The sequence below is a fragment of the Pirellulales bacterium genome (assembly GCA_019694455.1).
In the GTDB taxonomy this organism is placed as follows: domain Bacteria; phylum Planctomycetota; class Planctomycetia; order Pirellulales; family JAEUIK01; genus JAIBBY01.
The window spans coordinates 1-106,493 of the sequence record JAIBBY010000009.1; the positions used below are offsets into that span (position 1 = coordinate 1).

Below are 106,493 nucleotides of genomic sequence, written 5' to 3' on the forward strand. Positions count from 1 at the left end.
TCGATCGCACCGGCTCGGTGCAAGCGCTGCGCGACAGCGAAGCGCGGATGCGGGCGGTCGTTGAGAACATGCCGTTCATGATGTGCGCGCTGGCGCAGGTGCCCGATTTTTCGCAAGCGCGGCCGCAGTTGGATTTTGTAGTCTGGAATCCCGAATGCGAACGTGTCAGCGGTTACAGCGCCACGGAGATCGTGGGCAATCCGCGCGCTCAAGAACTGATCTCACCCAGCGCCGAACATCATCAGTCGGCGGTGCGCGAGTGGGAGACTTTGGGCAACTACTTTCGCGATCAGGCGTGGCCGCTGCGCACCAAGGACGGCACGGTGCGGACGGTGGCATGGTCGAATCTTTCGGGGCGTTTTCCCATCCCCGGCTGGGGCAGTTGGGGCGTGGGCGTCGATGTCACCGAGCAAGTGGAGGCCCATGCCGCGCTTGAACGCGCTCACACCGAGTTGGAGCAGCGCGTCGCCACGCGAACGGCCGAACTGGTATCCGCCAACAAACGGCTGCGGCAGGAGATTGGCGCGCGGCAATTAGTGGAAGATCAATTGCTGCAACAAACGCGCATCTTGCGCGCGATCTTGGATAGCATCGGCGATGGGGTGGCAGTGGCGGACGCTGCGGGTCAGTTTCTACTTTTCAACAAGGCCGCAGAGCGCATTTTGGGAAATGGCGCCGTCGACGCGCCTCCGCAGGATTGGCCGAGTATTTACGGGCTGTACATGCCCGACAAGACTACTCCCTATCCACACACGCAATTGCCGCTGGTGCGCGCGATCCGCGGTGAATCGACCGTGGATGTGCCGTTGTATTTAGACCGGGTCGGCGGACCCAGCGGCGTTTGGTTGAGCATCAGCGGCTGCCCACTCAAGGACGAGACGGGAAAGCTGCGTGGCGGCGTGGCAGTTTTTCGCGACATCACCGAGCGGCGACTGGCGCACGAGCAGCTTCAGGCGGAGCAGCGGCTCTTACAACAGATGCTCTTGGCCCATGAGCGCGACCGCCAACTTTTGGCCTACGAAATCCACGATGGCTTCGTGCAAGACGTGACCGGCGCGCGTCTGCACCTGGAAGCATATTATCAGCAGCGCGAGCGCAACCCGGCGCGCGCCGATGAGGAATTTCAGCGCGTGCTGCGGTTGCTCCGCACCACCATCGACGACGCGCGCCGCGCCATTAGCGGCTTGCGGCCCCCGATTCTCGACGAGCAAGGGATCGTGGCGGCGATCGAATACCTGATCAACGAGCAGGTCGGCGCCGGGCCGCTACAGGTCGACTTTCGCCATCGCATCGACGCCAAGCACATGAATTCGCTGCTCGAAGGGACGATTTATCGCATGGTCCAGGAAGCCTTGAACAACATTCGCCGGCACTCCGGCGCCGAGCGAGCCGAAGTGACTCTGACTCAGGAGGGACATCGCCTTTCTTTGGAAGTGCGCGATTATGGCGCCGGTTTCGACGCTAGCCAGGTCGTCGAGAACCGCTTTGGACTGGAAGGCATCCGCGAGCGCGCACGGCTGTTGCGCGGCAAAGCGCGGGTGGAAAGCGTGCCCGGCAAGGGAACGCGCGTGTTCGTTGAGCTTCCGGTCACCTATCCGCTTCGCCAGGGGATCAGAAAGACAGACGCATGACGACGCGCGTGATGATCGTTGACGACCACGAAGTGGTGCGATCGGGTCTGAAAGCCTTGCTGATCGACAAGGACATCGTTGTCGTGGGCGAAGCCGCCAGTGGCAACGAGGCCGTGCGCCTCGCGCGCGAGCTACAGCCCCAGGTGGTGTTAATGGACGTGCGCATGGAAGACGGCGATGGGCTGACGGCGCTCGCTGAGCTACATAAGCATCAGCCAGAAACCGCCGTGCTGATCTTGTCGACCTATGACAACCCCACCTACATCGCGCGCGCCGTGTCGCTGGGCGCGCACGGCTATTTGCTCAAGGGCTCAAGCGGCGACGACATTGTGGCGGCCATTCGCCGCGCCGCTGCGGGAGACTCGCTGTGGTCGCGTGAAGATTTGCGCCGCGTGTCGGGCTCTTTGCCCAACCACGAGCCGGATGTCGAGGTAGCGCTCACCAAGCGCGAGTCCGAAGTGCTGCGCCAGATCGCGCTGGGGCTGACAAACAAGGAAATCGCCCAAGCGCTGCGCATCAGTTACGAAACGGTCAAGGAGCATGTACAACATGTGCTCCGCAAGATCGGAGTTTCGGATCGCACGCAAGCGGCCGTATGGGCTGTTCGCCGCGGTCTCGTCTAGCGCGACTGCGAGGTATTGCCTTTGCCGCTGCCGACCGACATTCGCCTGTGTAGCGCGGCGGCGACGACCGAGCGCATCGCCTATCGCGCTCCGATCAAATTTGGCGGACGCGTGGTGACCGACGCGCTGCTGCTGAACGTCGAGGTCGAAGTGGAGACGCGCGCCGGCCAACGCGGCCTAGGGCGTGGCTCGATGCCGCTGGGCAACGTGTGGGCTTGGCCGTCCAAGTTAGTCGCCACCGACCAGACACTGGCGGCGATGGAGGCCTTTGGGCGGCGCTGCGTCGCCGCGGCCAACGACCATCGACAGACGGGCCATCCGCTGGAACTGTGCCAAGCGCTGGCGCTGCAACATGGCGCGCAGGCGCGGGGGGTGGCGGCCGAAATGGCGCTCGCCGAGCCAATGCCACGACTCGCGCAGCTTGTGGCCGCCAGTCCGTTGGAGGCGGCCATTCACGACGCTTTTGGCCGCGCGTTGCGACAAAACGCCTTCGACCTGCTCGGTCGCGAATATGTCGGACCCGATCTGACTGCGTTTCTCGATGACGACTTTCACGACGAGTGGCTGGACCAGTACACACTGCGGCAACCGAAGCCACGGATGCCGCTCTATCACCTGGTGGGCGCGCTCGATCCATTGACCACCGCCGACATCGAGCGCCCGATTGGCGACGGCCTGCCCGAGACGCTGGGCGACTGGATCGCGGCCGATGGTCTGACACACCTTAAGATCAAGCTCGCCGGCGACGACTTGGAGTGGGATGTCGATCGCGTGTGCCGGGTCGAGGCGGCGGCAATGGTCGTGCAAGCGAAGCGGGGATGCGACCAGTGGAATTACTCGGTCGACTTCAATGAAAAGTGCGACAGCGTCGAGTACGTGCTCGAATTTCTAGCGCAAGTGGATGCTCGATCGCCAGACGCCTACCGGCGCATTCAATACATCGAACAGCCCACGCATCGCGACTTGCGCGCGAACCCCGCCAATCGAATGCACGCGGCCGCCCGGCTCAAGCCGGTCGTCATCGACGAATCGTTGGTCGATCTCGACAGTCTGCACGCCGCTCGCGAGATGGGCTACTCGGGCGTGGCGCTCAAGGCGTGCAAGGGACATTCCGAAGCGCTCCTGATGGGAGCGGCCGCTCAGAAATACGGTCTGTTCTTGTGCGTGCAAGATCTGACCTGTCCCGGCGCCTCGTTCTTACATTCGGCGGCGCTGGCGGCGCGAATCCCCACCGTCAGCGCCATCGAAGGCAATGGCCGGCAATACTGCCCGGCCGGAAATCGCGGCTGGGAAGATCGCTATCCCGCCATGTTCCAGATCACAGACGGCACGGTGGGCACGGCGGCGCTGACTGGGCCCGGTCTGGGCTTCTAGCGCAAAAAAAATCAAAGCGGGCCCCGAGCGTTTCGACTCGGAGCCCGCACAAAGGGTCAGGTTGTCGGAACAAATCGTGTTAGGATTCGTCGCCGGGTTTGAGCACCACGAAGAACTGGTTGCCCTGCGGATCGCGCACCAACAGCAGTACGCCTTCGTCGACCGACGCGGCCTCGATCGCCTTCTCGAAATCAGCGCGGTTGCTGACCGCCGTCTTGCCCACGCGGCGAATCAACATTCCTTCGCGAACTCCTTTGTCGGCGGCCACGCTGCCTTCATCGACGCTGGTGACTAGCGCGCCGGTCATGTCCTTATAGCCAAGTTTCTCGGCTTCCTCGGCGCCCAGATCGCTCACGCCAACGCCTAATTTTGAATTAGCGTAAGTCTTCTTCGGCTCCGCGGACGGACTACCATGCTCCTCCTGCGCGACCATGTCCTTGGGCATCCGCTTGACGGTGACGTTGAGCTTCACCGGTTCGCCATTGCGGAGCACGGTCACTTCTTGCTGGCTGTCGAACGGCGCGCGTTCGACCAAAGCTTGCAAGTCGTGCGGATCGCTCACCTTTTTGCCCGCGAAGGCGGTGATGATGTCTCCGGTCTCAAAGCCCGCATCCGCGGCGGGAGTGCCGGGAATCACGTCGGCGACCAGGACGCCGATGCCGCGTTCGACGCCAAATTGCGCGGCCAACTCACGATTGACCTCGCCAATCTTGACGCCGAGGTAGGCGCGATCGACGGAGCCTTTCTCGATGAGCTGCTTGGTCACCCATTTGGCGGTGTTGACCGGTATGGCGAATCCGATGCCTTGGTAGCCGCCGCTGTTCGAGGCAATGGCGGTGTTGATGCCGACCACTTCGCCATCAAGGTTCAACAGCGGTCCGCCGGAGTTGCCCGGGTTGATCGCCGCGTCGGTTTGCAAGAACTGAGCGCGCCGCACCGAGGCCAGCTCGCGCCCGGTGCCGCTGATGATGCCGGCGCTCACGGTGGTGTCGAGCTCAAAGGGGCTGCCGACCGCGATGACCCAGTCGCCGATCTCCAGCGCGTCGGAATCGCCCAACTTGGCGGCGGGCAGCGTGCCCGCGCCGCTAATCCGCACAACCGCGAGATCGGTGTCGGGGTCGGTCTTGACATCGGTGGCCTTGAACTCGCGACCGTCGTTCAGTTCGACGGTGACTTCGTCGGCGTCTTCGACCACGTGATTATTGGTCAGAATGATGCCCGATTTGTCGATGATGACGCCCGAGCCAACGCCGCTGCGGCGCGGCTGTTGGAACTGGCGCCGCATGTCTTCGTTGTTGAAGAAGTCTTCAAAGGGGGTGCCTTTGAAGGGGTTCTCGCCGCTTTGCGAGGTCATTTGCTGCGGCTTGCTGGTCACGCGAATGGTGACCACGGTGGGGATGGCGACGTGCGCGGCATCGCGAAAGGCGCGCGACAAGGCGTTGGCCTGCGACACGTCTTGCGGTTTGGCGCCGGCGGTTTCATCGGCAGTCGTCCAACGCCATGCTCCCCCGGCGACCAGGGTGGCTGCCAGCAAGATGGCCGGCAGTCCAAAGCGATTGTTGCGAACGAAACTCATGTGCGAATGCTCCTTCCGAGAAGTAAACGTGATGAGCCGCGTCCGACTGCGCCGTTGGCGCCTTTCCGTGGCCGCGACCTAAGATTACAAGTCCCTCGAATACTGCTACGACGCGTTGGGGGACTGTGTTCACTAGACAGACAGTGCGGGTGGGGCACATTTTCTTGCATGGCAAAATTAACACAATCGCAACTGGCGCCGGCAAATACTTGCACCGCTCGCGTTGATTGACAAAAGTGGTATGCTGCAATAGCTTTACAGCCGCAAAAAACGTGCCGCTCATCCCTACCCAAGGCCCTGCCCATGACCCGGGCGCTCGACCCCACGGAACCGGCTCCCGGGCTGACGACTGAATTTGACCGCTGCGAAAAACGCATTGCCTATGAGTTTCGCAGTCGGTCGCTGTTGCGATCGGCGCTGACGCATGCCTCTGGCGCGCAGCATCGCCTGGCCAGCAACGAACGGCTGGAGTTTTTGGGCGACGCCATTTTGGGCGCGGTGGTGTGCGAAATGCTCTTTCGCCGCTATCCCGAGCACCTGGAAGGGGAACTGACCAAGATCAAGTCGGTGGTGGTCAGCCGGCAGACGTGCGCCAAGATCAGCCAGGCGCTGGGTCTGGAAGAGTTCTTGATCATTGGCAAAGGGATGACGTCGCACGCCACGCTGCCGTCGTCGCTACTGGCCGACGTGTTCGAGTCGCTGGTGGCGGCGATCTACCTGGACGGCGGAGACGCCGCGGCGCGCGAGTTTATCGAACGGCATGTGACGCCAGAAATCGAAGCGGCGGCTGGCGGCGATCACGGCGGCAACTACAAGTCGATGTTGCAGCAAATCGCCCAGCGAGACTACGGCATGACGCCCACCTACCAGTTGCTGGACGAAAAGGGGCCGGATCATAGCAAGTGCTTCAAGATCTCGGCCCAGATCGGTCGCAATCGCTACCATCCCGCCTGGGGACGTAACAAGAAGGAGGCCGAGCAACGGGCCGCGCTTAACGCCTTGTCGGAACTGGCGGGCGACCCGGTGCCGTTTCCCTCTGATTGACGTCGCACGGCGTCACTTCTTCAAATGCTGGTCGAAGAAGTCCAGCGCTTCTTCTTGGGTGCGAACAATTTGCTCGCCGCCCCATCCGTGACCAACGCCAAACAGCAACTCCGCGCGTCCCGGCACACCCGCCTTGGTGAGCGCGGTCACCATGTCGAACGCCTGCTCAAAAGGCACAAGAATGTCTTTGGTGCCCTGGAAAATCAAAGTCGGCGCGTCGCCTTCGTTGACATAAGTGACTGGCGAAGCGCGTTTGTAGGCTTCCGCCTTTTCCTCGCGCGAGCCCCCCAAGAACTGCTCGACGATTGGCGTCGACTGCGCGGGATAGGGCACGTTGAAGTTGGTGGGACCGAAATAGGCCACTACCGCCTGCACCTTGCTCGATTGGTCTGGCGAGCCGCCGCTCCCCTCCAGTCCGTCGGCCGAATCCATCGTGCCGAGCATCATCGACAAGTGCGCTCCCGCCGAGTAACCGATGGCGCCGATGCGCTCGGGATTGAGCGACAACTCCTTGGCATTGGCGCGCAGGTAGCGAATCGCGCATTTCACATCTTCCACCTGCGCTGGAAAGATGTGCGCCGGGGCAAAGCGATAGCCGACACTGGCCGAGATATATCCACGTTGGGCCGCTGCTTGGATCTCGTCGAGATGCCCGTCTTTGTTGCCGGCGCGCCAACCGCCGCCGTGAATGTAGACGATGACTGGCAGCGTAGAGTCAATCTTCTTCGGCCGGGCAAGATGCAGGGTGAGCTCCTCGTCTCCCGCCTTGCCGTAGACGACGTTCTTGCGAAGTTCGACGTCGGCCGGCGGCTCATCGGCCAGCGCGGCGACAAGGGGTTGAAACGCGACCGAGGCTAAAACACACAACGCGCCAAAAATCGATGGAATACGCATGGAGTGCAACTCTGTCAAAGTTTGAATGTCACACGGACCGTCGGTAACTGACCGAGAGTGTATATCCGCCGCCTGGCCAATGCACGCGGCAGCAAGGGAAATTGAATTGCCGACTGACCGCTGACGGGCGCTAGTCCGCCACGCGCGGCATGCCATGTTGGGCGCTGCCTAGCACCGTGCAGGAGCGATGCCGGCGGGCCAACCGGGCCACGTCTTGCGCTTCGTCCACCCGCGCCAACCCCAGGCGCTCCACTAGCGCCTCATCGAGATGGCTGAGCAAGTACACCTGAGCACGCGCCGCCGCCTTGGCCAACTGAATCGCGGGCACTAGATCGTCGGGGCGCTGCTTCTTGATCTCCGCCAGGGCCGCGCGCCGATCTTCTATTTCAGCCAACATCTGGATCGCCAGCCCAGGATCGCCAGCCAAGTCCGACACAATGGCGATGGCGCCTTCGTCGACCACCGCCCGATTTGCGGCGGCCAGCGCGCGCCCGATGTTTTCCCAAGTCTGTTCGGGGGCGCCGCCATCCACGGCCGCCACCACCAGACTGGCCCGCCGTTCGATTGGCCAATCCCAGATTTCCAGCGACAACTCGCGCGCTCGACGGCAAACGCTCTCATAGCTTCCGGCCAAGACCGCGGCGATGCCCGCATCGGCGCCCGGCGCCACCTGGATCGCGAACAGGAGGCCAAGCAACCAGGCGACCTCGTTGGCTTCGCTGCGGGCTCGCGCGGCCACCTCGGAGTCGGCATCTCGGAGCAATGGGTTGCGATATCGTTTTTGGGTTTCTTGGTTCGAGAAGGTGGGATACAGGCCGCCGCCATAGGCGCCATCGGCGGGGCCGCTTTGCGCGGCCGCGATCGGAATGACCAGATCGGCGTCGCACAACGCGCGGTTGAGGTAGATCGGCCGCGCGTCGGCCGTGGCCGCCAGATAGGCCAGCGAACTCCGATCATTCGGGTCGTGAATCAACGACTGAACCGCGCCGCGGACCTCTGGGGGCAGTTCCGCACACGGATCCTCCGCCCCCCGCTGCACATTGGCCGGACTGCGCAGCACGACAATCGAGTCGGCGGAGACGCCGCACCGTAGCAACAAGTCGACAATGGGACGCACGAGCGCGGCGGCGCGCGGCACACCGCCGCCAATCGCGATGGTCACCATATCGCCAGGCGTGACCGCTTGGTCCAGCGAAGGAAATTCGAGCGGGCTGGCCAGTGCTAGCAACGTCTCGGCGCCAGGATCGGGCAGATTTGCGACGCGGGGCTGGGAATAGTCAGCCACGAGCGCGGTGTCGTCGATTTCCAGGCCCAGCGAGGCGCCATTTCCGTATCGCAAGTCCAACTGCATGCCAAGTGCCAACTGGTTCGTCCAAAAGCAAAGGCGGGCAACACCATAGGCTGGGTCGCCCGCCACAGGCGGCCATCATATCGGGGTGCGAATCGGGGGGTCAAGAATCGAGCTTTACGTCGAACAAAGGGGCGAGAATAATGCCGCCGCCTTTTCAGGCGCGCCAGCGCCCATGTCAGTTTATCGCAAGGAAGTGAGTATGAATCGCGGCTCGGTCGTCATTCTTTGGCATTGGTTGTTAGGAACCGTCGCGGCCGCGGCGATTTTGCCTTGGGTGGCGGGCTGCTCCGACAGCGCGACTCCCGCGCCCCACGCTAGCGCCAAGCTATCGGCCGATCAGGTGCTGGCCGACATGACGATGGCGTATCAGAGCGCCAAGACATATGCCGACTCTGGCGAGCTGCATCTCAAATTCACCATGGGCGAAGAGCAACAAGTCGACGAGCGCGTCGACTTTTCCGTGGCGCTGGCGCGGCCCAATAAGCTGCGTCTGCATTGTTACAACGTGATTGCGGTTTGCGACGGCGACAAACTGCGCGCCACGGTGGCCGATCTCGATAAGCAAGTGCTGGAGGCGGCGGCGCCGGAGACCATGACGCTCGAAGCGCTGTATGCCGACGAGGCGTTGCGGCAAGGACTGACACAGCAGATTGCCGGCAGTTCTCCGCAGTTGGCGCTGTTGCTGACCAGCGACTTTTTGAAGTCAGTGACCGAGGGGGCCAAGCCCGCGCGACGACTCGACAGCGCCACGATCGAAGACGAGTTGTGCGACCGGATACAGATCGATCGGCCTGATGGCGAGCTGCTGTTTTGGATCGGTCAGAACACGCGCGTGCTGCGGCGGATCGAGTTTCCGACGCTGGAGCTAAAGAAACACTTGGAATCTCAGATGGGTGGCCCCATTAGCGGGCTGCAACTTTGGGCCGACCTCAAAGGCGCCAAGCTCGACACCAAGATCGAGGACGTGGCGTTTCGATTCGAGACACCGGCCGACGCCAAGCTGGTGGCGCAGTTCGATCTGCGACCGCTAATGCCGGCGCCGCCACAGCCCTCGAAGTTGCTGGGCGAAAAAGTTGGCGACTTCGAGTTCAAGCGGCTCGACGGCACGCCCGTCACGCGCGAGTCGCTGGCCGGCAAGGTGGCGATTGTCGACTTCTGGGCCACCTGGTGCGGGCCGTGTTTGGAGAATCTGCCACACCTGCAGGAGGTGTACGAGAAGTACAAGGACGACGATCGCGTGGAGTTTGTCGCGGTGAGTCTCGATCAGACCGAGGTCACGCCGCAAACCATCGAAGAGACCTTTGCCAAGGCGGGGCTCGAGATTCCGATTGCGCGCGACCTGGACCAGACGGCGGCCAAGACCTTTCAGGTCGAGGGAATCCCGAATCTGTTCATCCTGGGACCCGACGGAACAATTCAGGACAACGAGTTGGGCATGAATCCTGAGTTGGCCAAGGAGTTGCCCGCTCGTGTCGACAAGCTGCTGGCCGGGACCGACATTCATCCCGACGCGCTGGCCCGCTATGAAAGGCGCAAATCGCAATACGAAGCAGAGCTAAGCGCCCCCGCGCCAACTGGTGAATCGACGCCACAAATCAAGGCGCAGATCGCCTCTCGCTCTGAGCCAAGCACTTTGACGCTGACGCAACTTTGGAACAACACCGAGCTCAAGCAGCCCGGCAATGTGTGGCCCGCCACCACGCCCGAGGGCGCCACGGAGTTGTTGGTGAACGAGGGCTGGCGCGGCGTCGCCCGGCTCGATGCGCAAGGCGGGCTGGTCGAGCGCAAGGAACTGCCGACGCCGGAAATGACCGTGGTCAGTTATCTGCGCGTAGCGCAACTGCCCGATGGCGCGCGCCGCTATGTCGGCTCGGCCAGCGCGCAAAAGCAAATGCACCTGTTCGATGAGACATTTAGCAAGCTGCTCACACATCCGGCCGGCACAGACGCCGAAGTGGCCGACGTGGCATTCACCGATCTCGACGCCGATCAAACGCCGGAGCTGGCCATCGGCTATTGGGGAACGCGGGGTGTGGAACTGCTCGAATTATCGGGAACCAGTCGCTGGACCGCTGGCGAGATGGAAAATGTCTATCGCGTCACACCGGCCGTGCTGGCCGCCGGGTCGGCGGCCAAGCTGCTAGCGGCCCATGGTCGCGGCACACTGGCGGTGATTGACCTCAACGGCAAGCTGGAAAAAGAGATCGCCGTCGACAAACGCTTTTTACGCGCGGTGTACGCGGCCGATTTGGATGGCGATGGCGCCAGCGAACTATGCGCCTTGTCGCCAGTCGACGAAGGCCGCGACGTGCTCGTGGGTTTTGACTCCGAAGGCAAGGAGCTTTGGAGTTACGATCTGCCGGCGGGCTTGCACGAGCAACCGATCGAGAACGTGACTTGGGGACCACTGGTCGAGAATCGCGCACAATGGGTGGTGGCCGCCGCCGACAGTTCGATTCATATTCTGGATCGCGACGGCAGGCTGGTCGATCGCTTTCATCATGGCGCGCAACTCACCGGGCTGGCGGTGGCGCGCATCGACGATGCGCCAGCCCTGATCGTGTCGAGCATCGACGGCGTATCGGCGTGGCGCGTCGGCGGCAAGACCACCGAGGCGGCGGGTCCGACTTTGGAGTAGTTGAGAGCGACGCCCTTCAACTCGTCGTCGAGCGCACAGCCAAACTTGCTGTAGAGTTATTGCGGCAAACAGTTTCCGCAACGCGCACATTGCGCGATGTCGCAGCGGTCCATGGTCTTAAGCATCCCTGCTAACTGGGGATGCGCATGGCAACTTGCCTCCGCGGGCCAACGCATCTAGACTATGGGAAAGAATCATTAGATATCTAAGCATCGGCGCGAGGGGGCCGAATTCGATGCTGCAGTACGACTTTGAAGAGAGTGTCGGCTACTGGGTGGCGATGACCGCCCATGCCATGCACCGCGCGCTGAATGAAGAGTTGGCGCCACACGGCATTACGCACCGCCAATGGCAAGTACTGGCGTGGCTCTCGTTGGAAGGCCCGCTGCCGCAATCGGAACTTGCCGATCGCATGGACATTGAACCCGCCACGCTGGTCAGTGTCTTAGCGCGCATGGAGCGCGACGGAATCATCGGCCGGCGCACCTGCCCCGAAGATCGCCGCAAGCGGGTGGTCTATCCCAAGCCCAAGGCAAAGTCCGTTTGGGAACAAGGTGTGAACTGCGCGCGCCGCGTGCGCGAACGGGCCACACGCGGCTTTGCGCCCGCGGATCGCGAGCGCCTGAAGCGGCTGTTGTCCGACGTGCTCGACAACATGCGCGCGCCGCAACGAATCGAAACAGAGGTCGCTTAGATGGCGGCCAAAGGAAGTAGGGATATGCGAGTTATTCACAGAACACGGCAATTCACGGTTGGCGCCGTGGCGCTGCTGGTGTTGGGGTTCGCCACGCCGGCCTGGTCCCAGCCGCCGGGCCCGGTGAACGTGGCCGTTTCGCAAGCAGTCGAGCAGCAAGTGGCCAGCGGCAAGAGCTTTGTCGCCACCGTGGCGCCTTTGCGCAAGAGCACCGTGGGCAGCGCCGTCGATGGCCGAGTACTCGATTTCATGGTCAATGAGGGGGACCGCGTCGCCAAGAATCAACCCCTGTGCCAGGTGCGCACCAAGACGTACGAGATTCAACTGCAAGCAGCCAAGGCGACGTTGGCTTTTCGCCAGCAAGAGCTGGCCGAACTGAAGAACGGCTCCCGACCCGAGGAAGTGGCACAGGCCAAGGCGCGAATGCTCGGCGCCGAATCGCAGGTGGGCTACACTCGATCGCGAGCCGATCGCACCAAGCAGCTTTTTGATCGCCACGCCACCAGCCAGGAAGAGCTCGACATCGCCACTTCGGCGGCGATCAAGGCGCAACAAGACTTTCTCGAGGCCCAGGCCGCCTACGAGATGGCGGTCACTGGACCGCGCCCCGAGGAAATCGCGCAGGCCGAAGCGCAGGTCTTGGTCGCCGAGGAAGAAACCCATCGCCTGGAGGACATTCTTGAGCGGCACACGATCGTGGCGCCGTTCGACGGGTACATCATCAAAGAGAACACCGAAGTCGGCCAATGGCTGAAGTCGGGCGATCCCGTGGTCGACATCGTCGAACTGGACAAGGTCGATGTCGAAGCGCTGGTGCTGGAGGACTATATCCAGCAGATACAGATCGGCGCGCCGGCGCGGGTGGAGATCGGCGCCATTCCGAATGAAACCTTCACTGGCGAGGTGGCGGTGATCGTGGCGCAGGCCGATGTGCGCTCGCGGACCTTTCCGGTGCGCGTGCGACTGGAGAACCGCATTGTCGCGGGGGCCCCGGTGCTCAAGAGCGGCATGTTCGCGCGTGTGACGCTGCCGGTCGGGCAGCCCACCGTGGCCACGCTGGTGCCCAAAGACGCCGTGGTGCTGGGTGGACCGCAAGCATTGGTCTATGTGATCGACGCCGCGGCCGGCGCCAAGCAAGGCAAAGTGCGCACCGTGCCGGTCGAGATCGGCGTGGCCAGCGGCGGCCTGATTCAGGTGACTGGCGACGTGCGGCCCGGACAAACGGTGGTGGTCGAAGGCAACGAGCGCTTGCGCCCGCAGCAAGAGGTGGCGATCGTGCGCACAATTTCCGCCGCCGAGCTACAGAAGCGAATTACTGTATCCGACGAGTCTCGCGTCACCGACCCCCGCAAGGTCGGCGGCGTGATCGATCAAACCCAGCCACTGCGATCGCCCAACGGCGGTGGCGCTTCGGGACGATAGGGACAGCCATGCAATTGATCGAGTCCTTCGTCGAGAATCCGGTCAAGGTGTCGGTCGCCGTGATTCTGCTCTGCCTGTTCGGCGTGATCGCCTTGGCGCGAATGCCGATGCAGTTGGTGCCGGAAGTGCAGATTCCCACGCTGAGCGTGGAGACGCGTTGGCCCGGCGCCAGCCCGCAGGAGGTGGAGCGCGAGATCATTCAGGAGCAGGAAGAGCAGCTTCAGAGCGTCGAAGGGGTCAGCAAGATGACCTCGCAGAGCATGGACTCGTTTGGGCAGATCACGATGGAGTTCGAGATCGGCACTGATATGCGCGAGGCGCTGCTGCTGGTCAACACGCGACTCAATCAGGTCGAAGAGTATCCGGAGAACGCCGATCGCGCCGTCATCAGCACATCGGACTCTTCGGACCGGCCGATCGCCTGGTTTGTGCTCAGCACGCGGCCGCCCGAACGCGAGACGCTCGATCGCTTCATGGCCGCACATCCGAATTTGGCCGCGGAGGTGAAGCGGATTCGCGACACCGACAATCCGGGCAAGGCGATGTTCCGCCTCAAACGGCTGGTCAAGCAACATCCCGAGGCCAAGGAGTTATTGCCTGCCCTAGTCGACGTGACCAAGGAGCGGCGGTTTGCCAAAGACTTCATCGAGGCTCGACTGGAGCGCGTGGGCGGCGTCTCCAATGCCGAAGTGATGGCCGGGCGCGAAGAAGAGTTGCAGGTTGTGGTCGATCCCGAACGGCTGGCGGCCCGCCAACTGACCATCATGGATGTGCGATTGGCGCTGCGCGGCCAAAATAAAGACACCTCGGGCGGCGACTTCTGGGAAGGCAAACGCCGCTATGTGGTGCGCACGCTAGGGCAGTTTCGCGCGCCGGAGCAGGTGGCCAATGTGATCATCGCCCGCCGCGACGGCGCGCCGGTCTACGTGCGCGATGTGGCGGAGATCCGCCTGGGACACAAGAAGCCCGATGGAATGTCGCGGCGGTTTGGCGACTCGGTGATCAACCTCAACGCGCGGCGGCGCAACAACGCCAACGTGCTGGACGTGATGGCGGGCATTCGCGAGGCGACCGTCGAGCTGAACGACGGCATTTTGAAGCAGCGCGGCATGCAGCTCACGCAGGTCTATGACGAGACCGAATACATTTACTCGTCGATGGATATGGTCAAAGAGAACATCGTCGAGGGATCGGTGCTCACGATGATCGTGCTGCTGCTCTTTTTGCGCAGCTTTCGGTCGGCTTTGGTCATCTTTCTGGCGATCGGGGTCAGCACGATCGGCATGTTTTTGGCGCTCAGCCTCATGGGCAGATCGCTGAACGTGCTGAGCATGGCGGGCATCGCGTTCGCGGTGGGCATGCTGGTCGACAACTTCATTGTGGTGTTGGAGAACGTGTATCGGCACTACCAGCAGGGAGATACCGCCGCCGCGGCGACAGTGCGCGGAACCAAGGAAGTATGGGGCGCCGTCGTGGCCTCGTCGTTGGCCAACCTGGCGGTGTTCTTGCCAGTGCTGTTTGTGCGTGACGAGGCGGGGCAACTGTTTCGCGATATCGCGCTAGCTGTGAGCGCGGCGCTTTGCTTCTCGCTGCTCGTGGCGCTGGTGATGGTGCCGACCGCGGCGGCAATCATCCTGCGCCATTCGCACGCGCCGGAAGAAGCGCCGCTGCGATCGACTGGCCGGCGCTCATTCTGGCGCCGTCGCCAGGACGAATTGGCCAGCTTGGGGCATCTGATCACGCGCCCCCTCGATCGATTTGGCGTCTGGTTCGTCAATACGGTGGTCGGCGCCAATGTGTGGCTGCAGCGATCCACGTTGCGGCAACTGGTGGTGGCCGGCGGCATGGTCGGCGTCTCGGTGTTCTTGAGTTGGCTACTCATGCCGAAAATCGATTACCTGCCGTCGGGCAACCGCAATTTGGTGATCGCCATCATCCTGCCGCCGCCGGGGTACAACCTCGATCAACTGGCGCGGATCGGCGAGATCGTCGAAAATCGGCTGCAACCTTATTGGGACGTTGACCCGGGCACGCCCGAGGCCGCCAAACTCAAATATCCCGTCATCTCCGACATGTTTTACGTCGCGCGGGGCCGGTCGCTGTTCATGGGCGTGCGCTCCGACGACGCGCTGCGTGCGGGCGAATTGGTGAATCTGCTCAAGGAGATGGGGCGCGACATACCAGGCACGATCTTGATCGCCAAGCAAACCAGCCTGTTCGAGCGTGGCTTGAGCGGCGGCCGTACCGTGGATGTGGAAATCACCGGCCCGGAGATCGAAAAGCTCGTGGGTCTCGGCGGCCGCGTGATGCGCGACGTGATGCAACTGATTCCGGAAGCGCAGGCCCTGCCGGAGCCAAGCCTCGATCTCTCCAGTCCCGAAATGCACATCACTCCCAAATGGCAACAGGCGGCCGATATGGGCGTGAACGCCACCGACCTGGGCTACACGGTCGACGCGCTGGTCGATGGCGCCTATGCCAGCGACTATTTTGTGGGAGGGGACAAGATCGACTTATCGATCATCGGACAAGAACAGTTCGTCACGCGCACGCAGGACTTGTGGGGACTGTCGATCGCCACGCCCAATGGCGAATTGGTGCCGTTGGCCGCCGTGGCCGACGTGGAGCTGTCGAGCGGCCCCGAGCAGATCAACCATCGCGAGCGGATGCGCGCCATCACCATTCAGGTTTCGCCCCCCGCCAGCATGCCGCTGGAAGAAGCGATGAACGTGATCAGCACCAAGATTGTCGATCCGATTGTCCGCTCAGGCGAACTGGGCGGGGCCTACCAGATCAACTTTTCCGGCACCGCAGACAAGCTGAACACCACCTGGCAATCGATGCGCTGGAATCTGCTCTTGGCGTTCATCATCACCTATCTGGTGATGTCGGCCTTGTTTGAGTCTTGGTTGTATCCGTTCATCATCATCTTGAGCGTGCCGCTCGGCGCCGTTGGTGGTTTCTTCGGTCTGTGGCTGTTGAATCAATCGGTGCTGCAACCGCTCGACGTGCTCACCATGCTCGGTTTCATCATCTTGATTGGCACGGTGGTCAACAATCCGATCTTGATTGTCGAGCAAGCGCTCAACCACATGCGCGACGACGGGATGGACCCGCACGCCGCGGTGATCGAAAGCGTGCGCACGCGCATTCGACCGATCTTCATGACCGCGTCCATCGGCCTCTTCGGACTGCTGCCATTGTGCGGATTCGATCCCTTTGGCCTCATCACGCATGGCACCATGTTCGTGTTTGGCGCCGGCAGCGAGCTGTATCGCGGGCTCGGCGCGGTGCTGCTCGGGGGCCTGGTGTTCTCGACCGTATTCACCTTGATTTTTGTGCCCACGATCTTCAGCCTCGTGTTTTCGATCCGCGATTTGCTCGCGGGCGGCCGGCGGCGACCCGCAGAGGCGCCGCGCGTCACGGTCGTGCCCGAACCGCATCGCGTCGGCGCCCTGGCCGAGGTCCACTAACAGCCCGCTTAATCACGCCGCGCGGCGGCTTGCCCAGCTATCCCAGTCCGCCTTGCCGGCCGTTGGACTCCACGGCTACAATCGACCCCGTTTTTCGTATCTCTATTGAGAGACGCCACGGATGGCCGCTTCGCAACCCATGCTCGATCGCGCGCTGACGCTGCATCGCGCGGGGCGCATGGCCGAGGCCGAGCGACTCTACCAGCAACTCCTCGCTCGCCAGCCAGATTGCGTCCAGACGCTGCATCGATATGGTCTCTTGTTGCACGCCGCAGGGCAACTTCGCGCTGCAATTGATTTATTGCGGCGCGCCGTCGCCAGACAACCCAAGAGCGCCGAACTACGCAACGACCTGGCGGGCGCGCTGGCTGCGGCGGGCGAACGCGGCGCGGCCATCGCCGAGTATCAGGCCGGGTTGGCAATCGCTCCCGATTTAGCGCTGCTGCACGCCAATCTCGCACAACTCCATCTGGCCAGCGGCGCGCAGGCGGCGGCGCATCAACATCTCTTGCAAGCCTCGCGCCTGGCGCCGCGCGACGCGCGGGCTCGCCTCTTATTGGGCGACTCGTTCCGCCAGCGCGACGAAGGCGATCAGGCATTGGCGTGCTACCAATTGGCCTGCCAGCTCGATCCGTCGCTCGCAGCGGCCTGGCAGAATCTGGGTTGTCTGCACGCTGATCAAGAAGATTTTGACCGCGCGGCGGCGGCGCTGACGACCGCCGCGAGTTTATCGCCCGGTTCGGCTGATCTGTTGGCCAACCTCGCCGTTGCGCAGCTTGGCGCCGGCCGAGTTGGCGACGCGCTGGCAAGCAGCCGCCGCGCGCTCGCCATCGCGCCCACTCACGCCAATGCGCTATTGACCCTGGGCAACGCGCTGGTCGAGGCAGGTCGCCGGCAAGAAGCGATTCGCGCCTTCGACGACTGCTCGGCGCATCATCCGCATCAGATACAGTCGGCGTACAATTCCGCGCTCGCGCAATTGTCGCTCGGCGAGTGGAGTGGCGGCTGGGAGGGGTATGAGCTACGCGACGGAAGAGCACGACCATTTGATCCGCCAGCCGATCTGCATGGTCGCCGCGTGTTGGTGGTGGCCGAACAAGGGGTCGGCTCGCAGATTATGTTTCTGTCGTGCTTGAGCGACTTGCTCCGCGTCGCTCGCGCGGTGACGGTCACGTGCGACCCGCGTTTAGCGCCGCTGGTCCAGCGCACGTACGCCGGCGCCCAGGTCGCTGCGCATCAGGCCGGCACGCGAATCGAGCAGCTTGCGCCTTCGTTCGACTACGTGATTCGGCTCGGCAGCTTGCCGCGACGCTTCCGCAATTCCGAAAGCGATTTTCCGCGCGCCAGCGCCCATCTACAGCCCTGCCCGAAACGGTTGCGGCACTGGCGGGGGTGGCTGGCGGGGCTGGGCGCGCGTGTGACGGTGGGCGTTTCGTGGATCGGCGGCCGCACTCCAGAACAACGCCGCAAACGCACTTCGCCGCTGGCGCAATGGCGGCCACTAGCGCAAGTTCCTGGTGTCGGCATGGTGTGCCTGCAATATGGCGAGGTGGGCGCGGAACTGGCGACCATCGGCGCCGATGGAAAGATCACGATCCACCGCCCGCCGGGACTCAACCCGCTCGTCGACCTCGACGATCTGGCGGCGCTGATCGCGGCGCTCGATTTGGTGATTACGGTCGACAACACCACCGCGCACCTGGCCGGCGCAGTGGGAGTCGAAACTTGGACCCTGCTACCGTTCAGCGCCGACTGGCGCTGGCTGGTCGATCGAGATGATTCCCCCTGGTATCCACGCATGCGGCTGTTTCGACAAACGGCCACGGGAGACTGGTCGAGCGTCGTAGCGCGCGTTCAACATGCGCTATCGCTTGCCGCAACTGGCACACCAAGCCGACTGGCAGCCTAGTTCGCTCCCAGGCGGCTGTGCTGCTACGGCTTTTGGCTCACGACCGGATTGGTGAGCACGCCCAGCCCCTCGATTTCCACCTCACACACGTCGCCGGGCTGTAAGAAAATTGGGGGCTTGCGCGCAAAACCCACGCCGGGCGGCGTGCCCGTGAAGATCAAGTCGCCCGGCTGCAGCGTGCAAACGCGCGAGATATAGGCGATTAGCTTATCGAGCTTGAAGATGAACTCTCGGGTATTGGAGTTTTGCAAGGTTTCGCCATTGCGGCGAAACTGCACCTGCAAAGCGCCGGGATCGACCTCGTCGGCAGTTACCATAGCCGGCCCGACCGGCGCGAAGGTGTCGAATGTCTTGCCCAACAGCCACTGGCGTCCTGGCTTGCGAAGCTGCCAGTCACGGGCCGAGACGTCGTTGCCAATGGTGTAGCCGGCGACATGGTGCATGGCGTCGACTTGACGAATGCAGTGTCCCGCGCGGCCGATCACTACCACCAGTTCGGCTTCGTAATCAACTTCCTGACTGATCGGCGGTAGGACAATCGGCGCGCCGTCGGCCACCAGCGCCGAGGGAAATTTGTTGAACAGCACCGGCTCCGTGGGAGGCTCGGCGCCGCTTTCGCGCGCGTGATCGGCGTAGTTCAGGCCAACGCAGATCACCTTCTGCGGATCAGGCACGGGGGGCAGCAGCCGCACAGTTAGCGGGTCGAACGCTTTGCCGATTTCGGCGGCATGTCCCACGGTCCGCAAGATACCGCTGCCACGGTGCAACAGCTCCTTCAAGCTGCACGGCAACGACGCGTCGGCGTCGTTCAGATCGACAAACCCGTCGGCGACGACGGCGGCGAGCCGCGGCCCCCGTTCGCTTTGATAAGTGACCAGTCGCAACTTTGGGCCTCCCTGATTCGGCGAGCGGCGCCGCTACGATCGGAGCGAACAGGCGACGCGCAACGATTATTCCGGCGTAGAATAGCCCCCTCTCAAAGCCGCCACAAGCGGCCGCGCTTCGCTTGGCGCGCGGCGCGACATACGATTAGAGGGGCACCTACCTGTATGAGTCCGCCGCGTGAACGCTCCTCTCTTCCATCAGGCATTGGTCGATAATCTCGCCGACGGCGTGCTGCTGGTCGGCGCCGACGGGACCATGTCGGCATGGAACTGCGCCGCGGAGCGCATGACCGGCATCGACGCCGCCGAAGTGCTGGGACGCGTTTGGAGCTGTCGGCATCTGGCGCTTCGCGACGAGGAACATCGAGCCATCACCGACAGCGACTGTCCCATTGGCGCTGCGCTGGCGACGGGCGAACAAGTCATTCGCCGGCTCGAACTACGCGGCCGGGGCGGCCGGTTCGTGCCCGTCGAGATGCATGTGATTCCGGTTTTCGAACACGACGGCGAGTTGCAAGGGGCCGCCGTGGTCTGGCGCGACGTCTCTTCCACCTTATCACTGGAGGCGCGCTGCCAACAACTGCACGAGCTGGCCACGCGCGATCCGCTGACGCAGGTGGCCAATCGGGCCGAGTTCGATCGAGTCCACTCCTCCTTCGTGGCCGTGCATCTCGAACGACATTCGCCCTATAGCTTGGTGATGGTCGATCTCGACCACTTCAAGTCGATCAACGACCATTATGGCCATCCGGTCGGCGATATCGTGCTGGCGACCCTGGCGCGACTGCTCAAGAGCTTCTGCCGTTTGGGCGACCTCGTGGCGCGCTATGGTGGCGAGGAATTCGCCATCTTGCTAGCCGATTGTCCTGGCGCGGCGGCCACCCATCGCGCCGATGAGATTCGCCGCGCCGTGAGCGAATTGCCGATCTCGGCCCTGGGAGGCAAGCATATCAGCGCCAGCTTCGGCGTCACCGAAGTCCGGCCGGGCGACACGCCACAAGGGATGCTCGAGCGGGCTGATCGCGCGTTGTTCTGCGCCAAGGAACGTGGCCGTAACACGGTGGTCTATCTGGGACCACAACAAACCGGCCAATCACTCGCCGAAATCGTGACCAATCTGCGGCATGCCGTCACGGGCTCTGCGCGGTAGCGACGGGCACAGCCCACAATACCGGCACAGACACGTGCTTCGCGGCGGCGCCGCCAATGCCGCTCGTGACGTAGAATTGTGCGGGCAACGCCCCCATCCGCCAATCGCAACCCACCCCGCGCCCACTGGCAGGCAGTGACATGACGCGCATCGGTCCCACGATCAGCGCCGGCGAACGACTGTTGATCAAACAGCTTGCGGCCGCCAACAACGAGATCACCTTGGCCAGCGCGCGCATCGCCTCGGGGCGCAAAATCAACTCTCCGCACGACAATCCGGCGGCCTTCTTGGAGTTGAGTCGGCTGCAGAACGAGCAGTCGCTGGTGCAGGGCGCGACGGCGAATGTCGCCAGCGCCTCGACGATGGTCAGCCGCGCCCAGTTGGCAATCGACCAGATCCGCACGCAACTCGACGCCATTCGCGAACAAGCAGTCGCCGACGTCGATCAGGCGCTAACGCCCGACCAGCGCGCGGCGCATCAAGCCGCGATCGATCAGGCGATCTCCGCAATCACGCAAATCGTGGGGCAAGACATCGACGGTCGCCAATTACTGGGCGGAGGAGCCGACTTTGTTTACGCTGGCGTCGATCCCAATCAGATCATTGATATTCAAGCGTACTCGCTCGGCAACGCGGCTGCACAGTCGATCGCCGGCGGCGTGATTTCGACCGCCAGCACGGCTCAGGCCAGCTACACCGGCATGGGGGGTGTCGCCACCGCGACGGCGAACATCACCGTCACCGGCGACCGCGGCGGCGCCAACATCAGCGTGACCATCGGACAAAGCCTCACCAGTCTGCGCGACGCCATCAATAACGAGAGTCACGCCACGGGCGTGGTTGCCAGCGTCGCGGGCGACACGCTTTCGTTTCAGAGCATCGCCTATGGCAGCCAAGCAACAGTCGGGGTAGCGGCGACATCTGGCGTGTTTGCGGTCACTGGCCTCGGGGCCGATAGCGCCGCACATGGCGTCGATGCCGTGGCCACCATCAACGGACAAGTCGTGATTGGCGACGGCAATCGGTTCGAAATACAAAGCGGCACGCTCTCGGCCAGTGTCGAGTTCGCGGCGGGATTCACCGGCATGTTCAGCTCGGTCGAGATATCTGGCGAAGCGCTCTCATTCAACCTGTCGACCAGCATCAGCGACCGCGCGGTGCTGGCCATTCCCGGTTTACAGCCCGCCCGGCTCGGTGGACTGTCCGGCAATCTGTCGCAGCTCGCCACCGGAGGCGCCAAGGCAGGACTTGGCGCCGGCGCCAGCGCGGCCGTCCGCATCGTCGACGAGGCGCTCGGCAAGCTAACGCGCGTGGAAGGGCTGGTGGATGGCTTCGCCAATGCAACCATCGCGGCCAGCGCGGCGTTGTTCGATGGCTTCGACGAGAAGCTGCAGAACGCCATTGATCAAATCGACGAGGTCGATGTCGCCACGGAAAACGCGATCATCTCACGCAATCAATTACTGGCTGACAGCGCCGTGGCGGGCATCGCCATCTTGAACGAGCAGCGGCGCGGGATTCTGGCGCTGATTCAGCAGGCCGCGGGGCTATCGACGAGCTAGCGCGGCTCGCCGACGGCAGTCCCAGGCGGCGCGACGGCGCCAATCATTGCCAGTTTGCTCAACATTCGGTATGCTCTGGGCAGTTCGCACCGTGTTCCCAACGCAGACGTCGACCGCGCGGTCGAAATGTCGCGCATTGTCAACCATCAACCTCTACCTAGGGGGTGTGCCATGGCCTATCAGCTTCCACCGTTGCCTTACGCCTTTGACGCGCTGGAGCCTTACATCGACGCCAAGACGATGGAGATCCACCACGACAAGCATCATGCCGCTTACGTGAACAACCTGAACAAAGCGCTCGAAGGAACGGACCTCGGCTCGCAAAGCGTCGAGAAATTGATCGCCAACCTCGATCAGGTACCGGAAAAAGTACGCACCGCGGTTCGCAACAATGGCGGTGGACACGCCAACCACAGCATGTTTTGGCAAATCCTCGGCGAGCGCTGTGAGCCGACGGGCGATTTGGCCAAGGCGATCGACAGCGATTTGAAGGGCTTTGACAACTTCAAGAAGGACTTTACTGCCGCCGCGCTGGGTCGATTTGGCAGCGGCTGGGCCTGGGTATCGCTCGACAAGAACGGCAAGCTAGTGGTGGAAAGCACCCCCAATCAAGACAGCCCGATCATGGCCGGCAGCACGCCGCTGTTGGGGTGCGACGTTTGGGAGCATGCCTACTATCTCAAGTATCAAAATCGACGCCCCGAGTACGTCGAGGCGTTCTTCAACGTGATTAATTGGAAGCACGTGGGCGAGCGCTATAAAGAAGCGCGCAGCAAATAGCCCACGCGTAGTTGGCGGCAACATCTGGTGGCCGAGCGAGCGCTTGCTCCTTGGCCACTTTTTTTTCAGCGGGATGAATGAGCGATGCCGACAGCTAGCGGCGCCAGCGCCGGGGGTCGAATCGCCGCCATTCGCCAATTTGCGTATTTGATGATCGGGGGCACGACGCGCGCATGTCGCAGTTTGTCTCACTTCGCAAATTTGACACAGCGGCCCAAAGACTGCCGTTGACCGCGCGGCGCGCGACTCTATAATCCGCCCTCGCCATGGATGTCAGGATGACGGCATGGCGCCAGTTCTTCGCCCTCTTTGGGCAGTTTTGTTGACGGTTGCTTTCGGCAAATTCCGAATAACCAGTACATAGGCTGGCGCTGGCGAACAACACGCGTCGCGCGCCGGCTCCGCATCACATCGAAAACAGACTGTCCTCAGGGAAGAGGACGCCGGCAAGGCACGGATGCCGCTCGCCGGACGCTCCCTGCGCTTCCCTGGAAACGTCGGGAGCGTTTTTTTATGCGTATGTCGAGGCTCTGGTTGGCAGTATTCTGCCTGGTCGCGCCGATCTTCACCGGCTGCACAAGCACCGGTAATTCGTTCGCGATGAAGAGTCCTAGCTGGTGGCCATGGGGCAAGAAGGATCTGGCCGAAACGAGCGTCGCCGGCGCCAATCCGCAACTCCCATCGCAAAGCGTCAGTCCCGATTCGGCGCTGGCCGCTACTGGCTACGGCGTGCCGCACACGCCCAGCAGCGGATATCCTGGCTACACCCCGCCGCAAACCACCGGCGCTTATACTGGCGCTCCGCAAGGCTATCCCACCACGCCTCCGGGCGGAAGTTACGCCAATAATAGCCTCTACGAGGCCAGCCCCGCCGGATACGCCAATCAGTACCCGACTGCCGGCACGCCCGCGATGCCCGCCAGCTATCCGCAAACGGATCCCACCGCCGGCAATGTGGCGCTGCAAAGCCAATATCAAAACGCTGACTATGCTCGCGCCGCCGATCCGAGCATGGGGGGCTATGGCGCCGCGGCGAATCCCATGAGCGCCGGCTACAACGAATACACCACACCGGCGGCGCAGCCGCAGATGGCCGCCGCGCCGCAAACGGCGCCGGCAGGCATGTCGCCCAATCCGTATGCGATTGCCGAGCAGCCGAATCCCTACGGCGCTCCGTCGTATCAAACCGCCGATGCTCGCGGCAGCGCCGCGTATGGCGCCGCCACCGCGCCGGCCTATCCGCAACAACCGACGATGCCGGCCACGCAGGCGCCGGCGTATCCCGCGGCGACCGATCCCATGGCGGGCGCGGCCCAGCCGTGGAATCCCAGCGCCGCGGCGCCTCCGGCCGCTCAGTCTGGCTACACCGCCGACCCCATGGGCTACCAACCCTCGCAAACCGGCTTTGCCCCTGGCGCCACGGGCTATCAGCCCGCTGGCGTGCCCACCTATCAACCCCCGGCGGGCACTTACCAACCGCCAGCCGGCGAATATCGGCCGGGAGGCACCGGCACCTATCCTCGCGCCGGCGCATCGACCACGTCCCCGGCCAACAATCTTACCGATGCCGGCTTGAATGTCGTGGCGCCGGCCAGCTTCGATTCGGCCATGCCCGAGTCGGCGCCGGTGCAGCAAATTCCGACCACTGTCGCGCCGTAACCGCGCGGCAGGTCGCCAAAACACCAAGAGCCGCAAGCATTGGCTCGCGGCTCTTGGCGGGCAAAGGAGTTTTGTTGATCAACACGCAGCGAGTTCTCTCGCCAGCCTGTTAGTAGGCTCCGCGTTGGCTCAGCACCGACAGCGGCGTCTTGATCAGTAGCTTCAAATCGGTGAGCAGACTCTGGTTCTTGCGATACCAGATGTCCATCCGCACCCAATCCTCAAAGCCCACCTCGCAGCGACCGCTCACTTGCCAGAGGCAGGTGAGGCCGGGCTTGATGGTCAGTCGGGCGCGTTGCCACGGCTCATACTTGGCCACTTCGCTCGGCACCGGCGGCCGGGGGCCGACCAGCGACATGTGACCCAAGAGAATATTGAACAACTGCGGCATCTCGTCGATGCTGGTCGCGCGCAGCCAACGGCCAATCTTGGTGATGCGCGGATCGCGCTTGTTCTTGAAGATGGGTCCGTCCTTCTCATTCTTCACCAGGTGCTGCATCTGCGCGGCGTTCACGTGCATCGTGCGAAACTTGAACATCGGGAAACGGCGGCCGCAGAGCCCTACTCGCTCCTGGCGGAAAATCGGTTTCCCTTGGGTGGTGATCGCCAGCGCAATCAGCGTGACGAGCATGATGGGCGAGAACAGGACGAGCAGCACGATCGCGCCCGCCACATCGGCGGCTCGCTTGACGCATTGATACAGTCGCGAAGCATTGCCGGCCTCGATCAGCAGGTGATCGCCGGCATATTCGCTGGCGGCGATGGGAACCAGTCGCAATTTGCCGTGATGCGACGGAGCTTCCTTGCCGCGTTTGGCGGCCGGCGCGCTACTTTGCAACTGGGCCGGCGTGACTCGGCTCACCGGGGCGTCGGTATCGGAAATGCGCACCAGTTCGTCAACGCGGTCGAGCTTTTCGAGCACCGTGTCGAGGGAGCAAATGGTTTCCATCTGTTGATTTCCGTGTTGCCGATGTCGCCGTGACGATTACTTGCCGCCTGGCGAGATTTCACTAATCGCAAAGCCCGCGCCGTGGCGCGCCGTCTGGCCGGCGCGGCGCCGCCAGTTGCCGTAACACATTTCCGCGCCTTGATCTGCGCAAGGCTTCCGGTCGGAGTTGCTTCGTTGATTGTTATGATTCGAACCTGCCGCACGATGACTTTTTGCAACGCGCGTCCAACGTTTGCCGCAACATGCAGCCTTCAAGTTCAGCACGTCATGCCGCGGCGCGTCATAGCCACAAACATTCGGCGCAGACGGTAAGGCCGTCATGATGCTCGACAAGGTTTCAATGATTCTGGTTGCCGACCGTGATCAGGTCGGACTTGCCCGCCAAGACGAGAGCGGGGCCGCCACGCGCGCCGGATGCCATTGCACGCATTGTGCCTGACAAAGGCCGGTGGAGACGCCCGCCACAAAAAACAATAGCATATGGACCATGTTCATGTACGAAATCTCGTGAAACAGCGCCTGCGGCAGATACACGCCCAATAGCGCCAGGCAGAACGCCCCTTGCAAGCGCACCCACTGGTCGGCGTCGGAGTTCCACAATCGCCAGGCGTCGCGGCTCCAGGCCGCAACCAGCGCCAAGAAGAGCCCCAGGCCAATCACCCCGGTTTCGGTCAGCAGGCCAAGGGGCATGTTGTGATGAATCAGCGGGCGGATCGCCTCCAGTTCCATCTCCGTCGACCTGTCCGACAAGTAGGGCATCTTTTCGACATAGAACTGACCAAAGCCGCAGCCCAGCAGCGGGTGGTCCAAAAACATCTTCCACGACACATACACAAAACTCGAACGCAAGCTCGCCGACTCGCGCGTGCCCGCGGCGGAGTACTCGCGTTCAAAGCCCATGAACTTGTCCCAACCCAGGCCCAGCGCGGCCACGCCGGTCACGATGCCCGCGCCCAGCACCAACGGCCGCCAGGAGCGCGGCAACGTCAGCGCGAGCACCACTCCCAATCCGAGCACGGCGCCGATCCACACGCTGCGGGTGTAGCTGAGGTAAATGGCCAACAAGAACAACGGGGAGAGCGCGGCCAAGAGCAACCCACCCGCGCGCCCGTATCTGGGACACCAAAGCCACGCGGCCACCAGACACGCCCCCAAATAGAAGCCAAAGGCGACCGAGTGCAGCATGGGCCCACGAGCGCGGCCAAAGTGAAAGCCGAGCGTGGGCTCGGCGATGATCTTGGGGAACACCAGCGACCATTGTCCGGCGATCTCGAAGATGGCCGTGATCGACAGATACACGCCAAACAACGTTAGCGCGGCTAGCAACTGCTTGGATTGGCGGGCGCCAAAACTCATTTGCCGCCCCACTACGTAGATGATCGCCGGACTGAGATAGCCGGTGATGAGTCGCCAGATCGGCGCCACGGTCTCTTCTGGCGCCGAATTCCAATCGTGCGAGAAGGTGCTGAACATCAAGGCCGCCAGAAAGGCAATCAACCAAGTGTCGGCGGGAGCCCATGGTTTGGCGACACGGTCGACCATCTTCCAATGCAGCGCGAACACGCCCAGCAATACCGCGAGCGCGATGCGATCGAGCGTCAACGGCAGGGGGCCGGCCTGCGCGTGCCAGAAGTAAACGCCAAACGAGCTATTGAGCAACAGAAACGCGAGCACGGCCCAAATGAGCGATCCGCGCCGGACATAGGCTGCCAGCCAAACAAGCGAGACGAGTGCGGCAATAAAGATGATGAACGCCATAGCGGCCGGTTTCGCTGCTGAGTGTCAATCGGTGGTCTCGATGCATCCGACGCGCGGCCGGCGTTACGCGTTGCCGATGCGTTCCAGCGCCTGCTTCAAGTTCAAGTTTTCCCCACTCGCAGTCGTCGACCGCGGCGGGCGCGGCGCCGATTTGACTTGTGGCGCTTCGCCGCGGCGATCGGGAGCGCTTGGGGAGGGGGCTGCCGCTTGGTTTGGTGTGACCTGCGGGCGTGCGGATGTCGAAGTCGCGGGCAGAGGCGCTGGGGCAGCAGCCTGCGGTTCCGCAACGGGGCCCGCGTGAACCCCATCCATGGCGCGGCGACCGAACAACCGCCCGCCAATGCTCGTCGGATTATTGGGCCTCGGCAGCGGAATCGTAATCACCAACAGCGCCACGCCAAACAAAAAGCCCGCGACCGCGCCCATGCCCGCGGTGGCCACGCGCCCCGGTCCCACGGGCTTGGTGCCGGCGTCGGGCACATCAATGCGGTTGATCAAGCTGGCGTGCTCGGCGCCCGACTCCTTGGCGCGGGCGTCGGCCAAATTGGCCTCGGCGATGGCCAACAGCTTGTTGGCCTGCTCCACTTCGGCCACGCAATTCGAGTAGTCGGTTCGCAGCCTGGCAATGCGCGCCAGCCGCACGTTGGTTTCGTCGAGTTGTTTTTGCAAGTTTTGCACCTGCCCGGCCAGGAGCCGCGCGTCGGCCTCGACGCCGCGAATGGCAATCCCTAGTTCGGCGTGGATTTCGCTGCGAATTTGCTGCTCGGAGATTTGCGCGGCGATCAATTGCGGATGCGACTCGGTCATCATGCCAGCGAGTTGCGCGGTCTTGATTTGTGCATCGACGAGCCCCTCCTTAAGCCGTTTGAGCGCGGGCTGCGATTCGAGCAGGCTGTTCGGCGCCGCGACCAAATGACTGGGGTCCTGCTGCGCCGCGCGCAACAGCGAATCGAGCTCTTGATTGCTGCGCTGCGTGGTTTCCAAGCGACGAATCTCTCCTTCGATGAACACGACCTTTTGTCGCAAGTCGCTGGTGCCCGAGGGAGAGGCGTGCAAGATGCGCAACTCGGCCAGATCGGCGCCGACCTGCGATTCCATCGCGGCCAATTCGCTGGACGACTCGACCACCGAGGCTTTAGCCAATGTGACGCCGTTTTCCAACTCGCGCACCATGCTGGTGGCCTTTTTGTTCAGCACTTCCTGGTAGCGAGTTTGCAGCGACATGCTGATTGCCGCGGCCAAATCGATGGACCGTTGACGATCGGAATCGGTCGCCTTGAGATAGAACAACTCCGTCTTGCCGAACTCGGCTCCCTTGGGAGGCGCCAGTTTCACATGCTTGCGCAATCGCTCAATCGCGATGTCGGTCGGCCAATGGGCCGCTGGCGAGCCGCTGGGCGGCCCCACCTTGGTCAGCGCTTCGCTAAGCACCTGGCGCCCCTTGGCCAGTTCGAGCAATGTCTCCTGAGTCACCTTCATGTCGTCGACATGGCGGAACTTGCCCACACCGTCGATGTTGTTGGAAGCTTCGTTGCGGATGAGCAGCGCTTGCGCCGCCTCCCATTTGTCGGGCCGCACGGCGGCATAGATCGACCCCAAGATCAGCCCCACCAATGTTGGGGTGATCCAGCGCCAGCGGTACTTGCTGGCCAAGGCAAGACAATCGATCGGGCGCAACGAAAATGACGAAGCGGGCGCAGTCATCAATCGACCTCTAAAAGCGGACACGGAGCGAAGGCTCTCGTCGCTCAACCATTGCTTTTTCTGCGGCGCCCGCTCATTGCCGTCGGATAATCTCCGCGCCGCGCTGGGCTGTTTGCCGGTCGATCCGAGCCGATCGGCGCGATGGCGCCGATTGTAGCGGCGGCGAACAAACCGCTGCTTGAGTCGCCCCACCGGGTTGCAAAGCGCGGCGCATGACGCACCTTTCACTAGCGCAGATGCCCAGCGCGGCCCGTCGCCGCGCGCCGCGGCCATTGCGCGCCAAGCGTGCTCGCGTGAATCGAACATGCGCATCCGCGTTGTGCAAACCACCACCGAAATGGCCCTGCTGGCGCCAGACTGGAACCGTCTGGCGCGCGGCGTGCCGTTTCGTTCCTTCGAATGGCTCGATTGTTGGTGGCGGCACTACGGGCAATGCGATGATGAATCGCTGCGGCCCGACGCCGCGCTGTTGGCGCTGGTGGCAAGCGACGACCAGGACGCCGTCGTCGGTATCGCCCCCTGGTACTGCGAGCGCTCGCTGACAGGGGGCCAGGTCATTCGCTTCCTCGGTTCCGGCGAAATCTATTCCGACTACCTCAGCGTGCTGTCGGCGCCAGGACGGGAAGCCGAGGTGGCCGGCGCCGTCGCCGATTGGTTGTCGCAGTCTTGCTATCGCGATTGGGACGCATTGGAGTTGACCGGCGTCGACGCCGAAGACATCACCACGCGCCAATTGGTGAGCGGGTTGCAACACCGTGGCCTCGCCTTGCACGTTCGGCCCGATCTGTGCTGCTGGCGGATCGACCTGCCCGCCACCTGGGACGCGTATCTCGACACGCTGTCGAAATCGCATCGCAAGCAAATGCGCCGCGCCGAGCGCCGTCTGGATGATGATCGACTGGCCTGCCACACCGCGCGAAGCGTCGAGGACGCGGCGCAGGCGCTTGAAATTCTCATTGAACTGCACCAGCGCCGCCAGCGCAGTTTGGGGCGGCCGGGGTGCTTCGATTCCGAGCAGTTTGTGGCGTTTCATCGCGATGCGGTCCGTCGGTTGGCGGCCGCCGACCAGGCGCGCATCGACTGGATCGAACGCGATGGTCAGCCGATCGCCGCGGAATATCAACTGCTGGGCAGCGACGTGGTTTACGCCTATCAGGGCGGCATTGCCCCCGAGTGGCTGTCGCTGGAGCCGGGCCGAATGGTGATGGTGGCCGCCATCCGCGCCGCGATCGCGGGTCGCTATCGCGTCTACGATTTTCTCCGCGGCGACGAGCCGTACAAGGCGCATTGGCGCGCCGTGCCCCGCCGCACATTGCGGGCCCGCGTGGTGGCGCCCCATCGCGGCGCACGCATGCGCAACTCGCTATGGCTGGCGCGCGACGCCGCCCGACTGTGGCTCAAACAATCGCTTGTCGCTCCGCCAGTTCGTTAGCCATTTATCCGCGTTGATCTCCAGGAGACGCTCCTTTGAACTTGACCGTATTGGAATGCAATGAGCCCGTGGTCGAGACGCCGCAAGAGTGCGACGCCTTTGTCGGACTGCGCGTGGAGCGAATCAGCGATACCGGCCGCTTGGCGGCGCTGCGACAACCCTGGAACGCCTTAGTCGAAGATGTGCCCTTTCGGCGCTGGGAATGGCTCGAAGCCTGGTGGCGCTTCTTTGCCACCAGCCGCGATCAACTGACGGTGCTCGCCGTCTATGACGTCGCCGATCGCCTGGTGGGGCTCGCTCCCTGGTATTGCCACCGTTCACCGATCTACGGCCGTGAACTGCGCTTTCTTGGTTCGGGCATGGTGTGCAGCGACTATCTCACTATTTTCACGGCCCCCGGAGCGCGCGAGGCGGTCACGTTGTCGATCGCCAATTGGCTCAACACCACCTTTCGCGGCCAGTGGGACGCGTTGGAATTGGAAGCCGTGGTCGCCGACGATCCTACCGCAACCGAGTTGGCCATGCGGTTTGCCCTGGCAGGCCACGTGGTGTATCGCCGTCCGGCGCTCCACTGCTGGCGGCTCGAACTGCCGACCGAGTGGGAGGAGTACATCAAGTCGCTCTCGGGCACGCGGCGCAACATGGTGCGCAAGTTGATTCGCAACCGCTTCGACAGCGGCGAGGCCAAGGTGTGCTGGGTCGAGACGGCGGAAGAATTGAATCGTGGACTCGATATTCTGCGCGATCTGCACCAGCGCCGCCGCAACACCCTGGGCCAGCCGGGATGCTTCGCCACGCCGGGGTTCGACGGCTTTTTGAAGTTGGTCGCCGAGCGCTTTCTGGAGCTGGATCAACTGCGTTTGCAGTGGATCGAATTGAACGGCCAGCCGGTGGCCATCGAATTCGATCTGGCCGGCGGCGACGTGGTGTACCTCTACCAAAGTGGCATTGAGCCCCAGGCCGCGAGCGATCGCCCCGGCTGGCTGGGCGCCATCGCCGCGCTACGGCGCTGCGGAGAGGACGGCTACCGCGCCTTCGACTTTATGCGCGGCGACGAGCCATACAAGGCGCATTGGCGGGCCCAACCGATCGCGCTGGTCGATTTGCGCATCACCGCAGGGCAGCCTGCGGCGCGCGTTCGGCAAATCATCTGGCGCGGCGCACAGCGCGGCAAATTGCTGGCCAAGCGCGTCCGCGCGGCCTGGCGCGAGCGCGGCAAGTCGGATCAACACAAGGCAACGCCCGCGGAGTAGTCGCTTGCCCCCTTGGAAACGAGCCATCCTCGGCGCCTGGTATTACGGCAGCTATGCGTATCGCTGGCGGCAAGAGCGCCGCGCGCGCGCGGCCGGCGCCGCCCCGATCATTGTGCTTACTTACCATCGCGTGGCGGACGACGCGGCCAATAGCTGGACGATCGCGCCCCGAGATTTTGAACAACAGATCGACTGGCTATCTCGCAACTACGAGTTGATTTCGTTGGCCGAGGCGCAGCGCCGCATCCGCGGCCGGCGGAACGACGAGACGGCGGTGGCAATCACCTTCGACGACGGCTATGCGGTCAACAGCGAATGGGCGCTGCCGCTAGTGATCCAGCGCAAGATTCCGGTCACCTACTTCGTCTGCACCGATCCGGTGATTCGCGGAACTTTTTTTCCACACGACCTCAAGATGGGCAACCGCTTCGCCCCCAATAGCATTGCCCAGTTGCGATCCGTTGCCCGCGCGGGCATCGAGATCGGCGCGCACACCCGTGGCCATACCGACCTGGGGCCGATCACTAATCCGCTCAAGCTATATGACGAGATCGTGGCAGCCGGGGAAGAACTGCAAGCGGCGGTCGGCAGCCCGGTGCGTTACTTCGCGTTTCCCTACGGCGGCCACGCCAATATGAACGACCGCGCGTTTCACCTGGCCTACGACGCCGGATTCGAAGGGGTTTGCTCCGCCTACGGAGGCTACAACTGGCCCGGCGACGACGCCTTTCATATCCAGCGCATCTGCGTTGATGGTCCGCTGCTGCGCACCAAAAACTGGGTCACGGTCGATCCCTACAAACTGTGGAGCGTGAAACGCTTTTCCTACAGCGCACAAGCCGAGATCGCGCACCCCGAGGAGGCGCATCAACCGTGACCCGCGCATCTTGTGCTAGCGACTCCAAACCCAAGCTGCGCGCCGATTCGTTGGCCGACAGCGTGGCCATGCTCATGGCGTTGACCGCCGTGCAACCGCTGGTCAGCTTCGCGCGGGGGTTGTTGTTTTGCCGCTGGCTACGGCCCGAGCAACTGGGCCAGTGGGACATGGCGCTCGGCTTTCTGACGCTGCTGGCGCCCTTGGTGGTGCTGGGCATTCCCGGCTCGCTGGGGCGCTATGTGGAGTATTACCGCCAGCGCGGCAAGCTCGGCCGCTACCTGGCACTATCGACCGCGACCACCATCGTTTTGACGCTAGCCGCCATCGCCGTCTTGATCGTGTCGGCCAGTAGCTTTGCGCGATTGATCTTTGGCACAGGCGGCGCCGCCAGCATGATTGGCTGGATGGCGATCTGTCTGGGGCCGCTCGTGGCGTTTGGTTTCATCACCGAACTCTTGAACGCCGCGCGGCTCTATCGCGTGGTGTCGCTATTGCAACTACTGCGCAGCGCCGGCTTTTTGCTGCTTGGCGCGACGGCCCTCTTTGCCTGGAGCATGAGCGCCACCAGCGTGTTGGCCGCCTATGGTCTGGCCTCGGCCCTGTCGGTGGCGGTGGGACTGTATTGGATTCGTCACGCCGATTGGTCGAGCGCCCAAGGCGTGCCAGCGACAAGCGACTCGATCTGGCTCAAGGTAATGCCGTTCGCCCTCTGGGTTTGGATGAGCAACAACCTGAGCAACCTGTTCGAGATTGTCGATCGCTACATGATCGTTCACTACAGCGGCCTGTCGAGCGACGATGCGCTGGCCCTGGTCGGCAACTATCACAGTTCGCGCGTGGTGCCGCTGCTGATCGTTATCTTCGCCACCATGCTGGGGTCGATCCTGCTGCCCCACCTGAGCCACGCCTGGGAGACGGGTCGCCGCCAGGCGGTCGACGTGCAACTGCGGCTGGCGCTCAAGCTGTTGGCCTTTGCCCTGTCGACCGGCGCCGCGGTGTTTCTGCTCATCGCGCCGCTGCTCTTTTCCACGTTGCTCGAAAACAAATACCAGGCCGGGCTCGCCGTATTGCCGTGGACCCTGGTGTATTGCATCTGGTTCGGACTGGCGATGGTGGCCGAGATGTACCTGTGGATTCGCGAGGAGGCCCGGCTCGCCAGCGTGGCCCTCTTTCTGTCGATGCTGCTCAACGTCGGCCTGGCCGTGGTGCTGTTGCCGCGCTATGGGCTATTGGGCGCGGTGCTGGCCTGCAGCGCGTCGAAATTGACGCTGCTGCTGTTGGTCTACGGCTTTAATCGCACGCTGGGACTCACCGGCGACGCCGCCATTTGGCTGAGCGTGGCGTTGCCCGCCGCACTGCTGCTGGGCGCGCGTCCGGCGCTGGCGGTGTATGCCGTGGTGCTATTGTGGGCGGTCGCCAGCCCGCGCTGGCTCTGCGCCGGCGAAAAGCAACAACTGGCCCATGTGCTCGGCGGCTATTGGGACAAGCTTTTGTCACTCGTCGGCCGCCGACAGCCCGCCGCGGCTTAGTTTGCAATCGCGCGTCAGTTCACTTTGGCCAGGTCAGTTCCACCAGCCGGGAGCGCTAAAAACCAACTCCCTTGGTGTTGAGCTTGATCCGGCAGAGGTACATATCGACGGCCAGATAAAGGGTGCTGCCGTCGTCTCCCCAGCCGCAATTGGCGGTCGCTTCCCCTGGATCGATCCGCCCCAACAGCGTGCCATCGGGCGCGAAGACCAATACCCCGCCCGGCCCCGTGGCGAAGACATTTCCCTTGGCGTCCACCTTCATGCCGTCGGGCAGTCCCTTGCGCTGACCGGACCATCGCATGGCGTCGTAGAAGACCCGGCCGTGAGAGATGCCGCCATCGGCGCCGAGGTCGAACACCATCCAGATCGCCTTCTTGGGATCGGAGTTGGCGACGTAGATCTGCTTTTCGTCGGGCGTGAGCGCAATGCCGTTGGGAAAAGTCAGCTCCTTGGTCAGCAGCTTCAATTCGCCGTCCTGCGACAGCCGGTAAACCCCGTTGAACTTGAGTTCCTTGGCCGGATCGTCGTTCAGGCCCAACAGGCCATAGGGCGGATCGGTGAAGTACAGGTCGCCGGCGCGCGACAGCGTGGCGTCGTTGGGGCTGTTGAAGCGTTTGCCTTCGTAGCGGTCGGCCAACGTGTGAAAGGTCTTGTCAGCGTTCAAACGCGCCACTTGCCGATCGCCGTGCTGGCACAAGATCAGCCGCCCCTGGGCGTCGATCACCAGGCCATTCGAGCCGGGCTCGCCGCCGCGCGGCTTGTTGCCGGTGTAGCCGCTGGGGCTGAGAAACTCGCTTACCCCCTTCCCTTCCGCAAATTTCAGCACGTGGTTGCGCGGCACATCGGAAAAGAGCAGATAGCCGTGCGCTTTGTCCCACACCGGCCCCTCGGCCCAGTCGTACCCCTCGCCGAGCTTTTCGATCTTGGCGTCCTTGGGCACGATCTCGTCAAACCGTGGATCGAGTCGCTCGATCTGGCCCATGGTTTCAGCAGCCAGGGCGGGACCAGCGGCGACAAGGAAGGCGAGCGCGGCGAGGCAAAGTCGGTGGTGCATGATGGATTTCCTGAAAGTGCGCGGCGATTTCTTGCCATCACTATGCAGTACGATGGGCGACAAGAAAAGCGCTGGTGAACCTAATGTATCCGCTGCCCCTCCTACCTGCCGGAGTGGATATGACCGCAGACCTTGAATCGCAACTCGACGGTCTCAAAGCTCAAGTAAGAGCGGCCTACGACTCCGATCATTATGCGGCAGTGGTTGAATTGCTGCCCATCTACCTCGGACACCGCCCAACGGATTCGTTCGCGTGGTTTATGTATGGAGATTCGCTCCGCTTGCTCAAACGCTACTCCGACGCGCTCGCGGCGCTCGCCAGCGCACAACGCGAAGCGCCCCCTCAGGAACAATGGCGCATCTCTTCCGTGCTTGCAGAATTGTACAAGAGTACGGGCAAATTGGACCGAGCAGAGGAGCTCTACCAACAACTGGTCACCGATCGGGACTGCGAAAACAAGACCTGGTGTTGGATATTGCGTGGCGCCAATCTGCTGAAGCTGGAGCGCGTTGCCGAAGCGGAGAGCTGTTTTCGCCGAGCAGCCACGGCGGAGGGCGACGTGGACGAAGCATACTACAACCTGGCGGTAGCTCTCCTCTTTCAGCAGAGGTACGACGAAGCGCTGACGGCCGTAGGCAAGGCAATCGAACTCGATCCTGGATTCAAAAAGGGACCGGAATTGCGCGCACACATCGAGGCGGCTCGTGAGGCCAGCTTAGAATGGCTATCATGGGACGCCGGCAAGTAGCCGGGCTGGTCGATCTCGCTTCGCTGGAAACTGTGCCGTGCGGCAATCCGAACTCTTTTCCGAGGAGCCGCCGCGCGAGCAGTTGCTCACCGTCTCGGAGTTGACCAACCAGATCAAGACACAGCTCGAAGATTCGTTCGGCTCAGTGTCGGTAACCGGCGAAATCTGCAACTTCTCCCGCCCGCAGTCGGGGCATTGCTATCTGACTCTCAAGGACGAGAGGGCGCAGATTCGCGCGGTCATCTGGCGCAGCACGGCGGCGCGCACCAAGTTCGACCTGCACGACGGATTGGAGGTGGTCTGCCGCGGCGCGATTGACGTGTACGCCGCGCGCGGCAGCTATCAACTTGTTATCAATAGCATCCAGCCCAAGGGCATGGGCGCCCAAGAACTGGCGCTGCGGCAACTGCAAGCCAAACTGGCGGCCGAGGGGCTGTTTGACATTGAGCGCAAGCGGCCGCTGCCGCGCTTTCCGCGGCAGATCGCCGTGGTCACCAGTCCAACCGGCGCGGCGATCCGCGATTTTCTAGAAGTGCTGCGCCGCCGTTGGCGCGGCGCGCATGTCTGGATTGTGCCGGTGCGCGTGCAAGGCGCCGGCGCCGCGGCCGAGGTGGTTCGCGCGCTGGCGCTGGTCAACCGACTGTCCGAACGCATCGACTGCGCAGTGGTCGCGCGGGGCGGGGGCGGCGTCGAGGATTTGTGGACCTTCAACGACGAGGCGGTGGTCCGCGCCATCGCCGGTTGCCGCGTGCCAGTCGTCTCCGCCATTGGGCACGAAATCGACGTCACCCTCTCCGACCTGGTGGCCGACGTGCGGGCGCTCACCCCCAGCGAGGCGGCCGAACTGGTGGCGCCAGCGGCCGACGCGCTGCGGCAGTTGCTGCTGGCGCGTCAGCGGCATTTGGTGTCGGCGCTGCGCCGCCGGGCGGAAGCGGCCCGCCTGCGGCTCGACGCCCTTGCGGCCAGCCGCGTGCTGCGCCGTCCGTACGACCGAATACACGACCTGTCGCGCCGATTGGACGAGCTTTCGCTCCGCGCCGATCGCGCCGGTCGCCAGCGGATCAAATCGGCGGGCGAGACGTTGCAGCGCTGCGCCGCGCAGCTCGATTCACTTAGCCCGCTCGCTGTGCTGGCGCGCGGCTACAGCCTGACGGAGCGCGCCGCGGACGGCGCGCTGGTCCGCGACGCGCGAACGTTGGCGGTTGGCGAAGCGATCGTGACGCGCTTCGCCACCGGGCAGGCCAAGAGCCGCGTTGAGGCGATTGAGGAATAGGCGCCAATCGCCTACGGCGTGAACACCATATCGTAGCCAACGATCATGATGCCGGCGTCGACCAGCAGGTGGCTCAGCCAGGGTCCGTAGAGCCGGCCGCTTTGTTGGTACAACCAGGCCCAGAGCAGGCCGCCGATGGCGACCGACGCCGACAAGAGCAGGGTCAACAGGCTCGCCGGGCCAAAATACGTGCCGATGACGATGGTGTGATGCGCCATGAAGCCCAGCGCCGACACCAACGCCGCCAGCGATATTGGCAAAAACTTGCGCAGTCCGCCGTACACAAACCAGCGCCAGTAATACTCCTCCAAAAAGGAGTGACACAGCGAGTAAAAGACCGCCAGGGCCAGGTAGCTCAATGGCCGATCGGCATCGGCGTCGTCGAGCTTGGAGCGCACCTCGCCCGGCACACGCGCGAACGCGGCGCTGTCGTCAAAGGCCCAAAAGTACGCGGCCAGCATCAGGGCCATGATCGCCGCTCCCAGCGCCAGGCCGATCGCGATGCTCTGCCGCGTGTTGAACCTGGGAGGCGCCGAATCTGCTGTCCAGCGCCCAAAGCCCCCCGCCACCAGCCAGACAAACAGCACCGGCAGCGCGAACTGCAATACCTTGCCGACGCCGTACACCACCTGCACGCTTGGGCTGCCGGCGAACCGGATGAAATAGAGCCAGGTGGCGAAGGACGGAAAGACAATCGCCACGATCAGTGCGGCAGACAACCAAAGCGCGGATGCGAAGTTCTTCATGACGACCCTGACGCGCTTGCGGCAAAGGCCTGCTCCAAGTCATCGCGCAAGTCGTCGAACGCTTCCAGACCGACGCTCAGCCGAATCAGTCCATCGGCAATGCCGTGCTTGCGGCGATCGTCCGGGGCATAGCTGGCGTGCGACATGGCGGCCGGCTGTTCGATGAGCGACTCCACCGATCCCAAACTCACCGCCAGCCGAAATAGTCGTGTGGATTCAACAAACCGGCGAGCCTCGTCAAAGCCGCCGCGCAGCTCAAAACTGAGCATCGCGCCGAAGGCCCCCTGCATCTGCCGCTTGGCGATCTCATGCCCTGGATGACTCGCCAACCCCGGATACAGCACCCGCGCCACCCGCGCGTGACTTTCCAGAAAATCCGCGATGCGCGCGGCTGTGCGAGATTGCTCCAGCACTCGCAATTCCATGGTCTTTAGCCCACGCGAACACAAAAACGCCTCGAATGGCCCCATCACGGCGCCGGTGGCGTTTTGAATGTATTTCAGGCGGTCGTACAGTTCCCGCGACTTGGCCACCAGCGCCCCGCCGAGCAGATCGCTATGCCCGCCAATGTACTTAGTGGCAGAGTGCATCACGATGTCGGCGCCCAGTTCCAGCGGGCGAGTCAGTACCGGCGTGGCAAAGGTGTTGTCAACCGCCAGCAACACTCCGCGGCGCTGACAGATCGCGGCGGCGGCGGCCAGATCGGTGATCGACATGAGCGGATTGCCCGGGCTCTCAAGCCAAACCAATTTGGTTTGGTCGGTGATGGCGCGCTCGATGTTCGCCGTCTCGCGCGCGTCGACCAGGGTGGTCACAACGCCCGAGCGGTTGGTGATGTTGTGCAGCAGTCGGTAGGTGCCGCCATAGATATCGGCGCCAGCCACAATATGATCGCCCGCGCTGAGGAGCATGGTGGCGCAGTGCGTGGCGGCCATGCCGGTGGCGAAGGCCAACCCCGCCGCGCCCCCTTCGAGCGAGGCCAGCGCCTGCTCCAAACCAAGCCGGGTGGGGTTGCCGCTGCGCGAGTAATCGAACTCGACGGCCGCGCCGGCGCTGGGCTGCACAAAGGTGCTCGCCACGCAGATGGGGGGCACCACCGCGCCGGTGGTGGGATCGGTCTCTTGCCCCACATGAATCGCGCGGGTGCGAAACTTCATAGTCAACTTCCTAGCGCGGTTCCAAGGCTTGCGCGAGATCGGCGATCAGGTCTTCCGAATTCTCAATGCCGCACGCCATGCGAATCATGTTGTCCGGGATGCCGTACTTGCGGCGCTCTTCCGGGGTACACTCGAAGTAGCTCATCACCAGCGGCTGTTCGATCAGCGATTCCACGCCTCCCAAGCTAGGCGCGATCCGCGGAATGCAGCACGCGTCGACCACCTGGGCGGTGGCGCGCCAATCGGCGTCGCGCACCAAGAAGGTGACCAGCCCGCCAAAGCCGCGCATCGTGCGCCGCGCCACCTCGTGGTAGGGATGGCTCTCCAGACCGGGGTAATACACTTTTTCGATGCGCGGATGACTCTCCAGAAAGCGGGCCACCGCCAACCCATTGGCGTTTTGGCGCTGCATCCGCAGTTCAAAGGTTTTCAGCCCGCGTTGCAAGAGATAGATGTTGTGGGGCGAATTGATGGCGCCCATGATGCCGCGCAGCTTGCGAATCGGCTCCAACTTGTCGGCGCGCCCCAGGAGCACGCCCGCCAACAGATCGTTGTGTCCGGCCAGATACTTGGTGGCGGAATGCTGCACATAGTCGACGCCGGCCTCGATGGGGCGCAGGTTGTACGGCGTGGCCAGCGTGGCGTCGATCAAGGTCTCCACGCCGTGGCGACGCCCAATCGCGACAAAGTGCTCCAAGTCAATCACGCTCAAATGCGGATTGGTGGGCGACTCGCTAATCAACAGCCGTGTTTGTGGCGTGATGGCCGCTTCCATCGCCGCGTAGTCCCCCGTGCGCACCTGATGCGTGGTCACGCCGAAACGCGCCAAGTGCTTCAAACAGAATTCGCGGCTGCGGTGATAGCATTCGTCGAAGAAGATCACCTCGTCGCCCGCGTTGAGCTTGGCCATCAGTAGTCCGACAAAGGCGCTCATGCCGGTGGTGTAGAGCAGCGCCGCTTCGGCACCTTCCAATTCGGCCAGCTTTTGCTCGACAACCTTCTCGCTGGGGTTGCCGTAGCGGCCATACTCTTCGCGCGGCTGCTTCTGCTCGATGTAGTCGATCACCGCTTGCGTGTCGGCAAACGTGTAGGTGGCGGCGCAGAAGATCGGATCGGTGATCGAGTCGCCGGGCTTGCGCCGGCGCTCGCCACCGTGGATCGCCGTGGTCGAGGGGCCGCGCTCTCGCGCGGCAAGATCGGTCGTCGAGTCGTGGCTCATCGCGTCACCCTGTCGTTGACGTTTCGCGCGGGTGGGAGATGGCCGGCCACAAAAAAACCGCGATCACGCTGACAAAGCGCTCGCGGCTGGTCTGATTCAAGTTGGACCGCGCGGCGGGGCCGAGCGATGGCACTTTAGCAGAGCAGGCTGCAAGCGGCCGCAAATCCCAATCCCCCGGATTGTAGTCGCTCGCAGAGTCGTCAGCAAGGATAAGCAAATTGGCATTTTTTGACCGCCACATGTCGTAACGCTGGATACGGCCGCCGCGGCGGCATTAGACTGACGGATGTTGGAGCGGCGATTTTCCTATCACGAATCGACCCGCGATAAAGGGCTCCACATGCGACGCCGCGATTTTCTAATTGCCAGTCTGGCCGCGTCTGGAATCTCGCAGGCGCGCCAACCCTTCGCCGCGGAACTATTGGACGGCGATGCCACGGGGCCCGGTTTCTGCACTCCGCAAGAAGCGATGCGGGCCGAGCGCGAAAAGCTGTTGTACGTCGTGGCGCTGGCGACCGACCCTGCCAAGCCCGACTACCTGGCCACCGTCGATGTCGATCCGCTGTCGGCCACCTATTCGCAAGTGGTGCATCGCCTGCCGATGCCGCATGTTGGCGACGAGTTGCACCATTTTGGCTGGAACGCATGCAGTTCTTGCCACGGCGACAGCGCGGCCGAGCGCCGCTTTTTGATTGTGCCGGGCAATCGCTCGTGCCGCATCCACATTGTCGACACCAACGACCTGCGCCAGCCGACGATCCACAAGGTGCTGGATGGCGACGTGATTAAGCGGCAAACCAATCTTAGCGCGCCGCATACCGTGCATTGCCTGGCCGACGGCCACATCATGATTTCGATGCTTGGCGACGCCGCCGGCAACGCCCCGGGCGGGTTTCTCTTGCTCGATCAAAAGTTCGAGATCGCCGGCCATTGGCAGCGCGACGCCACCGGCATGCGGTTCAACTACGACTTCTGGTATCAGCCGCGTCACAACGTGATGGTTTCCAGCGAATGGGGCGCGCCGAACACCTACTCCAAGGGCTTCAACCCACAAGATGTCGCCGACGGCAAATACGGCCGCCAGCTTCATTTCTGGGACTGGAAAGAGCGGAAGATCGTCAAGAGCGTCGATCTGGGCGATCAGGGTTTGATTCCGCTTGAGGTGCGCTTTCATCACGATCCCGCCAGCACCCACGGCTTTGTCGGCGCGGCGCTCTCCAGCACCGTGTGGCACTGGCAGAAGGCGGGGGACGATTGGCAGGTCGAACAAGTCATCAGCGTCGAACCAGTGCAGGTCGCGGGTTCCGATAGCCCGTTGCCCGGCCTGATTACCGACGTCATTTTGTCGATGGATGATCGTTATTTGTACTTTTCCAATTGGCTACACGGCGATTTGCGTCAGTACGATGTGAGCGACCCAGCGCGGCCCAAGTTGACAGGACAGCTTTGGCTGGGCGGTTTGATTGGCAAGACGCCAGAACACCAGGGGCGCAAGCTCATTGGCGGTCCGCAGATGCTGCAACTCAGCCTCGACGGCCGACGGCTTTATGTGACCAATTCGCTCTACAGCGCCTGGGACAACCAGTTCTATCCCGACATGGCCAAGGCTGGGTCGCACATGTTGCAGATCGATTGCGACACTGAGAAAGGGGGCCTGGCGCTGAACGAGCAGTTTCTGGTCGACTTTGGCCGCGAGCCAGACGGCCCGGCGCGCGCCCACGAGATGCGCTATCCCGGCGGAGATTGCACCTCGGACATATTTGCGTGAGGCGCGACGCGCTCACTCGATGGGATCGTGTAGCTTGCCGTAGAGTTTGATGTCGTCCCAATCGCCGGTGTCGTCGAACGAGCCGATGCCGATCCGTCCTTTGACGAATGTCTTGTCGAGCGCCCGCATGGCCGGTTTGGCCATGTCGTCGAAGTAGACCTCGATGCGGCCATCTTCAATGCGCCGCTCGATCTTCACCCGATGCCAGTCGTTGGTCCAATTCGTGCCGGGGGTGGTCTCGGTCGAGATTTTCACGCGATCCGCGCCGTTGACGATGAAGATTTGATTCGCGTGATCGTCCCCCTGCTTGCCGAAATGCACATAGTAGAAGTGCGCCGGGTCTTGATAGCCAAACACCAGGCACAGGTCGCGATGGCCATAGTCGCGCGTGGTGCTGCGCAGCCGCGCCTCTAGCACAAAATCTCCCACATACACATCGTTGAGCAGCGCGATGTTCAGCGGGCTACGATGCGGCGGCTTGAAGTCGCTCTTGCCAAACAGGCTATAGGCGTGGCCGCCGTCGCTGTCGATCAGCTTCCACGCCTTGGGATCGGTGGCGGTCCAATGATCGACGCCGTTCTCAAAGTCGTCGCGAAAGACCAGCGGCAGATCCGCGGCCGTCGTGACCGAGGCCGGCATCAATAGCAGCGCGGCGAGCGTCCAGGCTTTGCTCATAGATCGTTTCCCTTGTTCACTCGATGATCTTGCTGAGCTGATATTCGACAATGCCGCGCGCGCCGGCGGCCTTGAGCTTGGGAATGATGTTGCGCACCACGCTTTCGCTCAGCACCGTGTTCACGCCAACCCAGGCTTCGTCCGACAGGCTGGAAACGGTAGGCCGTTGCAGCGCCGGCAAGAGCGACAGCACCTGCGTCAATCGCTCGCGCGGCACGTTCATCATCAGCCCCACTCTGCCTTCGGCGGCCATCGCGCCTTGCAGCATCAGCACAATGTCGTCGATCTTTTGCCGCTTCCACGGTTCGGCATACGACGCGCGATTGGCGATGAATCGCGTGGTGCTTTGCAGAATCTCGTCGACAATCCGCAGGTTGTTGGCACGTAGCGAGTTGCCCGTCTCCGTCACTTCCACAATGGCGTCGGCCAGTCGTGGCGGCTTGACCTCGGTCGCGCCCCAACTGAACTCCACCCGCGCCTCGACTCCGTGGCGCGCCAAGTATTGCCTGGTGAGGCCAACCGCCTCGGTGGCGATTCGTTTGCCGGCCAAGTCCTGCACCGAGCGCACCGGCGAATCCTCGGGCACGCACAACACCCAGCGCACCGGCCGGCGGCTGACCTTGGAGAAAACCAACTCCGCCACTTCATGCACGTCGGCGCCGGTTTCCATGATCCAGTCGTAGCCGGTGAGTCCGGCGTCGAGGATGCCATCGGCCACGTAGCGGGCCATCTCCTGCGCGCGAATCAACAGGCACTCGATCTCATCGTCGTCGATGACCGGATAGTAACTGCGCGACGGAAAGGTGATTTTGTAGCCCGCGCGGCGAAACAGTTCGGCGGTGGCTTCTTGGAGGCTGCCGGCCGGAATGCCCAGCCGCAGCACGTTGCTCGGTTGCTCGCTCATCGAATCGGTGGTGGCGCCTATTTTTTGTAAACGGTCTTGGGATCGAACACGCGCTCGCCGATCACTTCGAGTCCATCGTCGGCAACGCGGCGAAAAAAGCAGCTTTTGTATCCTTCGTGGCAAGCGGCGCCGCCGATTTGCCGCACTTTGAGCAGGATGGTGTCGGCGTCGCAGTCGACAAATACGCCTTCGACCTGCTGCACGTTGCCGCTTTCCTCCCCTTTGCGCCACAGCTTGCCTCGGCTGCGGCTGAAATAGACCGCGCGGCCGCTCGCCAAGGTCTCGGCGTAGCTTTCGGCGTTCATATAAGCCAGCATCAAGACATCGCCACTATCGGCGTCTTGCGCGATGGCGGGGAGCAAGCCGTCTCCCTTGGCGAAATCGGGAACTGCGGCCGGGGGGGTGTGGGCCAAGTGCGCATCTCCACAAAGCGAAGGCAGGACGGAGTTTGGCCCTACCTTGAGCCGCTGGGCGCTGCCGTGCAAGTCATCCAGAATAGCCGCGCGAGCGCCCCCTGGCCAGTGCCGCGCGCTAGCGCAATTGCTCTACCCAAGGGGGCTGGACAAGCGCCTATAATTGCCACGGACGGATCGTTTTTCTGCCGCCGAGGATCGCGTGTCACGACTGCGCAAACTCATCACGCTCACTGTTTTCTGGGCCTGCGTCGGTATCTCACTCGCCGCGGGCTATCAATTGTGGCGGCAGGGCATTCCCACCGGACAGGCCGACAACCATTGGGCAGTCGACCGCATTGCCGCCGCGGACTTCCCCAGTTTGTCGATGGACGAAAAACTGCGTCTGGCGCGCCGGTTGGAGCGCGATTTCAGTCGCGGCGTCGATTTGCGCGAGCAAGTCGCGCGGCTCAGCGACGCGCAAAATGAGCAGTTCGAGGATCACTTTCTTGAGCTGACCGAGATCTGGTTTCTCAACAAAGTCGACACCTATGACGCCTTTTCCGACGATTGGCGCCGCCGCCGCTTTCTGGAAGAGCAGATGACACGCATCAAAAGCTGGCCCACCTTCGATCGCCATCACGCCGGCGACGAATCGGAGCGCGGCGAAGACGCGCTACAGCGACTTGTGGCGCATGTCTTTTCGCGTATGCGGTCCATGCCCGTGGGGCAGCGCCAGCGGATTCAGCGATTCGTCACCGCGGTGGTGATGCATGGCTATCGGCTGGAAGCGTTCATGCCGGGCGTGCGTCCCGGTTAATGCGCCGCGCGAGGCGGACAGATGGCGCGATGGTTTCCGGTTCGCTGGCGCCTGCGCACGCTGTTGGTTGGCGTGTTGCTGCTCTCCCTGGCGTTCGGATTACACCGCCGGCAATACGATCGCGCTCAGTTCGAGTTGCGGCGCGCGCAGGAGGCAGAGCAAATGGGACTGGGCGTGACATGGCAGACGCTGCGACCCGAATGGCTTTGGCGCCGATTGCCGTCGCCCGACCAAGGGCCCTGCCGATATGTCGCTGCGCTGTCGGCCGACGCGCGAACCGTGTGGGCCAGTTCCGACGAACCGCAGACCATCCGCGACGAAGCGATACAGGTCGCTAGCGCATTCACGGGACTACAGAGCTTGGAGTTGCCATACGTCGCCAACAATCGGGGACCGTATGTGACAGTGCTACTCAGCGACCAAGGCCTCGCGCCGCTTTCGCGGCTCAACGCGCTCGAAACGCTCAACCTGGCGCAGCAGCCGATTACCGACGCCGGACTGCAATACCTGAAATCCTTGAAGCGTCTGCGTCGGCTCGACATCTCGGGCACGCGAATTTCGCCCCAAGCCATCGAGCGGTGGCGAGCAGCGGATCCGCAGCTTGAGATCGTGGGGCCCTAATCTAACGCCGGCGCACGGGGCGCGATGGCGCGGCTGGGCGTGTCTTATTGGCCGAGCGCGGCGCCGGCGTGGCGGGTCGTGCGGTGGCCGGTTTGCCGGGCATCGCAGCCGGACCTGCCACTTTGGCGCCAGAAATCGTTTCTTCAGTAAATCGCATCACGTAATGCAGGCTGCTCGCTTCGCCGCTGAACCCCACCACGCTCTTATCGAGGTCCATTTGCTGCGAGACGATGCGCCCGGTCTTGAGATCGAACTTCACCTTGCCCGCCATCTCGCGCTGGATCAACTGCGCTTCGACCTCGGGATCGTTGACCGGGGTGAGCACCTGCGTCTCGACGGAGATGGTCGCCAGGTCGTCGCTTACTTCTTCCAGGGTGAACTTTTGCCGGGTCTTGATCTGCTTGACGACGCCACTGCGCAGCGGCACCTGCATATCGTGCGGATACGACCAACTGTGGCCGATCGGCGCCGGTTCCGATGGCAAAGGGATCACCACCTGTCCTTGGCTGTCGCTGGCGCTGGCGCGTTTCTGCTCGCGGTGCACCACGTTGCCGTGCGGGTCAATCGTGATAATCGCCAGCGGCACGCCCACCGACTTGGCGGCGTCCTCAAAGCCCAGCGGCGGCTCGCTATCGGTTTCGCTGTTGTAAACGATCTCCTCGCGGCCGGTGAGCTTTTGCTTCATTTCCACTTTTTCGACGGAATGCTCGAAGCGAAAGTTTCCCTTGGCGTCAGCCGGCAGCATCTTCCACACCTTGACCGATTCGCTAATCGTCTCGGCGGTTTGCGTGGTGCCGCTCACTGTGGTGTTCACCCGCGCGCGGTGCATCACCTTCCAGCGCACCGTTTCGCCCGGCTGAAACTTGTACTTGAGCAAGTACGTCGCGGGGGGCGCGTCTGCGGCGCGCGTGGAGCCGATCAACAGGCACAGCGCTGCGCCCAATAAGAAAGAAGCGACCATCCGGGTCATGGCAGGGCCTCGCATCCGTTCGAGACTGTTCGCGCTGGCTGGCCCGCGCGAAGCGGTTGATTATTGGTTCAATCGCAATTGGCCGCCCCAGCCCAACTTTTCTCGCAGGGTGCGATAGTAGCTGTGCCCGGGCGCCTTGATCATCTTGAATCGCGGTTCGGCTTGAATCACCCGCACGCGATCGTGCGGCTGAAGCCCGCACGTCCATTGACCGTCGACCACGACGGCGGTGCCGCGATTGGGCGCCGTCACCTCCAACTCGTACACCCGATCGGCCGAATCGACGACCGGCCGATTGGTGAGCGTGTGGGGGTTAATCGGCGAGATCACGAACGCGTGCAGGTCCTTCCGCAAGATCGGTCCGCCCGCCGAAAGGTTGTAGGCCGTCGAACCGACCGGCGTGCTGACGATCAAACCGTCGCAACTGTAAGTCGTCACCAATTCCGCGTCAACGTAAAGATGGACGTCGACCAGATGAAACGGCTCGCCCGAGTGCAGCACCACATCGTTCAGTCCCAACTGCGCGTGCAGCGGTTCCCCGCCGCGCGACACCAGGGCCTCGAACATGAGATGCTCGACCACGGCAAACTGGCCCGACCCCAGTGTTGGCAGCACCGCTAGCAGTTCATCGGTCGACAGGTCCGCCAGGAAACCGAGCTTGCCCAGATTGACGCCTAGCACCGGCAATTGGCGATAACCCATCTGTCGCGCCGCGCGCAAGATGGCGCCATCCCCCCCGAGCACGATAGTGGCGTCGGCCTCACAGCGCGCCAGATCGGTCGCCGATTCCAAGTCCCAGCAGACGATTTCGCAAGACTGCTCGATCAGGGGGCGCAATCGCGCCGCCTCGCTCTGCACGTTGGGCTTGCGGCCCGAGCCGAGCACAACAACTCGCGGCCGCGCGACGCCCGGTGGCAGTAGAAATGGAGTGCGATGGTGCGGCATGGCGGCCCTCACAGACTGGAACGCTCGTTAGCTGGACCGCACGCCGGCCCGCGCCGCTTCGCGCTCGCCTGGCGCCCAGCCGACGCGCGCCGCCATCTCGCGGCAGGCGCGGGCGATGCCCGCCGCATCCAACCCCAGATCGGCCAACAGTTCGCCGCGCTCGCCATGCTCGACAAAATGATCGGGCACGCCGAGCCGGCGCACATGTTGCGTCGACAAGCCAGCATCGGCGGCGGCCTCCAACACGGCGCTGCCAAAGCCACCCATCAAGCAGCCTTCCTCCACGGTGACCACAAACGAGCTGGCGCTCACCGCGCGCAAGATGGTTTGGGTGTCGAGCGGTTTGACGAATCGCGCGTTGATCACGCCGACATCCAAACCATCTTGACGTAATTGCTCGGCCGCCTGCACGCAGGCCGCCAGTTGCGTCCCCAGCGCGATGATCATGCCATCGGCGCCCCACTCCAGCGGTTCCGCCTTGCCTGGCTCAATCTTCGTCTCGGGCCGATCGACCGTTTCGGCCTTGGTCTTGGGATAGCGGAGCGAGCAGGGGCTGGTGTGAGTCAGCGCGAAGTCGAGCAGCTGCCGCAGCTCGCGCTCGTCGCCCGGCGCCATCACCACCATGTTCGGAAATACACGCATGTAGCCGATGTCGAACACGCCGTGATGCGTGGGGCCGTCCGGCCCCGTGAGCCCCGCGCGGTCCAAGAGGAACGTGACGGGCAAATTCTGCAGCGCCACCTCCTGAAAGATTTGATCGTAGCTGCGCTGCAAGAAGGTGCTGTAGATGTCGACAATGGGCCGCGCGCCCGCCTTGGCCTGCCCCGCCGCGAAGGCCACCGCGTGCGATTCGCAGATACCGGTGTCGAAGAACTGGTTCGGAAAATCCTCGCGCACCTTCTCCAGGTTGTTGCCTTGGCACATCGCGGCGGTCAGCACCACCACCTTGGGGTTCTTGGCAAGCTGCGCGTGAATCGCCTCGCTCGCCACATTGGTGTAAGAGCGAGACGGCTTCTGTTTGATCGACACCACGCACGCTTCGTCGCAATCGAACGGCGCCGGGGTGTGAAAGTACACTGGGTCGTCGCTGGCCGGCTTGAAGCCATGCCCCTTTTCCGTCACCACATGCAGCAGAACCGGGTCTTCGGCCTCTTTGACGGCGCGGAGAAATTTTTGCAGGTTGCCAAGGTTGTGCCCATCGATGGGGCCAATGTAGCGCACGCCGAGATCTTCGAACAACATGCCGCCGTGGTGCAGCCCCGCCTTGATCGAGTCCTTAGCTTGGCCGAGCCAGCGCTCCACCGGTTCGCCAATCACCGGCAGGTGCTCCAAGAACTTCTGCACTTCTTCTTTGAGCGACGTGTAAAACGGGTTGATCCGCAGCCGATCCAAGTACTCGGCCACGCCCCCCACGCGCGGGCAGATCGACATCTTGTTGTCGTTCAAGATGATGATCACCTTCTTCTTGAGGCCGCCCACATTGTTGAGCGCCTCGAAGACGATGCCCGACGGAAATGCGCCGTCGCCGATCACCGCCACCGCATGGCGATCGGCCTCGCCCACCAGTTCGTCGCCACTCTTGAGTCCCAAGATGGTCGACACGCTGCAACCGGCGTGCCCGGTCATGAACAGGTCGTAGATGCTCTCCTGCGGATTGGGGTAGCCCATCAGCCCCCCCTTGGTCCGCATGGTGTCGAAATCGTTGTAGCGACCGGTGATCATCTTGTGCGGATAGATCTGGTGCCCGGTGTCCCAGATCAGGCGGTCGCGGCTGAAGTCGAACACCGTGTGCAGCGCCAGCGCCAATTCGACCACGCCCAGATTCGAGGCGAAGTGCGCCGTGCGAGTCGAAACCAGATTGCAGAGCGTTTCGCGAATCTCCTTGGCCACTTGCTCCAACTCGGGAAGCGTGAGCGCTTGGAGATCTCGAGGCGACGCGATCTTCGGCAGAAACCGATCCATTTAATGGTCCCTTTCCAAGACGTAGCGGGCCAAGGCCTCCAGATCCGACGCGCCAGCGCCCAAGGGCGCGATGGCCTCGCACGCCTCGCCAATCAACTGCTCCGCGCGGCGCGCACTCTCGTCGATTCCCAACAAGCCGGGAAAGGTGAGTTTTCCCCGCTCGTGGTCCTTGCCGACGCGCTTGCCCATCGCGTCCGCGCTGCCGCGCACGTCGAGCAAATCATCGGTGATCTGAAACGCCAAACCAATCGCCTCTCCGTACTTCCGTAGCGACTCCATCTGCGCCGCGTCCGCAGCAGCGCACAGCCCGCCCAGTTCGAGCGATGCCAGCAGCATGGCCCCTGTCTTACGGGCGTGAATCGCCACGAGCGTCTCCAGGTCGCCCGCCGCAAACTGTTGCTCCAGGTCGGCGGCCTGCCCACCCACCAGCGCCACCGCTCCTGCCGCGCGCGCCAGTAGCGCGCAGGCCCGCGCGGCAACCGCCGGCGGCCGCACGTCGCGCGCCACAATCTCCAGAGCGCGCATCTGCAGCGCGTCGCCCGCCAAGATCGCCAACCCTTCGCCAAACACCTTGTGATTGGTGGGGCGACCGCGGCGCAGGTCGTCGTCGTCCATCGCCGGCAGATCGTCGTGGATCAGCGAGTAGGCGTGGATCATCTCCACCGCGCACGCGGCAGGCATCGCCCCCTTGGCATCGCCGCCGCAAGCCTCGGCCGCCATCAAGCACAACAACGGGCGCAGTCGCTTTCCTGGCGCGAGCAGGCTATAGCGAATCGCCTCTTCCAATCGGGCAGGGCAATCGGCGCCAAACTCGCAATACCCGGCTAGCGCATCCTCGATTTGAGAGCGAGTGCGTCCGGCGAAGGCCTCGAAAGCGGAAGCGGCAGAAACCATTCGTTGCCGACAGAATCCTGGAAGGGAACCGGGCGACTTCCTAACGCCCGCGTGAATCGTTAAGACATTGTAAACTTGTACTTAACACGCGTCCATGTCCGCATCGGGGCCGGTTGGGCCGGTCCCTTTTCCCCGCCCGGCGGCCGGCGCCGATCGCCGCCGACTGCGGGACTGGCTCTTTTCTTCCAGCGATTGCTCGCGGTCGTCCTGTGCCGCGGTCACCGGGTTGCCGCTAGCATCGACTCCGGTCAGCAACTCGATTTTCCGCTCCGCCCGCTCCAACAGGCCATAGCACTGCGTCAGCAGGCCAACGCCTTGCTCGTAGCGAGCCAGCGCCTCTCCCAGTCCGAGCGAGCCCTCTTCGAGGTCATGCACGATCGACTCGAGTCGGGCGAGCGACTGCTCAAAGCTGGCGGGCTGTTCTGCTTCTGGCGGCGAGTCGGCGGGCACTTCGATTCCTTGCTATGAAATGAATTAGCTCCATGCCATTTCGATTGGTCAACATTGTATGCGTCCTGGTGAGCGAGTTCGACTAGCCACCCAGGGCAAAAAATCGTCGCGGCCTCGTTCTACTGCGAATAGAGCTTGCGCGTCCTTGCTAATCCGTAAAGTCGCCGGCGCAGAGGGCAATCGCTCCTTTTCAGCGCTTTGCGAGAAACCTATAATCCGGGGCTTATTCGTTCCCCAATCAGCATTCTCCATGGATCGCGCGGCCCAACAGCGCGAAGCGGCATGAAGATTCACGAGTACCAGGCCAAAGAACTACTCCGCAAGGCGGGAGTTCCCGTGCCGCGCAATATCGTCGCCACCACACCGGAGGCCGCCGCGGCGGCCTTTAAGGAGTTGGGCGGCAAGATCGCCGTCGTCAAATCGCAAATCCACGCCGGCGGCCGCGGCAAAGGTAAGATCGAAGGCAGCGAGCAACGCGGCGTGCAACTGGTCAAAAGCGCCGATGAGGCCGCCACGGTCGCCAAGAACCTGCTCGGCAAGTCGCTCGTCACCATCCAAACCGGCGCCGCCGGGCAGACCGTTCGCCAAGTGCTGGTCGAAGAAGGTTGCGACATCGCCCGCGAATTGTACCTGGGCATCGTCGTCGACCGAGCCATCGCGGCCCCGGTGCTGATGGTCTCCAGCGAAGGTGGCATGGATATCGAAGAGGTTGCCGCCAAGACGCCGGAAAAGATCTTCCGCGAGCCGTTCGATGCCAATGCGGGCTTGCATAGCTTCCAGGCCCGCAAACTGGCGGTCCAACTGGGTCTGCGCGGCAACAGTATCCGCTCGGCCGAGAAGTTCATGCAGGGGCTCTGCCGACTGTTCTTGAATCTCGATTGCAGCTTGGTCGAAATCAATCCGTTGGTGGTCACGGGGGCAGGCGAGTTGATTGCCCTCGACGCCAAAATCACCTTTGACGACAACGCGCTGTTCCGCCACAAAGACCTGACCGAACTGCGCGACAAGGCCGAAGAAGAGCCGGCCGAAATTCGCGCCGCCGACGCTGGCCTGAGCTACGTGAAGCTCGAAGGCAATATCGGCTGTCTGGTCAACGGGGCCGGCTTGGCCATGGCCACCATGGACTTGATCAAATTGCACGGCGGCAGCCCCGCCAACTTCCTGGATGTCGGCGGCGGCGCCAATGTCGATCAAGTGACCGAGGCGTTCCGCATCTTGCTCGCCGACAAAAACGTCAAGGCGGTGCTGGTCAACATCTTCGGCGGCATCATGCGCTGCACCACCATCGCCTCGGCCGTGGTCGAGGCCTATAAGAGCGTCGGCTTCAATGTGCCGCTGGTCGTGCGACTCGAAGGCACCGAAGTCGAAGATGGCCGCAAGATGCTCGCCGCCAGTGGCGCCGACATCATCACGGCCACCGGACTGACCGACGCCGCCAAAAAAGTGGTGGCCGCCGCTGGCGGACAAGCCGCCTAGGCCATCGCGACTGACTCCAAATCAATACAGGATCAACATGAGCGTCCTCGTCAATAAGAACACCAAGGTCATTTGCCAAGGCATCACCGGCAAGGTGGGGCAATTCCACACCAAGGGCTGCCTGGCCTACGGCACCAAAATGGTCGGCGGCGTCACCCCCGGCAAACGGGGCGAGACGGTTGAAGGCCTGCCGGTCTTCGACACGGTGGCCGAGGCGGTGGATGAGACGGGCGCCGACGCCTCCATGATCTTCGTTCCCCCACCGTTCACCGCCGACGCCATTGTTGAGGCGATTGACGCGGGCATCCGCGTGGTGGTGGCGATCACCGAAGGCGTGCCAGTGCTCGATATGGCCCGCATCTACGATCGCGTGAAACGCAGCGAAAGCGTGCTGATCGGACCCAACTGCCCCGGCATCATCACGCCCGACGAGTGCAAGATTGGCATCATGCCGGGCTATATCCACAAGAAGGGCTCGGTCGGCATCGTCAGCCGTTCTGGCACGTTGACCTACGAGGCGGTGTTCCAAACCACCGGCCTCGGACTGGGCCAATCGACCTGTATCGGCCTGGGCGGCGATCCGATTGTCGGCACGTCGTTCATCGACACCCTCAAGTGGTTCCAGGCCGATCCCGACACCAAGCAAATCTTGATGATCGGCGAGATCGGCGGCAACGCTGAAGAGCAGGCCGCGCAGTACGTCAAAGAGCACGTCACCAAGCCGGTCGCCGCCTTTATCGCTGGCCGCACCGCTCCTCCCGGCAAACGCATGGGTCACGCCGGGGCGATCATCTCCGGGGGCAAAGGCACCGCCAACGAGAAGATCGCCGCGCTAGAAGCGGCCGGTATCGCCGTGGCCGAGAGCCCTGCCGACCTTGGGCAGGCCGTGCAGCGAGCCATCGAAAAGAAACGCTAGTCCACCAATACGCCAGTCGCCGGCCTCCCGCGTGCTAGACTTGTCTGGCCGGTCCTCCGGCACGGCTGTCGCCGCGCCGTCAGCGCTGGCGCATTTGGGAGATTGGCGATGCACCTGCTCTGGTTCTTGCTGATCGGTCTGGCTGCTGGTTGGCTCGCGGGCCAAATCATGAAGGGGGGCGGCTTCGGACTGGTCGGCGACCTCGTCGTCGGCGTCATTGGCGCGATGCTGGGCGGAGTGATCTTTCGCCTGTTGGGCATTGCCGCAGTCGGTATGTTGGGCAGTCTCATCATGGCCACCCTCGGCGCCGTGGTGCTGATCTTCTTGTTGCGGCAGATCAAACGCGCGTAGGGCGCAAACGCCTCTTGCTGTGCCCGCCGCGCTCGCCGGTTGTATCGATCCTGACCGTTGCGCCACCCGACCTGCGCGATGCTAGCCGCTTCGCCGGTTAGCGAAGCCCTGCGCCTCGGTGAACTTCTGCCGGCCACACGAAGAACATTTCTCGCGCCTCGTCGCCGCTGCCGAAATCAATAGAGACAGCACGGACTGCACGCTGAGGGCACGGATCCGCCCACCCCCCTGCCGCGCCTGCGCGCGCGGCGCTCTGGCTTGTGGCGGATGCACATGTTCGACGAGCGCTCTCTCAAGACCGACTTTGTCGCGATCCTGCTGTTGGCGGCCACCGCGTTTCTCGCGCTGGCCGTGTTCTCGTTCGACCCCGGCGATCCCCCCAGCCGGCTCGTCTATCCGGTCAATCAGCACGTGGCCAACATCTGCGGTCGCCTTGGCGCCGCCACGGCCTATGGGCTGTTTCAATGGCTTGGCGCCGGGGCCTATTACTTCGTCCTTTCGGTCGGTTGCCTGGGCGGGTTTTTGCTGGTGCGGCCGCGCATCACCGAGCCACTGTTGCGCACCAGCGGTTGGCTGTTGTCGCTGATCGGATTCACCACGTTGGCTGCCCTGGCGCTGCCGGGCCTGGCGCGCGGCACCGCGCTCGGCGGCGGCGGTTACCTTGGCGCCGCCATGCAAGGACTGCTGGAAGGCCATGTCGCCAGCGCCGGCGCCTACATCCTGGTGGTCAGCCTGATCGTCGGCGGTCTGCTGCTCTCCACCGACTATGTGCTGGTGCGCATCGTAGCGCTGCTCACCGGCCGCTCCACGCAATTGGCCGGGGCGGCGGTCAAGCGCGTGCCCGCGATGCTGCCGGCGCGGCGCCAACCGGCCGGCCTCAAGACCGATGTGGATAAGATCGAAATCGCCAGCAGCGACGGCGATGAGGAAGAGCACTCGCTCACCATCAAGCGCGGCGCCAAGAGCGCCGACGAAGAAGAAACGCCGCCAGCCGAAGCCGCCGCGCCCGACGCCAGCGCTCAGCCCGCGGGCGAAACCGAAGAAGCTCCCCAGACCGACGCGCCAGAGAACAACGAGAATGTGCGCGTCCGCCCGCACCGCAAGAGCGACCGCGACTCGGTCCACGAACAACTCGACGCCGCCAGCCGCGCCGAGGCGACCTTCGACTACGAGTTGCCGCCGTTGGACCTGTTGCTCGACGGCGAACCCTTCTCGTTCGAGGAGCAGGAGAAGGACGTTCGTCGCAAGGCCAAGATCCTGGAAAAGACCTTCGGCAACTTTGGCTTCAAGGTCAAAGTGGTCGAGGTCGAAACCGGGCCCGTCATCGCGCAGTTCGAGGTCGAACTGGAGGCGGGCCTGCGCCTCTCCAAGATCACCAGCCTGTCGGAAGACATCGCCATCGCCCTACGCGTGCCGAGCGTGCGCATCGTGGCGCCGATCCCCGGCAAAAACACCGTCGGCATCGAGGTTCCCAACGCCGAGCGGCAACTGGTCCGCCTCCGCGAGGTGATCGAGGAAGCCAACGGCAAGGCCAGCAAGATGCGGATCCCGATCTACCTCGGCAAGGACGTATCCGGCAAGCCGATGGTGGCCGACCTGACCAGCCTGCCGCACTTGCTGATCGCCGGCCGCACCGGCACCGGCAAAAGCGTGTGCCTCAACACCATCATCATGTCGATCCTCATGGCCCGTCGTCCCGACGACGTGCGGATGCTGCTCATCGACCCCAAAATGGTCGAGCTCAGCAGCTACATGAAGCTGCCCCACCTGATGCACCCGGTCGTCACCGACATGCGCAAGGCCGAGGCGATCTTGGGCTGGGCGGTGGAAAAGATGGAAGAGCGCTACGCGCTATTGGCTCGCGCCGGCGTGCGCCACATCAGCGTTTACAACCAACTGGGCGCCGATGAACTGTACGAGCGTTTGGAGCCAGAGAACGAGGAAGAGCGCAAGCTCGTCCCCACGCACTTGCCGTACATCGTCATTGTGGCCGACGAAATGGCCGACCTCATGATGACCGCCGCCAAAGAGGTGGAGGCGCACATTATTCGCCTCGCCCAAAAGAGCCGAGCGGTCGGCATCCACCTGATTCTCGCCACGCAAAAGCCGACGGTCGACGTCATCACCGGCCTCATCAAGTCGAACCTGCCCGCCCGCATCTCGTTTCAGGTGGCCAGCCGCACCGACAGCCGCGTGGTGCTCGATGAGATGGGCGCCGACAAACTGCTGGGCAACGGCGACATGCTGTTCCTCTGGCCGGGCACCAGCACCCTCATTCGCGGCCAAGGCGCCTACGTCAGCGACGACGAAATCAACCGCGTGGTCGACTTTGTCAGCACCGACGAGCCACAGTTTGTCCACGAACTGGTCAATCTCAAACCGGCCAACGCCGAGGGTGAGAAGTCGGGGCGCAAGGACCACAACGACGACCTCTACGATTCAGCGGTCGATCTGGTGATTCGCGAGGGGCGCGGCAGCGTCTCGTTGTTGCAGCGGGCGCTGGGCATCGGCTATGGCCGCGCGGCCCGGCTGATTGACTACATGGCCGAAGATGGCATCGTTGGCCAGTACGCCGGCTCGCAGGCCCGCGAAGTGCTCATCACGATCGAGCAGTGGCAGGAGATGTCGGGCGAAGGCGCCGATGACGAACCGGCGTCAAAACCGCGCCGGCCCAGCGGTGGTGGCGGCGGCAAACGGGCGCCGCAGACGATCACCGTCTCCACGCGTCGACCGAGCGACGAGTTTGAAGACGACGCGAGCGACGAAGAAGCGCTCGACGACGCCGAAGCCGAGGATGAGGAACCGGCCGCCCCCGCGCCGCCGCCGAAGAAGAAGCCCGCCCCCAAGCGGCTGGAGAAACCGGCCAAGGCCCGTGATTGGGCCGATATCGAAGACGACATGGACGAGTTGGATGATGTCGTCGAGCAGGAGATGGCCTCGCGCGGGAGCGCGCCTGTCAGCAACGACGCCGACGATTGGGAAACCGCTCCCTGGGAAGACCAGGACGACGGCGAAGAGCCAGACCAAAAACGCCGCCGGGCGTAGTGTGCGCTACAGCGCCGGCAGCGCGGCCAGTCGCCGGTTGATCTCGTCCAGCATCGCCTTGTAGCCCTCGCCCCCCACGCCGCCAAAGCGGCTCTGCAAGTCCGCGGCCGTCAAATCCTCGGGCAAGTCGGCGGCTGGCGGAAACAACTCGTCGATGTTCACCCCCCGCGCCAGTCGCGTCTGCACGCGCCGCGCGGCGGTGGCGTCGCGGGTGGCGGCCAAGGCCAGCCGCGTGCCCGCCGAGTTGGCCAACATGTCGGCGAACGAAAAGCCGCTGCCGCCTTGCGAATCTTCTTGTTCCTTCAAGAGCCCCACGCGGTCGCTGGTCGACTCGTTGGACAACAGGGCCAAGGCGGCGCTGACATAAAAATGCCGCGTCCAATCGTGCCTGCCGCGCAGCGTGACCGTGTTGAGCAGCGGAGCGGCCTGCGCCTGCAAGGAGGAGTCGAACACCTCGCCCACAAATGGCTCCAGACGAGGATGCCCCAAGAGTATCGCCAGCGCGAACAGCGCAGCGCGGTTCTCCAGGATGGGATCGTTGGTCGCGCTGCGCTTGGCCGCCAGCGCGAACGCCGATTGCAATAGCCGGCCAAAGCGACTGTCATCGGCGGGAAGCTGCTTGTAGCCCGCGATCAGATGCCGCAGGTAGACGCCGGTTTCGAGCGACACATCGGGCCGCGACCATAAGAGCTGCGCCAGCGACGGCACAATCTGCCGGCTGAGCGCCCCCGGTTGAAACACCACTTCAATCGCCCCCGGCTCCATCCGCACGCTATCGATCGCCTCGATGATCTGGCGTACTTGCGGGTCGTCCATCAGCATGGCGTGCAGTGTGCCCGATAACAGCCGCAAGAGCAGTTGCGGCACATTGAGGCTGCCCACCTGCAGCCGTTTGAGCTCGAGCTCCAGATGACCATCGTCGACTTCAACTCGCCCCGCCATGCGCACATTCAAGAATTTTCCTTCGGCCACGCGGTTGGGCATGGCCATCGATCCGTCGGCGGTGAACAGGGCCGGTTTGAAATGCGCGCGGCCTACGTGCGCTGCGCCCCCCCGACCGAGCGCCGAGTTGGCCAGCGCGCTGACTTCGGCGTCGCTAAGTTGCAAGCGACGCGGCTCGTTGCCCACCGTTCGCGTGTCGCGGATTCGCTGCGCAAGCAGGCGCTTGTCGGCCATGCTCATCGGGTCGGCGTCGATCTTCAGCGGTTCGGCGGCCAGCGTCATGCGCGCCGCCACCACAGCGCCAATGACTAGCGCAACGGCGATCAGGCCCAGCACCCCAACCGCCCAGACCAGCGGCCACCAACCGCGCAGCGCGGCGAAGCTGATTTTCGCTCCGGCCAAAAAGCAAACAAACGGCAACAGCAGCGTGCCCGGCCGCGGAAATTCGTTCCAGGCGATCGCCAGACAAACGCCGATGGTCGCCAATCCGAAAACACACCAGCCCAGCCACGCCAGCACCGATTGCTGGCCATCGGCCCGACGTAACGCGGGCGGAGTCAACAGGCCTAGCACAAACGACAGGCCAAACACCACCAACTCGCGCCGCGCCAGCCCGCGCAGCCAGGCGATCACCTCATCGGCATTTTGAAACGCCCAATCGACGGGCACATACGGCGCGGTGCGCGCCTGCCACGCGCGCACGAGCAGGTAGGCGACAAACAATGCCAACGCCGCCCGGCAACCCCACTCGCGCAGCGCCGACCACTGTGGCAATGGGTCGACATCGCTTTCGGCATCGGTGACGAGCGACATGGAGGCGGAGATGAGCCTTGGGAACCGCGACTCGCCGGTTTCAACCTCCCAGATTAGCGCCTGGCGCAGTCCGCGTCGAGTGTAGGCTGTCGCAAAATTCAGGTAGACCGCAGAGACGCAGAGACGCGGAGGAAGTCAGTTTTTCCATTCTTCCATGCAAGCTCATTGCGATCGAGCCCGCATTTTGTTGTCGCTCCGGAGTGGGCTACTGGATTCACGCGCACCGCAAAGTCCAGCCTTTGCCCATATTCATCGTGAAAAAAAGGTGGCAGCCGCCCTCCCTCAAAGGTTAGCCTTGTCTCGGCGAAGGAGAAATACGAATGAACCGTTCAGCCGAAGCGACGCCGAGGGAAGACCGGATTACAGGGGACATCATTGGCGCCGCGATCGAAGTACATCGTGAACTCGGTCCAGGTCTGCTGGAATCGGCCTACGAGCAATGCCTATGTCATGAACTTTCGCTTCGTCAACTTCACTTTGAGCGACAAGTCAGCCTGCCGGTGGCCTACAAAGGAGTGCGATTGGACTGTGGCTATCGGATGGATATCGTCGTTGAAAACGCAATCGTCGTCGAACTAAAGACGGTCGACAAACTGCTTTCGATCCACGACGCTCAATTGCTCACGTATCTGAAACTCTCCGGCCATTTGTTGGGATTGCTTTTGAACTTCCATGCCCCGGTCCTCAAAGACGGATTGAAACGAATCGCAAACAACTACCTTCTTCCCTCTGCGCCTCTGCGTCTCGGCGGTCGTTCCTCTTCTTGAATAGCGATACGGTAGGACTTGTTCCTACGCCCGCGACAAGAACTCGCCGCTGCGGGTGTCGACCTTCACCATTTCCCCTTCCTTGAGGTACTCGGGCACTTGCACCACCAGCCCCGTCTCTAGCGTGGCCGGCTTGGTGCGGGCGTTGGCCGAGTTGCCCCGGGCAGACGGGTCGCACTGCGTCACCTTGAGCCCTACCGCCGCGGGCAGCGAGACGCCGACGCATTGATCGTTGTAGATCAGCGCCTGCACCCCTTCGAGTCGCTCGGTCAAATACTGCGCCTCGTCCTCGACGCTGTCGAGCGGCAACTCGTACTGGTTGTAGTCGACCAGGTCCATGAAGTGCAGGCTTGTGGGGTCGCTGTACAAGAACTGCACCGCCCGCTTCTCGAAATTGGCCTCTGGCAGCGACTCGCCGCCGCGCAGCGCGATATCGACTTTCTGCTTGGTGAGCAGATTCACGCACTTGTACTTGTAGATCATGCTCGCGCCGCGCGCCGAGGGGCTTTGCGCGAAGACCGACTTCACCATGCAAGGAGCTTCGTTGTAAACCAACAGCGTGCCCGGCTTGATCTCTTTGGCGATCATCTGCGCTAGTTCAATGGTTTCTTGGTGGACGTCTCGGTTCGCGACATCCGCGATCCGACTTAGCGGCCGTCGCTCGTTAACGCAACAGCGCCCCCGACTGCGGGTCGATGCCGACGCCGTCGGTCAGGTCGGCCAGCGCCTCGAGCACCGCCAACAGCGCGCTGGGGTCGAGCATCTCGTCTTCGCCATCATCGTCGTCGGTCACCTGGGCAAAGTGCATGATGTCGAACCGCGCGTTGCAGTGCTGGATGCCTTGAATGCGGCGGCGGTCGGCGGCGGTGTCGGCCGTGGCGCTCATCTCCTTGGCCAGGATCGCGGCCTGCTCCTCGATCTCCTCGCCGGCGAGATAACTGATGTCGATCGCCGCGTAATCTTGCGGCGAGACGATCGTCATCGATTCAAAATCTCCTTCATCCGCCGCTTCGTGCGTGAACTGAAAGCGCCGGTTCAGGCCGACCAGCACGCGACGCAGCGCCTCGGCCCGCGGTCGCTTCTTGGCGTCGAACAACACAAAATAGGTCTCGCGCCAGCGATAATCATCCTGATCCAAACTCATGGCAACCATCCTTTTCCAGCCATGCGACGCGGCGAATCGCTCGGCGGCAAAATCCGTGGCGTCGAGCGCTGATCGGGTCTTGTCGCGTTGCAAAACGCGTCGCGTCAGGGTTCTTCCTCTTCCTCCTCAAGTGGCCCCAGCCCCCCTTGCCAATCTTCGAGCGCGGCTAATAGCTCGTCGCGCTCCTCGCGCTTGGCCCACACCGATTCGCCCTGCTCCAGCCGAACCTCGTAGTCTCCCTCGTGCTGGCAATGCTCCGAGCCGCAAAAGTGCGGCACCGCCGAGATCCACATCACCCGGTACATCGGCACGTACTTGTCATCGATCGTGCAAAAGATCGACATCGATATCGGCCTCGAATCTTGCTAAAGGTCTATATCCGTATCTTAATCGGTGCGCCGCGGCGCTCCTAACTCCATCGAGCGCCGGGTGGCCGCCTCCACCGCCGCGATCAGCGCCGCTCGCACGCCCCCCGCCTCCAGCGCTTGCAATCCGGCGATCGTGGTGCCGCCGGGGCTGGTCACCTGGTCCTTGAGCACGCCAGGATGCTGATTGGTGGCCAGCACCATCTCGGCCGCCCCTTTGACGGTCTGCGCGGCCAGCGCCGTGGCCACGTCGCGCGGCAAGCCCATCCGCACGCCGCCATCGCTGAGCGCCTCGATCATCACATACACAAACGCCGGACCCGAACCAGACAAACCGGTCACGGCGTCCAGCAGGGACTCGTCGAGTCGGTAGGCGCGCCCCACCGAATTCAATAACTGCGCTACAACCTCGCCATCCGCGGCGGTCGCTCCCGGACCCAAACAAAAACCAGTGGCGCTCTCGCCCACCAGACACGGCGTGTTTGGCATCACGCGCACCAGTCGCGGCTCGTGGCCGCGCGTGCGCAGCGCGTCGGCCATGGTGGCCAACCGCACGCCGGCGGCGATCGAAACCACTAGGTGACGCGCCGTCAGCCGGCCCGCCAATTCAGCCAGCACGGGCTGCATGATCTGCGGCTTCACCGCCAGAAACACAATCTCCGCGCTCTCCGCCACATCGGCGTTCGAGCGATCGCAGCGGCAGCCGGTGGCGCGGGCAAAGTGCTCGGCCGCTTCGGGCGAGGCGTCGCTTGCCAGCACGTGGTCGGCTGACGTTAACCCGGCGCGCAAGAAGCCTTGCGCCAGCGCGGTCGCCATCCGTCCGGCGCCAATGAAGCCAAGTCGCTGCGAAAGCATCCACAAATCTCGAAGGGAAGCGAAACTACGTCGATTGGCCATGCTACGGAAAACAGGCCGCGCGCACAATGCTAGCTTCGGCCGCCTGCGCCTTGAGCAAGCGCCGATCGCACTAGGCGCGGCGCCACGGTTTTGGCATAGTCCCGCCCCCTTACCGAGTGGCCCTGCGCCGCTCGCGCACCCCGGCAAGCGCCATAGGAGCCGAACCATGAACCGCCGCCACTGGATCATCTGGGCGATGGCCGCGTTTTGCGCCTTTTCGACGGCATCGGTTCGCGCAGAAGGCTGGTCGCTCTTCTCCAAAGACGAGCCCGAAGAGGCGCGACCTTCATGGAAACTGAGCGACGACGAAGATCAAGGCCCCAACATGTGGGAGCGGATGAACTCTGGCGCCAAATCGATGTGGGACCGGGCCCGCCGCAGCATGAACTGGGGCTCGTCCAAGCCAAAACAGCGCGTGGCGACCGCCCGCCCGGTAGCCAAGAAAAAGAGCGGCTTTGGACTGTCGAATCTGTTTCGGTCCGATGAGCCGGAAGAACCCGCCACCCTGGCCGAATGGATAGGGCAGCCGCGGCCCGAGTAGCGTCCCGTTTCGAGCGGCGTTTCTCAGCGCGCCACGGGGACGTATTCGAGCAACAAGTCTTCGTACGCGGCGAGCACCGTATCCCAGGCGAAACGCGCCGCATGGCGCTGCCGACTCGTCGAGCGCATAATTGCCAACCGCAGGTCGTCTTCCAGCAGCGCGTCGAACGCTGTCTCGCACTGCGCTTGGCTGGCGAAGTAGGCGTTCTCTGACCCAGCCACCCAGCGATTGAATCGATTGTCGTGCGCCAACACCGCGCAACCGGCGCCTAGCGCTTCGACCAGCGCCGGATTGGTCCCGCCCACCGTGTGCCCATGCACGTAAAGCTGCGCGAAGAAGCGCAGCGCGGCGACCACCGCCTGATCGTAGATGGCGCCAGGGAAAAGCACTTCGGCGCTAGCCGCCTGTAGCACCGCGGCGTGGTACGGATTTCGCTCTGGCTCGTACTTGCCAAGCACCACCAGTTGCTTGCCGCGCGGCCGAGCTGAAAATGCGGAAACGATCTCCAGAATCGAGTTTTCCGGTTCTGGCCGGGCCACCACAAGCGCGTAGCTGCGCGGCTCCAAGGAGTATCGCTCCAGCATCGCCTCGTCGGCGTCGAGCACCGCATCGGCGCCGTAGGGAATTGTGGTTATCTTGCGTTCGCTGACGCGCGTCTCCAAGTGCTTGGCGATCTCCGGATGGTCCGCGATCAGATGGTTGCCCAGCCAGCAGCCGAGCCGCTCGTTGAGATAGAGCCAGGTCTTGGCCGGCAGCCGCCACTTGGCGCGTTGCCACTCCAGGCCATCCATGTTGATCAGGTTGGTCCGGCCGCGCAGCCGATACCAAACACAAAACGCCGCCGTGTTATAGCCCAGCGTCAGCATGAGGGTGTCGCGACGGGCGGCGTCGAGCGTCGACTTCCAATCGAACACCATGGTGCCCCGCGCGCCGGCGCGCGGCTCGGGGATCTGCACCAACCGCACCCCGTTCCACTCGGCCTCGTGGCGGCGGCCACTGCCGGCGGTTTGGCAATACACGGTCACGTCCCAATCGCGAGCGGCGAGGTAGAGAGCCAGCCGCTCGGCAAAGGTTTCGAAGCCGCCATGCTGGGCCGGAATACCGCGCGTGCCGAGAATCGCGATGGCAGGCCGCGCCCGGGCAGGTTCGACTGCGGCGCGACCTGCCTGCTCGCCGACCTCTTGCGCACCGTGCCGAATGGCATCCATCGGAAGACTGCTATTCATGTCGCGACACTCAGCGGCTCGGAGATTGGCAGGTCAAGCACTAGTGGCGCTGACGTTGGCGCCGGGGGTGGCAGCTTCACGCCCACCTTGGCATAGACATCTCGCAGTTGAGCGAAGTGGGTCTCGGCGTTGAAGTCGCGCTCCACGCGGCGGCGGCCGCACAATCCCATCTCGACCGCCTCGGCTCGATGCGCGTTGAACCAGTCCAAGTGTCGCGCCAAGGTTTCGGCGTCTCCGGGCGCGAAGACAAATCCATCGACTTCGTGGTCGATCAACTCCGGAATGCCGCCAATCCGCGCACCGATGACCGGCCGCGCATAGGAATACGATTCGAGGATCGCCATCGGGCAGTTGTCGTACCCCTCGGAGGGGACGATGGTCGCGATGCTCCCCCGGATCAGTTCTTCGAGCGCCGCGCCCGATTGAAAACCAAGCAACTCGACATTAGTGATTTGCTCATCGGCAATGCGGCGCTCGATCTCAGCGGTTGCCTCGCCGCGGCCCACCAATAGCACGCGCACATGCGGCACGAGTTTGGCCGCGTCGACCAATGTGAGTACCCCCTTCAATCGCTCGATCCGGCCAAAGTACAGCAGATAGTCGCCGGGCTTGGTCTCGGGCCGAATGCTGGCGGTATCGCCAAAGTTGTGGATGGTGGTGATCTTTTCGCCGGGCACGCCCAGCTCAATCAACTTGTGCCGCTGAAACTCGCTCACCGAGATGAAATGATCGACGGCGTCCACATTGCCCAACCAGCGGGAGACATAACTCTCCACCGTGCTCAAGGCCGAGCGCGCCACCGAGCCGCGATTGCAGCGCCGCGCCGTCGCCTGCCAAAAGCGATGCCCCTGACACGCCTCGCAAATGGCGCCGTGCGACATCAGCGAATAGACAGGGCACACCAGTTTGAAATCGTGAACCGTCTGCACGACGGGGATGCCGGCCTCGCGCAGCACCGGCAGTATCGCGCCGGTCAATTGACCGTAGTAAATATGCAAGTGCGCCAGATCGATCGGCTCGTCCGTCAGCAAGCGGCGCAGACAGCGCGCCGCCGAACGCGAATAGATGTAACGGGCCAGATCGAGCGGTCCGGGCGAATCGAAATCGACGCCCGGTGGAAAATATCGCGACCAGGGGGTGGGCTCGTTCCGCGCCTGTTGCGAGCTGAACGGAATCACGCGCTGGCCATGCCGCTCCAATAACTCGCCGAGCACGAAAAAATAGCGATCCGACCCGCCGCGAACAAAGTAGTTCTGCGACACATTGAGCACGGTCTTGGGCATCTTGCTTCCTTGGTCCTGCATCCTCGGTGTTAAGCGCTTCCCACGCTCTCTAGTTCAGGCGATGAAACGACCGGCGCCGCTGGCTCGCCTTCCAAAGGTCGAACGGCGAATTGCTGCTGGCGACGAAGTCGCTGCTTCATGAACTGATAGCCGCACCGCGACCAGCGATACCCCTCCACCAGCGCCCGGCCCGAACTTTGATTCAGGCCAACCAGCAGGCGCCCAACTCGGTAAGCGCCTGTCGCCCATTTGGCGGTCGCCTCGGCGAGGGGTCCATGAAAGTCGACGGCGCTGCGCGCCGGATCATCCTGGAACTGCTGATAGAGCCGCGCGCGAAGCTGCTGCCCGGGACTGAAATCGGCGAACTCCTCGTCGTAGCCCACCTTGGGGCTGAAGTAGACCCCCTTTGCCTTCAATCCGTATTCAAAGGCGATCGACCGTCCCTGCAAATCCAGGTAGACCAGTTCCAGGCTTCCCGTCGCCGCCAAGGCGCGGGCCTGCCGGCAATAGAAATCGAACACATCGGGCAATTGCAGTACGGCGCTGCCGCGATCCGATTTCCAACTGCGCTGCTCCACCTCGAAGCCGCGCCGCAGCAGCGATTCCAGTTCGTGCGGAAGGGGTTGAGAGTAAATCTTGAGTTCGGCCTCGCCCGCCGATTGCAGTCGTTCGTTGGAGCGTTTGATCTGTCGCCGCAAATTGCGCGAGCGCGACTCCAGATAGCGTTGCCAGTCGTGCGCGATCGCAATCTCGCCCACTTCCCACAGATCGTGATAACAGGTCGGAAGCCCTTCAAGCTTGATCGCTTGTAGCAGCGCTTGCCAATCGGCTCGCGCGGCGCGTATCCCATCGAATTTGGCCAACGGCCAGCCCAGCCGGCGCATGCCGCTGGCCAACTCGCGACAGACGACGGCGACGTCGCACTGCGGTTCAATCGCCAGATCGCCGCACAAAGCCCACTCGTTGTTGGGCAGCCGCCCGATCGAGACGCCCGGCAGTCGGGTGTGCTCAACCAGCGGCAACGTCGCCAGCCATTGGTCACCATCTCGCACGACCAACAGGGCCAGCGCCGCGGTCGGCGCGAACGATTCAATCCAAACCGCCAAGGGTTCCGACTGACAAGTGGGGGTGGTCGCGAGACTCCGCCGCCAAAGGCGGTCCCAGGCTGCGGCATGCTCGCGCAACTCATTGACGCTGGTCAGGATTTGCAGTTGCATTTGGCTCTCGGCCGCGCTCGGCTCAAATGACGCAAGTACTTGGCAAGCATGGCTTATTTCCGGTCGCGCGCGCCCTCGACGACTGGCAGCGACAGTCGCCGCTCGCTTTCGCCTTCGGCCCGCGCCGTTACAATCGGCACACCTGATGAATTCGTTCTGAACGCCAAGCGCGAAAAGCAGTTTCGAAATGAATGTGGTCTGCCTGGTCGTCGATGGGTTGCAATCCGGAATGCTGGGCCCCTATGGCAACTCCTGGATCGACACGCCACACCTCAACCGTCTCGCCGGCGAAGGATTTGTGTTCCATCAGGCGCTGGTCGATTCACCCCATTTGAGCGACGTTTGCCGATCGCTCTGGACCGGCGCGCACGCGCGCGCTCAAGTCAAATTCGTGTCGCTACCGGCGCGGCTGGCCGAGGCCGGGGTGAACACGAGCTTGATTTCTGACGTGGTGGAGGTTGTCGAGCATCCGCTGGCGCACGATTTTCGCGAGGTGGCGCAGACGTCGCCGTCGGCCGCTGATTCGATCGTCGATCAGTGGCACGAGACGCAGCTTGCGCGCTTTTTTGCCCAGGCCGTGGAACAGCTTCGCGGCCTGCGCGAACCCTTTGTGCAATGGATTCACGCGGGCGGACTAGCAGGACGCTGGGACGCCCCGGCGGCCATTCGCGAGCGCTATCTGGCCGACGAGGATCTGCCGCCAGAACTGGTGTCGCGGCTGTATGAGCTCACGACGCCATCGCCCGCATGCGCCACGGCGAACGATGACCCCGATGAGCTATTGTTAACCCGTTTGGCCTACGCGGCGCAAGTCAGCGTGTTCGACACCTGTCTCGCGGCGCTAAACGAAGCGCTGCGCGAGGCGCCGTTTGCCGATCGCACCTTGCTCTTGCTTTGGGGAGCGCGCGGTTTTCCGCTCGGCGGTCACGGGCAACTCGGCTTCGCCGATTTTCAGCTCTACTCGCAATTAACTCAGGTCCCCTGTCTGATGCATTGCCCAGCCACGATCGAGGCCGGACGCTCGCAAGCGCTTGCGCAGCCTGCCGACATCGCCGCCACGGTTCTGGCTTGTTACGAAATGGCGCCAACCTCGCTTGGCGCCGGCGCCGGCGCCAGCCTCTTGAACCTCGTGGAAGGGCCTGCGCGATCGCATCGAGATCGCGCGCTGCTCTGCAATCATCGGGGCGCGACGGCGCTGCGCACGCAGGGCTGGTATCTGATTCGCAATTCGCGCCAAGTTGCGCCAGCGACGGATGCGAGCGCCGCGGCTGAGCTTTACGCCAAGCCCGACGATCGCTGGGAAGTCAACGAAGTCGCCGTGCGGTTGCCCCACATCACCGCGCAGCTTGGCGAAGCGCTCGATGAACTCGAGCTGGCGATCGAAAAGGACCGCTCCGACCCTTTGACGACGCTCGACCCTCTATTGATTGAGGGCGCGGTTTAGTCCCTCCAGGGCGCGCATTTACCGCACTTTAGGCGCCGCGCCGCGCGGCTAGGCGCTTTGGAAAAGCTGCGACGACTGACCCCTGCGCCCGAATTCCCGCCTAGAGGCCACTGACCCTCGTCACTATAATCCGCCCCCTGCTATCTCATTATCTCGGGCGAAGTTAGCACAGGATAAACGATGATCGGACATGGAGGTCCGAAGTCATCGCGCTGGCGACTCGTCGCAATGGCCTGCTATTGCGCGCTGGGACTCTGCTGCGCGCAACCGCGCGCAAGCGCCGCCGAAACCAAGCCCATCCGGCTGCGCATCGTCTGGGGCGGAGGCGCGGCCACGCGCTGGCAAGGGACCATCACGCCCGTCAACGGCCTGGTCGCCAACATTGCGCCGCTTGGCACTGCGGCCGACGAGCCCGGCTCCATGTGGATCGACGGCAATCGCGTGGTGTTTGTCGCGCGCTCGCCACGCGCCAACGACGGCGTCGATCTCGATGTGACCGCGGAGCTCAACGAGTCGTTGAAGATCGAAATTCAATCCGACGTGGCGGGCAAGCCGCAGGTCGTGATCGAAGCGCCGTTGCAAACGCTCGTCAACGAACCGTACACCCGCGAACTGGACGAGCGCGGCAACCAACTTGTTATTCGCCGCGCGCCGGGGGACAAACTGCATCTAGGTTTCGATCGTGACTCGCTCATTTATGCTCCGGCCGAAACGCTCAAGTGCCGAGTCACACCGCTTTTGATTGGCGACAACGGCCCACTGCGCTGCCGCGCGCAACTGCGCGACGCCAACACCGGACGCGCGGTCTGGTCGGAGGAACCGGCCGAGCCGCTTGCCGACTCCGCGGACTTTTCCGTCGCCATGAAACTGCCCACGGCGGAAGGCGTTTACAACTTGGAACTGGAATTGATTCCACGCCGGGGACCGCTAGCCCTTGGCCTCAAGCCGTTAGCAACGCGACGAGCGCAGATCGTTGTTTTGGCCAAACAACCCCGACTCAACTCGGCCGATGGTCGCCGGCCACTCGACCTGGTGCTCGAAATCGATCCCGCCAAACCCCATTGGTGGGACCGCTTGGGCAATCTGCCAACGCTGCCCGGCATGCGAAAGGGCTCCTTTGGCACTGGCGACGCCGATCCGTGGCAACACGCGCTGGGCGCGATGGTGCAACTGGGTCCGGGCGGCTCATCGTTGACGCCAAGTTGGGAAGCGTATCCGCTCAGCGTGCAACGCGTGGGCGCGCCGCATGTCGTCGAAATTGAGTATCCCAGCGATGTCCCCCAGACCGTCGGAATCAGCCTGGTGGAACCCGGTCCCACGGGCGAGGCCGCGACGCAAGGGGTCGACTCGGGCTTTTACGTACCCGACGAGGCAGCCGCCACCGAGCCCAAGCTCTTGCGTCATCGCGTGATCTTCTGGCCACGGACGCGCACGCCGCTGTTGCTCATTTCGAATCTCGACGCGCGCTCGCAGGCCGTGTTTGGAAAGATTCGCGTGCTGGCGCACGACGGCACGCTGCCGGCGCGCTTTCCGTCGGATGGCGGTGACGGCGCGCGACTGATCGCGGCCTATTACGATCGCCCCCTGTTTGCCGCCAACTTCTCCGCGCCGGAGGCCTATGACGCCGGCAGCGGCCGCAGCTTGACCGATTGGAGCACCTTCTACCTGGGAAGTTCGCGGCTCATCGAGTACCTCAAGCATGTGGGTTACAACGGGCTGACGCTCTCAGTGCTGGCCGACGGGGCAACGCTCTACCCCAGCGTACGCGCGCCCAGCACGCCGCGCTTCGACAACGGCGCGCTCTTCTCCACGGCGCAAGACCCCCTGCAGAAGGATGTGCTTGAACTGCTGCTGCGCATGTTCGATCGTGAAAAGCTGCAATTGATTCCCGCGATCAGCTTCGCCGCGCCGTTGGCCTCGCTGGAAGAACTCAAGCGGCAAGGGGGGGATGCGGCCGCCGGCCTCGAATGGGTGGGCCGCGACGGCCACACTTGGCTCGAACGCTACGCTGCCGATCAAGGGCGCGCGCCGTACTACAACACGCTCGATCCGCGCGTGCAAGACGCCATGCTGGCCATCATCGACGAGTTGCTGGCGCGCTACGGAGAGCATTCCTCGTTGACCGGCGTGGCGCTGCAACTGTCGGGCTACGGCTATGCGCAGCTTCCGGGTCTGGCCTGGGGATTCGACGATCGCACCATCGCGGCGTTCGAGCACGACACTGGCGTCCAGATCGCCGGTGACGGACCAAGGCGTTTTGCCCTGCGCGCCCAGGCGCTGCTCGGACCGCAGCGCAAGGCATGGTCCGATTGGCGCGCTCGGCGAATGACGGAGTTCTATCAACGCATCGAAGCACGCGTCACGCAGTCTCGGCCCGGCGCGCGGCTCTATCTGTGCGGCGCCGAGATGTTCAATGGCCCCGATCTGCTTAGCGCGCTGCGTCCCTCCTTGCCTCCCCGGCCCTTGGACGACGCGCTCGTCGAAGCCGGCATCGCGCCCGAACTGGAAAAGCTGCTCACCAGCACGGTGCTCTTGCGTCCGCAGCAACTAAGCGCGCCCGGTCCGCTCGACTCACGCTTGTTGGATCTGAAAATTAACGACGCGACCGAACTCGATCGCCGCCTGCGCGACGCCGCCGTCCCCGCGTGCTTGTTGTATCACGAGCCTTATCGAGTCGCGATTCCCTCGTTCGACGAGCAAAGCCCGTTTCGCAACTCGCACCTGACGCTGGTGGCTCAGCTTTCGCCGTCGGGCGAAAGAAATCGACAGCGCTTCGCGCACGCGCTGGCCACGCTCAACGCGCAAGCGCTGTTCGATGGCGGCTGGATGTTGCCGCTCGGCCAAGAAGATGAACTGGTCGACGTTTTCCGCGCTTATCGTCGGCTGCCGGCCGTCTCGTTTCAGTCGCTGGACATCGACTCGCAACCGGTCGCCATTCGCGCCGCTTCGCACAACGGCGCCACGCAGTGGATGCTGGTCAACGACTCGCCGTGGCCAGTGCAGTTGCAGCTCGATCTGTCGGTCGCGCCGCAGACGCCATTGACTGAATTGACGGGACGCCGCCGCATCGCGCCCTTGTCGCCCGGCAAGAGCGGCAGCCAATGGCAAGTGGAATTGCGTCCGTACGATCTGCTGGCGGTTGAGCTGGCGACGGCGACAGCGGCGATTACGTCGGCCAAAGTCGATCTGCCGGAGACGGCCGCCGTCGAACTAGCCAGCCGCATCTCCGATTTTCAGGCGCGCGCCATTGCCCTACAGAGTCTGCCACCCCTCGAAACGCTGGAAAACGGAGACTTCGAATCGCCCCCCGCGACCGACGGCGCCATCGCCAGTTGGCTGATCGGCTCGGGCGACGGCGTCGATATCCAACTGGATCACGACGAGAAGCACGCGGGAGAAAACTCGTTGCGCATCACCAGCACAGGCCGACCCGCGGTGGTCGTCAGCCATGCCTCCGCGCCTCCCGTCACTGGCCGCATCGAGGTGGCGGTGTGGTTGCGATCTCGCGGCGACAAGGCCGCCCCGGTTCGCATCGCCGTTGAAGGTTCGCATCGTGGCCAGCCCTTCTATCGCTACGCCATGATCGGCGATGGCCGGTCGGGCGTGGCCCTTTCCAGCGATTGGAAGCAATACCTGGTACCGTTCGACAACTTGCCGCTGGAAGCGATCAACGACCTGAAGCTTCGCTTCGAGTTGTTGGGCGCGGGCGTCGTCTGGATCGACGACGCACAGCTCTTCCCGCTCAAATTCAGCGAAGACGAACGCCTGGAGCTGATTAAGCTCTACACCTCCGCGCAATACAAACTGAGCGCTGGCCAGGTCGGCGATTGCTTGCACATGCTCGATAGTTACTGGCCGCAGTTTTTGACCGCGCACGTGCCGCTCACCGAAACCCCGGTGGCGCAGCGGCCGCCAGACCGCCAGGCGGCGTTGCCGGCTGATCTACCCAAACCGCCAGCCGAAGAGCACGACGGGCTGTTCGACCGCTTCAAGCAATGGTTGCCCAGTCGCTGGCGCTAGCGATCCTGAAATTAGCGCGTTGCCGGCGGAGGACCGTCGAATCAGCCGGGCGGCCACGACATCTGTCGACCACCAAGCAGGTGAAAATGCAGATGATCCACCGATTGGCCGGCGTCCGGGCCGCAGTTCACGGCGATGCGATAGCCGCCGTCCATCCCCAACTTCGCCGCTAAATCGCGCATCACCAGAAAGAGATGGCCGACCAACTCCTCGTCGGCGGCCGTCAAATCGGCGACCGAGGCAATTTCTTGCTTGGGAATCACCAGCACATGTGTCGGCGCGGCAGGTTGAATATCGCGGAAAGCCAGGCAGCGATCATCTTCGTAGACGATTTCGGCCGGCAACTCACGATCGATAATTCGCTTGAAGATCGTCTTGGCCATCGTTTCACCCCTGGCGAATGGCGTCTAGCGGAATCGCCTCGTCGATCAGCATCACCGGGATGGCGTCGCGCACCGGGTACGCCAGCGTTCCATCCTCGCGCACCAGAGCGCCCTCCAAGACTTCCGCGACCGTCTCGCCGGCGCGATTCTTGGCGCGCCCCGCCGCAATCACCGCGTTGATCTGGGCAATCAATTCCACAGGGGCGATTTTGAGCGGCTGCCGTGACTCGGGGCAGCGGAGGATCTCCAACAGTTCGTCGCTGATCATATTCGCACTACAGAATTACGTGTCGTGTGCCACACGTTATCAAGTTTCCGGGGATTGCCCAGCTTTGCAAGCAGTCTGGCCCGCAAATTTTGCCGAATCATGCCAGCCCATCGCGCGCGCCGATAAAAGAGGCGGGTTATTCTCAATAGCGGCCATTGCATTCACCCAGGGACCGGGCGCATTGAACCGTTGGCGATCCAATTCGAGAATCTTGCTTGCCGGCGCGGTGACGCTAGTCGTCGCCACGGCGCGCGGAGAGGATGTGCGCTACTTTGAAGAGGGGGGCGTCACCTACCGCGAGACGCGCGTCAACGTGGGGCAACCCGCGGTCATGGCCGCCCAGCAACCGGCCAGCCAAATTGCTTACGCTGAGCAACTGCGCACTGAATATCAAAACACGATCCGCGTTTATTCTGTGCCGGTCACGGAATACCGCGCGGAAACCTATTGGGTCGGTCGCTGGAATCCATTCTCGCAGCCCTACCAGGCGCAGCGGATGGTCCCCGTGACGCGCTGGCAAACTCGCACCGAGGTAGTGCAGGTGCCGGTGACGCGGCGAGAACTAGTGGCCCAACCACTGGCCCCGCAGACGACCGCGCTCGTGCAACAGGGCGCCGGACAAACACTGGTCACCCGCGTGGCGGTCAGCAGCCAGGCGGCCAAGCAACCCACGATGGCCAGCCACCAGGCGGCGCCGTCGTCGCCGATTGGCGGCGCATCGCCTCTGAGCCAGTGGCCAGGGGCGGTGGCCAACGACGCCGATTGGCGCCCGGCCGGCACAATCGCTACGCGCCCGGCCACCGGTGCGCTGTGGCGTTAACGGAGTCGATCTTGGCCGTCGCCGAACTCAATCAAAGCGGAACGGCGGCGCCTTAGATTTCCGACGATTCCAGCTCGCTCTGCCGCGCGCGATTGCGTCGCGATCCCTTGGACGCGACCCATTCCTTGGTGAGCGTCTCGAACACCTCGGGCGACTCGTAGCGCACGACATTCGCGCCCTCGGGCATGGGGCCGATCAGCCCTTTGAAGACGGGCTGGCCGCGCAACTCCAGGTCGGTGCTGCAATCGTCGATGCCGATTTGCGTGTGTAGCCGCTGAATGGCGTCGGCCTTCGGATAGTCGCGTACCCGCAGCTTGCCGTCGGTCCCCCGCGTCACGACCCGAAAAATCTCTTTGGCCATCGTAGGAGACTCCTGCATGCCGTCGGTCTGAAGATTGGCGACATGAAAGCCTATCGACCGCCCGTTCGCTCGGGGCCGCACGAAATTTAGCGCGGCGGCATTTCGCAACGGCTCGCGAAAATCGACATGCGCCGCGCGTCAGCGCGCAGCGTTATCAAGCGCACGCCCCGCATGGTTGGCAGTGGCCAGAATCAACCGCGATGGGCCAATTGCGATCGATCTGCCGGTTGTGCCGCGCGCCCGGCCAGGTCGGACTTGAGCAAGGCCTGAAGCAGCAAATGCAGATCGGTGTTCGTCAAGATGCCGAGAACCCGGCCGGCTGTCACGACCGGCAAACAACTAATTCCCTGCGTCACGACGGTGTCGACGGCTACTTCCAGTCGAGTTTCGGGCCGCACGGTGATTACGTCGCGGCTCATGATGTCGCGAGCGCAGATTTCGGCCAGGCGATGTTCGTCGGGATAGCGCGACGGACCGAAGCAGCGAATCACGTCGCGGTCGCTCAATACGCCCGCCAGTCGGTCGGCGTCGTCGGTGACGAGCAGATGGCGAAAGCCGTGTTTTTGCAGCAATCTCACCAACTCCAACGCGCTGGTCTGTTCGTTCACGGTGGTGGGCGCAGCGGTCATCACATGTTGAACTTCAAGCGGTTCGAGCACGCCATCGGTCTGCTCCAGCGCGTGCAGCACCTGCATGCGCTTGATTTCAAGTCGGTCCATTGCGGCGTCACCGGAAGAATTGCCCCAGACGTTTTGCGGCCACCGCAAGCTTAGTTCACAAATGGTCGCCGCGACGACCCCAATCGCGCGGCCCACAATACCGCTAAATCCAGTCGAACGCGGCGAACGTCGCAACGGTGGCCATCACCGTGAAAAAGAGCCCCGCCAAAATCAGCCCCAGCATGGCGAACCAGCCAGGCCGCAGCGGCTTAGGCAGGAGCACGTTGTTGATAACCACCGTGTGCCAGCAACTGAAACCCAACGCGAAATTCATGATGAGCGTGGCGTAGTTAACCAACTGCTTGGGCTTTCCCACCGCCAGCATGACCACGCCAAATACGGCAAACGCCGCCAACACGCCAAAGTAAACATTGCGAATCTTGTACGGATCGATGGCCCGCATGCGGGGGCTGGACGTCCAAAAGACGTCGACCCAGCGACGGATCAAACCATCGGCGCTGGAGACCACGCCAAGCCCCAACACCAAGAAGCCGCAGAACAAAGTCATGAACCAGAAAAAGCCCGCCCAGCCGCCAAGGGCCGAATCCGCCACGCGCTGCCAGACAGCGTCGGCCGTCATGCCCGCCGCCGTCCATTCCGCGGCCTCCGTCCCGCGCCGCAAGAATTCGACCGACAACATGCTCGGCAGCGCCAGTCCAATAAAACAGGCGGGCATCCACACCACCAATTGATCGCGCAGCACATGCCATTGCCAGCGCCGCCAACGCGGCAGCGTTTCTGGTTGCGGGTCGAACACGCAGCCGACATGCGACAGGGCAATACTATGCCCGCCAAAGGCGCTTGGTATGGCGCCTACGTGCCACCCCATGCCCCACCCCTGATCGCGCGTGTAGTTGCTCACCGGCGTGTTCGACAAACCGCCAGAACCGGCAATGGCCACCATGGCGCCAATCGCCACGATCAGCGAAAGGTCAATGTTTGGCATTCCCTGGCCGCTGAGCAGCGAAACGAAAATGTTCTTCACCCCGTCGCCATCGCGAAATCCGTCGCCGTCGAGATCGCGAAACTTGTCGGGTTTCCCGTCGCCATTCACGTCGGCCCAGGCGTCGGCGACGCCGTCGCCATTGGTGTCGATCGATGGAGGGAGAATCGGCTCGACCACGTCCAAGTGGCCATCGCGGTCCCAATCTTCCCCCGCGTCCAGCCGGCCATTGCCATTCTGATCCTCCGCCTGCCGCACCGGCAGCGAGCCGAATTGCACAAATCCCAAGCTGATCTCGCGCCACGTGGCGGCGCTGGAATACAACAGCGCCACAACGCTCAAAAATCCCAACACCACCACAATCTTGAACGACATCAGCACTTTGAGGGAGTTGTAAACCTTGCCGCCGAAGAACAACGGCACGAGGCCCCCCACAAAAACGACGTAAGCCAATGCGACCAACCAAGTCTTATCGCTCGGATACAACTCCGGATTCGGCATCCGGCCCAAGATCACCGCGGCCAAAGGAGTGGCCGCGTTCGACGCCAGGTAAGGAAAAACCGCGCCAAAATCGAGAATCAGATAGGCGAACAGCCAGAATCGCGGGCCCGGCAAGGTGCGAAACTTGCCCGTGAAGATTGGTTCGCCGGTGTACAGCGTATAGCGGCTGATCTCCAGGTTGTAGAACACCTGCCCCAGGATGCTGAGCGAGGCCAGCCATAAGAGACCGCCGCCGTAGCGCGCGGTCACTTCGGGCCCTTTGAGCCATTCGCCGCCACCGATCGCCGAGCCCCCCATGACCAAGCCGGGACCGATAAGCGCGGCCCAATTGCGCCACGAAAACCGAGGCGCCTCGATCAGTTCGCCAGTCGTCCAGCGCGGCATGTCGGGCGAACCAGGATGTGGCGCGACAAAGTCCGGCGCGGCGCCCTTCTCGGCCTGATCGGCCGCGTGCGCGGAATCGTTTGGCGAAAGAACGCTCATGTAGCCAAAGCGTGAAATGAACCGAATGGCGCAGGGCCAGAAACGCGAGATCCTGTGAGCATGCCAGCCGCGCTAGCCGACTGCAAGCGCTTTTTTGAAGCGCTGCCGCGCGATCACAGCCCCTTCTCTAGCGCGCGGGAGCGCTTTCGCCCGTCGGCGCCTTGGACCCCGAGGCATGGCCCTCAACTTCCTGCAGCGTTTGCACCGCGGTGCTGGGGTTGGTGTTGATCGAATACCAACTGCGCGTCAGGTAGTCGGCCATGGTCAGTGTGATGGCGATCGACAACCATAGCAGCCCGGCGGCGACGATCACCCAATTCAAGCGCGCCATCTGCAATAAATGCATGAAGAACAGCGTGACCAGCGCCGCCTTGGTGATCGCGAACGCCAGCGCCACCAGCACCTCCCAGCGCCCGAGACCCAGTCGCGAGCAGACCGCGGTGCCAATGGTCAACACGACCAGCGCGATGAAGACTGTAACGTAGAGCGCGGGTGACCCCGTCGCTTCGCTCTCGCTGTGCGTGACGTGTGTGCTCATGCGTGGATCAAATAAAAGAGGGGGTACAAGAAGATCCAAATAATGTCCACAAAGTGCCAGTACAAACCGGCGACCTCGGGGGGAGAAGACCAATCAGCGCCCAGCCGACGCTGCCGCGCCCAATGGGTGAGCACGCCCAGCACGCCGATCCCAATGATCATGTGCAGCGCGTGCAACCCCGTCATCGCGAAGTACAGCGAGAAAAACAGCTCAATCTCTGGATACAGCTCGCTGAAACGCTCTTTCCCGTTTGGAAAATTCCAATACGGCACCAACCCGTGCAAATAATGCTCGCGCCACTCGTATCCCTTGATGAGGATGAACACCAGGCCCAGCCCCATCGTTGCCCACAAAAACTTGCCCACGCGGTCGCGCTGGTCGGTGTGCGCGGCCCAGACCGCCATGGCCATGGTCAGACTGGAGCACAACAACACTAGGGTGTTGATGGTGCCCATCACGAAGTTCATGTGTGTGCTGGCCGCGGAGAAGGCGGCGGGATACGCCGCGCGGTACACGATATATGCCAGGAAGGCGCCGCCGAAAAACATGATCTCGGTCAGCAAAAACACCCACATCCCCACCCGCGCCGTGTTGAATTGTTGTTCAAGCGACGAGAAGTGATGGGCCAGCGTTGAGGGTCGGCTTTGCGAGACGGACATCGGTCGCTATCTGCCTTTCGTCAAACGCCGGCCAGGTCGGCGCGCGGGCCGGGACTGGACGCCCCCGGTTCGGGCTCGGCGTAAGTTTCGGAGGGGTAGTCGTAAGGATCGGCGGTCACCACCGGCGTCTCCAAAAAGTTCTCGGTCGGCGGCGGCGAGGGCGTTTGCCATTCCAATCCCGTGGCGCCCCACGGATTGGCCGACGCCACCGGTCCGTACCGCAGCGACCACAGCAAATAAACAAGCGGAATCAGGTAGCCGATGCCGAGAATCGAAGCCCCGGCGCTCGACATCACGTTGAGCACCTGAAACTCCGGCACATAAAAGTGATACCGCCGCGGCATTCCCTGATAGCCCAGGATGAACTGCGGGAAGAACGTCAGATTGAAGCCGAGAAAAATAATCAGCGCCGACAGCCGGGCCCAGCCTTCGGCGTACATCCGTCCCGTCATCTTGGGCCACCAGTAGTGCAGGCCGCCCATGTACGCCATCACGGCGCCACCCACCATGATGTAGTGAAAGTGCGCCACCACGAAGTAGGTGTCGTGTACATGCACGTTCACGGCCAGTGTGGCCAGAAACAAGCCAGTCAGTCCGCCCACCGTGAACAGACCGATGAAGCCCAGCGCGAAGAGCATGGGCGTGTCGTACGAGATATGCCCTTTGTAAAGCGTGGCGGTCCAGTTGAACACCTTGATCGCCGAGGGGACGGCGATCATGAAACTGAGCATGGAGAACACCGCGCCGGCGTACACCGACTGGCCGCTGACAAACATATGATGCCCCCACACCAAAAACCCCAGCACAGCGATCGCCAGGCTCGAATAGGCGATGAAGTTGTAGCCGAAGATGCGCTTGCGACTGAACGCCGGCACCAACTCGCTCATCACTCCAAACGCGGGTAGCACCATGATGTACACGGCCGGATGCGAATAGAACCAAAACAAGTGCTGAAACAAGATCGGATCGCCTCCCAGCGCCGGATCGAAGATGCCGATCCGAAAACCGCGCTCAACCGCCACCAACAACAGCGCCATCGCCAGCACGGGCGTGCCAAGCACCATCACGATGGCTGTGGCGTACATCGACCACACAAATAGCGGCAACCGCGACCAGTACATGCCCGGGCAGCGCATGGTGTGCGTGGTGACGATGAAGTTGAGCCCCGTCAGAATCGACGAGAAGCCGGCGATGAACGCGCCCACCGCGGTCAGCATCACGTTAGTGTTGGAATAGGTGCTGGAATACGGGGTGTAGAACGTCCAGCCGGTGTCAACGCCGCCAAGCACGATGGCGGCCACAGCGAAAATGCCGCCCGTCATGAACAGGTACCAGGACAGCAGGTTCAACTTGGGAAACGCCAGGTCAGGCGCGCCGATCATCATCGGCAAGATGAAGTTGCCCATCACCGCGGGAATGGAAGGGATCAGAAAGAAGAAGATCATCACGATGCCATGCACCGTGAACAGCTTGTTGTAGGTTTCGGAGCGAACCAGATCCCCCTCGGGCGTCATCAAGTCGAGGCGAAACAGCACCGCCGCCGCGCCCCCCACGAAGAAGAACAGCGTAATCGAGATCAAATAGAGGATCGCGATTCGCTTGTGGTCCTTGGTCAACAACCAAGAGCGAACCGTGTATCCGGCGTCGAGATAGGTCTGGCGCGACGGGGGCGACAACTCGGGTGTGGTGGGTGATGTCGTTGTCATGGCAATTACGGCGTTTGCGCGGGCGCGCTCAGCGATTGGATGTATTGAATCAGATCCACAATGTCCTCCTCGCTTAGTTGCCCCTCGAAGCTCGGCATGATCGGCTCATAGCCAGCCACCACCTTGGCCTTGGGGCGCAAGATCGATTCGCGAACATAACCCTCGTCGACCTTGGCGCTGCCGCCGTCGGCCAGCGCCACCGTGCGTCCAAAGACTCCTTCCAACAGCGGAGCGCGCACCTTCGATTCGCCAGAATGGCAGGTGTAGCAGCGATAGCGACGAAACAGCGCTTCGCCGCGCGACTTGGGTTCTGGCGTTCCCCCTTGCAGCCAGGCCTGATAATCGGCCGGCTCCAAAACCACCACCTTGCCCCGCATCAGCGAGTGATCGGTGCCGCAATACTCGGCGCAGAACAGGTGATACTCGCCGGGTTCCTTCGCCTCAAACCAGGCGGTCGTGTAGCGCCCCGGCAGCACATCTTGCTTGGTGCGAAAGTCGGGCACGAAAAAGCTGTGGATCACGTCTTCGGAGATCATCGTCAGCTTCACCGGGTAGCCGGCCGGCACGTGCAGCGCGTTGATTTCGCGCGTGCCGTCGGAGTGTTGCAGCTTCCACATCCATTGGCGCGCCACCACATAGACGTCGATGGCGCGCGCTGGCGCGATCACCTGATCGAAATAGGTCTTGGCGCCCCAGACAAAAAACACCATCCCGACGATCAGCGGCACGATCGACCAAGTCAGTTCGAGCGGCAGGTAAGAGCCTTGCGACAATCGGCGGTCGGCCTTCGAGCCGCGCCGATACTTGATCGAGAAATAAATCACGAAAAAGAAGATCAGCACCGTCATGACCAGGGCCATCAACAACAGCGCGATGTAAATCGCGTCGACCCGCGGCGCCAACTCCGATGCTTGTCTCGGCCAAAGCCGGAAATCCTGATCCATCGCTTACGCCTCCCCCAGCGCGGAAGGCAGTCCGCCGCAAACCGCGCCCGCGCGCTTGGCGCCGGCGCGCGCCAGTCGCCGCTCGCGACGCAGCGAGATCGCGATGAAGCCGACCATCGCCGCCACCGTCGCCACCCCCGCCACACGCAAGATGGTGATGATCGCCAAGCCGTATTTGCCCGTCAGCGGATCGTAATGAAAACACAACAACAAAATCTGATCGACCGGCGTGCCAATTTCGCCTTTTGATGCCTCGACCAGGCCCAAGCGCACGTCCTTGGGCGGGTAATCAATGCCATAAAAGTAGCGCGCCAACTTGCCTTCCGCCGTCGCGATCATGATGCCGCTGGCGTGCGCGTACTGTCCCGACTTTTCGTCGTAGAAGTACTGAAACCCCGCCGCCTCGGTCATTCGCCGAATCGGCTCCGCCTCGCCGGTGAGATAGTGAATGCCGCGCTCCGCGCCGGGGCGCTGATACTTGCGCAAAAAATTCAATCGCTTCGCGGCCGCCAGCCGCGGTTTCTCGCGCGGATCAAAGCCCACGATCACCACCTCAAACTCCTTGCCGGGCGAAAACTCCAAACTGCGCATCGTTTCCAAGAGCCCATGAAAGGCCACATTGCACAGCATGGGGCACTCGTAATACGCGAACATCAGCAGCACCGGCCGCTGGCCAAAGTAGTCGCTCATCCGCACGTGCCGCCCCGTTTCATCGGTAAACACCGTGTCGAGCGGCAACGCGTGTCCCAACCGCTGTTCTATCCGCACTTCGCGAAACTTCTCGGAGGTCGCCGTGTTTGGCACCGCGGCGCGCGCGACCCCCGCCAGCCCACAGACCAGCGCGAGCGCCAGCCGAATTGTCGTGCCGCTGGGGTTCATGGCGTTGGCTCGTCGGCTGGCGCCTTGGCGTCGCTGATTGGCGCCTCGCCCGCGGTTGCTGGCGTGGCTGGCGCCGCGTGTCCGGCCGCCAACAGCTTCATCGCCTCGGCAATTGGGATGCGATAGACGCCCGCCTTGCGATCGATCCAGCCATAGGTCGTCAACACTTTCTCCTCGTGTGCCCGCAGACTCGCCAGATCGGCCGGGGGGTCATATTCCAGATGCGGCGCCGGCGTGGGATTGTCCAAGAACGCCAAGGGGGAGGGCGGGCTGTGCGCAGACTGTGGGCGCGGAAACAGCATCCAGGCCGAAACCACCAGCGCGATCACGATCAGCGCCGCCACCACCACGCCAATAGCAATGGGCGCGCCGATTTGAATGTCCGACGACTCGGGCGGCAGCAGTCGCGGTTCGTGATCTGGTTGCGAGGATTGCGAAGTCATACTTGAGTTCCGCGTGGCGAGCCAGGATCGCCACATCGCGTCGGAGTTCGGATTACGACGATCTTTCAAACACCAGCACCGTCGGCTGACGGCGCAATTGCCAGGCGAAGATGGCCAGCCAAAGCCCGCCAATGGCCGCCAGGGCCGCCAGGTCGAGCCAATGCAGTCCGCTGCCATTCGGCGCAAACGCCGGTTTCACCAGCCAATAAACATTCAGCACATGCGCGATCAAAATCACCAGCGCCACCCGCGCGAGTCGCTGTGCGTCGCGTTTCACATTGCGCGACAACAAGGCAAACAACGGCAACAAAAAATGAAACAGGACGAGCGCAATCGCCAGCCAGCCCCAGCCGCCGTGGAGCCGCTTTTCGTACCAGCGTATTTCTTCCAGGATGTCACCGGACCAAATGATCAGATACTGCGAAAAGGCCATGTACGCCCAAAAAATGACGAACGCGAACAAAAGGCTGCCTAGATCCTGATAGTGATTGGGCCGGACGACGCCACCCAGCGGCTCGTAGCGCGCCAAGAACACGGTGACGATGATCGCCAACGCCATTCCGGTCAAAAACTCGCTGGTCACGTACAGCAGTCCGTAAATCGTGGAATACCAATGCGGTTCGAGCGACATCACCCAATCGAACGAGGCGAAGCTCACCGCCAGCCCCCCAAACAACAGGCCCGCGCCGCTGAGCTTGGCGAGCCGACGTGTAATGCGTGGATTGCCTCCATGTTGCTGCACTTGCGACCAGCGCACTAGCGCCATGGCGAAGATCGACCAAATCGCGAAGTAGAGCGCCGCGCGAATCAAGAACCATTCGATGTTGAGATACTGCATCTTGTGAGCCAAAGTCGGCTCGTGCGCCAAGGTCTCGGCGTTCCACTGGGTCCACTCGTAAAGCGACCGGACGCCAAAGCAGATCGGCAAGAACAACGCCGCCATGTACGGAATGGTTCGCGTCCCGGCTTCCAGCACGCCGCGCAACACCGCGCCCCATGCGCCTCCCACCAGATGCTGCAACATCAACAGCCCCATCAAACCCAAGGGGATGTTGAGCCAGAACACAAACGCGAACAGCCAAGAACGGTAAACCTGCGGCGCGTTGAACAACCAGCCAAGCGCGCACAAGCCGGCGCCAACCGCCCCGACAATCAGCATCCGGCGGCCAAAAACCTCCAGATCGACCTGCAGCGTCGCTTCGGATTTCATGGCGCAGCCCCCTCTAATCGGGTTAGCTCCGCCGCCGGCACTTCGTCGCGGCTGGCATGTTGGCTGAATTGCAAGGCGCGGATATAAGCGGCAATCGCCCAACGATCCGCTGGCGGCACCTGGGCCGCGTAATCCGGCATCTGGCGATAGCCGTTGGTCATCACGTCGAAGAAGTGCCCCACCGGCGCCTCGCGCAGGCGGTCGATGGCGAAATGGGGCGGTTTGGCGTATCCCCGCCGCACGATCATTCCGCTGCCGGTCCCCGCCCGGTCGTGGCACGGCGCGCAAAAGATGTTGAAGCGCTGCTGCCCGCGCTGGAGCAACTCCAGCGACATCTTCATCGGCAGCGTTGTCGCCAGTTCGCCATTGACGCGGCCGCGAAAGAAATGATCGTCCAATTGCAGTTGACCGCGCGCGATTGTCCCCTCGACCAATGGCCGCTCGCTGCGGCCGTCGTCGAAGAAGTCGCTCGCTTCCAGCGGCTCGTAGCGGGGCTGGTCGGCCATCTTCTGCACGCAGCCCGAAAGCGCCATGATCGCCATCACGGTCAGCGCGGCTCGCAAGATGTCACCAAGGGACAACATCACGGCGGCACCTCGTACACCGCCTGCGGTCCCAGGCGCTCGAGCAATTGCCGCGTGCCCGCAGCGGAAAACAGCGGATCGCGGGCTTCGACGCACAGAAAGAACTTGTTGCGCGATGCGGCCGAAAAGGCCGGCACGTTGAATAACGGGTGATAGGGCATCGGCAAACCGTTCAAACCCAACATGCCGAATACCGCCGAGAACGAGCCAATCAACACCGTCAGCTCAAACATGATCGGCACGTAGGCCGGCCAGCTATTCAGCGGACGGCCGCCAATGTTCAGCGGGTAAGCATTCGTCTGACACCACCACTGCAACAAATAACCCCCGATGCACCCGACCAGCCCCCCCACCAGCACGATCAGCGGCAAGCGTGAATTGTGTTTGTCGAGCGCCTCGGCCAACCCCTCGACCGGATGCGGCGAGTAGCCATCGATCCGCCGATAGCCCGCCGCGTGAACGTGGCGCGCGGCCTCGACCACCTGCTCCGGCGTGTCAAACTCGGCGAGTAGTCCGTAAATCGACTGCATGGCGACTAGTGGCCGTTTGGCTCTCCAGACTCCGTCTTTTCAACCAGCGTGCGCATCTCCGAGATCGAGATCATTGGCAGCACGCGAATAAACACGAACATGAGGGCCAAGAACAAACCCAGCGTGCCGATAAACGTGGCCCAATCCCAGGCCGTGCCGGCGTACATGCCCCACTCCGACGGCACGAACGAGCGGTGCAGACTGGTCACCACGATGATGTAGCGCTCGAGCCACATGCCCGTGTTGACAACGAGCGCGATCAAGAACAGCACCAGCGGCTTCTGGCGAAGTCGCTCGAACCACAGCAACTGCGGCGCGGCGATGTTGCAAAACATCAGCCCCCAAAACATCACATGGTACGGCCCCTCGGCGCGATTGGTGGTGACAAACCACTCGTACTGATTGCCGCTGTACCAGTTGTTGAAGATCTCCATCGCGTAGCCGTAGCCCACGATCAATCCAGTGGCCAACATGACCTTGGCCATGTTGTCGAGATGGCGAATGGTGATAAAGTCATGCAGCCCATACATCGCGCGTAGCGGCACCGCCAGCGTGATGACCATCGCGAAGCCGGAAAAGATCGCCCCGGCCACAAAGTACGGCGGAAAGATCGTGGTGTGCCAGCCCGGCACCTGCGCCACGGCAAAATCGAGACTCACGATGGTATGCACCGACACCACCAACGGTGTCGCCAACCCGGCCAGCAGCAGATAGGTCAGCTCATAGCGATGCCAATGCGCGGCCGAGCCGCGCCAGCCCATCGCCAACGCGCCGTAGATAAACCGCCCTATCCCGCTGTGCGACTTGTCGCGCAGCGTCGCCAGATCGGGAATCAAACCCACGTACCAAAACAGCAGCGACACCAACGCGTAAGTCGATACCGCGAACGCGTCCCACACGAGCGGGCTGCGGAACTGCGGCCACAAGTCCATCGTGTTGGGATACGGCAACAGCCAGTAAAAGAACCACGGCCGCCCCATGTGGAACAACGGAAACAATCCCGCGCAGGCGACCGCGAACAACGTCATCGCCTCGGCAAAGCGATTGATCGAGGTGCGCCACTCCTGCCGCAGCAGCAGCAAAATCGCCGAGATCAGCGTGCCGGCGTGGCCGATGCCGATCCACCACACAAAGTTGACGATCGCAAAGCCCCAGGCCACCGGCATGTTGATGCCCCAGATCCCCACGCCGCGCACCAACAGGTACGAAAGCGCGTAGAACAGCATCATTACCAGCGCGAACGACACCACCAAGCCCACATACCAACTGGTGGGAGGCCGCCCTGTGAGCACGATTGACGCGATCTTGTCGGTCACCGAGCCATAGGTGTACCCTGGCTCCAACACCGGCGGGCGAGAGTCTTCGGCAATGGCGGCGCGCGGTTCGTCCATCAGGCGTGCGCCTCCTGCCCGCTATCTTCCGCGAGCGCGGGGTTGGGATTCTTCACCACGGCCAGGTACGTGGTGCGCGGCCGCGTGTTGAGCTCGGTCAATAGCCCATAGTTGAGCGGCGACGCCTTGAGCCGCGTCACTAAGCTGTCGCGATCGTTGATGTCGCCGAACACAATGGCTCCGGTCGGACAGGCCGCCTGACACGCCGTCTTGATTTCGCCGTCGCGAACCTTGCGCCCGTCCAACTCAGCGCCGATCTTGCCTTCGTTGATCCGCTGCACGCAGTAGGTGCACTTCTCCATCACCCCACGGCTGCGCACCGTGACGTCGGGATTGCGCAACAGCTTGAAGACGGGAGTCTCCCAGTCGTTGTATTCCAAGAAGTTGAAGCGCCGCACTTTGTAGGGGCAATTGTTGGCGCAATAGCGCGTGCCGACGCAGCGGTTGTAGACCATGTCGTTCAGCCCCTCGGCGCTGTGCGTGGTTGCCTCGACCGGGCAAACCAGTTCGCACGGCGCGTGTTCGCAGTGCATGCACATCACCGGCTGAAAGTAGGTTGCCGACGGATCGTCTTCGTCCTCGCCGGCCCAATAGCGGTCGATGCGCAACCAGTGCATTTCACGCTCGCGCGCCACCTGCTCCTTGCCCACCACCGGAATGTTGTTCTCCGCCTGACAGGCCACCACGCAGCCGCCGCAGCCCACGCAGGCGTTGAGATCGACAGACATGCCCCAGGCATACACCTCATAGCGCCAGTCGGGCATCAGCGTATCGTCGTTAGCTGGTATCTCATGCGGCCGTTTGGCAAAGTCGGGCCGCTCCCGGAATTCTGCGAGCGAGGCGGCCCGTACCAGCTCGCGCCCCGCCATTCGTTGATGGCCTTGCGTGACCGCCAAGCGATACTTGCCGCCTAGCTTCTTGATCGTCGCCCCGCTGGCGTGCCACGGCGCCGCCGAAGTGCGCACCGCATACGCGTTGATCCCGCGCTGATCCCCTTGGATGGCCACGTTCTCGCGGCCATAGCCCAGATGCAGCGTGACCACTCCCGCCGGCTGGCCGGGCAACCGAAACACCGGTCCCGTGACCTTGCGGCCCGCAAGCGCCAGCTCGATCACATCCTCATCTTCAAGGTTCAGTTCGCGAGCCGTCGATGGCGCAATGAAAAACGCGTTGTCCCACGTCAGCCGCGTCATCGGCTTGGGTAACTCCTGTAACCAGCCATTGGTGGCGTAGCGACCATCTCCGATCGTCGGGTCCGCGCGAAACACCACTTCAAACTCGCCACCGCGATCGGCGCCGACCTCGGGCAGGCGCAACTGGCCGGCCAGCTTAGCGGCAAAATCATCCGCCAGAGAAGCGGAAGCCGCGTCGAACGCCGTATCGGCCAGCACGCCATCGTGGACCGACTGCTGCCAGTACGTCTCAAAATCATCAGGGTGTTTCGCCTGCCAATACGCACGCAGCAACTCGTAACTCTTTTGCCCCGGACGTCCCAGCAGCGCGGAGATCGTCTCCAACTCGGTGCGCCCCTCGTACAACGGAGCGATCAGCGGCTGAATCACGCTCGCGGCGCCGTCAAAGGCCCGCGCGTCTCCCCAAGACTCCAGAAAGTGCGCCGCCGGCAGGTGCCACTCGCATACGGCCGAGGTCTCATCCTCATACAGGCTCAAATGCGCGCGAAAGGGCGCTCGCGCAAGGTGCTTGGCAAACTGATAGTCGGCCGGCGCGTCGTAGACCGGATTGCCACCCAGAATCAGCAAAACACCAACTCGATCTTGCCGCAGATCGTCGACCAACTCGGCAAGCGTGGCGCGATTCGCCTCGGCGCGCGAATGCAATGGCGCGGTCAAAATCACTGTCTTGCCAAAATTGCCCAGCGACTGGTTCATGGCCAGCGCCAGCGCTTGAACCGCGGCCGATTGTTCGGGTCCAGCGACCACCAGCGAGGCGCCGCGATGCTCCTTGAGATCGGCGGCGGCAGCCGCAATCCAGCGCGTCAGCGTTTCGCTCAGCGACACAGTCTGTAAGTCGCCCAGCGGCAACTCCAACGCCTGGGCCAGCGCCAAGACAAAGGCCTCCATTTGGCTAGGCGCGAGCGAAAGCCGATGATCGGCCGCGGCGCCCGTGTTGCCTGGCGTCGACTCCACCGCATAGAGCCGCGACATCGCCTCTCCACCCGGTCGCCGCAGGCTGGCAAAGTCGCGCGCGTAGCGCACGCCAGCGGGTCCGCTGCACAAGAAATCGGAGTCCAGCGACACGATCGTCTTGGCGCGATCGAAGCGATAGTAAACGTGATGTTCCGCCCCCAGCGCCAAGCGACTCGCTTCCCAAGCCGCCTCACTCCCGGTCGGCGAAAACTGCGTCCAGCGCATCTCGGGATATTGCCGCGCGGCCTCCTCCATCTGCGCGATGAAGGTGGGCGACGTGGTCGGCTCGGTCAAGACGCGAATGGCGCGACCACGCTCTCCGCCGCGCTGCTTGATCGCCTCGCGCAGCGCCCCGCCAAACAAGTCCCAGGTCGACACATCACCATCGCGCGTGACCACCTGCGAGCGATAAGGATCGTACAGCCCCAACACCGCGGCCTGCGCAGCGGCATTGGTCGCCCCCAGGCTGGCGGGATGCTCCGCGTTGCCTTCGACCTTGATGGGGCGCCCCATTTGGCTCTCGACCAGTAGGCCCAACGCCACCCCTTGGTCCTGAGGCATGGCGGTCGCGAAGAAGAGCGACTTGCCCGGCACAACCTGCTCTGGCGGCTTGACATACGGCACGATCTTTTCAACCGGCTGGCGCAAACAGCCGGCCGAGTTCGCCAGCGCGAGCGACGCCCCCATCAACTGCAAAAACCGCCGGCGCCCCACCGGGCTGCCAAGCTGCTGCGCCCAGGCCGGAAACTCGTTGCACAGCCGCGCTTCGTCCTCGGCCTTGGCCTGCAACTCGTCGAGCGTGCGCCACAAACGCGCGCCGGCAGCGGTCAGATGAGCCGGCCGTGAGACCAGCGGCGCGTAATGATCGTGGCAGCCTTTGCTCATCGGTGGCACGTGGAACAACTGGTGAGAATGTTCAGCTCCGCCCGCGTGACGGTGCTTGGCCCGGTGTCCGACTCATGCGGCATCTGCACCATGCGGCTGAGCAACGCATGTTCCGCGCCGGCGAATTTTTCTGGCTCGCGGTGGCACTCCAGACACCACTCCATGTGCAACGTGTGCTCGCGCCACATCAGCGGCATCCGGTCCACGTCGCCATGGCATTGCTCGCAAGTCACCCCTTTGCGCACATGAATGGCATGGTTGAAGTACACGAAATCGGGCAGATCGTGAACCCGCGTCCAATGCAACGAGCGTCCCGACGCAAAACTGTCGCGCACTGGCTTCAGATAAGGGCTTTGGGCCCAAATCTGCGAGTGGCAGTTCATGCAGGTGGCGGTGGGCGGAATCCCGGCGAACGAAGAATCTTCGACCGACGTATGACAATAGCGGCAGTCGATCCCCAAACCGCCCACGTGATGCTGGTGACTGAATTGCACCGGCTGCTCGCGCACCACGCCGACTTCGGTCACCCAGGACGATTCGAACAACAGGCCCGCCAGCCAGGCCAAAATCGCGAGTATCAGCACCGCGCCAAAAATGGTGACGCGTGAAAAGGTATTGGTGCTGGGATGAAAGATCTGCGACATCTTTCTGAGTCGTCCCCCTTCCATCGCGCATTGCTGCGCGCTTGGCGATGTGACGATTGAACCCCTTTAATCGCTGCCTTACAAGGGGGCAGTGTGGCGAGCAAAATCCATACCGCCCCTAGAGACTTCCCAAGTTCCGCTAAGACTTCATCGCGCAAAGTCTGATCAAACTCCATAGTTTCGCGCACTGCGCCGGTGTGCGAATACCAAGGCGCCCCTCTCCGCGCGCGAGTCGCCCGCAAACGTATTGCTTACGCCGGCTTTGCGAACCGATACAATAACTACGCCCCTGCCCTTTCCATCCCGCCTCGAAACTACCTCGATATGCCGCAAGACCGGCGCGGAGCGCATTGCCATGCTGGCCAGCCCCAACACAATCCAGCGCATCTATCGTGTTGAAGACGAGATTGCCAGCGCCGTTACGCACGGCATTGGCCTGGCGCTCAGCATCGTTGGCTTGATTGCGCTCACCGTGCTCGCCGCGCAATCAGGCACCGTTTGGCAGATTGTGGGAGCGAGCATCTACGGAGCGTCGCTCGTGGTGCTCTATGCCGCGTCGACGGTGTACCACTGCGCTCGCGGCTACCGGACTCGCGCGATCTTGCGCGTGGTCGACCACGCCTGCATCTTTCTCTTGATCGCCGGCACCTATACTCCGTTCACCCTCACGGCGCTGCGCGGTCCCTGGGGTTGGACGCTGCTCGCGCTAGTCTGGACCTTTGCCCTGGCCGGCATTGGCCACAAACTCTATTCCGCCCGCCGCGGCCTCACTGAATCGGCGATTCCCTACATCATCATGGGCTGGTTGGCGATCATCGCCATCAAGCCGTTGATCGCCTCCGTGTCGTTATCGGGCTTGGCCTGGCTATTAGCCGGCGGGCTGTGCTACACCTTCGGCACGCTCTTCTATCGCTGCGAAGGGCGGCGCTACTTTCACGCCATTTGGCACGTTTTTGTGCTGGCTGGCAGCGCGCTCCACTTTTGCGCGGTGCTCTTTCACGCACATTAAGCTCGCCGACAACTAAGTTTGCGCCCGCAGTTGCGTAATGGCCGCGTCGATCGACGCCAGCCGCGCTCGTAGTTCTTCGAGACTTTGCCGCTCCTGATCGACCACGTGCGCCGGCGCGCGGGAGGTGAAGCTCTCGTTGGCCAATTTCTTTTCTTTGGCCGCGATGAAACCGACGACCTTCTCGCGTTCTTTCTCGTTCTTGGCCAATTCGGCCGCCACGTCGATCAGGCCGGCCAAATCGACGAACACCTCGGCGCTGCCCAGCGTGAACTTGGCGCAAGTCGCCGGCGGATCGACAGCGGCGCCCCAACCGGTGGCGCGGGCGCCGGCCAACGAGACGAAGTACGCCTCCATCGGGCGCAACAACTCTGTCAACTCGTCGTCGCACTTCACCGCGAACCGCAACTCGGTGCGCGGCGGAATGTTCTGCCGGCCACGCACGTCGCGCAATCCGCGCAATAGCTCTTGAAACCTTGCGAACCGCGCCTCGACCGTCGCGTCGCGCCGCGCCGCTTCGGCCAGCGGCCACTCGGCGATCATAAGGCTCTCCGCCGCCGGCCGCGGCTCGGCAATGCCGCGCTGCGGCGCCACGGCCGCCAGCAACTGCCACACTTCCTCGGTCAGAAACGGCGTCAGCGGGTGCAACAGCCGCAAGAGCGTGTCGAGCGTATGCGCAAGCACTCGCTGTGCCACGGGGCGCGCGGCCTCGTCTTGCAGTCGGCTCTTGACCATCTCGACATAAAAGCTGCAAAACTCGTCCCAGGCAAAATCGTATAGCGCGCGGGCCGCGTCGGCGAAGCGAAAAGCTTCCAAATACTCCGTCACCTGCGCGGTCACGGTGTTCAGCCGGCTCAGCACCCAGCGATCCTCAATTGCCAGCTCATCGTCGGCCACTGGCGCCGGAACATAGCCCGACAGGTTCATGAGCGCGAAGCGCGACGCGTTCCAGAGCTTATTCGAGAAGTTGCGCGCCAGCTCAAACCGCTCGCTCACCACCGCGCCGCGCGCTAGCGCCACATCGGCCGGCTTCTTGGCCCACTGCGTCGAAAACGATTCGCCACAATGCGGGCATTTCAAGCGCGCCTGCATCCGATTTTCGCGGGTTTGCTCGATCAGCTTCGCGCAGTGCGGACACTCGAACTCCACCGGCATGCGAATGTCTTGCGTTTCGGTGGTCAGGTACGCCAGCGCGAAGCGCAGCGAGTCGGCGCCGAACTTTTCGATCACATCCAACGGATCGACGCCGTTTCCCTTCGACTTGCTCATGGTCTCGCCATAAGCGTCGAGAATTTTGGGATGAATGAAGACCTGTCGAAACGGCACGTCCCCCACGTTCGACAGCCCGGTGAGCACCATCCGCGCCACCCACAGCGTGATGATGTCGCGGCTGGTGATCAGCACGCTGGTGGGATAGTAATACGCTAACTCCGGCGTGGCGTCGGGCCAGCCGAGCGTGGAATGTGGCCACAGCGCCGAGCTGAACCAGGTGTCGAGCACGTCTTCTTCGCGCCTCAACTTGTGACCGGGCACGGTGTCTTCTGCCAGGTCTTCATCGCGCGCGCAGATCAGCCAGCGGCCTCCCTCGGTCTCGCGCCGCCAGGCAATCCCCTCACGCCCGGCGAACGCCGACTTGAGCGCCGCCTCGCTCGCCTCGGCGGGCGCGTACCAGACCGGAATTTGATGTCCCCACCAAAGCTGGCGACTCACCGGCCAATCACGCTTCTCGCCCAGCCAATCCAAATAGCTCTTGGCGTAGCGCGTCGGCGCGATCTGCACGCGACCATCGCTCACCGCGTCCATCGCGGTTTGCGCCAGGTAGTCCATCTTCACAAACCATTGGTCGGCCAGCCGTGGCTCGATGGGCGTCTTCGAGCGATCGGAATGCGCCAGCTCGATCTCGCGGTCTTCCACCGCTTCCATCAAGCCGAGCGCCTCGAGATCGGCCACCACGCGGCGCCGCGCCTCGGGCATCGTCAGCGCTTGGTACGGCCCGGCGGTCACGTTCAGCGTGCCATCGGCGTTCAAGATGTTGATCATCGGCAGTTTTTGTCGCTGCCCCACCTCATAGTCATTGGGATCGTGCGCCGGCGTGATTTTCACGCAGCCAGAGCCCATCTCGGGCTTAGCCCACTCATCGGCGATGAGCGGAATCTCGCGATCCAACAGCGGCAGCCGCAATTTGCGGCCGGCGCGCGCCATGTCGCGCAAGCGCTCCAACTGCGGCAGATGCGTTTGCCGGCGCGCTTCGAGCTCGGCCAGTTGCGTCTCCAATTCGGCGCGCGATTTCTCCGGCGTCTCAGCGATCTTGGCCCGTAGCGCCGCCACGGCTTGTTCCAGCGCCGCGTTCGGGTCGGGATGCACCGCCACGGCCGTGTCGCCGAGCATCGTCTCTGGCCGGGTGGTGGCGATCGTCACATGGGTGGGTTCGCCCGGCTGCGGATCGATCACCGGATACCGGAGATGCCAAAAGTGCCCCTGAATCGTCTCATGCACCACCTCGTCGTCGCTGACGGCGGTTTGCAGAAACGTGTCCCAGTTCACCAGCCGCTGGCCGCGATAGATGAGCCCTTGGTTGAAGAAATTGAAGAACGTGTAGCGCACCGCCCGCGCGCACATGGCATCGAGCGTGAACCGCGTGCGTTCCCAATCGCAACTACAGCCCATCTGCTTGAGCTGTCCCAGAATGCGCTTTTCGTACTCGGCCTTCCAGGCCCAAATGCGTTCGACCAGCGCTTCGCGCCCCAGGTCGTGGCGTGTCTTCTTTTCTTCCTCCAACAACCGCTTTTCCACCACGGCCTGCGTGGCGATGCCGGCATGATCGGCCCCCGGCATCCACAGCGCGTTATATCCCTGCATGCGGCGCATGCGGATCAGGATGTCTTGCAGCGAGTTGTTCAGCGCGTGCCCCAAATGCAAGGCGCCGGTGACGTTCGGCGGCGGAATCACGATGGTGAACGGCTTGCGCTGGGGATCGGGCTCGCTATGAAAGTAGCCGCGCTCCTCCCAAAACCGATACCAACGACGCTGCGCGGCCGAGTGATCGTACTGCTTGGGCAATTCCTGTGTTGCAATCGACATGTTCATTCCATTGATTTCCGCACGGCCTGATCAATCACTTTCGCGAAGCGCCTACACGGCGGCGCCGGCCGGCTGATGGCTGGCCTGCCGCCGCAGTTCGTCCTTGGTGAGTTTGTATTCAAAGCTGTCGACCAGCGCAATCCAACTTGCCTCGATCACATTTTCGCTCACCCCCACGGTGCCCCACACATCGGTCTCGTCCTTGCTTTCGATCATCACCCGCACGCCAGCGGCGGTGCCGGCTTCGGAGTTGATCACTCGCACTTTGTAATCGACCAGATGCATGTCGGCGAGGTTCGGGTACGGCTCGGCAAGCGCCTTGCGCAAGGCGCCGTCCAAGGCGTTCACCGGCCCGTCTCCTTCGGCCACCTCGTGATGCACCCTCCCCTTGACGCGCAGCTTGACGCTGGCCTCCGTCGTCACCCGATCGCCATCCTCGGTTTGCACATTCACCCGATAGTGCAATCGCTCAAAATGCGAGGCAAAGCTGCCGGCGCACTTGCGCACCAGCAGGTCGAACGACGCTTCAGCCGCCTCGAACTGATACCCCAGATTTTCGAGCGCCACCACCCGCGCCAAAATCTTGTCCATTAGCTCGCGGTCGTGCTCGATGTGATACTTCGTCGTCAAGGCCTGAATGTTCGACCTGCCCGACAGTTCGCTCACCAGTACTCGTCGCTCGTTGCCCACCTGCTCCGGCGGAATGTGCTCGTAGCTGGCCGCCACGCGATTCACCGCATGTACGTGCATGCCGCCTTTGTGCGCGAAGGCGCTCTGGCCGACAAACGGCTGGTTGGAGCGCAAGTGCATGTTCGCCGTTTCGTAAACATAACGCGAAAGCTCAGTCAGGTACTCCACCTTGCCCGGCAGCAACACTTCGTATCCTCGCTTCTTGAGCGCCAAATTGGCGACCACCGAAATCAGATCCACATTGCCGCACCGTTCGCCAAAGCCGTTGATGGTGCCTTGCACCTGCGCGGCGCCGGCGTCGACCGCGGCCAGCGAGTTGGCCACCGCCAACTCGCAATCGTTGTGGCAATGAATCCCCACCGGCACCGGCAGTCCGGCAATCGCCGCGCGCACCAGTTCCGCCACTTCCTCCGGCATGGACCCGCCGTTGGTGTCGCACAGCACCACCATGCCGGCGCCCGCCTCCGCCGCGGCGCGGATGGTCTTCAGGGCGTACTCGGGGTTCGCCTTCCAGCCGTCAAAGAAGTGCTCGGCGTCGTAGATCACCTCGCGCCCCGCGTCGCATACCGCGCGCACGCTGTCGGAGATCATCGCCAGGTTCTCATCCAAGTCGACGCGCAGAATCTCCGTGGCGTGAAAGTCCCATGTCTTGCCCACGATGGTCACCACCGGCGCCTCCGAGCGCAACAGCGCGATCATGCCCGGGTCGTCGACCGCGGCAACTCCCTTGCGACGGGTCATGCCAAACGCGCATACCTTGGCGTACCGCAGGTCCAGTTCGCGCACGCGCTGAAAATATTGCGCGTCCTTTTCATTGGAGAGCGGATATCCGCCTTCGATGTAATCAAAACCCAACGAGTCCAACCGCTGTGTGATGAGCAGCTTGTCGTGCAGCGAGAGGCTGACTCCTTCGCCCTGGCTGCCGTCGCGGAGCGTAGTGTCGTAGATCTGAATGCGGCGCATGGCGTTAGCTTCAAAGGCAAGGGTGGGAAAACAAAAAAACCCTGCGGCCGGCGGGCGGCCTCAGGGCGGCGTTCATCAGACCTCAGTCGGTCACGCCCTAGGGCCGAGTCTCCTCAATAATCCCAATAATCAACGTCGCTACCACGCCCGACGACAGCGCGACTGGCTGGCGGAAGCACGTGCAGTTGGCAACGCTGAACATCAGATAAACACCCTAGGACTACCGTTTTGAAAGGATAGAAGAGCCCAGGCCAGATGTCAATTCAGCGCTGGCGCACGTCGCGTCCCGACGCTCCGGCTCACTTTTTCTTCGCTTTCTTCTTGCCGGGCGCCTTTTTCTTGGCTGCCTTGACGCTCGACTTGGCCTTGGCGCCCGCTTTCTTCTTGCCGCCCGAGCCGCCGAAAATCGAGGACCAGCCCGCCGCAAACTTCTGATTCGAACCACTATGCAGCACCGTCATCGCGCCAATTTCCTTCCACGTGAAGTCGCCCAGCTATTCACCACAAACGCAACCGCTACAACTACAAAAACCGCCCCCCACCGGTCAAGCACACCCCTCACCAAATCGTACTCGTGGCGAACCATCTCACCAGTCCACAACTGCAGGCGCTCGCCGAATTGTTGTTGCGCGACCCCACCGGCCGGCGAACCGCGCCGCTGTGGCAGGCCGCCGGCGTTCTGCCCGCCGACGCGCTGGCCGCGTGCATTGCCAGCTTTCGGCCGCCACTGTCGATGGCGCTAGTGACCGGCTTTTGCATCGTCGACGCCGATCCTCCCTGCGCCGAGACCGATGGCCCCCCCGGCACGCTCTTTTTGGCGAGCATTTTGCGAGCGCTGGGCGCGCAGGTCGCACTGGTCTGCGACGACATGAGCCGCCAGGCACTGGAAGCTGGCAGCGAATTCCTGCAGCTTCCCAACGACCGATTGCACGTCTGTCCGAGCGGCCCAGCGCAATTTGTTGAACGGTGGGCGACTGAGTTCGTGGCCGACGGTCGCTACTCGCACCTGATCGCGGTCGAACGCCCCGGACCAAGCCATACCTTGGCCAGCGCCAGCCAAGGCGACGCCGCGCTCGCCGCCGAGTTCGCCGCGGCGGTCCCGCCAGACGACTGCGATCGCTGCCACAACATGCGCGGGCGAGACATCAGCGAATACACCGCTCCGGCACATCGGCTCTTCGAACTGGCCCAACAGTCGGGCCGACGGATCACGACCATCGGCATTGGCGACGGCGGAAATGAGATTGGTTTTGGCGCCGTCCCCTGGATACAGCTGCGCGATGCCCTGGGCAGCGAGGTGGGCGCTCGCATCGCATGTCGCGTCCCGGCCGACCACCTGCTCATCGCGGGCACAAGCGATTGGGGCGCCTACGTGCTGGGCGTGGCGCTGGCCGCCGCTGCCGGTCGCCACGATCTAATTACCCCTGCCGTAGTCGACCGTCAACGTGACCTGCTGCGGCATCTGGTCAAAACCACAAGCATCGTCGATGGCGTCACGCGGCGGCGCGAAGCGACCGTCGATGGCTTGCCGCTCGAAGAATACCTTGGCTTGTTACGCGAAGCTGTCGAATGCGTTGCCTGCGACTGACGGCGGTTGTTCACTTACGACCACTGCGCTAAAATCGAACTTGGCAAAACGGCGCGCGAACAAATAGGAACTAGAGGCATGAACATTCTGGTCATCGGCGCCGGCGGCCGCGAACACACGCTGGCCTGGAAGCTCGCGCAAAGTCCGCTGGCAGACAAGATCTTCGTCGCCCCCGGCAACGCCGGCACGGCGATCGACGCCGAGAACGTGGATATCTCGCCCTCCGATTTCCCTCGGCTGATCAAGTTCGCCAAGCAGAACGAGGTGGGACTCACCGTGGTCGGCCCCGAGGCGCCGCTAGTGGCGGGAATCGTCGACGCCTTTCTGGCCGAAAAACTGCGGATCTTCGGTCCCACCAAGGCGGCTGCGGAACTCGAGGGAAGCAAGGCGTTCTGCAAGAATCTGCTGCGCCAGGCCGACGTGCCAACCGCCGACTACCGCGTGTTTCGTAGCGCCGACAGCGCCGCCACCTTTCTGAAAGACCGCGAAGACGTCCCGATCGTCGTCAAGGCCGATGGCCTGGCCGCCGGCAAGGGAGTGTTTGTCTGTAGCGGCCGCAACGAGGCGATCGAGGCGGTCGAGACCATACGCAACGAGCTGGGCCAAGCCGGCAGTCAGATCGTCATCGAAGAACGCCTCGATGGCGAAGAGGCCAGCATCATGGCCATCACCGATGGCCGGACCATCGTGACGCTCGAATCGGCCCAGGATCACAAACGCGCCTTCGATGGCGACACCGGCCCCAACACCGGCGGCATGGGCGCCTACTCCCCGGCGCCGCTGGTCACGCCGGCGCTGATGCGCAACATTGAAGAACGTGTGCTGGTGCCGACCGTCCACGCCATGAAGCGTTCGCGGCGGCCGTTTCGCGGCGTCCTGTACGCCGGCCTGATGATCGGCAACCAAGGCCCCAAGGTGCTGGAATACAACGTCCGGTTTGGCGATCCCGAATGTCAGGCCATGCTGATGCGGCTCAAGAGCGATCTGGTCGAACTGCTCCTGGCGACTGCCGAGGGTCAGCTAGAGCGCGTCGAGCGACCGCAGTGGCACTCTGATCCTGCCATCTGCGTCGTCATGGCCAGCCGAGGCTATCCTGGCGCGTACGAGCGCGGCAAGCCAATTCGCGGCTTGGACGAGGCCGCCAAAGTGCCGGGCGTCAAAGTATTTCACGCCGGCTCCGTCCGCTCGGATGGCCAGGTGCTCACCGACGGCGGTCGCGTGCTCGGCGTCACAGCCATGGGCGGCACAATTCCCGCCGCCAAGCTGCAAGCCTATACGGCGGTCAAGGCCATCCGCTGGGATGGCGCCTGGTGCCGCAAGGACATCTCCGACAAAGCGGTGCTGAACCTCGACGACGAACCGGTTACCGACGAGTAATCTCCGCCGGTCCGCCCGCTATTACGGCGTCACCGCCGAAATGTCCGAGGCGCCCGAACCTGGCGCCACGGTCGGGCTAGGCTGGAACGTGCCCGGCTCATCGCGTCCATCGCCGTCCCAGTCTCCCACCACCGGCATGTCGTCGGCCCCGCCCACTTCGAAGGCGCGATCGTGCGCCTCCAACCGATGGTTGTTGTCGGTGTCGATGTACCAGACGCCGCGCCGGTAGACGCCGATGTCGCTCTGGCCGTCGCCATTGAAGTCGCCCACCACCGGAACATCGTTCGCGTTGCCATAGGCGAACTTCTGGTCCTTGGCCGTCAGCTTACCGTCGCCATCGACATCCAAGTGCCACAGGCCACCCGCGAAGAGGGCGATCGAGTGTACGCCGTCGCCATTCCAGTCGCCGGCCAGCGGCACATCGCCCGCCACACCATGACGAAACACATGGTCGATCACGTCCGACCGTAGCTGACCGCTCGCGGTCAAGCGCAGATCGCGCGCGCCGCTGGTCGCTTGGAATGGCTGCGGAGGCACGTTCTTCAGCACGTTGCGCGCGCGGTTCTCGGGGTCGGGCAGGCCGGGCTCGGCCGCGATCGCCCGCTCGTCTCCCGGCCACGACGGGCCAAAAATGCCAATGTCGGTCTTGCCGTCGCCGTCCCAATCGCCGACCACCGGCAGGTCTTCAATGCCGCCGAGTTCGGCCCACATGTCCCCTTCGTCCCAGGCGCCGTTGCCATTCACGTCGATGAACCATTCGCCATCGACATACACGCCCACTTCGCTGATGCCGTCGCCGTTGAAGTCGCCCACAATCGGCTTGGCATGCCGACGTCCAAACTGTAACTGCTTGAGCTGCACATTGCCCGCCTGATACAGAGTCCACTCGGCGTCGGTCATGTTGGTGTGCGTCCAGGCATCGTCGCGGGCGCTCACGCGCCGGGCAATCGCACCGGTCGGACCGGCGCTGCCGCGCGGCGTGCCGCCGTTCACCACGCTCAAATGCCAAGTGTAGCTTTCCAAAAAGCCCACTCCGCCAAAGAATGTGGTGTTGTTCACGATTGGCGGGGCATTCGGCAGAATCGAAAGTCCAGGCGGCGGAACAAAGAACAACGGCACGCCCAGCTGCGGCGCCGGCGGCGGCGAAATGATCGGGATGAAGCCCGCCGTGATCGTCTGCTGAACCACCGGCGGCGTCGGCGGCATCACCAACACTTCGGCAAAATTGTTCTCGTTCGACAAGCCGCCCGGCCCGACAAAGATGCGCGTGATCGCGTCCCCGGTTTGCGCCAGCGTCAGCGTGGCGGGCAAGATGTCGCGCCCCGCCTGATAGACCGTGCCCCCCGTGGTGCCCGGCGTGTTGAGTCCGTTCAAGAAGTCTGACGGCTGCACCTGGAACACCGTGTACATACCTGGCGCCAACCCGCCGAACTCGTAGTAGCCGTTGGCGTCGGTGATGGCGAAGATCGGCTGACCCGCGCCGTCGAGCACCGGCTCGCCCGATAGCGTGCCGAGTTGCAGCTTGACGCCGGCAATGGCTTTGTCGCCCGCGTCGCGCTGTCCGTCGCGCATCGCCGGAATATCGACCACGGTGCCGTTGGGCACGACGATCGCCGGACCATCCTGAAAGACATAGCCAGTGATCTTGCCTGGCGGCAGCTCGCCAAAGTTGTAGTGCTGCGCGTGAACGGCCGGCGGAATGGCCACACCGGTGATCCTGTCGGCCGCGTCATCATCGTCGCCCCCCAGCGTGCCCGGCTCGGCGCAACCGTTGAAGTAGCCATTCGGCTGCACTTCCGCCACGCCATAGGTTCCGGGCGGAAGTCCCGAGAATTCGTACGAGCCATCTTCATTGGTCAGCGTTGTGACGCCGGTAAAGTTGCCGGCGGAGTCGAGCAAGCGAATCACCACCCCTGCGATGCCCGTCTCGCTGCTGTCGAAATTACAGTTTTGATTCAGGTCGGCATACACCGAGCCCGAAATCGTGACCGGTTCGACCACGCAGAAGTCGTAATCCTCACCCTGTTCGCCAGAACCCAGTTCGGCGCCAATCACTTTGTCCTGATCCGTGGCCTGACCGCCCGATGTGCCCGCGTGTGCCGCCCGCTTGAAGTATCCGCCGGGCACGGCCAGTTCCACCCCGTAGTCGCCCGGCTCCAATCCATCGAACTTGTAACGGCCGTTGTTGTCGGTGGTCGTTTCGCCGATCCGATTTCCCTCGGCGTCGAGCAAGTACACCGTCGCGCCTTGCACCAGGATTTCGCCGGGGTCGGGATCGCAGTCGCCGTCTCGGTCGGCATGCACCTGTCCGCTGATGCTAGCCGGCAGCGCCTCGCAGAAGTTGTAGTCCACGGCGTCCTGTCCAGGGTCGAGCATGACTCCCACGATCATGTCGGTCCCGACGACGCTGCCGCCAGCGTCGCCTGCCATGGCGTCGCCTTGGAAGTACGCCGAGGGCTGAATCTCCTCAACGCCATACACCCCAGGCGCCAGGTTGGCGAACTTGTACTCGCCGTTGATGTCGGTGGTCGTGCTGCCGATCCGCTCCCCATCGGCGTTGAGCAAGTAGATGGTCACTCCGGACAGCAGCGGTTCGTTCTCGTCCGGCTCGCAATCGCCATCCATGTCGGCATGCACGCGCCCTTGAATGCTCGCGGGGGGCAGTTCGCCAAAGTTGTAATCGGTGGCGTAGACGCTCGGCGTCAGAAACACCCCCGTGATCGAGTCGCCGGGGTTACTCGCCAATCCCCCTTCGCTGCCGGCGGCGTCGATGCCGTCGAAGTAGCCACTCGGCTGATCTTCGGCCACGCCGTAAGTACCCGGCGCCAGGCCTTCAAAGCTGTACGTGCCATCGGCGGCGGTCACGGTGGTGACGCCCGTTGGCGTGCCGTCGGCCGCCAGCAAGCGCATGGTCACGCCCGCAATCGGCGCCTCGCCCGAGTCAAAGACACCATTGTTGTTGATGTCGACATACACGTGCCCCGAGATGCCCACCGGCTCGAACTCGCAAAAGTCGTAGTCGGTTCCGGTGGTGCCCGAGGTCAGCGTGATGCCCGATATCTCGTTGAGTCCAGCCGTGCCATTGACCGAACCGGGATGGCTCACCGTGCCGAAGTAGCCGCTCGGCTGCTCTTCCACCACCTTGTAGACGCCCGGCGCCAGATTGGAGAACGTGTAGCGCCCCTGCTGATCGGTCTGGGTAGTGGCCACCTGGTTGTTGTTGGCGTCGTACAGTCGAATCGTCACGCCGGCCAATAGCGGTTCGCCGGGATCGGGATCGCAATCGCCGTCACGGTCGGCATGGACCTGGCCGCTGATGCTGCTGGCCAGCAATTCGCCAAAGTCGTAGTCCACCCCCGACTGGCCGCTGACCAACAGGGCGGTTTCAATCAAATCGCCCGGATTCTGCGCGGTTCCTCCCGCCGAGCCGCCACGGTCCTTGCCATCGAGCCAGCCGGTCGGTTGCGTTTCGATGACGCGATACGCCCCCGGCGCCAGGCCGGTCGCCACCCAAGTGCCGTCCGCCGCCGTGGTCACGGTGATCGGCGCCGGCAGCGGCCCCGAATCGGTCAACCGCTGCACGGTGATGGTCACGCCGCCGATGCCTTCTTCGCCGCTGTCACGATCGCCATCGTTGTTCGCGTCGTGATACACATGGCCCGAGAGGCTCGCTGGACGCACCTCGGCAAAGTCGTTGGCCTGCCATTCCTCGCCGCCGAGCAGCGAGCCGTCGGTGATCGAGTCGCTATTGGCCACCACGCCCCGGGTGGCCCCGTTCACCTTGCCAGCGGTCGCCCCCACGCTGAAGTAGTTGCTCGGCTGCGCCTCGCGCACCGAATATTGCCCTGGCAGCACATTCTCGAACGCGTAGTGGCCGTCGGCGTCGGTCGTTGTGGTGGCGCCGGTGGTCACATAGCCACTGCCGTCGTTTTTCCACAGTTCCAGCGTCACGCCGGCAATGCCGTTGTCACCGGTGTCTTGTTGGTTGTTGGAGTTGATGTCCTCGTACACCGTGCCGGTGATGCGGATCGGCAGGGGAACCTGCTTGAGCGTGAACGCCGCCCCCGCCGTGAAAATCGGCGACGATGTGGTTCCCGGCGGCACATAGTTGTCGTTTGGCAGATTCAGTCCCAGGCCGGCGAACTTCGAGTCGAAGTCGTCAAGAAAGATGTCGCCCGCGGCCGCGGTATGAAAGTGCGGCGCCGTGAAGGTGGCATCGAGTTTCGAGCCTTCAAACTCATTTCCCTCCGCCACCGCATTGGCGCTCCGAAAGCCCATCTCGTCGACGTCGATGCGGAACGTCAGCTTTTCGCCCACGTCGAAGCCGGTGAAATCGAGAATGAGCTTGGTGCCGCCATCGGTCACCGTGGCGTTCACGCTGTCAATGCCGGTGCTATCGACCACGGTAAACGGATACGACCCGAACGCCCCTTGCCCACCGGCGGCCGTGTCGAAAAACGTGTCGCCAATCGTCAGGCCGTCCCCCAGCTTGTCGGTGTCGATCACTACCTGCTGTAGCTGGGTGTTCGGCTCGCCGCCGTTCCAGGTGATCTGTAGCGTGTTGCCGGTGATGTCGGTCCCATCGTTGGGCTCGAAGTACACCATGCCCACGTGGATGTCGCCGGCCATCACGCGGCGCTGTTCGAGCGTCTCGACGTGGCATTTTCGCTGGGCGCTTGTGATCGGCGCCGAGCGCGCGTCGCGCGAGCGGCCGCTTTGGCCGCGAAGCATGCGTGAAAACAAGCCCACGAGAACCTCCTTGTTCCGTCTACGGCCGTCCCTGTTGATTCGCTAGCGCGGCTCGAAGAGCCGTTTGTCGATTAGTTCGTTTGCGATCTGCTCAGCCCGGCTCCGCCGGGCGTCACTCATTCGATGGGGTTCGTCGGTCGCGCGGCAGTGCTCGCCGCCGCCGCCGTCGGCAATTGCCACAGCCGCACTGTGGTGTCGAAACTCCCCGACACCAACAAGTTCTGCTCGGCCTGCCAACTGAGCGCGCTTATCGTTCCTTCGTGCCCCACCAGCCGGGCCGATTCGGCGCTCGCCGCCAGGTCCCAAATGCGGATCACGTTGTCCGCGCCCCCCGTCGCCAGTCGATCGGGTCCGCAGAACACCACGCAATGCACCTTGCCCGCTCGTCCGCGCAGTTCCGGCAGTTGCGACCCATCGGCCACCGACCACAACCTGACGGGGCAGTTGTCCCCCGCGGTGACCAAATGTTGGCTGTCGGGCGAGAAGGCGATCGATCGAATCCGCGTCGTCGCGGCCTGAATGTCTTGCGTGGGCTGACCGCTGGCGGCATTCCACAAACGCACGTGGCCATTGCGCCCCGCCGCGGCAAAAAGTTGCCCGTCGGTCGAAAACGCCGCCGTGCGCAGATCCGCCCCATCCGCCCGCAGTGTGAGCCGCAGTCGCCCCGAAGCCGGATCATAAATCCGCGCGCTGCTCTCAAAACCGACCGCTGCCAGCGATTTGCCGTCGGGGCTGTAGGCGAGCTGATAGATGGCGGCGCCGCTCGGAGTGGCGACGGTCCCCATCTGTTCGCCCGTCCCGGCGTCCCACAGCAAAATGGCGCCGTCATGGCCGGCCGAAGCCAGCACGCGGCCATCGGGCCGAATCGCCAACGCCCGCACCCAATCGGAGTGCCCCTTAGCGCGATGCAGCAAGCGGCCACTCGCGGTGTCCCAAAAGTACAACAGGTGGTCGTCGCCGGCGGTGGTCAGCAAGCGGCCATCGGGCGAGAGGGCCATACCGGTGATCACGGGGTGACGATCGTTTTCGCTCCGCGCCGGCAGGCGAATCACCTGATGCGCGGTCAGTTCCGGAGCGGCCTCGTCCGCCGCCAACAGTCGCGGCCCCATCGCGCACGAGCCCAACAGGACCGCAAGCATTCGTCGTCGGGTGGTCAATCCTGTCGCCATCATGCGTCGTCCCTCCTTGGACCCTGAGTTTCAACCTCGCGCATGAAGTAATCGACGGCCGCGCGGGCAGACCCTCTGGAGTCTGTATCGGTCAGAGCGACCGTAGGACCATAGGCGAAACAGCGAAGGCATCGCCGGAAGTCAGGCAATCAGCGCTGACTGGCAAGAGTTTGCGGCGCGGCTGCGCATGCTGAACCTGCGCCGCGCGCAAAAAAAGGGCCGCTAGCAACTTCTTGCCAGCGGCCCGTGGATGGCTCAAATCATGCGGGGGACGCTCAACCCCCTTGAATCTTGGTGATCGTCTCTTGCGCCTTCTTGCGCACGGCCGGCACCTTGTCCTTGGAGGCGATCTCCTGCAACTTGGGAATCGCCTTCTCGGCGTCTCCCTTGGGCATCTTTTGAATCCAGGCCATCGCCACCGCGCGCACGCCTGGGTCTTTGTCTTCGAGCCGCTTCAATTGGTAATCGATGTTGTAAACGTCGATTACCTTGGATTGGTCCGGGGTCAATTCCTTGTAACCACCGCAGCCGGCGGCGAACAACATGGCGCCAAGCGCCAGCGATGCGAGCGAGATTCTGTGCATGTTGAATTAGGTCCTGTTCCTGGCGATGGCGAATCGACGACCAGCGGCCACAGCAAACGGGGGCGCTGCTAGCCGAAGAACGGCAACTTAGTTTCGCCGCCGGGGTATCGTCAACCGCTGGGAAAATAAAAAACGTCCGGGCGGCCTGCAAAGCGCGCCCGGACGTAGGGATTACAGCCGTTACTAGGGTCCGTACTAATTACCAGGCAGGCTCACCGCTTCAGCGCCGTTGATGGTCGACGCCGCTCGATAAATCGGCGCCGCGATCGTGTCGGCAATGAAGGTCACCGAGCCATCGGCCATCATGAAGTTGCCGCCTCCCTTGTGATCCGCGCGGAAATTGCTGGTGCGATGCGCCAGACCCGAGGAAGTCGCCACCACGCCATCGGCGATATTATCGCCATCAGTGTCCACACCGTTGGGATAGCCAGCATCGGCGGCGGCCCACATGATGCCCGGACGGCAGTTGAGATATGCCGTCAAGTTAGCGGCGCTGGCCGACGAATCGATCGGCACATAGGTGTGCGTGACCGGGCGCTTGTTGAGCGGCTCCAAGGTGCAGGCAAACACACTGCCGAATCGGGCGCTGGGGTCCTTGTCGATCAGCTTGAGCATCGGCGGGGCATGCCAGAATTGATAGGCCGGCAGACCGCGAGCGGCGTCACCCGGATAGGGGAATGGCTGCTGAGTCCCCGCCACTGCGACCGACCAGTTGACCGGGTCGGCAACCAGCGGGAAGTTCGGGCCTTCGGCCGCCTCGCCCACGCAAATCGTGTTGCTCAGGCCGTCGCCAATCATCGCTTCGGTGCAGCAGAACGCGGCGCCCGGCAAGGCCAGTTCCTTCGGGAAGCAGGCGTCGAACATGCCGCGCTCCACCGACAAGTAACCGGTGAACGACGAATCTTCGCCATTCGCATTCAATTCCTTGAGGTTGCCGACGTTGAACGGCGACAAGCACCAGGCGTCACTGACTCCCTTGCATACCGAGTAGTCGGTCACGCCCCAGCCCGTGCCGTCCCAGCCCTGGAAATTTGCGCTGGGGAATGCGGCAATCACTGCCGACACCAGCGAATCGAAGTAGGGCTCCAGCGCGGGGTTGGTCTTGTTGCCGTTCGCCGGGCAAACCAAGCTCGGTATGACTGCCTTCATATAGGCCGCATTCTGGCTCTGCCAAGAAGCGCCCTTAATCTGCAGCGCGAACACTTGCTGAGCTTCCATGTACGGCAGCAGAGAGCTGTATGCTGTCTGCCAAATGCCGATCGAGCCGGCGCCCACGCTACCGACATCCGAGATTTTGGCGCCAATCAACGCGGCCGGGTTGCCGACGCCGGCGATCAGGCCGCACGGAAAGCTCCCTGCCGCCGAATGATAGTTGTGCATCGCAATGCCGATCTGCTTCATATTGTTCTGGCATTGCGCCCGCCAAGCCGCCTGTCGGGCAGCCTGCACCGCTGGCAATAGAAGCGCGATCAAAATACCGATGATCGCGATCACCACCAACAGCTCGACTAACGTGAAACCTGTTCGATTTGCTCGCCGAGACATGTGAATCACCTTTTTCTGATCCTCGTGCTCCAGTTCCTCTTGGCCGGAGACGGCGCCACTCTGCTGTTCCGCGTACCACGAACCTCCCGCGAGCGCTTTCCGACCCCCCAGACAGCGATCGCGACGGGCTTCCCGACTCCAAACCGCGGGCCGATGATTGCCTCTTTGGCGCCGCGACCTGAGTCAACAACTCTAGCGCTTGAATCTAAAATCAGAGAGATGAGTCAAGACAAGCAAGCGCTAAGCAACGGAAAGCCCTGTCAATTCCGCAGTCTACTGGCAGCACAACCGCTGTCAAGCAATTTGACGGATTCACCAAGATTTTAAGATTTCCGCGAGAGCCAGGTTTTGGTTAGCTTCCAAAGCAAATCTCCAAAAGAGAAGTTCCAGCCCGACTAGACTGGCCGTGACACGGTCCCACAAATCCTCCAGTTTTTCACCTGTCCATGAGCGCGACGGCAACACCGCTTCACATGCCTGGTCCGGCCGCGCCTCCCCGCCACTGGGAGTCTTGGGCAATCTGGTTTGCCGTATTCATCGCGCTGGCGATCTGGAACTGGGACACGATCGACTCCCCTCCCACCCGCGATCAGGCGGTGGGCCATTGGATGGAAGCCAACTACCTGGCCGAAACGCGGTTTGACTTCCGCAGCCTGCTGGACGAGGAAGGCGAGCGACTCGGCGGACCACGACTCTATCTCGTTTCGATCCTGCCGTCCCTCATCGCCGCCACCATGCTGCTCACCGGGTCGGCGACCGCCACGCTGGTGCTGTACCATCTCTTTACGTATGCCTGCGCCAGCCTGATGGTCCTCTTCACGTTCCAAATGGCGCGCCCCCTGGCTGGCGCGCTCGGCGCGGCGCTGGTCTCGGCGGCGCTCGTCACCACACCGCTGGTTAGCGCCCAGATCGCGCTCTGCGGGATGGATGTCCCCATGGCGGCCTGCGGCCTGTTGGCCGCGCGATTCGTGCTGCGCGAAAGATTCTGGCTCGCCGTCGGCGCCGCGCAGCTTGGGTTTTTGATCAAGATCAGCGGCATTCTGATCACCGCCGCCATGCTGCTCTATCTCGTCGCGCGCTGTGCGTGGCCACAATCTGGTCCACCATCTCGCCTTTCACGCCGCGATTGGCTCGTCGGCGCCGCGATCACCGCGGCGGCGCTGGCGCTGCAAGTCGCGCTATTTCTGCTCTCGCTCTACCTGACCAACAGAACCTGATGCGCCTCTCGCACCTCAATCGAACATGAATCCCGGCCGCCAAGTTTTCCCCACGCTCTGGCTCGCGCGCGACCTTTGTCCCGACGTCGTGGCGCTGGCCGCGCTCTGCGCGCTGGTCTGGCTGGCACGCGTGATTCGCGCCGGCGCCGCCGCGCCCCGCCAAACGCCGCGTGTCGCGCGTGCCAGGGCCATGTGGCTGGCGGCCATCTCGCCGCCCGTGGTCCTGTTGAGTTGGCTGGTGATCGCCGCCACCATCGAGGCCAATCGCCGCTGG

General features: G+C 63.0%; 87 protein-coding genes. 36 read left to right on the top strand and 51 right to left on the bottom strand.

Annotated features, from left to right (window positions below; translation table 11 throughout):
* From K1X71_05545 to K1X71_05555, 3 genes are all read left to right on the top strand, one after another.
* Positions 1–1,631, top strand: a 1,631-nt coding sequence (locus K1X71_05545; GenBank protein MBX7072591.1) for a PAS domain S-box protein, incomplete at its 5' end; no start/stop codon positions are given.
* Positions 1,628–2,254, top strand: coding sequence for a response regulator transcription factor (locus K1X71_05550; protein MBX7072592.1), 627 nt, complete (start codon positions 1,628–1,630; stop codon positions 2,252–2,254). The genes K1X71_05545 and K1X71_05550, both read left to right, overlap by 4 nt.
* A gap of 21 nt (positions 2,255–2,275) precedes the next feature.
* Entirely contained in the window at positions 2,276–3,628 is a 1,353-nt protein-coding gene (locus K1X71_05555; GenBank protein ID MBX7072593.1) for a hypothetical protein, read from the top strand.
* Positions 3,629–3,707: 79 nt separating this feature from the next.
* Here K1X71_05555 and K1X71_05560 read toward each other — a convergent pair whose 3' ends face one another.
* Positions 3,708–5,204, bottom strand: a complete 1,497-nt coding sequence (locus K1X71_05560) for a Do family serine endopeptidase (protein ID MBX7072594.1) — start codon at positions 5,202–5,204, stop codon at positions 3,708–3,710.
* A gap of 303 nt (positions 5,205–5,507) precedes the next feature.
* Between K1X71_05560 and rnc the strand changes: the two genes are divergently transcribed.
* Positions 5,508–6,248 (top strand): ribonuclease III, encoded by a 741-nt coding sequence (rnc, locus tag K1X71_05565; protein MBX7072595.1) that lies wholly within the window; start codon positions 5,508–5,510, stop codon positions 6,246–6,248.
* Positions 6,249–6,260: 12 nt separating this feature from the next.
* On the opposite strand, the gene K1X71_05570 is transcribed toward rnc, so the two are convergent.
* On the bottom strand, positions 6,261–7,142 hold the full coding sequence (locus K1X71_05570) for an alpha/beta hydrolase (protein MBX7072596.1): 882 nt from the start codon (positions 7,140–7,142) through the stop codon (positions 6,261–6,263).
* A gap of 130 nt (positions 7,143–7,272) precedes the next feature.
* On the bottom strand, positions 7,273–8,493 hold the full coding sequence (locus K1X71_05575) for a lactate racemase domain-containing protein (GenBank protein ID MBX7072597.1): 1,221 nt from the start codon (positions 8,491–8,493) through the stop codon (positions 7,273–7,275).
* A gap of 199 nt (positions 8,494–8,692) precedes the next feature.
* Here K1X71_05575 and K1X71_05580 point away from each other — a divergent pair, with 199 nt between their 5' ends.
* The 5 genes from K1X71_05580 to K1X71_05600 all read left to right on the top strand — a co-directional run bounded on the left by K1X71_05580 (position 8,693) and on the right by K1X71_05600 (position 18,629).
* A complete protein-coding gene (locus tag K1X71_05580; GenBank protein ID MBX7072598.1) occupies positions 8,693–11,131 on the top strand; it encodes a redoxin domain-containing protein in 2,439 nt (812 codons plus the stop codon).
* A gap of 235 nt (positions 11,132–11,366) precedes the next feature.
* Entirely contained in the window at positions 11,367–11,825 is a 459-nt protein-coding gene (locus K1X71_05585; protein ID MBX7072599.1) for a MarR family transcriptional regulator, read from the top strand.
* Positions 11,826–11,849: 24 nt separating this feature from the next.
* Positions 11,850–13,247 carry an efflux RND transporter periplasmic adaptor subunit gene (locus tag K1X71_05590; GenBank protein ID MBX7072600.1) on the top strand — a complete coding sequence of 466 codons (1,398 nt, stop codon included), beginning with the start codon at positions 11,850–11,852 and terminating at the stop codon, positions 13,245–13,247.
* Between the two features lie 8 nt (positions 13,248–13,255).
* Positions 13,256–16,720, top strand: coding sequence for an efflux RND transporter permease subunit (locus K1X71_05595; GenBank protein MBX7072601.1), 3,465 nt, complete (start codon positions 13,256–13,258; stop codon positions 16,718–16,720).
* A 121-nt stretch (positions 16,721–16,841) separates the two neighbouring features.
* The gene (locus K1X71_05600; protein ID MBX7072602.1) at positions 16,842–18,629 is read left to right on the top strand and encodes a tetratricopeptide repeat protein; all 1,788 of its coding nucleotides are present in this window, start codon (positions 16,842–16,844) and stop codon (positions 18,627–18,629) included.
* Between the two features lie 23 nt (positions 18,630–18,652).
* Here the strand turns inward: K1X71_05600 and K1X71_05605 are convergent, their stop codons facing one another.
* On the bottom strand, positions 18,653–19,513 hold the full coding sequence (locus tag K1X71_05605) for a fumarylacetoacetate hydrolase family protein (GenBank protein ID MBX7072603.1): 861 nt from the start codon (positions 19,511–19,513) through the stop codon (positions 18,653–18,655).
* 178 nt (positions 19,514–19,691) lie between these two features.
* Between K1X71_05605 and K1X71_05610 the strand changes: the two genes are divergently transcribed.
* The 4 genes from K1X71_05610 (at position 19,692) to K1X71_05625 (ending at position 24,664) form a co-directional block, all read left to right on the top strand.
* Entirely contained in the window at positions 19,692–20,663 is a 972-nt protein-coding gene (locus K1X71_05610; protein ID MBX7072604.1) for a diguanylate cyclase, read from the top strand.
* A 140-nt stretch (positions 20,664–20,803) separates the two neighbouring features.
* Entirely contained in the window at positions 20,804–22,225 is a 1,422-nt protein-coding gene (locus K1X71_05615) for a hypothetical protein (GenBank protein MBX7072605.1), read from the top strand.
* A 171-nt stretch (positions 22,226–22,396) separates the two neighbouring features.
* The gene (locus K1X71_05620; GenBank protein ID MBX7072606.1) at positions 22,397–23,005 is read left to right on the top strand and encodes a superoxide dismutase; all 609 of its coding nucleotides are present in this window, start codon (positions 22,397–22,399) and stop codon (positions 23,003–23,005) included.
* Between the two features lie 513 nt (positions 23,006–23,518).
* A complete protein-coding gene (locus K1X71_05625) occupies positions 23,519–24,664 on the top strand; it encodes a hypothetical protein (protein ID MBX7072607.1) in 1,146 nt (381 codons plus the stop codon).
* Positions 24,665–24,773: 109 nt separating this feature from the next.
* Here K1X71_05625 and K1X71_05630 read toward each other — a convergent pair whose 3' ends face one another.
* From K1X71_05630 to K1X71_05640, 3 genes are all read right to left on the bottom strand, one after another.
* Positions 24,774–25,613, bottom strand: coding sequence for a sugar transferase (locus K1X71_05630; protein ID MBX7072608.1), 840 nt, complete (start codon positions 25,611–25,613; stop codon positions 24,774–24,776).
* Positions 25,614–25,976: 363 nt separating this feature from the next.
* Positions 25,977–27,371 carry an O-antigen ligase family protein gene (locus tag K1X71_05635; GenBank protein MBX7072609.1) on the bottom strand — a complete coding sequence of 465 codons (1,395 nt, stop codon included), beginning with the start codon at positions 27,369–27,371 and terminating at the stop codon, positions 25,977–25,979.
* A 63-nt stretch (positions 27,372–27,434) separates the two neighbouring features.
* Entirely contained in the window at positions 27,435–29,075 is a 1,641-nt protein-coding gene (locus K1X71_05640) for a hypothetical protein (protein ID MBX7072610.1), read from the bottom strand.
* A gap of 304 nt (positions 29,076–29,379) precedes the next feature.
* On the opposite strand from K1X71_05640, the gene K1X71_05645 reads away from it, so the two are divergent.
* The 4 genes from K1X71_05645 to K1X71_05660 are packed head-to-tail and all read left to right on the top strand — an operon-like array spanning position 29,380 to position 34,166.
* The gene (locus tag K1X71_05645) at positions 29,380–30,507 is read left to right on the top strand and encodes a GNAT family N-acetyltransferase (GenBank protein ID MBX7072611.1); all 1,128 of its coding nucleotides are present in this window, start codon (positions 29,380–29,382) and stop codon (positions 30,505–30,507) included.
* A gap of 35 nt (positions 30,508–30,542) precedes the next feature.
* Positions 30,543–31,760: a GNAT family N-acetyltransferase gene (locus K1X71_05650; protein MBX7072612.1), complete on the top strand. Its 1,218-nt coding sequence runs from the start codon at positions 30,543–30,545 to the stop codon at positions 31,758–31,760.
* 4 nt (positions 31,761–31,764) lie between these two features.
* Positions 31,765–32,637, top strand: a complete 873-nt coding sequence (locus K1X71_05655) for a polysaccharide deacetylase family protein (protein MBX7072613.1) — start codon at positions 31,765–31,767, stop codon at positions 32,635–32,637.
* Complete coding sequence (locus K1X71_05660; protein MBX7072614.1) at positions 32,634–34,166, top strand: lipopolysaccharide biosynthesis protein; 1,533 nt, start codon at positions 32,634–32,636, stop codon at positions 34,164–34,166. Before K1X71_05655 ends, K1X71_05660 begins: the two co-directional genes overlap by 4 nt.
* A gap of 55 nt (positions 34,167–34,221) precedes the next feature.
* Here K1X71_05660 and K1X71_05665 read toward each other — a convergent pair whose 3' ends face one another.
* Positions 34,222–35,220: an SMP-30/gluconolactonase/LRE family protein gene (locus tag K1X71_05665; protein MBX7072615.1), complete on the bottom strand. Its 999-nt coding sequence runs from the start codon at positions 35,218–35,220 to the stop codon at positions 34,222–34,224.
* 83 nt (positions 35,221–35,303) lie between these two features.
* On the opposite strand from K1X71_05665, the gene K1X71_05670 reads away from it, so the two are divergent.
* Both K1X71_05670 and xseA read left to right on the top strand, forming a co-directional pair.
* Positions 35,304–35,969 carry a tetratricopeptide repeat protein gene (locus K1X71_05670; protein ID MBX7072616.1) on the top strand — a complete coding sequence of 222 codons (666 nt, stop codon included), beginning with the start codon at positions 35,304–35,306 and terminating at the stop codon, positions 35,967–35,969.
* Positions 35,970–36,006: 37 nt separating this feature from the next.
* Positions 36,007–37,242: an exodeoxyribonuclease VII large subunit gene (gene xseA / locus K1X71_05675; GenBank protein ID MBX7072617.1), complete on the top strand. Its 1,236-nt coding sequence runs from the start codon at positions 36,007–36,009 to the stop codon at positions 37,240–37,242.
* An 11-nt stretch (positions 37,243–37,253) separates the two neighbouring features.
* On the opposite strand, the gene K1X71_05680 is transcribed toward xseA, so the two are convergent.
* From K1X71_05680 to K1X71_05690, 3 genes are read right to left on the bottom strand one after another with little or no spacing between them, the layout of a single operon-like run.
* Positions 37,254–37,988: a CPBP family intramembrane metalloprotease gene (locus K1X71_05680; protein ID MBX7072618.1), complete on the bottom strand. Its 735-nt coding sequence runs from the start codon at positions 37,986–37,988 to the stop codon at positions 37,254–37,256.
* Positions 37,985–39,145, bottom strand: a complete 1,161-nt coding sequence (locus tag K1X71_05685) for a PLP-dependent aspartate aminotransferase family protein (GenBank protein MBX7072619.1) — start codon at positions 39,143–39,145, stop codon at positions 37,985–37,987. Before K1X71_05685 ends, K1X71_05680 begins: the two co-directional genes overlap by 4 nt.
* Positions 39,146–39,155: 10 nt before the next feature.
* Positions 39,156–40,364, bottom strand: coding sequence for an aminotransferase class I/II-fold pyridoxal phosphate-dependent enzyme (locus tag K1X71_05690; GenBank protein ID MBX7072620.1), 1,209 nt, complete (start codon positions 40,362–40,364; stop codon positions 39,156–39,158).
* A 340-nt stretch (positions 40,365–40,704) separates the two neighbouring features.
* Here K1X71_05690 and K1X71_05695 point away from each other — a divergent pair, with 340 nt between their 5' ends.
* Positions 40,705–42,132 carry a selenium-binding family protein gene (locus K1X71_05695; protein ID MBX7072621.1) on the top strand — a complete coding sequence of 476 codons (1,428 nt, stop codon included), beginning with the start codon at positions 40,705–40,707 and terminating at the stop codon, positions 42,130–42,132.
* A 12-nt stretch (positions 42,133–42,144) separates the two neighbouring features.
* Here K1X71_05695 and K1X71_05700 read toward each other — a convergent pair whose 3' ends face one another.
* From K1X71_05700 to hisI, 3 genes are read right to left on the bottom strand one after another with little or no spacing between them, the layout of a single operon-like run.
* A complete protein-coding gene (locus tag K1X71_05700; protein ID MBX7072622.1) occupies positions 42,145–42,771 on the bottom strand; it encodes a hypothetical protein in 627 nt (208 codons plus the stop codon).
* Positions 42,772–42,823: 52 nt separating this feature from the next.
* On the bottom strand, positions 42,824–43,711 hold the full coding sequence (gene hisG / locus K1X71_05705) for an ATP phosphoribosyltransferase (protein MBX7072623.1): 888 nt from the start codon (positions 43,709–43,711) through the stop codon (positions 42,824–42,826).
* Positions 43,712–43,728: 17 nt separating this feature from the next.
* Positions 43,729–44,124 (bottom strand): phosphoribosyl-AMP cyclohydrolase, encoded by a 396-nt coding sequence (hisI, locus tag K1X71_05710; protein MBX7072624.1) that lies wholly within the window; start codon positions 44,122–44,124, stop codon positions 43,729–43,731.
* A gap of 202 nt (positions 44,125–44,326) precedes the next feature.
* On the opposite strand from hisI, the gene K1X71_05715 reads away from it, so the two are divergent.
* Together K1X71_05715 and K1X71_05720 are read left to right on the top strand one after the other, a co-directional pair.
* On the top strand, positions 44,327–44,923 hold the full coding sequence (locus K1X71_05715) for a hypothetical protein (GenBank protein MBX7072625.1): 597 nt from the start codon (positions 44,327–44,329) through the stop codon (positions 44,921–44,923).
* Positions 44,924–44,944: 21 nt separating this feature from the next.
* Positions 44,945–45,544 (top strand): hypothetical protein, encoded by a 600-nt coding sequence (locus K1X71_05720; protein MBX7072626.1) that lies wholly within the window; start codon positions 44,945–44,947, stop codon positions 45,542–45,544.
* 1 nt (position 45,545) lies between these two features.
* Here the strand turns inward: K1X71_05720 and K1X71_05725 are convergent, their stop codons facing one another.
* From K1X71_05725 to xseB, 5 genes are all read right to left on the bottom strand, one after another.
* Positions 45,546–46,514: a hypothetical protein gene (locus tag K1X71_05725; protein ID MBX7072627.1), complete on the bottom strand. Its 969-nt coding sequence runs from the start codon at positions 46,512–46,514 to the stop codon at positions 45,546–45,548.
* A gap of 60 nt (positions 46,515–46,574) precedes the next feature.
* Positions 46,575–47,459, bottom strand: coding sequence for an NAD(+)/NADH kinase (locus K1X71_05730; GenBank protein MBX7072628.1), 885 nt, complete (start codon positions 47,457–47,459; stop codon positions 46,575–46,577).
* Positions 47,460–47,486: 27 nt separating this feature from the next.
* Positions 47,487–49,421, bottom strand: coding sequence for a 1-deoxy-D-xylulose-5-phosphate synthase (gene dxs, locus K1X71_05735; protein ID MBX7072629.1), 1,935 nt, complete (start codon positions 49,419–49,421; stop codon positions 47,487–47,489).
* Complete coding sequence (locus K1X71_05740; GenBank protein MBX7072630.1) at positions 49,422–50,315, bottom strand: polyprenyl synthetase family protein; 894 nt, start codon at positions 50,313–50,315, stop codon at positions 49,422–49,424.
* Positions 50,316–50,396: 81 nt separating this feature from the next.
* Complete coding sequence (gene xseB / locus K1X71_05745; protein ID MBX7072631.1) at positions 50,397–50,765, bottom strand: exodeoxyribonuclease VII small subunit; 369 nt, start codon at positions 50,763–50,765, stop codon at positions 50,397–50,399.
* A gap of 282 nt (positions 50,766–51,047) precedes the next feature.
* Here xseB and sucC point away from each other — a divergent pair, with 282 nt between their 5' ends.
* The 4 genes from sucC (at position 51,048) to K1X71_05765 (ending at position 56,553) form a co-directional block, all read left to right on the top strand.
* Positions 51,048–52,241 carry an ADP-forming succinate--CoA ligase subunit beta gene (gene sucC, locus K1X71_05750; GenBank protein ID MBX7072632.1) on the top strand — a complete coding sequence of 398 codons (1,194 nt, stop codon included), beginning with the start codon at positions 51,048–51,050 and terminating at the stop codon, positions 52,239–52,241.
* Between the two features lie 37 nt (positions 52,242–52,278).
* Positions 52,279–53,157: a succinate--CoA ligase subunit alpha gene (gene sucD / locus K1X71_05755; protein MBX7072633.1), complete on the top strand. Its 879-nt coding sequence runs from the start codon at positions 52,279–52,281 to the stop codon at positions 53,155–53,157.
* A 108-nt stretch (positions 53,158–53,265) separates the two neighbouring features.
* Complete coding sequence (locus tag K1X71_05760; GenBank protein MBX7072634.1) at positions 53,266–53,508, top strand: GlsB/YeaQ/YmgE family stress response membrane protein; 243 nt, start codon at positions 53,266–53,268, stop codon at positions 53,506–53,508.
* 273 nt (positions 53,509–53,781) lie between these two features.
* Positions 53,782–56,553 (top strand): DNA translocase FtsK, encoded by a 2,772-nt coding sequence (locus tag K1X71_05765; protein MBX7072635.1) that lies wholly within the window; start codon positions 53,782–53,784, stop codon positions 56,551–56,553.
* Positions 56,554–56,559: 6 nt separating this feature from the next.
* Here the strand turns inward: K1X71_05765 and K1X71_05770 are convergent, their stop codons facing one another.
* Positions 56,560–58,308 carry a hypothetical protein gene (locus K1X71_05770; GenBank protein ID MBX7072636.1) on the bottom strand — a complete coding sequence of 583 codons (1,749 nt, stop codon included), beginning with the start codon at positions 58,306–58,308 and terminating at the stop codon, positions 56,560–56,562.
* A gap of 320 nt (positions 58,309–58,628) precedes the next feature.
* Here K1X71_05770 and K1X71_05775 point away from each other — a divergent pair, with 320 nt between their 5' ends.
* Positions 58,629–59,075: a GxxExxY protein gene (locus K1X71_05775; protein ID MBX7072637.1), complete on the top strand. Its 447-nt coding sequence runs from the start codon at positions 58,629–58,631 to the stop codon at positions 59,073–59,075.
* Positions 59,076–59,099: 24 nt separating this feature from the next.
* Here K1X71_05775 and K1X71_05780 read toward each other — a convergent pair whose 3' ends face one another.
* From K1X71_05780 to proC, 4 genes are all read right to left on the bottom strand, one after another.
* The gene (locus tag K1X71_05780; protein ID MBX7072638.1) at positions 59,100–59,663 is read right to left on the bottom strand and encodes an elongation factor P; all 564 of its coding nucleotides are present in this window, start codon (positions 59,661–59,663) and stop codon (positions 59,100–59,102) included.
* Positions 59,664–59,739: 76 nt separating this feature from the next.
* Positions 59,740–60,219 (bottom strand): hypothetical protein, encoded by a 480-nt coding sequence (locus K1X71_05785; protein MBX7072639.1) that lies wholly within the window; start codon positions 60,217–60,219, stop codon positions 59,740–59,742.
* Between the two features lie 104 nt (positions 60,220–60,323).
* The gene (locus K1X71_05790) at positions 60,324–60,563 is read right to left on the bottom strand and encodes a hypothetical protein (protein MBX7072640.1); all 240 of its coding nucleotides are present in this window, start codon (positions 60,561–60,563) and stop codon (positions 60,324–60,326) included.
* 42 nt (positions 60,564–60,605) lie between these two features.
* A complete protein-coding gene (gene proC, locus K1X71_05795) occupies positions 60,606–61,439 on the bottom strand; it encodes a pyrroline-5-carboxylate reductase (GenBank protein ID MBX7072641.1) in 834 nt (277 codons plus the stop codon).
* 208 nt (positions 61,440–61,647) lie between these two features.
* On the opposite strand from proC, the gene K1X71_05800 reads away from it, so the two are divergent.
* A complete protein-coding gene (locus K1X71_05800; protein MBX7072642.1) occupies positions 61,648–62,022 on the top strand; it encodes a hypothetical protein in 375 nt (124 codons plus the stop codon).
* A 23-nt stretch (positions 62,023–62,045) separates the two neighbouring features.
* Here the strand turns inward: K1X71_05800 and K1X71_05805 are convergent, their stop codons facing one another.
* Genes K1X71_05805 through K1X71_05815 form a run of 3 tightly spaced genes read right to left on the bottom strand, consistent with a single transcriptional unit; the run spans position 62,046 to position 65,748 of the window.
* Positions 62,046–63,248, bottom strand: coding sequence for a DUF1972 domain-containing protein (locus tag K1X71_05805; protein MBX7072643.1), 1,203 nt, complete (start codon positions 63,246–63,248; stop codon positions 62,046–62,048).
* Positions 63,245–64,531 (bottom strand): glycosyltransferase family 4 protein, encoded by a 1,287-nt coding sequence (locus K1X71_05810; GenBank protein ID MBX7072644.1) that lies wholly within the window; start codon positions 64,529–64,531, stop codon positions 63,245–63,247. The genes K1X71_05805 and K1X71_05810 overlap by 4 nt, the downstream gene beginning before the upstream one ends.
* Positions 64,532–64,560: 29 nt before the next feature.
* The gene (locus K1X71_05815; GenBank protein ID MBX7072645.1) at positions 64,561–65,748 is read right to left on the bottom strand and encodes a GNAT family N-acetyltransferase; all 1,188 of its coding nucleotides are present in this window, start codon (positions 65,746–65,748) and stop codon (positions 64,561–64,563) included.
* Between the two features lie 187 nt (positions 65,749–65,935).
* Between K1X71_05815 and K1X71_05820 the strand changes: the two genes are divergently transcribed.
* Entirely contained in the window at positions 65,936–67,192 is a 1,257-nt protein-coding gene (locus tag K1X71_05820; protein ID MBX7072646.1) for a sulfatase-like hydrolase/transferase, read from the top strand.
* A 228-nt stretch (positions 67,193–67,420) separates the two neighbouring features.
* Positions 67,421–71,212, top strand: a complete 3,792-nt coding sequence (locus K1X71_05825) for a family 10 glycosylhydrolase (protein ID MBX7072647.1) — start codon at positions 67,421–67,423, stop codon at positions 71,210–71,212.
* 41 nt (positions 71,213–71,253) lie between these two features.
* On the opposite strand, the gene K1X71_05830 is transcribed toward K1X71_05825, so the two are convergent.
* Positions 71,254–71,595 (bottom strand): histidine triad nucleotide-binding protein, encoded by a 342-nt coding sequence (locus K1X71_05830; GenBank protein ID MBX7072648.1) that lies wholly within the window; start codon positions 71,593–71,595, stop codon positions 71,254–71,256.
* 4 nt (positions 71,596–71,599) lie between these two features.
* Positions 71,600–71,863: a Trm112 family protein gene (locus K1X71_05835; protein MBX7072649.1), complete on the bottom strand. Its 264-nt coding sequence runs from the start codon at positions 71,861–71,863 to the stop codon at positions 71,600–71,602.
* Between the two features lie 181 nt (positions 71,864–72,044).
* Here K1X71_05835 and K1X71_05840 point away from each other — a divergent pair, with 181 nt between their 5' ends.
* Positions 72,045–72,683 carry a hypothetical protein gene (locus K1X71_05840; protein MBX7072650.1) on the top strand — a complete coding sequence of 213 codons (639 nt, stop codon included), beginning with the start codon at positions 72,045–72,047 and terminating at the stop codon, positions 72,681–72,683.
* A 52-nt stretch (positions 72,684–72,735) separates the two neighbouring features.
* Here K1X71_05840 and K1X71_05845 read toward each other — a convergent pair whose 3' ends face one another.
* From K1X71_05845 to K1X71_05915, 15 genes are all read right to left on the bottom strand, one after another.
* Positions 72,736–73,044, bottom strand: a complete 309-nt coding sequence (locus K1X71_05845; GenBank protein MBX7072651.1) for a hypothetical protein — start codon at positions 73,042–73,044, stop codon at positions 72,736–72,738.
* Between the two features lie 191 nt (positions 73,045–73,235).
* A complete protein-coding gene (locus tag K1X71_05850) occupies positions 73,236–73,763 on the bottom strand; it encodes a CBS domain-containing protein (GenBank protein MBX7072652.1) in 528 nt (175 codons plus the stop codon).
* A gap of 103 nt (positions 73,764–73,866) precedes the next feature.
* Complete coding sequence (locus K1X71_05855; protein ID MBX7072653.1) at positions 73,867–75,690, bottom strand: Nramp family divalent metal transporter; 1,824 nt, start codon at positions 75,688–75,690, stop codon at positions 73,867–73,869.
* 127 nt (positions 75,691–75,817) lie between these two features.
* On the bottom strand, positions 75,818–76,228 hold the full coding sequence (locus tag K1X71_05860; protein ID MBX7072654.1) for a cytochrome C oxidase subunit IV family protein: 411 nt from the start codon (positions 76,226–76,228) through the stop codon (positions 75,818–75,820).
* Positions 76,225–76,887: a cytochrome c oxidase subunit 3 gene (locus tag K1X71_05865; GenBank protein MBX7072655.1), complete on the bottom strand. Its 663-nt coding sequence runs from the start codon at positions 76,885–76,887 to the stop codon at positions 76,225–76,227. Before K1X71_05865 ends, K1X71_05860 begins: the two co-directional genes overlap by 4 nt.
* Positions 76,888–76,907: 20 nt before the next feature.
* Positions 76,908–78,593, bottom strand: a complete 1,686-nt coding sequence (ctaD, locus tag K1X71_05870; GenBank protein ID MBX7072656.1) for a cytochrome c oxidase subunit I — start codon at positions 78,591–78,593, stop codon at positions 76,908–76,910.
* A gap of 5 nt (positions 78,594–78,598) precedes the next feature.
* Complete coding sequence (gene coxB / locus K1X71_05875) at positions 78,599–79,537, bottom strand: cytochrome c oxidase subunit II (GenBank protein MBX7072657.1); 939 nt, start codon at positions 79,535–79,537, stop codon at positions 78,599–78,601.
* A 3-nt stretch (positions 79,538–79,540) separates the two neighbouring features.
* Complete coding sequence (locus K1X71_05880; GenBank protein MBX7072658.1) at positions 79,541–80,416, bottom strand: SCO family protein; 876 nt, start codon at positions 80,414–80,416, stop codon at positions 79,541–79,543.
* Positions 80,413–80,859: a hypothetical protein gene (locus tag K1X71_05885; GenBank protein ID MBX7072659.1), complete on the bottom strand. Its 447-nt coding sequence runs from the start codon at positions 80,857–80,859 to the stop codon at positions 80,413–80,415. The genes K1X71_05880 and K1X71_05885 overlap by 4 nt, the downstream gene beginning before the upstream one ends.
* A gap of 52 nt (positions 80,860–80,911) precedes the next feature.
* A complete protein-coding gene (locus tag K1X71_05890; GenBank protein ID MBX7072660.1) occupies positions 80,912–82,069 on the bottom strand; it encodes a hypothetical protein in 1,158 nt (385 codons plus the stop codon).
* On the bottom strand, positions 82,066–82,656 hold the full coding sequence (locus K1X71_05895) for a cytochrome c (protein ID MBX7072661.1): 591 nt from the start codon (positions 82,654–82,656) through the stop codon (positions 82,066–82,068). Before K1X71_05895 ends, K1X71_05890 begins: the two co-directional genes overlap by 4 nt.
* Positions 82,653–83,183, bottom strand: coding sequence for a DUF3341 domain-containing protein (locus K1X71_05900; protein ID MBX7072662.1), 531 nt, complete (start codon positions 83,181–83,183; stop codon positions 82,653–82,655). The genes K1X71_05895 and K1X71_05900 overlap by 4 nt, the downstream gene beginning before the upstream one ends.
* Positions 83,184–83,188: 5 nt before the next feature.
* The gene (gene nrfD, locus K1X71_05905; GenBank protein MBX7072663.1) at positions 83,189–84,574 is read right to left on the bottom strand and encodes a polysulfide reductase NrfD; all 1,386 of its coding nucleotides are present in this window, start codon (positions 84,572–84,574) and stop codon (positions 83,189–83,191) included.
* Positions 84,574–87,606 carry a TAT-variant-translocated molybdopterin oxidoreductase gene (locus K1X71_05910; GenBank protein ID MBX7072664.1) on the bottom strand — a complete coding sequence of 1,011 codons (3,033 nt, stop codon included), beginning with the start codon at positions 87,604–87,606 and terminating at the stop codon, positions 84,574–84,576. Before K1X71_05910 ends, nrfD begins: the two co-directional genes overlap by 1 nt.
* The gene (locus tag K1X71_05915; GenBank protein MBX7072665.1) at positions 87,603–88,250 is read right to left on the bottom strand and encodes a cytochrome c3 family protein; all 648 of its coding nucleotides are present in this window, start codon (positions 88,248–88,250) and stop codon (positions 87,603–87,605) included. The genes K1X71_05910 and K1X71_05915 overlap by 4 nt, the downstream gene beginning before the upstream one ends.
* Positions 88,251–88,605: 355 nt before the next feature.
* On the opposite strand from K1X71_05915, the gene K1X71_05920 reads away from it, so the two are divergent.
* Positions 88,606–89,259: a hemolysin III family protein gene (locus K1X71_05920; protein ID MBX7072666.1), complete on the top strand. Its 654-nt coding sequence runs from the start codon at positions 88,606–88,608 to the stop codon at positions 89,257–89,259.
* Positions 89,260–89,271: 12 nt separating this feature from the next.
* Here the strand turns inward: K1X71_05920 and K1X71_05925 are convergent, their stop codons facing one another.
* The 3 genes from K1X71_05925 to K1X71_05935 all read right to left on the bottom strand — a co-directional run bounded on the left by K1X71_05925 (position 89,272) and on the right by K1X71_05935 (position 94,451).
* Complete coding sequence (locus K1X71_05925; GenBank protein ID MBX7072667.1) at positions 89,272–92,337, bottom strand: valine--tRNA ligase; 3,066 nt, start codon at positions 92,335–92,337, stop codon at positions 89,272–89,274.
* A 51-nt stretch (positions 92,338–92,388) separates the two neighbouring features.
* On the bottom strand, positions 92,389–93,990 hold the full coding sequence (gene cimA, locus K1X71_05930; GenBank protein MBX7072668.1) for a citramalate synthase: 1,602 nt from the start codon (positions 93,988–93,990) through the stop codon (positions 92,389–92,391).
* A 299-nt stretch (positions 93,991–94,289) separates the two neighbouring features.
* Complete coding sequence (locus K1X71_05935) at positions 94,290–94,451, bottom strand: hypothetical protein (protein ID MBX7072669.1); 162 nt, start codon at positions 94,449–94,451, stop codon at positions 94,290–94,292.
* Between the two features lie 113 nt (positions 94,452–94,564).
* Between K1X71_05935 and K1X71_05940 the strand changes: the two genes are divergently transcribed.
* Entirely contained in the window at positions 94,565–95,578 is a 1,014-nt protein-coding gene (locus tag K1X71_05940; GenBank protein MBX7072670.1) for a DUF4392 domain-containing protein, read from the top strand.
* Between the two features lie 78 nt (positions 95,579–95,656).
* Positions 95,657–96,955 (top strand): phosphoribosylamine--glycine ligase, encoded by a 1,299-nt coding sequence (gene purD / locus K1X71_05945; GenBank protein MBX7072671.1) that lies wholly within the window; start codon positions 95,657–95,659, stop codon positions 96,953–96,955.
* Positions 96,956–96,976: 21 nt separating this feature from the next.
* Here purD and K1X71_05950 read toward each other — a convergent pair whose 3' ends face one another.
* The 4 genes from K1X71_05950 to K1X71_05965 form a co-directional block, all read right to left on the bottom strand.
* Positions 96,977–101,704 (bottom strand): carboxypeptidase regulatory-like domain-containing protein, encoded by a 4,728-nt coding sequence (locus K1X71_05950; GenBank protein ID MBX7072672.1) that lies wholly within the window; start codon positions 101,702–101,704, stop codon positions 96,977–96,979.
* Positions 101,705–101,820: 116 nt separating this feature from the next.
* On the bottom strand, positions 101,821–102,876 hold the full coding sequence (locus K1X71_05955; GenBank protein MBX7072673.1) for a WD40 repeat domain-containing protein: 1,056 nt from the start codon (positions 102,874–102,876) through the stop codon (positions 101,821–101,823).
* Positions 102,877–103,148: 272 nt separating this feature from the next.
* A complete protein-coding gene (locus K1X71_05960; protein MBX7072674.1) occupies positions 103,149–103,457 on the bottom strand; it encodes a sister chromatid cohesion protein PDS5 in 309 nt (102 codons plus the stop codon).
* A 195-nt stretch (positions 103,458–103,652) separates the two neighbouring features.
* Complete coding sequence (locus K1X71_05965) at positions 103,653–105,002, bottom strand: DUF1559 domain-containing protein (protein MBX7072675.1); 1,350 nt, start codon at positions 105,000–105,002, stop codon at positions 103,653–103,655.
* A 473-nt stretch (positions 105,003–105,475) separates the two neighbouring features.
* Here K1X71_05965 and K1X71_05970 point away from each other — a divergent pair, with 473 nt between their 5' ends.
* Both K1X71_05970 and K1X71_05975 read left to right on the top strand, forming a co-directional pair.
* The gene (locus K1X71_05970; protein ID MBX7072676.1) at positions 105,476–106,219 is read left to right on the top strand and encodes a glycosyltransferase family 39 protein; all 744 of its coding nucleotides are present in this window, start codon (positions 105,476–105,478) and stop codon (positions 106,217–106,219) included.
* Positions 106,220–106,244: 25 nt separating this feature from the next.
* On the top strand, positions 106,245–106,493 hold a 249-nt coding region (locus K1X71_05975), incomplete at its 3' end, for a hypothetical protein (GenBank protein MBX7072677.1).

Excerpts from the sequence above, each read along its gene's own strand:
- K1X71_05550 (MBX7072592.1), top strand. The coding sequence starts at position 1,628 with ATGACGACGCGCGTGATGATCGTTGACGACCACGAAGTGGTGCGATCG.
- K1X71_05560 (MBX7072594.1), bottom strand. The coding sequence starts at position 5,204 with ATGAGTTTCGTTCGCAACAATCGCTTTGGACTGCCGGCCATCTTGCTG.
- rnc (MBX7072595.1), top strand. The coding sequence starts at position 5,508 with ATGACCCGGGCGCTCGACCCCACGGAACCGGCTCCCGGGCTGACGACT.
- K1X71_05570 (MBX7072596.1), bottom strand. The coding sequence starts at position 7,142 with ATGCGTATTCCATCGATTTTTGGCGCGTTGTGTGTTTTAGCCTCGGTC.
- K1X71_05575 (MBX7072597.1), bottom strand. The coding sequence starts at position 8,493 with ATGCAGTTGGACTTGCGATACGGAAATGGCGCCTCGCTGGGCCTGGAA.
- K1X71_05580 (MBX7072598.1), top strand. The coding sequence starts at position 8,693 with ATGAATCGCGGCTCGGTCGTCATTCTTTGGCATTGGTTGTTAGGAACC.
- K1X71_05585 (MBX7072599.1), top strand. The coding sequence starts at position 11,367 with ATGCTGCAGTACGACTTTGAAGAGAGTGTCGGCTACTGGGTGGCGATG.
- K1X71_05590 (MBX7072600.1), top strand. The coding sequence starts at position 11,850 with ATGCGAGTTATTCACAGAACACGGCAATTCACGGTTGGCGCCGTGGCG.
- K1X71_05595 (MBX7072601.1), top strand. The coding sequence starts at position 13,256 with ATGCAATTGATCGAGTCCTTCGTCGAGAATCCGGTCAAGGTGTCGGTC.
- K1X71_05600 (MBX7072602.1), top strand. The coding sequence starts at position 16,842 with ATGGCCGCTTCGCAACCCATGCTCGATCGCGCGCTGACGCTGCATCGC.
- K1X71_05615 (MBX7072605.1), top strand. The coding sequence starts at position 20,804 with ATGACGCGCATCGGTCCCACGATCAGCGCCGGCGAACGACTGTTGATC.
- K1X71_05620 (MBX7072606.1), top strand. The coding sequence starts at position 22,397 with ATGGCCTATCAGCTTCCACCGTTGCCTTACGCCTTTGACGCGCTGGAG.
- K1X71_05625 (MBX7072607.1), top strand. The coding sequence starts at position 23,519 with ATGCGTATGTCGAGGCTCTGGTTGGCAGTATTCTGCCTGGTCGCGCCG.
- K1X71_05630 (MBX7072608.1), bottom strand. The coding sequence starts at position 25,613 with ATGGAAACCATTTGCTCCCTCGACACGGTGCTCGAAAAGCTCGACCGC.
- K1X71_05635 (MBX7072609.1), bottom strand. The coding sequence starts at position 27,371 with ATGGCGTTCATCATCTTTATTGCCGCACTCGTCTCGCTTGTTTGGCTG.
- K1X71_05640 (MBX7072610.1), bottom strand. The coding sequence starts at position 29,075 with ATGACTGCGCCCGCTTCGTCATTTTCGTTGCGCCCGATCGATTGTCTT.
- K1X71_05645 (MBX7072611.1), top strand. The coding sequence starts at position 29,380 with ATGCGCATCCGCGTTGTGCAAACCACCACCGAAATGGCCCTGCTGGCG.
- K1X71_05665 (MBX7072615.1), bottom strand. The coding sequence starts at position 35,220 with ATGCACCACCGACTTTGCCTCGCCGCGCTCGCCTTCCTTGTCGCCGCT.
- K1X71_05670 (MBX7072616.1), top strand. The coding sequence starts at position 35,304 with ATGTATCCGCTGCCCCTCCTACCTGCCGGAGTGGATATGACCGCAGAC.
- K1X71_05680 (MBX7072618.1), bottom strand. The coding sequence starts at position 37,988 with ATGAAGAACTTCGCATCCGCGCTTTGGTTGTCTGCCGCACTGATCGTG.
- K1X71_05685 (MBX7072619.1), bottom strand. The coding sequence starts at position 39,145 with ATGAAGTTTCGCACCCGCGCGATTCATGTGGGGCAAGAGACCGATCCC.
- K1X71_05690 (MBX7072620.1), bottom strand. The coding sequence starts at position 40,364 with ATGAGCCACGACTCGACGACCGATCTTGCCGCGCGAGAGCGCGGCCCC.
- K1X71_05695 (MBX7072621.1), top strand. The coding sequence starts at position 40,705 with ATGCGACGCCGCGATTTTCTAATTGCCAGTCTGGCCGCGTCTGGAATC.
- K1X71_05700 (MBX7072622.1), bottom strand. The coding sequence starts at position 42,771 with ATGCCGGCCTCGGTCACGACGGCCGCGGATCTGCCGCTGGTCTTTCGC.
- hisG (MBX7072623.1), bottom strand. The coding sequence starts at position 43,711 with ATGAGCGAGCAACCGAGCAACGTGCTGCGGCTGGGCATTCCGGCCGGC.
- K1X71_05720 (MBX7072626.1), top strand. The coding sequence starts at position 44,945 with ATGGCGCGATGGTTTCCGGTTCGCTGGCGCCTGCGCACGCTGTTGGTT.
- K1X71_05725 (MBX7072627.1), bottom strand. The coding sequence starts at position 46,514 with ATGACCCGGATGGTCGCTTCTTTCTTATTGGGCGCAGCGCTGTGCCTG.
- K1X71_05730 (MBX7072628.1), bottom strand. The coding sequence starts at position 47,459 with ATGCCGCACCATCGCACTCCATTTCTACTGCCACCGGGCGTCGCGCGG.
- dxs (MBX7072629.1), bottom strand. The coding sequence starts at position 49,421 with ATGGATCGGTTTCTGCCGAAGATCGCGTCGCCTCGAGATCTCCAAGCG.
- K1X71_05740 (MBX7072630.1), bottom strand. The coding sequence starts at position 50,315 with ATGGTTTCTGCCGCTTCCGCTTTCGAGGCCTTCGCCGGACGCACTCGC.
- sucC (MBX7072632.1), top strand. The coding sequence starts at position 51,048 with ATGAAGATTCACGAGTACCAGGCCAAAGAACTACTCCGCAAGGCGGGA.
- sucD (MBX7072633.1), top strand. The coding sequence starts at position 52,279 with ATGAGCGTCCTCGTCAATAAGAACACCAAGGTCATTTGCCAAGGCATC.
- K1X71_05760 (MBX7072634.1), top strand. The coding sequence starts at position 53,266 with ATGCACCTGCTCTGGTTCTTGCTGATCGGTCTGGCTGCTGGTTGGCTC.
- K1X71_05765 (MBX7072635.1), top strand. The coding sequence starts at position 53,782 with ATGTTCGACGAGCGCTCTCTCAAGACCGACTTTGTCGCGATCCTGCTG.
- K1X71_05770 (MBX7072636.1), bottom strand. The coding sequence starts at position 58,308 with ATGTCGCTCGTCACCGATGCCGAAAGCGATGTCGACCCATTGCCACAG.
- K1X71_05775 (MBX7072637.1), top strand. The coding sequence starts at position 58,629 with ATGAACCGTTCAGCCGAAGCGACGCCGAGGGAAGACCGGATTACAGGG.
- K1X71_05780 (MBX7072638.1), bottom strand. The coding sequence starts at position 59,663 with ATGATCGCCAAAGAGATCAAGCCGGGCACGCTGTTGGTTTACAACGAA.
- K1X71_05785 (MBX7072639.1), bottom strand. The coding sequence starts at position 60,219 with ATGAGTTTGGATCAGGATGATTATCGCTGGCGCGAGACCTATTTTGTG.
- K1X71_05790 (MBX7072640.1), bottom strand. The coding sequence starts at position 60,563 with ATGTCGATCTTTTGCACGATCGATGACAAGTACGTGCCGATGTACCGG.
- proC (MBX7072641.1), bottom strand. The coding sequence starts at position 61,439 with ATGCTTTCGCAGCGACTTGGCTTCATTGGCGCCGGACGGATGGCGACC.
- K1X71_05800 (MBX7072642.1), top strand. The coding sequence starts at position 61,648 with ATGAACCGCCGCCACTGGATCATCTGGGCGATGGCCGCGTTTTGCGCC.
- K1X71_05805 (MBX7072643.1), bottom strand. The coding sequence starts at position 63,248 with ATGAATAGCAGTCTTCCGATGGATGCCATTCGGCACGGTGCGCAAGAG.
- K1X71_05810 (MBX7072644.1), bottom strand. The coding sequence starts at position 64,531 with ATGCCCAAGACCGTGCTCAATGTGTCGCAGAACTACTTTGTTCGCGGC.
- K1X71_05815 (MBX7072645.1), bottom strand. The coding sequence starts at position 65,748 with ATGCAACTGCAAATCCTGACCAGCGTCAATGAGTTGCGCGAGCATGCC.
- K1X71_05820 (MBX7072646.1), top strand. The coding sequence starts at position 65,936 with ATGAATGTGGTCTGCCTGGTCGTCGATGGGTTGCAATCCGGAATGCTG.
- K1X71_05825 (MBX7072647.1), top strand. The coding sequence starts at position 67,421 with ATGGCCTGCTATTGCGCGCTGGGACTCTGCTGCGCGCAACCGCGCGCA.
- K1X71_05830 (MBX7072648.1), bottom strand. The coding sequence starts at position 71,595 with ATGGCCAAGACGATCTTCAAGCGAATTATCGATCGTGAGTTGCCGGCC.
- K1X71_05835 (MBX7072649.1), bottom strand. The coding sequence starts at position 71,863 with ATGATCAGCGACGAACTGTTGGAGATCCTCCGCTGCCCCGAGTCACGG.
- K1X71_05845 (MBX7072651.1), bottom strand. The coding sequence starts at position 73,044 with ATGGCCAAAGAGATTTTTCGGGTCGTGACGCGGGGGACCGACGGCAAG.
- K1X71_05850 (MBX7072652.1), bottom strand. The coding sequence starts at position 73,763 with ATGGACCGACTTGAAATCAAGCGCATGCAGGTGCTGCACGCGCTGGAG.
- K1X71_05855 (MBX7072653.1), bottom strand. The coding sequence starts at position 75,690 with ATGAGCGTTCTTTCGCCAAACGATTCCGCGCACGCGGCCGATCAGGCC.
- K1X71_05860 (MBX7072654.1), bottom strand. The coding sequence starts at position 76,228 with ATGAGCACACACGTCACGCACAGCGAGAGCGAAGCGACGGGGTCACCC.
- K1X71_05865 (MBX7072655.1), bottom strand. The coding sequence starts at position 76,887 with ATGTCCGTCTCGCAAAGCCGACCCTCAACGCTGGCCCATCACTTCTCG.
- ctaD (MBX7072656.1), bottom strand. The coding sequence starts at position 78,593 with ATGACAACGACATCACCCACCACACCCGAGTTGTCGCCCCCGTCGCGC.
- coxB (MBX7072657.1), bottom strand. The coding sequence starts at position 79,537 with ATGGATCAGGATTTCCGGCTTTGGCCGAGACAAGCATCGGAGTTGGCG.
- K1X71_05880 (MBX7072658.1), bottom strand. The coding sequence starts at position 80,416 with ATGAACCCCAGCGGCACGACAATTCGGCTGGCGCTCGCGCTGGTCTGT.
- K1X71_05885 (MBX7072659.1), bottom strand. The coding sequence starts at position 80,859 with ATGACTTCGCAATCCTCGCAACCAGATCACGAACCGCGACTGCTGCCG.
- K1X71_05890 (MBX7072660.1), bottom strand. The coding sequence starts at position 82,069 with ATGAAATCCGAAGCGACGCTGCAGGTCGATCTGGAGGTTTTTGGCCGC.
- K1X71_05900 (MBX7072662.1), bottom strand. The coding sequence starts at position 83,183 with ATGCAGTCGATTTACGGACTACTCGCCGAGTTTGACACGCCGGAGCAG.
- nrfD (MBX7072663.1), bottom strand. The coding sequence starts at position 84,574 with ATGGACGAACCGCGCGCCGCCATTGCCGAAGACTCTCGCCCGCCGGTG.
- K1X71_05910 (MBX7072664.1), bottom strand. The coding sequence starts at position 87,606 with ATGAGCAAAGGCTGCCACGATCATTACGCGCCGCTGGTCTCACGGCCG.
- K1X71_05915 (MBX7072665.1), bottom strand. The coding sequence starts at position 88,250 with ATGTCGCAGATCTTTCATCCCAGCACCAATACCTTTTCACGCGTCACC.
- K1X71_05920 (MBX7072666.1), top strand. The coding sequence starts at position 88,606 with ATGCTGGCCAGCCCCAACACAATCCAGCGCATCTATCGTGTTGAAGAC.
- K1X71_05925 (MBX7072667.1), bottom strand. The coding sequence starts at position 92,337 with ATGTCGATTGCAACACAGGAATTGCCCAAGCAGTACGATCACTCGGCC.
- cimA (MBX7072668.1), bottom strand. The coding sequence starts at position 93,990 with ATGCGCCGCATTCAGATCTACGACACTACGCTCCGCGACGGCAGCCAG.
- K1X71_05935 (MBX7072669.1), bottom strand. The coding sequence starts at position 94,451 with ATGACGGTGCTGCATAGTGGTTCGAATCAGAAGTTTGCGGCGGGCTGG.
- purD (MBX7072671.1), top strand. The coding sequence starts at position 95,657 with ATGAACATTCTGGTCATCGGCGCCGGCGGCCGCGAACACACGCTGGCC.
- K1X71_05955 (MBX7072673.1), bottom strand. The coding sequence starts at position 102,876 with ATGATGGCGACAGGATTGACCACCCGACGACGAATGCTTGCGGTCCTG.
- K1X71_05960 (MBX7072674.1), bottom strand. The coding sequence starts at position 103,457 with ATGCACAGAATCTCGCTCGCATCGCTGGCGCTTGGCGCCATGTTGTTC.
- K1X71_05965 (MBX7072675.1), bottom strand. The coding sequence starts at position 105,002 with ATGTCTCGGCGAGCAAATCGAACAGGTTTCACGTTAGTCGAGCTGTTG.
- K1X71_05970 (MBX7072676.1), top strand. The coding sequence starts at position 105,476 with ATGCCTGGTCCGGCCGCGCCTCCCCGCCACTGGGAGTCTTGGGCAATC.